Genomic DNA, 114345 nt, shown 5'->3' with positions numbered 1-114345 from the left:
CCTGCTGGCAACCCACACGCTCATTCCGCCGCAGGTCAACCGCTCGGTGTCGGGCTCCGAGCAGCTCGGCGGACAGCTTGCCGCGCGTATCACCGAGGAGCGCGAGGACGGCGTCGTCGTCAACGGAGCCCGCATGCTCGCCACAATCGCGCCGATCGCCGACGAACTGCTGGTCTTCCCGTCGACCCTGCTGCGCAACACGCCCGAAGACGAGCCCTATTCCTTTGCGTTCGCTGTCCCCAATGACACCCCGGGCCTGCGGTACCTCTGCCGCGGCCCGCTCTACAACGGCGGCCCCACCCACGACGAGCCGCTGGCGAGCAGGTTCGAGGAGATGGACGCCGTCGCCGTCTTCGACAACGTCTTTGTCCCGCGCGAGCGGATCTTCATGCTCGGCCACCCTGACCTGTGCAACGGCTTCTACGCCGAAACGGGAGCGGGGGCGCTCATGACGCACCAGGTGGTCGCCCGCACCATCGCCAAGAGCGAATTCTACCTCGGACTCGCCTCCGAGCTGGCCGGAGCCATCGGCACCGACGGCTTCCTCCACATCCAGGAGGACCTCGCCGAACTGATCCAGATCGTGGAGATCGGCAAGGCGCTGCTCCGCGCCTCCGAGGTTGACGCCGCGCCCAACGCGGAGGGGGTCATGCTTCCGAAATGGTCAACGCTCAACGCCGCCCGGAACTGGTATCCAAAGGTGTCGCAGCGCTTCCCGCAGATCATCCGCAAGTTCTCGGCCAGCGGCCTGATGGCGCTTCCCGGTGAGGCCGACGTCGCAGGCCAGGCCCTCGCCGACATCGAGCTCTACCTGCAGGCGAAGACGCTCACCGGTCCGGAACGGGTCCGCCTGTTCAAACTTGCCTTCGACGCAAGCATCTCGGGGTTCTCAGGGCGTCAGGCCCTCTATGAGTACTACTTCTTCGGCGACCCGGTGCGGATGGCAGGGGCCCTGGTGAACAGCTATGACCGCGGGCCGGCGCGCAGCCGGGTCCGCGAGTTCCTGGCGAGGGAAGACGAGACCCCGGAAAAGTGAAACCGTGAATTAATTAAGGGAATCTTCCCCGATCCGGAGCGGGGAATGCGTATGATCGATCTCACACTACCGAACGTTCTGTCGGTTATTCGATCCGTCCCTTGGAGTGACAATGACGTCTTTCACCGCTGCGCAGGCCTCGGGCCACCGCACCTCCCGCGAGGAGCGCCGGGTCCTTGCCGGCACACTCGTCGGAACAACCATCGAGTGGTACGACTTCTTCATCTTCGCCCAGCTCACCGCGACGGTACTTGGCGCGCTGTTCCTCACGCCGCTCAAGGAGTCGAATCCGGGCCTTGCCCAGGTCCTCGCGTTTTCCCTGATCGGCATCAGCTTCCTCTTCCGCCCCCTCGGGGCGATCGTGGCCGGCCACCTCGGGGACCGCATCGGAAGGAAGTCGGTCCTCGTCTTCACCCTCATCCTCATGGGTGCGGCGACGGCACTGATCGGGCTCCTGCCCACCTATGCTTCGATCGGTGTCTGGGCGCCCGTCCTGCTGATCCTCCTGCGCATCCTCCAGGGGTTCTCGGCCGGTGGCGAGTGGGGAGGAGCGGCCCTGATGTCCGTCGAGCATGCTCCGATCAGCAAGCGCGGGCTGTTCGGCGCATACCCGCAGATCGGGGTGCCGATCGGCATGATCCTTGCCACAGGCACGCTCCTGATGCTGCGCACCGCCATCCCGGAGGACCAGTTCCTTGAGTGGGGCTGGCGCGTGCCGTTCCTGCTCTCGGTGGTGCTGATCGTCGTCGGGTACCTGATCCGCCGTGCCGTCAGCGAGAGCCCTGTCTTCAAGGAGATGGTGGCCCGGAAGGCCGAAAGCAAGGCGCCGCTGCGTGAACTGTTCCGCAAGAACACCCGCGAAGTGCTCCTCGCTGCAGTCATCTTCATCGGCAACAACGCCGCGGGCTACCTCGTCATCGCCTTCTTCATCTCCTACGCCACAACCGCATTGAAGATGCCCGTGGTGCCGGTGCTGCTCGCTACAACGCTCGCCTCCTTCGGCTGGCTGATCTTCACCATGGTCGGCGGGTGGCTCTCGGACCGGATCGGCCGCGTGCGGACATTCCAGATCGGCTACGCCCTCGTGTTCGTCTGGATGCTTCCGATGTTCCTGCTGGTGGATACCGCAAACATCTTCCTGTACGGGCTGGCCCTCTTCGTCCTGACCATCGGGCTGGGGCTGTCCTACGGCCCGATGTCGGCGATGTACGCGGAAATGTTCCCCGCCAACGTGCGGTACTCCGGGATCTCAATCGGCTACGCGCTGGGTGCCATCCTCGGCGGAGCGTTCGCGGCGATGGTCGCGCAGCTCCTGCTCGAGACCTACAAGTGGTCGGGGGCTGTTGCCATCTACATCATGATCCTGTGCGCCATTTCCTTCATTGGCGTCACCCTGGTCAAGGAGACCCGCGGCGCCCCCTTGGGCGTGTCAGCTCACTGACCCGGTCATCAGCCTGCTGTCGATCGGCGTTCAAAGCGCCTAGGATCGAAGGGAGGCACGCTTCTCAGATCGGAAGGATAATCCAATGACGACTTCACCATCCGGCAACGGCGGAGAGAACAGGGACGACGAGACCGGCGGAGCGGGCCCCGAGGGGACTATTCCCGACAGCTCCGACGGCATCGGCGCCACGACGCTCGACGAACCGTCGAACTTCGAACCGGAGGAAGACGACGCGGAGGCCGACCCGGAGGGAAAGAACGCCGGGGGCGGCGCCTGATTACTGTCAATCGCTGACCGGAACCTGCCGGCCTGCTGCAGGGCATCAATGCCGTGGAGCAGGCCGGCAGTTCTGTGTCGGCAGTTCTGTGTTGAGGGCTGTCAGCCCAGGCTCGGAGCCCTTGAGGGCGGATCAGGGATGTGGATGTTTCCGGTGGTGATTCCACCGGTGATGACATCTTCCGCGCTGTCTGCACTGCGGGATATCCGTTCCGCGAACGGCTCGGCGAGGACGGTACCCTCGTCGGTGCGGGCGCGCAGCATCACCGCCACGTCGTGGGCGTAGGGCCGGTCGGCCGGGTTGCGGGCGGTCATGCGGGTAAGGATGTCGACCCAGTCCGCGCCGAGTGCGGCAGGAACCTCTGGATCGCGCAGCAGCCTTGCCACGGCGGCTTCAACGATGGGCCCCGGAAACGCTTTCTCTCCGGTAAGGCACTCAAGCAGCACGAGGCCGAGGGAGTAGATGTCGCTGCGTTCTTCGATCTCGATGCCCTGTGCCTGCTCGGGGCTCAGGTAGTTCGCCGTGCCGATGGTGGCCCCCGTCGCCGTGGCCATCGTCGCCTCGACCATGCGGGCAATGCCGAAGTCGGTCAGCTTCGGGTAGAGCCTTGTGTCGTTCTCCCCGGAGTGGAACATGAGGATATTGGCCGGCTTCACGTCGCGGTGAACCACCCGCTGGAAGTGGATGTATGCCAGGGCATCGGCGAGGTCGGCACCCACCTGCGCGACTGCGGCGGGAGACAGCGGCCCCTTCTTGAGGAGCTTGCGCAGGTCCTCGCCGTCAACAAACTCCATGACGAGGAACCCCGTGGTGCGGCCGTCCTCATCCTGGTGCAGCCCCGCATCGTGAAGGGTCACGAGTCCGGGGTGGTTGAGGGTCGAAAGCAGGAGCGTCTCGGTGTGCTGCCGGCGGTATTCGTCGTCGTCGGCGGTTGTCGAGTTGAAGACCTTGACCGCGACGTCGCGCCCAAGGTTCCTGTCGACGGCTTTATAGACGGATGCAGCCCCGCCGACGCCCAGCAGGTCGGTGGTCTGGTACCGCTCGGCGAGGAGCACATCCATGGGTGTTCTCCCGGGAAAGTGGAAAGTGGAAAAGTTTATTGGATAGACCGGTGGTGAGCGCAGTAATGATAAGGCTGCTGATCACTTTGATGATTGTATCCTGACGCAACCGACATTCGCCGCCAGGTGCGGGGCATCTACCGAAAATTTATACAGCGGGTCCCGCTTGTTTCTCACCGTGCAAGAAACTCCACGGCGGCGCTCTTGAACTGCCGGGAGGTGACGGCGTTGGCATGGGTGCGTGCGGGAAGCCACAGCAGATCCGCCTCGGGTGCGAGTTCGGTGAGCTCCGGTGCGGTCCGGGCCAGCTCGTCGTTCTCGCCGGCCACGAGCAGCAGCGGCATCTTCGGCACTGCCTCGGCAGGCCGGAACGGCTCTGTCTTGATCGCCTCGACAAGCGTGAGCAGCGCGAAGACGTCGTTGGTGGGAACGAGGCGGGCCATGCGGAAGAGGTCGGCAGTGGACTGGTCGGCGATGGGCACCGCGTCGGAAAGGAAGCGCTGGGCGGCGTCGAGGTCGAATGCGGCGAGCGGGTCCCCGCTTCCCGGGCCGCCCAGGACCATGCGGTGCACCAGTTCGGGCTGGGTGGCACCGAACTCCCATGCCAGCCGCGAGCCGAATGAGTACCCGATGATGTCCACGCCGCTTCCGGGCCGGTCCTCCCGCAGCGGAATGACGTGGGCGTCAAGGAGCACCTGCAGCAGGTCCGCCCGAATGCGGCTGGGGGAGTAGGCATCGCGGGCCTCGGGCGCTCCGCTGCCGCCGTGGCCGGGCAGGTCCACGGTGATGACCCGCCGGCCGGCGTCGTTGAGGAACCGGATCCACCCGGTGTCGATCCAGTTCAGTTTCGCGGAGGAGGCGAACCCGTGAAGCAGGAGGACCGGCCGCGCACTGGTGTCCTCCGCAGGAGGATGGATCTGCACGTTCAGCTGAGGATTCGATCCCTCAACCAGGTGCTCGCTGTGCCGTCCCATTCCATCCCTTTCATCCACCGCCCGGGCGGGTGTCCACGCCGGCGGTCTCATCAGTTGCGCGCCGGTCAGTCGTCGTCGAGCACGGCGCTCAGGCGCACCCGCCGCTTCGGCGCCTGTTCGGTGGGCACGGTGCCGACAATACCCGCAGTGTTGTCGGGCACCTCAAAAACGATGAGCGGCTGCCCCACGGCGATGACGGCTCCCGGTTCACCATGAACCTTAACCACAGTGCCGGTCTGGGGTGAAGGAAGCTCCACGGCAGACTTGGTTGTTTCAACCTCAACGAGCGGCTGGTTGCGCTCAACGTAGTCGCCTTCGGCGACGAGCCATTCAAGGATGGTTGCCTCAATGAGGCCTTCACCGAGATCGGGCAGGGGAAACGAGATTTCAGCCACGGCGGTGCTCCAATACGCGTTGGATCCCAAAAAGGATGCGGTCGATGTTCGGGAGGTACTCTTCCTCGAGGTCGCCCGACGGGTAGGGAACGTCGAAGCCGGTCACGCGCTCAACCGGAGCCTTCAGGGTGTTGAAGCACCGCTCGGTGATGATCGAGGCGACCTCGGCGCCAAGTCCGCTCCTGCGGGGGGCTTCGTGGACGACGACGGCACGGCGTGTGCGCGAGACGGACTCGGCGAGCCCTTCGGCGTCGAGGGGGCTGAGCCAGCGGAGGTCGAGCACCTCGACGTCGATTCCGTCTTCGGCGGCAAGCTCGGCCACCGCGAGGCAGCGGGCGACCATCGCGCCCCAGGCGACGAGGGTCAGGTGGCGGCCGCGCCGCGCGATGCGCGAACCCTCCAGCGGGCCAGGCGATTCGAGGTCCACTTCACCCTTCTGCCAGTAGCGCGCCTTCGGTTCCATGAAGATGACCGGATCCGGCATCGAACCGGCGCGGCGGAGCAGATGGTAGGCCTGGTGGGGATCGGACGGTGAAACGACCTTCAGTCCGGGCACATGGACGAAAAGGCTCTCAAGGCTCTCCCCGTGGTGTTCCGGTGCCCGGATGCCGCCGAAGCTCGGAACCCGCAGCGTGATCGGCATGGGCAGCGTCCCCCGGCTGCGGTAGTTCATCCTGCCGATCTGGGAGACGATCTGGTTGACCGCAGGGTAGGCGAAGCCGTCGAACTGCACCTCGGGAATCGGGTGGAAGCCGGCCATGGCGAGGCCGACCGACATGCCAAGGATCCCGGATTCCGCAAGCGGGGTGTCGAACACCCTGGCGCTGCCGAACCGCTCCTGCAGCCCGTCGGTGATCCGGAAGACTCCGCCCAGCGCCCCGACGTCCTCGCCGAGGATCAGCGCCTTCGGATTGTCTTCGAGGGTCGCGGCCAGGGCGAGGTTCAACGCAGCCTGCATCGACAGCTGGACCGGGGCGGGCACGGCAGCACCCTCCGGCTGCCCTTCGGGGGCGCCGCGCAGTGCGGTGGATGGCTCAAGCATGCTCCGACTCCTTCCTCCAGGCCGCGGCCTGTTCCGTGAGCGATCGGGTGGGTTCCTGGAACACGAAGTCGAACATCTCCGAGCCTCCGCGTGCGGGAAGGCGTTCAACGCCCTCCCGGACGCGCTCCGCTTCCGCCTCCGCTTCGCGTGAGGTTTCGGCGAAGAACGCATCAGGAGTGCCGAACCTCTGCCGCAGCATCCCTTCACAGGCGAGCAGCGGGTCGAGGGCACGCGCTGCCTGCTCCTCGTCGAGCCCGCGGTAACGGCCGGGGTCATCACTCGTGGAGTGCGGTCCCAGCCGGTAGGTCATCGCCTCGATCAGCATCGGTCCCTTGCCCGCCCGGCAGTGCGCGAGGGCCTGCCGAGTTGCCTCAAGGACGGCCTCGACGTCGTTGCCGTCAACCTGCAGCGACGGCATCCCGTACCCGGCCGCACGCGCGGCGACCGATCCTCCGGCGACCTGGCGCTCGGTCGGCACGGAAATCGCCCACCCGTTGTTCTGCACGAAGAAGATGACGGGGGAACGGAAGACGGCGGCGAAGTTCATCGCCTCATGGACGTCGCCCTGCGAGCTCGCACCGTCGCCGAAGTAGGTCAGGGCGACGTTGAAGCCGTCGGGACCGGGTCCGTCGAGGGTCTGCCCGTGCGCCCACCCGACGGCGTGGAGGACGGAGCCGGCGACGACGGCCTGGATCGGAGCGAAGTGTGTCTTGGCGGGGTCGTAGAGACCGCCGTGCCAGACGGCCTTGTGGGTGGCCATGTATTCGACCATGTCCACGCCGAGGGCCTTGGCGACGCCCATTTCGCGGTACGTCGGGAAGATGAAGTCCCGGGAGGGGTCGACGGCGAAGCCGCTTCCCACCTGGGCGGCTTCCTGCCCGAGCAGCGGGGCGTACCCCGGAAGGATGCCCTGCCGCTGCCAGCGGACAGCGGCGATGTCGAGGTGACGGACGGCGGCGAGGAGCCGGTAGAGCTCCTTGAGCTCAAGCTGGTCCGTCTGGGAGGCGCTGTCCATTGTCCATCCTTCGGTTGAGGTAGCTTCCGCGACCGTATGCAAGGGGAGGCGATCGCGCAATCTGCCGAGTAAAGCTAACACAAACTGCCGCATTTCCCCGGGATTCCCCGAATGGAGGTATACAAACTGTCAGCCGCTTCCGCTATCGTCAGGACAGGGCTGTGGCGGGCTGGCCGCTGGTGACTCCTCGCTGGAGGGGCTGCCTCGGAGGAGCGAAGATATGTGCGTCGTTGGACATATCCCCGCCGTCCGGCGGTTTCGGCCGCCGGTGTGACCTTAGGCACACCGGCGGATCTCCCGCAACTTCGTCACGCGCCAGTCCCGGGTCCGGGGAGCGCACCTCGGGGCCGCCCCAACCGAAGGAGAAGGAATGGATGTCGACGAGCTCGATGCCCGGATTGCCGAAATCTTCACCGACGATCCCCGGATGTCGGTCCTCGAGGCGTCGAGGAGCCTCGGAGTCGCCCGCGCCACGGTGACCGCCCGCCTCGAGCGGATGCAGCGCGGGGGCGTGATCGCAGGGTGGGGGCCACGGATCGATCCGGGTCCGCTCGGATACGAAGTGACGGCGTACTGCTCGCTGATCATCAACCAGGACACCGGGCATGCAGCCGTCGCCAAGGCGCTGGCCGGAATCCCCGAAATCCAGGAGGTGCACACGGTGTCGGGGGAGAGCGACCTCCTGGCCCGCGTCACCGCCCGGTCGAATTCGGATCTGCAGCGGGTGATCGACGAGATCATCGCGACCGAGACGGTGCTGCGCTCCTCGAGCGTCATCGTGCTCAACACCCACTTCGAAGGCAGGACCCTGCCGCTGCTGCGTGCCGCCGCCCTCCCGCGCCCGGGAGCCGCGGAGGGCTGAGTCCCGCCCCGCACGGCCGGTCCTCCGGCCGGCCCCGGCAGGGAAGGTCGGGCGAGAGGGGCCGACGCCGGTCACGGCCGCCCTGCATCATGAGTTATAGTCATTATGACTTTTACTCGCGACCGTCTTGTCAACGGCCTTTCGACCGAGGCGGTGCAGCAGGATGTCGATCTCAGCGAACGTCTCCGAGCGCAGCCTCCAACCGCCCGCTCTGGCGATCTCCACCGTCATATTCGCCCTGCGCGGCGAGCCCGGCCGCAAGGAGCTCTGGATTCCGCTCGTCCGGCGCATCCGCCAGCCGCACCTCGGAAAATGGGCGCTGCCAGGGGGACCACTGGCCGGAACCGAGTCGCTCCAGGATGCGGCGGCCCGCAACCTCCGGGAAACCACGGCCCTCGCCCCGCGCTACCTCGAGCAGCTCTACGCATTCGGCGGCCTGAACCGGGCGGCCGCCCGGCGCGTCGTCTCGATCGTCTACTGGGCGCTCGTCCAGCCCGACGAGGCGGAACTCGCTGAGGAATCGGAGAACGTCCGGTGGTTCCGCGCCGACGCCCTCGAGGACCTGGCCTTCGACCACAACGAGATCGTCAGCTACGCACTCTGGCGCCTTCGCAACAAGATGGAATACGCCTCGATCGCCTACCTCTTCCTCGGCGAATCCTTCACCCTCGCCCAAGTGCGGGAGGTCTACGAGGCCGTGCTCGGCAGGGAGCTCGACCCGGCCAATTTCCGGCGCCAGCTCCGCGCGGCAACCGACATCGTCGCCACGGACGACTACCTCCAGGGCGGGCGGCACCGGCCGCCGCGCCTCTACCGCTACATCGGCAGCGCCGCCTCCGGCGCCGACCGCCCATCCCCAAGGGAGACCACGTGACCTCAGTAAACACCGCCATCCAGCTCATCTCCCGGAAGGAGGCGACGGCGGGTGCATCATCGTGCACCCCGGAGCTCGCCCGGGCCCCGTGGGCGTTCGACGCCGCGGCCGAGCCCGGCTACGGGCCGGGCGCCTCGATGAGCGACGCCGCGCCCGCCTTCACCCCGCGGCAGGCGGAACTCCCGGAGGAGTACCGGCTCGCCTCGGAGGAAGAACTTGAGATGCGGATCCTGGCAGCGAAGGCGGAGCTGGGGGACAGGGTCGTCATCCTCGGGCATTTCTACCAGCGCGACGAGGTCCTCCGGCACGCCGACTTCGTGGGTGACAGCTTCCAGCTTGCGCGGGCGGCAACGCAGCGCCCTGACGCCGAGGCAATCGTCTTCTGCGGCGTCCACTTCATGGCCGAGACCGCAGACCTGCTCTCCCGGCCGGACCAGTCGGTGGTCCTGCCCAACCTCGCGGCAGGATGTTCGATGGCGGACATGGCCGACATCGATTCGGTCACCGAATGCTGGGAGCAGCTGTGCGAGCTCTACGGCACCGAACCCGACGACGACGGCCGGGTCCCGGTCATCCCCGTTACCTACATGAACTCCTCGGCGGCCCTCAAGGCATTCTGCGGCGACAACGGCGGCATCGTGTGCACCTCCTCGAACGCTGCTGCGGTCCTCGAATGGGCCTTCGCGCGGGGACAGCGCGTCCTGTTCTTCCCTGACCAGCACCTCGGGCGCAACACCGCCAAGGCCATGGGCATACCGCTGGAGCGGATGCCGATGTGGAATCCCCGCAAGGACCTGGGCGGCAACGACGAGCAGGCACTGAACGAGGCCGCGGTCATCCTCTGGCACGGATTCTGCTCGGTCCACAAGCGGTTCTCCGTGGCCCAGATCGACAAGGCCCGGGCCGAGTTCCCGGGCGTGCGCGTGATCGTCCACCCGGAGTGTCCGATGCCCGTCGTGGACGCCGCGGACGAAGCCGGCTCGACCGACTACATCCGCAAGGCGATCGCCGCTGCCGTGCCCGGAAGCACCTTCGCCGTCGGCACCGAGATCAACATGGTCAACCGCCTCGCCGCCGAGCACCCCGAACACACGATCTTCTGCCTTGACCCGGTGATCTGCCCGTGCTCAACGATGTACCGGATCCACCCCGGTTACCTCGCCTGGGTGCTTGAGGGGCTGGTCGGCAATGTCGTTCGCAACCGCATCACCGTCGCGAACGACACCGCGGACGCCGCACGGGTGGCGCTTCAGCGCATGCTTGCGGTGCAGCCGTGAATCCGCCAGCTAAAGGATCCCCGCACGCCGCCGCGCCGACCTGGGCGGCCCGAACGGCAGCCTGCCGGTGACTGCGGGTCCTGTGCGCATGAGCCCGGCGGCCCGCGGCTCCGGGGAGGGGCTTCCGCGGCGCGTTGTCATCGTGGGCGGCGGAGTCGCCGGGCTCTACACTGCACTCCGGGTACGGGCCGAGCTGCCAGCCGCCCGGGTGGTGCTGATCGCCAAATCGGAGCTGCGCGAAAGCAACACCTGGTATGCCCAGGGCGGCATCGCGGCTGTGCTGCCGGAGCACGAAACCGGAATCCAGCCGGAGGATTCCGTCGGCGCGCACGCCGCCGACACCCTCGCGGCCGGCGCGGGCTTGTGCTCCAGCGACGCCGTACGCCTGCTCTGCGAAGGTGCGCCCGCCGAGATCCGGCGACTCCGTGAACTCGGCGTCGCGTTCGACGTCTCCGGCGGCGTCCTCTCGGTGGGGCGGGAGGCGGCCCATTCGGCACCGCGGATCCTGCACATCGGCGGCGACGCCACCGGGGCGGGGCTCGCCTCCACCCTGATCCGTGCCGTCCGCGCGGACGGCTCAATCACCGTGCTTGAGCAGGCCTTCGTCGAGGCGCTGGAGTTCACCGATGCCGGGCGGCTTGCCGGGGTGGCCGTGCGCCGGACGGCAGGGGTGCACGTTGAGGAGGCGGACACCGTCGTGCTCGCCACCGGCGGAGGCGGCCAGCTCTACGCGTCGAACACCAACTCCCCGGTGGCCACGGCCGACGGCGTCGCCCTGGCATGGCGGGCCGGCGCGGTGGTTGCCGACCTCGAATTCTTCCAATTCCATCCGACGGCCCTCGACGTCCCCGGCCACCCGCTGATTTCCGAGGCCGTGCGGGGTGAAGGCGCAGTCCTGCTCGACTCCTCGGGCTCCCGCTTCCTTCAAAACTACTCACCGGCCGCTGAACTGGCACCGCGCGATGTCGTGTCGCGGAGCATCGCCCTGCACCTCGCGCGCCGCGGGGAACAACGGGTCTACCTCGATGCCACCGGCCTCGGCCGGCGCTTCCTCGAGCGGCGGTTCCCCTCGCTGAGCGCCGCGACCGCGCGGTGCGGCTTCGACTGGGCGCGCGAACCCCTGCCCGTGGCACCCGCCGCCCACTACTGGATGGGCGGGGTGCGCACCGACACCTGGGGGAGGACGTCCGTCCCCAGGCTCTACGCAGTCGGTGAAACCGCCTGTACCGGGGTGCACGGGGCCAACCGCCTCGCGTCGAACTCACTGCTCGAGGCCCTTGTCTTCGGGGCGCGCACCGCGGCCGCGCTCGCAGCGCCCCCGGGCGCGTGGCCGGCGTTCGCCTCCACCGCCCTGCACCCCGCACCCGCCGGCGCGGGCGAGCCCTACGCCCGGGTACAGCTGCAGCGGCTCATGTCCGAGCACGCAGGCGTGGTCCGTGACCGGAGCGGACTCGAGCTCGCCCAGAAGCAGCTCTCCCAGTTCGGCGCCTCCGGGGCCGGCAGCGAAGCGGGAAACCTCCTCCTCGCGGCCCGGCTGCTTGTCCACGCAGCCGCCGTACGTGAGGAATCGCGCGGCGCCCACTACCGGGCGGACTACCCGCAGGAGCCGGTTCCGCCGGCCACCACCAGCCCCCTCGCCAGCAGCCGCGGATTCCGCAGCGCTGCGGAAGGAACGCCATGACCGCACCATCGAATTCACTGCCGCCGACCGCAGCGCGGATTGCCCCGCCGGTGCCCGGGGAGGTTGACCGCGTCGTCGCGGCGTCCCTCGCCGAGGACACACCCTGGGGCGACATCACCTGCCAGGTGCTTGTGCCCGAGGGAGCCGTGGCACGCGGCACTATCCGTGCCCGCGAAGGCGGAGTGTTCTGCGGTGCCGCGGTCATCGAGGCGGCAATGCGGCTGAGCGATCCACGGATCCGCGTGGAAATCGAGGTTGCCGACGGCACGGAATTTCCGGCCGGGGCCGTCCTGGCACGGGTCTCCGGGCCCGCTGCGGGAATCCTCACAGCGGAGCGGACCGCCCTGAACCTGGCACAGCGCCTCAGCGGCATAGCAACGATGACCCGGCGCTTCGTCGAGGCGGCGGACGGCACCGCGGCGCGCATCGTTGACACCCGCAAGACGACGCCGGGGCTGCGGCACCTTGAACGCTACGCCGTGCGGTGCGGCGGAGGATCCAACCACCGATTCAGCCTCTCGGATGCAGTGATGGCGAAGGACAACCATCTCGCCCTGCTGTCGCAGGACGGGCCGTCCGGGCTTACCCGCGCGCTGGCGGCGGCCAGGGCGCGGCTTCCCCATACTGTCCACTTCGAGGTGGAGGTTGACCGGCTTGACCAGATCGAACCGGTGCTTGCCGCGGGGGCGCAGACGATCCTGCTCGACAACTTCTCGCTGCACGACCTCGCCGAGGGGGTGCGGCAGGTGGCCGGGCGCGCGCTGGTTGAAGCGAGCGGAAACGTCCGCCTCGATACCGTCGCCGGCATCGCACGCACCGGCGTCGACCTCATCTCTTCTGGAGCCCTGACCCACAGCGTGCGCGCCCTCGACCTCGGCCTCGACCTCGAGCCTGCCGCACCGGGAGGTGCCGGATGATCTACCTCGACGCCGCAGCCACCGCGCCGGTCCGGCACGAGGTGCTCGAGGCAATGGCGCCGCTGCTCACAACGCACTTCGGAAATCCCTCAAGCCACCACGTGCCCGGGGAGACGGCCGCCCAGGCGCTTGAGGCGGCCCGGAAGAACGTCGCGGGCGTCCTTGGCTGCCGGAGCTCCGAGATTATCTTCACCTCCGGCGGCACCGAGTCGAACAACCTCGCGCTGAAGGGCATCGCGCTCGCGGCGCCCCGGGGCCGGCACATCCTAGCAAGCGCGGTGGAGCACTCCTCGGTGCAGCAGGTGCTTGACTACCTGCGGCGGTTCCACGGCTTCCGCATCGACCTGCTGCCGGTGGACCAGGAGGGCGTTGTGGCACTCGAGGCACTGCGGGAGCTGCTGACACCTGAAACCACGCTGTGCACGATCATGTATGCGAACAACGAGGTCGGGACGGTGCAGCCCATCGCCGAGGCGGCGGAAATCTGCCGGAATGCCGGCGTGTACTTCCATACCGACGCCGTGCAGGCCGCCGGCTGGCTCCCGCTGCGCGTTCGGGAGTTGGGGGTTGACGCCCTGAGCATCTCGGGCCATAAGCTCGGCGCCCCGAAGGGCTCGGGCGTTCTCTACCTGCGCGGCAGGGTGCCCCTTGAGCCTCTGCTCCACGGTGGAGGCCAGGAACGCGGGCGCCGCTCGGGCACCGAGAACGTTGCGGGGGCCGTCGGTCTCGCCACCGCCCTGCGGCTGGCCCAGGCAGACCTGCCCGGAGCGGCCGACACCTCTGTAATGGTGCGGGATTCGCTGGTCACGTACATCCGCGCGAACATTCCCTCCGCACGCCTGACCGGCCATCCACGGCTGCGGCTGCCGAACCTTGCCTCATTCTGTTTCCCCGGCGTGAGCGGAGAAGCGGTGCTGCTTGAGCTCGAGCGGCTCGGCGTCGTCTCATCGAGCGGGTCGGCCTGCGCCGCGGGTTCGGATGAACCCTCGGCTGTCCTCCTGGCGATGGGCATCGATCCGGAGACGGCCCAGAGCGCCCTGCGGCTGTCCTGGACCTCCCCCACGACGACGGATGAGCTGGAAACAGCCGCCCGGGCGGTCGTTGCGGCTTTTCGGAATGTCTCGGCGCTTGGGGCTCAGGCCGGCTGACGCAGCGGCGCATAATCGACGCCGGTCAGTTCAACGCTGCGGTTCCAGAGCCGCTCGGCGACGCCGCGGTCGAGCACCCGCGGCGAGGGCGCAACGAGGCGGACATTGCCCCGTGTTTCGCCGGGCCCGTCCGGCCCGTAATAGTCCCCGCCCTCCACGTCCGCCGCTGTGGCTGCGTAAAGGACCGGAAGTGCGCCCGCGCCGTCGGACTGGCTCAACAGGCTCAGGAACGCGCCGAACATGTCGAGGACGGGCGCCGGCTGCATCCCGGCCGTGAGGTTGGTGCGGGCCAGTCCGGGATGCGCGGCGACCGCAGCCAGGGGCCACCCTGCCGCACGTGACCGCCTGTCCAGTTCAACGGTGAAGTAAAGATTCGCCAGCTTGCTCTGGTTGTAGGCCGCCCACCGGCGGTACTTCCGTTCGGACTGCAGGTCGTCGAAGTTGATGCGCCCGCGCTTATGGGCAAGGCTCGAGACCGAAACCACACGGGGCCGCTCGGCTTCCCGAAGGCGGTCGAGCAGCAGCCCGGTGAGCGCGAAATGTCCAAGGTGGTTGACGCCCAGCTGCTGCTCGAAACCGTCCTCGGTGAGGGTCCGCGGAGTGGCCATCACTCCCGCATTGTTAATGAGCAGGTCAAGCGGTGAGGTCCACTCGGCTGCGAAACGGCGGATCGACTCAAGCCGCGAAAGATCAAGCAGGCGCAGTTCGACGCTGTTGTTGCCGCTGAGCGCCCGCACCCGCTTCTCGGCATCCCGTCCCCGGCCGCCATCACGGCAGGCGAGTGCGACGGACGCCCCCTTCCGTGCGAGGGCTGCTGCAACCTGAAGGCCGATGCCGCTGTTGGCTCCGGTGATGATTGCTGTGCGGCCGGTGAGGTCGCCGATCGCGTCTGCGGTGAACGGGGGCATCTCGCGGGCCTTCCGGTTGGGGCAGCTGCTTGCCGGGCACCACGGACCAGCCGGTACGTGGTACCCGGAATCTACATCATCTCCTAACGAACAGAGTCCCGGTAAGGTCTCCCGTCCCTGCGGCGCCCGGCTGCCTTCACCAATCCACAACCGTTGCTGTCCGGCCCCTCCACGGGCAATATCGAGTCATGACCAAATACCTCATCTCGTTCCCGAGCGAAGCCATGGTGCTCTCCGACGAGGACCTGCCCATCGTCTCCGCCGAAGCCCGCGCTGTGATCGAGGAGGCGAAGGCTGCCGGCGTCTACCTGTTCGCCGGTGGGATCGCGGAGGAGGTCGACCCCGTGCTGGTCTCCGCCGACGGGTCGGTGAGCACCGAGATCTACCCGGGCTCCGACCTCAGGGGTGGGTTCACCGTGCTGGAACTGCCGACGCGCGAGGACGCGGTCGAGTGGGCGAGGAAGATCGCAGTGGCCTGCCGTTGCGCGCAGGAGCTCCGCGAGTTCGGGTACGACCCGGCGAGCTAGTTGATCTCGAGCCCCTTGCAGATCTTGTCGGTGAGCTGACGAAGCTGCTCAAGCTCGGCGCTGTCGAGCAGCGGGCCAAGGGTCTCGTGGATCCTGCGAACGTGGGATGTTCCAATGCTCCGCTGCTGCGCCCGCCCCTTCTCCGTCAAGGCCAGTTCGACGCCCCGGTGGTCCGTCTGGGCGGGCCGGCGCTTGACCAGCCCCTTGGCCTCGAGGCGGTCAACCATGCGGCTCAGGCTGGGCTGGCTGATGAGCAGGCGCGCGTTGAGTTCATTGAGGCGGGTCCAACCCGACTCGCACCTGCTGAGGTTGAACAGCACGTCGTACTCGCTGATCCCAAGCTCCCGGAACGCCGGATCCGTGCGGATCTGCCGCATCACCGCCACCTGCGCACGGAACAGCGACTCCCAGGCCTCGGCAGTCAGGCGGATCGGGGGCACCTCCGACGGCTCAGCCATGGTGCGCCGCCACGTGTCCGGCAGCCGCAGCGCGCCGGTTCTCGAAAGTCGGCGGGCCCGGCACGCGGGCCGGGGTGCGCTTGGCGAACTCGGCACGCAGCGTGGGAAGCACCTCGGATCCGAAAAGGTCGAGCTGCTCAAGGACGGCCTTCAGCGGCAGGCCGGCGTGGTCAATCAGGAACAGCTGGCGCTGGTAGTCGCCGAAGAACTCGCGGAAGGTGAGCGTCTTCTCGATCAGTTCCTGCGGGCTTCCCACGGTCAGCGGCGTCTGCGATGTGAACTCCTCCAGGGAGGGCCCGTGGCCGTACACCGGCGCGTTGTCGAAGTAGGGCCGGAACTTGCGGACGGCGTCCTGGGAGTTGCGGGAAATGTAGAACTGCCCGCCCAGGCCCACGATCGCCTGGTCGGCGGCGCCGTGGCCGTAGTGGGCGTAGCGCTCCCGGTAGAGCCCGATGAGCTGCTGGTAGTGCTCCTTGGGCCAGAAGATGTTGTTCGCGAAGAACCCGTCGCCGTAATATGCCGCGATCTCGGCGACCTCCGGGGTGCGGATCGAGCCGTGCCACACGAAGGGTGCGACGCCGTCGAGGGGGCGCGGGGTCGAGGTGAAGTTGCGCAGCGGGGTGCGGAACTTGCCTTCCCAGTTCACGACGTCGTTGTCCCACAGCTGGCGCAGCAGGTGGTAGTTCTCAACAGTCAGTTCGACGCTGTCGTGCTGGTTCTTGCCGAACCAGGGGTAGACCGGCGCCGTGTTGCCGCGGCCGAGGATCAGGTCGACCCGGCCGTCGGCGAGGTGCTGCAGGGTTGCGAAGTCCTCGGCGATCTTCACCGGATCGTTCGTGGTGATCAGGGTGGTTGAGGTCGAGAGAATGATGCGCTCGGTCTGGGCCGCGACATACCCCAACAGCGTGGTGGGGGAGCTCGGGACGAAGGGGCGGTTGTGGTGCTCGCCCGTGGCGAAGACGTCGAGGCCAACTTCTTCTGCATGCTTGGCGATGGCCGCCATCGCCTTGATGCGCTCGTGCTCGGTGGGCTCGGTTCCGTTTGTCGGATCCGGCGTCACGTCGCCAACGCTGAAAATGCCGATCTGCACGGGTTCTCCTTGGGGCTTGGCTTGCTGCGGATAAGTGTATGCATTTGCATCTATTGTACCGCGTTGTGCGGCCCGCGGGCTCCCGCGCCCGGACCGGCCGCGGCCTCAGTGCACTGCCGCCGGATCCAAGGCGGGCTCCTGCCTGGCCTGGGCCGACCGCCGCAGGACCCGGCGCTCCCGCCGCCCCTCCACGAGCCGGTACAGGACTGGAACGAGGATGAGCGTGAGGGCGGTCGATGAGACAAGGCCGCCGATCACAACGACAGCGAGGGGGCGGGAGATGAAACCGCCTTCGCCGGTCAGCCCGAGCGCCATGGGGGTCAGCGCGAAGATCGTGGCAAGGGCGGTCATCAGGATCGGACGCAGCCGCTGCCGGGCTCCCTGGATGATGGCTTCCTCCACGCTGAGCCCGGGCGCGCCGTCCCGGGGGCGGCGGTATTGGTTGATGAGGTCGATGAGGACGATCGCGTTCGTCACCACGATTCCCACAAGCATCAGCATGCCGATCAGGGACGGCAGCCCGAGCGGTATGCGTGTGAGCACCAGCAGCGCCACGGCGCCCGTCGCGGCGAACGGGACCGACACAAGGAGGATCAGGGGCTGGAGCAGGCTCTTGAAGGTGGCCACCATGATGACGTAGACGATGGCGACCGCTGCCCACAACGCGAGGAAGAGCTGGTCGAAGGACTCGGTCTGCTCGGCAGCGGCTCCGCCGACTGTCGCCGTCGCCCCGGCCGGCAGCCGCACCGACTCAAGGCGTTCGGTCACTTCGGCGGTCAGCGCACCAAGGTCGTCGCCGGCGGGCGTGATCGACACCTGGGCGGTGCGCTCACCGTTGGAGCTTGTCACGGTGAGCGGAACCTGGATCTCCTCGACCGAGGCCACTTCGGTGATCGGAATCTCCCGTGCCGCCGCCGGGATGGTAAGCCCGCGCAGCTGGTCAAGGCTCGTGATCTTCGTTCCCTCGCCCACCAGCACCGGGTAGTCGGTCACGTCCAGGCGCACCGATCCGGCGGGAATGGGACTGATACTGCCGCCCAGCAGCCCGGCGATCTGGCCTTCAGTCAGGCCCGCGGCGACTGCGGCTGCCCGGTCCACGGCGATCTGAATCTGCGGCTGGGCGGCGGAAAGGTTGCTTGTAACCTCCCCAGCGCCGTCGAGGCCCGCCAGACGGCGCTCGACGGCGTCGCTGGCCGCCTGCAGGTCCGCGGAGCCGGGGGCGGTGATGTTGATGTCGATGGTGCTTGAGGTTCCAAAACCTCCCTGCTGGCTTGAGAGCGAGAAGCTGCCCGCGTCCTTGAGCTTTTCCAGCTGGGCGCGGATGGAGTTCTGCAGGGCCTCCTGGTCGGCATCCTCCTCCGTGATCACAGTGAAACTGGCGACGGAGGCGCCCGCCGAGAACTGCGCCGCGAAGGCGCTTTCGGCATTTCCAACAGTCAGCTGGACGTCGCGGACTTCGGGATTGGCCGCCAGCACCTCTTCGGTGCGGGCGGCCGCCGCGGCCGTCGTTTCAAGGCTCGACCCGGGCGCGAGGGTCTGCGTGACACTGAAACTGTTCTGGCCGGTGTTGCCCAGCAGGTTGGTCTGAAGCAGCGGGACCATTGCCGCGGTGGCGGCGAGGATGACCACGCCCGCGGTGAGGGTCCACACGGGGTGGCGCTGCGTGCCGCGGAGCACGGGAAGGTAGCCGCGCTGGAGCCAGGAGCGGCGCTCCCGCCGGTGGGCCTCGTCGAGGAGGGACGCGCTGGCCGGGGCGGGAGGAGCCGCCGCACCCCGCCGCCCGCCGGAGGACTGGGGAAGGAACCAGTAGGCAAGCACGGGGATGATCGTCAGGGAGACCGCCAGGGAGGCAAGAAGCGCAATGCCGGTGGTCATGGCGAAGGGCCTGAACAGTTCGCCGGCCAGGCCGCCGACAAAGGCGATGGGCGCGAAGACCGCCACGGTTGTCAGCGTCGACGCGGTGATTGCTCCGGCGACCTCCCGCACGGCGGTGAGGATCGCCGAGCGCTTTTCCTCGCCGTACGCCAGGTGCCGCTTGATGTTCTCGATGACGACGATCGAGTCGTCGACAACCCGGCCAATGGCGATGGTGAGTGCGCCAAGCGTCAGGATGTTCAACGAGTACCCCGAGGCATACAGCCCAATGAAGGTCACCAGCAGCGACAGCGGGATGGAGATGGCCGTGACCAGGGTCGACCTCACCGAGAGCAGGAACACGAGGATGATCAGGACGGCGAAGGCGAGGCCGAGCAGGCCCTCGGTCGTGAGGTCCTTGATTGAGCGCTCGATGAACGGAGCCTGGTCGAAGACCACGGTGATTTCCGCTCCGTCCCCAAGCTCCGCTTCGAGGCTGGGGATGAGCTCGGTGACGGCCTGCGAGATCCGCACCGTGTCTCCGTCCGGCACCTTCGTGACGGTCAGCGCGAGGGTCTCCACGCCGTTGGTCCGGGTGATCGAAGTTGCGGCGTCGTCAGTGAGGCTCACCTCGGCCACTTCGCCCACCGTCGCGGGAGGACCGGCGGGAGCAGGCGGGGCCGGCGGCTCCGCGGGAGCCTCGGGGATCTCCGGCACCGCTCCGGGAAGCTGGGGCGCTCCTCCGGGAAGGCCCGGAAGCGGGGCCTCACCCGCGGCGGGGTCGGGGCCCTCCTGGGCGGGAGCAGGGTCGACCGAGGGAAGGACCGGCAGCCTGCGGATGTCCTCGAGCGCCTCGACGGGGGATCCTGCCTGGATATTCAGGGACCGTTCGTCCTCCTCGAGGGTTCCGACGGGGAAGAGGGATCCGTTGCTGTCGAAGGTGTCGACGATGTCCGCAACGCCAAGGCCGGCTTTTTCCAGTTCACCGTCGCGCGGGATGACCGAGATGTGCTGGTTTGAACCTCCGGTGATGGCGGCCGAGCGGACATCCTCGAGCTTCTGCAGGCGCGGCACGGTCAGCCGCTCCAACTCGGAGTTCAGCTCGCTCAGCGTGCGGTCGGAGGAGACGGCCATGAACACGATCGGCAGGTCGTTGATGCTTCCGGCCAGGGCCTGCGGCTCAACGTCCTCGGGCAGCACCGGGCGCACGGTGGCGATGGCCCGGTCGACCTGCGCCCGGGCGCGGTCGAGGTTCGTGCCGTAGACGAAGACAAGGTTCACCGTCGAGACACCGGTGCGCGAGACCGCCGAGGACGACTCAAGGCCCTCGACGCCGCTGAGGGCACTCTCGAGCGGGCTGCTGACCTGCTTGTCGAGGTACTCGGGGGAGGCCCCCGGCAGAGACGTGATGACCGTGATGCGCGGGAACTCGAGTGAGGGGATGAGTTCCTGCTTGAGCGAACCCATCGTGATGACCCCGAACACCGCGGCGAAGATCGTGATGAGGGCGATCAGCGCCCGGTTGCCCAGGGAGAGCTGCGCCAGTCGGAACATGGGCCTGCTTTCGGTCCTGACGGTGCCGGGTGGAGCAGCCGCGCGTTACTGAAGTTTCAAGACCTGGTCCGTCATCGACTGAACTTCCTCCGCAAGCGATTCATTCTCGTTGAGCTTCACGCCGTATCCGGGAAGCATCTCCTTCAGCTTCGGCTCCCACTGCGCGATCCGTTCAGGGAAGCAGCGCTTGAGGAGTTCCACCATGATCGGTGCGGCGGTTGACGCTCCGGGGGAGGCCCCGAGGAGGGCGCCCACCGATCCGTCGGCCGAGGTGATGACTTCGGTTCCGAACTGCAGAATTCCACCCGTCTTGGGGGCCTTCTTGATGACCTGTACACGCTGGCCGGCCGTGATCAGTTCCCAGGCGCCGCCGTCGGCCGAAGGAACGAACTCGTTGAGGGCCGCGCTCTTGTCCTCGCGGTTCTTGAGGACCTCGGAAATCAGGTACTTCGTCAGGGGAACGTTGTCCTTGGCCACGGCGAGCATCGGCACCAGGTTGGACGGGCGGATCGAGCCGGGAAGGTCGAGGAACGAGCCCCGCTTCAGGAACTTCGTGGAGAACCCGGCGTACGGGCCGAACAGGAGGGAACGTTCGCCTTTGACGTACCGGGTGTCGAGGTGGGGTACCGACATGGGCGGGGCTCCCACCGACGCCTGCCCGTAGACCTTCGCGTTGTGCTGGCTGACGACGCCGGCGTCGGTGCACCGCAGGAACTGCCCCGAGACGGGGAAGCCCGCGAAGCCCTTGCCTTCGGGGATGCCGCTGCGCTGCAGCAGGTGGAGCGCTCCACCGCCCGCCCCGATGAAGACGAAGCGCGTGGAAATGGTGCGGGACTGCCCTGTGCCGCGGTTCTTGACCTTGACTTCCCAGCGGCCGTTCGAGGCCCGGGAAACGTCCTGGACGTCGTGGTTGTAGTTGAGGTCGACGCCGTTGTCGTCGAGGTAGGTCGTGAGCCCGCGTGTCAGGGACCCGAAGTCGACGTCGGTGCCACCGACCACCCGGGAGGCGGCGACCGGCTGGCTCGGGTTGCGGCCCTTCATGATCAGGGGCGTCCATTCGGCCAGTGTCGCGGGGTCCTCCGTGTGCTCCATGGTGCGGAAGAGCGGCTGGGAGCTCAGGGCCTCATAGCGGCGCCGGAGGTACTGCGCGTTGGCGGTGCCCCACACGAAGCTCATGTGGGGTACGGGGTTGATGAAGTTGCGCGGATCGCCGAGGTGGCCGTTGGAGACCATGTGGGCCCAGAACTGGCGGGACACCTGGAACTGCTCGTTGATCGCCACTGCCTTGGCAGGGTCCACCGAACCGTCCTTGGCTGCGGGGGAGTAGTTCAGCTCGCAGAGTGCCGAGTGCCCGGTGCCGGCGTTGTTCCACGGGTCGGAGCTCTCCATGCCCGCACGGTCCAGCCGCTCGAACAGGGAGATGTCCCAGTCCGGCTGGAGCTGCTTGAAGAACGCCCCGAGGGTTGCGCTCATGATTCCGCCGCCGATCAGGACGACGTCGGTTGTTGTTGCGGATGATTCAGCCTGGCTGTGTGCAGTCAACGTAGTCTCCAGTCGCGTGATCCTAGCCTTAGAAGACTATCGGCTAGGAGATGCTTATTTAAATCAGTTTTCGGCAGTGGGTTTCTCGGGGCTCGGAACGTCTTCGAGATCGATGCGGTTGAAGACCTCGTTCATCACCGGGCTCACCGGGTAGGCCGCGACGCGCGGGGACATGGCGAGCCCCGAGATGGGAAAGGCAAGGGGGACGGCGGGGACACGGGCGGCCACCTGGTTGCTGATGTCGAGATAGGCGGCATTGCGCTCCTCGCCGTTGGGAAGGGTGCTCGCCCGCGCGACCTTGCTGAACAGCTGGTGGTCCCTGAAGGCGAATTCCTCGCTCGGGCCGCCGAAGAGGGCGCCGGCGAAGTTGTCGGCATCCTGGTAGCTTCCGCTCCAGCCAAGCAGATGGAAGGCGCGGTCCTTACTGGTCCGGGCCTGGTCCAGGTATCCGTCGTTCCATTCGACAGGCATCGGCTTGATATTGAACCCGGCGGCCGTCAACTGCCTGCTGAGCTCCGCGTAGGTCTTTTCGGGCGAGGGAAGGTAGGGCCGGGAGATCTTCACCGGATAGTAGAACGGCAGCGGAGCGCCGTCGTACCCCGACTCCTTGAGGAGTTCCTTGGCCTTCGCCGGGTCGGGCGGGTAGGCGTCGACCGCGTCGCCGTCGATGCCGAGCTTGGAGGGCAGGAAGTGGGGGGCGGGTTTGGTTCCGTTGAGGAACCGCCCGGTGACTAGGCTTTTCTTATCGATGGCATGGGCGACCGCCTGGCGGAACTTGAGGTTGTCGACCCCGGGGAAGTCCTGGTTCAGGCCGAGGTAGAGCACGGAGTAGGGATCACGCTGCAGCAGCTGCAGCCCCTCCCGCGCGATGCGGGCGGCGTTGTCGACGGTCACGAAGTCGTAGCCGTCGATGCGCCCGGCCGTCAGGGCGCGGAGGCGCGCATCGGCGTGCGGGATGGTGGTGAAGACGGCCTTCTCGACTTCTCCCGGTTCGCCCCAGTAGTTCCCGAAGGCATCGAGTTCCACCCTTCCCTCTTCCCACCCGGTGAACCGGAAGGCGCCGGTCCCCACGGGTTGAAGCGCGTACCGGGACACCCGGGTTGAACCGCGGGGCTCGGTCGGCTCGTCCGCGGCAAGGGCTTGAAGGGCTTTCGGGGAGGACATCGCGAAGGCGGGCTGCGCGAGGGAAGGGATGAACGCTGTCATCCTCTTGGTCAGCTGGATGAGGACTTCATGCTGGCCGAGCGGCTGGCACGACTTGTACAACGACTTCTCCGGGGTGTCGGAGAACGCCTTGAACACCGTCTGGAAGGGAAGCCCCGAGGCATAGGTCCTCGCCGCCTTGGGCAGGTTGTACCAGCGGTCGAAGTTGGCGCAGACTGCCTGCGCGTCGAAGGGTTCGCCGTCGTGGAAGACGGCGTCGTTCCTCAGTTCGAAGGCGTAGGCCCGCCCGTCGTCGCGCTCCTCCCAGGACCGCGCAAGGAGCGGTGCGGGTTCGGAGGTTACCGGGTCCACGCCGACGAGGCCCTCGAGGACCTGCTGCGTGACACGGTACGACTCGGTGTCGTTCACCACCGCGGGATCCAGGCCGATGGGATCCGCCGCGGCCCCAAAGGTGAAGGTGGTGTCGTACGCCGCCGACGCCGTCGGCGATGCGGAGCCGCTGGGAGCCGGAGTCGGGGAGGGCTGGGCAGCTGTGCAGGCGGTGAAGGTCAGCGCCGTCACCGCCGCGGTCATTGCCAGGGCGGCGCGGCGGGTCAGCTCACGCCCCGCGGTAATCTTCACAGCCAGATTCTCCAGAAGGACCCAGCGGCCCGTGTAGATGATTGGGAGTTTAGTCTAGGCGATTTCCCTGAACCGGCCTTTCCTGGCCCCTTGCGGAAGGGCGGGTGCCGCTTCATCAGAACGGGCTCCCGCACCGAGAGTGCGGGAGCCCGTTCCGGGTTTCCCTGGAGCAAGTTAGAGGAGTTGAACCAGGGAGGTACTTAGTTCGCCGGAGGGGTAAGGACTCCGTCGATCAGGTAAACGGTGGCGTTGGCCGTCTGCACGCCGCCGCAGATCACCTTGGCGCCGTTGACCATCAGGTCGTCGCCCGAACCGGTGATCTCCACGTCGCCGCCCTGGACCGAGGTCTGGGTGGTGCCTTCGAGGTCGGCGGGAAGCATCCGGCCCTCAACGACGTGGTACGTCAGGATGCTGGAGAGCATCTTCTCGTCGGTCTTGAGGGTCTCGACGGTCTCGGCGGGCAGCGCCTTGAAGGCCTCGTCGACCGGTGCGAAGACGGTGAACTCGCCGCCGTTGAGCGTGTCAACGAGGTCGACGTCGGGGTTCAGCTTCCCCGAGACAGCCGCGGTGAGCTGGGTCAGGATCGGGTTGTTCGATGCCGCGGTCGCAACGGGGTCCAGTGCCATTCCGGCTACCGATCCGGCTCCGTCGGGTACCTCCGCGGCGTAGTCGGCGCAGCCGGGTCCCACGAGGTTCGCTGCGGGATCCATTGCCTCGCCCGATGCCTCGGAGGACATCGAATCTGTGGCTTCCGGTGCTGCTTCGGAGCTCATGCTCTCGTCTGCGGGTGCTGCTTCGGAGCCTCCGGAGGCTTCCTCGCCGCCGCCACATGCCGTCAGGCCGAGCAACGCGATTGCTGCGATCCCGAGTGCTGATACATTCCTGCGCTTTGTAAGTTCCATGACTTTTTCTCCTAATACGCGAGACCTGCTGGGGTGCACTGATGGGCTAGCCGCTGTGTGGAACACATCATGTCGATGTCTCGGAAGTACTTCGATCACGGGGGATCTCGGGATGGGTCGGCTGGAGAAAAAAATCACGACGACGAACGCGGTGCGGCGCAACCGACCTGCATTCCGGAACGGCCGCACACGCAAAAGCACCCCGGTCCTAAGACCGGGGTGCCTGGCTTGATGAGTCGGAAGTGCGCAAGGGGGGACTTGAACCCCCACGTCCGAAGACACTGGAACCTAAATCCAGCGCGTCTGCCAATTTCGCCACTCGCGCGCCGACGCCTGCCGAAGCAAAACGTCAGGCTCAAGTGTACGCGAATCAGTCGAGGCCAAGGTCCCGCCGCAGCTTCGCCACATGGCCGGTGGCTTTGACGTTGTATTGCGCCAGCGCCACGTCGCCCGACTCGTCAACGACAACGGTTGACCGCACGAGGCCCTCATATGTCTTGCCGTAGTTCTTCTTCTCGCCCCAGGCGCCCCACGCGTCGGCAACGGCGTGGTCTTCGTCCGAGAGCAGCGGGAAGTTGAGCTGCTCCTCGTCCGCGAACGCGCGCAGCTTCTCCGGCGAGTCGGGGGAGATGCCGACCACCTTGTATCCGGCTCCGGCGAGGGAGGCGAGGTTGTCACGGAAGTCGCACGCCTGGGTGGTGCACCCGGGGGTTGCGGCCGCCGGGTAAAAGTACACGACAACCTTCTGCCCCTTCATTGCCGAGAGCGACATCGAGTTGCCAAACGCGTCAGTGAGCGTAAAGTCGGGAGCATGATCTCCAGCCGACAGTCGTTGTGTCATTAAGTTCCTCTTATTTGGGGTCCGCTATCGGTTCACTGAAAACTACCAGTACGCCTAGTTATCATATGGGGACGGGTCCACGCCATCCCGGCGCGTTGACCAGCTTAGCGAGAGGGAGTGCACTGTTTCATGCCGGATCTGGAGCAATGGCCAACCGGCCGACTGCTGACGACGGCGGCTCGCCTTGTTGAGCACGCGTGGAACGAGCGGTTGGTGGACATTGGGGTCACGCACGCCGGAGTCATCGCCTTGGGTGTCCTGGCATCCCAGGGCGCGATGACCCAGGCGAACCTCGCCCAGATTGTCCGCGTGCAGGCGCAGACAATGGGCAAAACCCTCTCGCGGCTTGAAGCGCGCGGCCACGTTGCCCGAGTGCGCAACGATCTTGACCGGCGCTCCCACCTCGTTTCGATCACCGCTGCCGGCCGCGAGGTGCTTGAGCGCGCCGACGACATCGAGCGCACCCTCGTCGCCGGAGGCGGTCTGGTTTCCGACGAGCTCCGCACCCACCTGCAGAGCGTCATCAAGGAACTTGGCGCTCCCCGCTGGAACTGGGCCGCTGCTGCGGCTTCGCCTGCGGTGGCTGCGGTGCTTCCCGAGGACGCCGTCACGGGCCCCGAATCCGCAGGGCCCGCGGCCTCGGTCACAAACTAGGGCGCTCACGTTCAGGAACCCGGAAGGGTTCCTTCGGCGTGCCCTGGCGGCCTCCGGTTCGGTCCTTTCCGCGCCGCCGGACGGGGCCTCACGGCTCCCGGGCGGCCCTTCGGACGGCGCCGAACCGCACAGTGGCGGGCGGTAGAACGCATACTCCATTCGAAAAGAAAATAGAAGATTTTTTGGGGTAGGGATTTCATAAAAGTCGTTGCGAGGTCACCGGGCTCATGGTTCCTTGAGGAAGTCAGGCGAATCCCAGCGACCCGGAGATCAGCATGTCGAAACCCCGCGCCACGGGCCACCTTCCGCAGCCGAACCAGCACGCTCCTCGCTCCGACAGACCGCTTCGGAACGCCCTGCAGGATGACATCGCCCTGCGGCATCTTGGGATCGCCGAGTCGGTTGCGCGGTCCTTCTCCTCCTTCGGGCCCGACGCGGCCGATATCCGGCAGGTTGCCTACCTCGGCCTGATCAAGGCGGTGCAGCGGTTCAATCCGAGCCGGGGCGTGCCGTTCGCCTCGTTCGCCGTCCCCACGATCACGGGTGAGATCAAGCGGTACCTCAGGGACTGCTGCTGGGTGATCCGCCCGCCGCGCCATCTCCAGGACCTCGGCACTGAACTTGCCCGCGCCGCCCCGGCCATGGCTCAGCGGCTGGGACGGGAGCCGACCCCCGCCGAGCTCGCACGCGAGCTGGGCGCCGAGGAATCGGCGGTGAGTGAAGCCCTCACCTGCCGCACCAGCCGGCGCCCGGAATCCCTCGATGTGCCGTTCGAGGGCCGCAGCTGGGGAGACACGCTGCAAAGCGATGACGACCGCATCGAACGCACCGACGAAATCCTTTCCCTGCGTGCCGCGGTGAACGCGCTGACGTCGGCAGAAAAGGAACTGCTGTACCGGCGGTATTTCAAGGAGGAGACACAGCAGCAGATCGGCGAGCATCTCGGCATGACGCAGATGCAGGTTTCCCGGAGGCTCGCACGCATCCTCGTCCTGCTGCAGCGGCAGCTCCTCGGAGCCGCGCCCGGCACTGCTTCGTCCTTGGCCGCCGCACGGGCACGGGGCGAAGTGGAAAGCGATGCGCGCATCGCCTGAACGGCGCCCTCACGACACGCCGAGGCGGTGGGAGGCCGCGAGCACCTGCTCGACCGTCACCGCCAACAGGGCAGGGTCAGGTTCCGCGGAGAAGGTGTGGCCAAGCCGCAGCGACTCGTCGGTCAGCACGATGTGGGGCCCCGGAGGCGGGCCCCATTCCTCGACCGGTGCAGGACCGAACAAGACAACGGAGGGCGTCCCGTAGGCGGACGCGAGGTGCGCAGCCCCGGTGTCTGCCGAGATGACGAGGGCGGCCGAGGCGATCAGGGCGGCGAAGCGGTCAAGAGGAAGTTCACCAGCCGCCACCGAGCCCTCCGGCAGTCCCGCCGCTGCCGCGACCGCGAGGGCCCGCGGGCGCTCGGTGGTGCTTCCGGTCAGCAGGACGCGGTGGCCGGCGCCGGTCAGTGTGCGGGCCACGGCGGCGAACCTCTCAACCGGCCAAAGTCGGCTGCCGTACGCGGCTCCCACATGGATGACCACGGCGCCGGGGGCGGGGCTCGGGGCAGCAGGAACCTCGAGGCGGTTGTCCAGGGGGTCGGCCGGGATCCCGTGCCACGAGACGAGGCCGGCCCACCTGGCGCGTTCATGGACGCCGTGGCGCCACCGCGGCCCATGCCACCCGGGGGCCCTGTGGCCGATCCGGCGGGCGGGCCGGATCTCCTCGATCCGGCTCCGGCTCTCCCTGCCGTTTCCGTGAAGGTTGACGGCGATGTCGACCGATCCCGGGGCGACCGCGAGCGGTTCGTTGAGGCCATGGGTCGGCAGCAGCTCGTCCACGCACCCGGTCAAGGCCACGATCGGGGTGAGCCAGGCCTGGGCCGCGTAGCGGATGTGGTGGTCGGGAAACGCGCGGCGCAGCCCCCGCAGCGCGGGGACGGCGACGAGGAGGTCACCGAGCTTCAATGCGCGCAGGACCAGCAGCTCCGGCCGGCCATGCGGTGCGGGCCGGTGCGGGAAGGCGGCGTCTTGAAGCATTCCAACATCTTGCCAGAGGCCCCCGGACGGCGTCCCGGAGTACCTGAAGAGAAGAAGAAGTTCCCCCGGAGGTGTTTAGCACCGGTGCTTCTCGGGAACAGTGCCAGTATGACCACCACGGATGCCGAGGGAGGAACCGCGCCGAAAGCGGTCCTCTTTGACCGGGACGGGACGATCGTCGTCGACGTGCCCTACAACGGCGACCCCGACAAGGTCCGCTCGATGAGCGGGGCACGTGCCGTACTCGACGCCCTGCGCCTCAAGGGGATCGCGGTGGGTGTTGTGACCAACCAGTCGGGGATTGCGCGCGGCCTCCTCGACCGGGAGCAGGTCGACGCCGTCAACGCGCGGGTTGAACAGCTCCTCGGGCCGTTCGCGGTGTGGGAGGTCTGCCCGCACGACGCATCGGATGCCTGTGCCTGCCGGAAACCGCAGCCCGGAATGGTGCTCAGCGCCTGCGCCCGCCTGGGGCTCGATCCGTCCGAGGTCGCCCTGATCGGCGACATCGGGGCGGACGTGGACGCGGCCCACGCCGCAGGAGCCGTAGGGGTCCTCGTCCCGACGGTCCACACGCGTCCCGAAGAGGTCCGTGCCGCGCCGCGGGTTGCCGGCACCCTGGCCGGTGCGGTCGAACTTCTCTGGCGGGCGCAGTGAGCCGGCGCGTGCTTGTGGCCCGGCTCGACAGCGCCGGGGATGTCCTGCTCGCCGGGCCGGCGGTCCGGGCGGTGGCCGCGGGCACCGGAGGGCGTTCCGCCGAAGTGGTGATGGTGTGCAGCAGACACGGGACACCGGCCGCACGCCTGCTTCCCGGTGTGGCCGACGTGTTCACCTGGGAAGCGCCGTGGATCGTTGATCCTCCTCCGAGCGCCACCCCCGGGCACGCGGCGGCCCTTACCGCCTACGCCGCCGGATCCGGAGCCGATGAAGCGGTCATCCTCACGTCCTTCCACCAGTCACCACTGCCGCTCGCACTGCTGCTGCGCTTTGCCGGGATCTCCCGGATCACTGCCGCCTCCGTTGACTACGCGGGTTCCCTGCTCGACGTCCGGCTGAAGCCGGGCGAGGACTTCCCCGAGGACCAGCCCGAAGCCGAACGCGCCCTGGGGATCGCCGCCGCCGCCGGATATCGGCTACCTCCCGGCGACGACGGACGGCTCCAGGTCACCGGCCTTCCCGCGGTCCCCGCCGAAGTGGGGCACGGCCTCTACATTGTTGTGCATCCCGGAGCCGCGGTGCCCTCACGGGCCTGGCCGCCGCTTCACCACGCGGCAGCGGTCGAGCTGCTCACCGCCGCCGGCTACCGGGTGGTGGTCACCGGCGGGCCAGGCGAAACGGACCTCACGGCGACCGTCGCGGGGCCCGAGGCGCTCGACCTGGGCGGCCGGACGGACCTCGCAACACTCGGCGCAATTGTGAAGGGAGCATCGGCAGTGATCACCGGCAATACCGGTCCGGCCCATCTCGCTGCCGCCGTCGGCACGCCGGTTGTAAGCCTCTTCTCCCCGGTCGTCCCGGCGGTCCGCTGGGCGCCCTACCGGGTGCCTGTCGAACTGCTCGGCAATCAGGGTGCGCCCTGTGCGCACACACGGGCCAGGGCGTGCCCGGTCCCCGGCCACCCCTGTCTTTCGGAGGTCGCTCCGGCCGAGGTCGTTGAGGCGGTGCAGCGGCTGACGGCGGGCGTCTCCTCGTTGGTCTCCCGCCGCAGCCTGGGCCGGGCCACAAGCACCGCGCCACGGGCGCGGGGAATGGAGCGGGAATGAGGATCCTCCTCTGGCATGTCCACGGCGGCTGGACCGACGCATTCGTGCGCGGCCCCCACACCTACATCCTGCCAACGACGCCGGACCGGGGCCCGTGGGGTCTCGGCCGGGCCGGCCGCGACTGGCCTGCGACTGTCATTGAAGCGGCGCCGGAGGAGCTGGCGGAGATCGACGTCGACGTCGTGGTGCTACAGCGCACCGAGGAGATCGCCGAGTGCGAGCGCCTGCTGGGCCGCGCTCCGGGCCGGGACCTGCCTGCCGTTTTCCTTGAACACAACACCCCCAAGGGGAACGTCCCCAACACGTGCCACCCCCTGGGCCGACGCGACGACATTCCGGTTGTCCACGTCAGCTACTTCAATGAACTCTTCTGGGACAACGGGGCCGCACCGACCACGGTGATCGAACACGGAATCGTCGACCCCGGCCCCCTCTATACCGGAGAGCTCGAGCAGCTGGCGGTGGTGGTCAACGAACCGGTCCGCAGGGGAAGGGTGACCGGGACCGATCTGCTGCCCCGCTTCGCCGACCTCGCGCCCCTTGAGGTCTTCGGGATGGGCACGGCGGACCTGCCGCGCGTGCTCGGTCTTGGCCCCGACGTGCTCCGGATCGGCGGCGACCTTCCCACCGCAACCCTCCACGCCCGGCTCGCGCGTTCGCGGGTCTATCTTCATCCGCTCCGGTGGACGTCCCTGGGACTGGCACTGCTTGAGGCGATGCACCTGGGCATGCCGGTGCTGGCCCTCGGGACAACCGAAGCCGCCCGGGCGGTTCCGCCCGAGGCCGGCGCCGTCTCGACCAACATCGAGGATCTCCGCACAATGGCCGTCCGGCTGCTTGCGGACCCGGACGAAGCGCGTTCCAGGGGAAGAGCGGCAAGGGCGGCCGCCCGTGAGCGATACGGCCTGGGGCGCTTCCTGAAGGACTGGGACGAGGTCCTGGCCCGGACGGCAGGGCGCACCAGCGCCATGGCAGGTACCGAAAGGAGAGCGCAGTGAAGATATCCATGGTGTCGGAACACGCGAGTCCGCTGGCGGCGCTCGGGGGAGTTGATGCCGGTGGGCAGAATGTCCACGTTGCCGAACTTTCCCGGGCACTTGCGCGGCGCGGCCACGACGTCACCGTCTATACACGGCGCGACGACCCCGGACTTCCTGCCCGGGTGCGGACGGGGCCGGGGCTTGAGGTGGTGCACATCGACGCCGGCCCGGCGCGGCCGGTCCCGAAAGACGAACTGCTGCCCTTCATGGGCGAACTTTCGGAGGGAATCCTCGAGGACTGGGGAACGGCGCCCCCGGCCGTGGTCCACAGCCACTTCTGGATGTCGGGCATCGCCGCGCTCGAGGCGGCGGCCCGGAGCCGCACGGCGGGACGGCCGGTTGCCGTTGTTTCGACCTTCCACGCGCTCGGTGCGGTGAAGCGCCGCCACCAGGGGGCAGTTGACACAAGCCCGGCCGAGCGCATCCGCCTCGAGACCCGGATCGGGCAGAGCGCCGACCGCATCGTGGCGACCTGCAGCGACGAAGTCTTCGAGCTCAGGGCACTGGGCATCCCCGGCGGGCGTGTCTCGGTCGCCCCTTGCGGCGTGGACCTTGACCTCTTCACCCCCGCGGGGCCAAGTGAGGCCCGGGGCCGGCGGCACCGCATCGTGTCGGTCGGCCGCCTCGTCCCGCGCAAGGGGATGGACCTTGTGATTCGGGCATTGCGGATCCTCGGAGACAGCGGCATCACCGACATCGAGCTTGTGCTGGTGGGCGGTGCGGGCAACTCCGAGCGCCTCGACGAAGACCCCGAGGCTCAGCGCCTGCGCTCTCTTGCCGCGGAACTTGGAATTTCGGAGCAGGTGATCCTGCGCGGCCAGGTGGGCCGCGAGGAGATGCCGTCCGTGCTGCGCAGCGCCGACGCAGTCGTGTGCGCGCCCTGGTATGAGCCGTTCGGAATCGTTCCCCTCGAGGCCATGGCGTGCGGCGTCCCCATAGTGGCTGCGGCGGTCGGAGGCCTCGTCGACACGGTGGTCGACGGGCGCACCGGGCTCCACGTTCCGGCTCAGGATCCGGCGGCCATTGCCGACGCCGTGATGGAGCTGCTCGCCGAGCCGGAATGGGCATTGGAGCTGGGAAGGAACGGTCACCGGCGGGTCAGTGCACGCTACTCGTGGGCCCGCGTCGCTGCCGAAACCGAAAGGGCATACCACCTCGCCCTGCGGGAGGTGGAACAGCCCGGCGAGGCCGCGGGTTCGACGGCAGGGCGGAGGCGCCGCCAGGCGGAGGCCGACCGGTCCCCGGCGCGGTCCCTCGAGCGTACGGGAGGGCGGGCGTTATGAGTGCGGATTCGGTGAGCCCGACCGAAGCCCTCGCCACCTCGCTGTGGGAGGGGCCCATCGGAGATCCGGCGTCGGCCGCGCCGCTGGAGGCGGTGATGGACCACCTTTGGGCGGTGGTACCGGCGCTCGATTCGCTTGTCGCGGAAGCCGGGCACCTCGCGCAGTGGGGAGTGGAACTGGCTCAGCGTCTCCTCGGGGGAAGCCGGCTCCTTGCGGCAGGGAACGGAGGTTCAGCCGCGGAGGCCCAGCACCTCACCGCGGAACTCGTTGGGCGCTTCGACGGCGAGCGCGAACCGTTCTCGGCGATCTCGCTGCATGCCGAAAGCTCAGCCGTGACCGCCATCGCCAACGATTACGGGTTCGACCAGCTCTTCGCACGTCAGGTACGCGCGCACGGCAGGCCCGGCGACGTTCTGGTGCTTCTGAGCACCAGCGGGAAAAGCCCCAACCTGCTCAATGCCGTCAACGCGGCCCGGCAGGCGGGCATCACCACGTGGGCGCTGACCGGCGGGGCACCGAACCCGCTGGCCGCGTGTGCCGACGACGCAATAGCCATCGAGGCCCGGGCGGCCAACGCCCAGGAGGGCCATCTGATCGCCCTCCACGCCATCTGCAGGGCCTTCGACTCGGAGGTCCGCCGCTGCCGAGGAGGTGCGCAGTGAAGATTCTCGTGGTCGGGGACGTGCTTCTCGACGTCGACCTATTCGGTGACGCCAGCCGCCTCTCGCCCGATGCGCCGGTTCCTGTCGTCGACATCGACGCGGTCCGGCGCCGTCCGGGAGGCGCCGGGCTTGTTGCGCGCATGCTCCACATGGACGGGCACGACACCGAGCTGGTCACGGTCCTCTCCAACGACGACGCCGCTGCCAGGCTGCGTGCCGAGCTCGCCGGTATCCGGGTGACCTCGGGTGACTCGGGCGTGCCGACTCCAGTGAAGACCCGGGTGCGCGCCGCCGACCACCCGGTCGTCCGGTTCGACGAGGGATGCGGCGAGGTGAAGGTTCCCGCCTGCACCGAAGCGATGGCCGCCTCCCTCGACCGCGCCGAGGCCATCGTCGTCGCCGATTACGGGCGCGGACTCCTTCACAACGAAGACCTGCGGGCGGCACTCTCGCGCCAGGTGGGCAGGGTGCCGATCGTGTGGGATCCCCACCCTTCCGGTGCGGAACCCATCGCGGGCACCACCGCGGTGACGCCGAACTTCGCCGAAGCGCTGCGTTTCGAGCCGGTCACCGGCGACCGCACCGGCGCCGCGGCCGAGGCGGCGGAGCGGTTGCGGACGCGGTGGCGGGCCAGTGCCGTTGTCGTAACGATGGGGGAGCAGGGGGCACTCGTGTCGGCCGGTGATGCGCTGCCGCAGGTGGTTCCCGCCCCGAAGATCTCCGGGGCCGACCCGTGCGGGGCAGGGGACCGCTTCGCCGCAGCGCTCGCGGTGGCACTCGCGCAGGGGCAGGGGATCGATGTAGCCGCGCAGGCAGCAGTCGCCGCGGCAGCGGGCTTCCTGGGCGCCGGCGGTGTCGGTTCGCTCCTCGCCGGAAGGGCGCCGGAGCCGTTGAGGGTCTCCGGCCTCGACGCGCTCACCGCCGCCCGCCGCACCCGCGAGGCCGGCGGCACCGTGGTTGCCACGGGCGGGTGCTTCGACCTGCTTCACGCCGGGCATGCCCGCACCCTGGCCGCCGCCCGCGGGCTCGGTGACTGCCTCATCGTCTGCCTCAACTCCGATGCCTCGGTGCGCCGGCTCAAGGGGGAATCCCGGCCGATCATGCAGCAGGAGGACCGGGCGGAACTGCTGCTGGCGCTGGAATGCGTCGATGCCGTCTTCATCTTCGATGAATCAACCCCCGAAGAAGCCCTTGCCCGCCTGCAGCCCGACATCTGGGTCAAGGGAGGCGATTACGCAGCGGCGGACCTTCCCGAGGCGCGGCTCATGAGCACCTGGGGCGGAAGAACCGTCACAGTTCCCTACTATCCGGCCCGCTCCACCACCAAGCTCGCGGCCGCGCTCGCGAAGGTCGGCTGAACCGAAAGGAAACACAGCATGGAGGAAACAACAGACAAGGCAGTCCCAGCCGCCCGGCCCGCTAACGCCGCAACACCTGCGGCCCGGTACAACCCCGGCAGGGTGCTCGTCACGGGAGGCGGGTCGGGACTTGGTGCGGCCGTCGTGCAGGCCGTCCTTGCTGCGGGCGGCACCCCGGTCGTCCTCGACCTCGACATCAGCCGGGTCGAGGGGGCCAAGGCATTCGAGGTGGATGTGGCAGACCGCGGCGCGGTCACCTCGGCCGTCCGCCAGGCCGGTGAAGCCCTCGGGGGCCTCGATGCCGTCGTCACGGCAGCCGGAATCGACCGCTGCGGCAAACTCGAGGACGTCCCCGCCGAGCAGTGGGAGAAGGTGATCGGGGTCAACCTGCTGGGCACCGTCTCCACAGTGCGCGCCGCCCTTGAGTACCTCAAGCCCAGCCACGGACGGGTGGTCACCATCGCCTCCACCCTGGGAATCCGGGCGGTGGGCGATGCAACGGCTTACTGCGCCTCGAAGTTCGGCGTCATGGGGTTCTCCTCAGCGCTCGCCGCGGAAACCGCGGGAGAGATCGGTGTGACTACGATCATCCCCGGTGGGATGAAGACCCGGTTCTTTGATGACCGCGACGAGCAGTACAAGCCACAGGACGATTCCCGGCTCAACGATCCGGAACGGGTGGCGGAGGCGGTCCTCTTTGCGCTCTCGCAGCCGCGGGGATGCGAGGTGCGTCAGATGCTCATCTGCCACGAAGAAGAAGGCTCGTGGCCGTAAGGTCCCGCACGTCGGCGTGGACCGCATCGGGCTTGACCGACGCGACGAACGAGCCGTCGTGCTCGCACCGTTCAGCGGTCCAGCCGACCTGGGTGACGTCCCGTCCGCATTCAGGGCAGCTCGTCACCCAGGAGAAGTGGAGCCGGTGCAGGGTCCGGCCCATCGCCCCCGCGTTGATGACGTTGCCAATCCAGTAGATGCCGACGGTCGGAGTGCCGACGGCCTGGGCGAGGTGGCGTGGGCCGCTGTCATTTCCCACCATCACGGCGCTCGCCTTCAGCACGGCAGCGAGCTCGTCCAGCCGGAGGGATCCGGCAGCCGAACGGATCGATCCCTCGGGCACCTGCGCGAGGCTCAACTGGACGATCTCCTCGGCCGCCGCGACGTCGCTGTCATCCCCGACAACCAGGACCTGGCTTCCGTCGGCAGCCACGAGGGCAGCAAGTTCCGCGAAGGACGCCGCCGGCCAGCGCCTGCGCGGATCGGTTGCCCCCGGGTGGATCGTTACGAGCGGCGCATGGCCGTCCACCCACCGGCCGGCTGCAGCCAGTTCCTCCCGACTCACGCTCAGCCGGGGCTCGAGCGAGCGCGGCGCCGCTCCCGCAAGCCCGGCCACCTCGAGGCCCCGGAACACCTCGTGCTGGTAGTACACGTAGGGGATGGTCCGTTCAAGCGCTGCAGCGTCATCGGTGCGGGTTCCCACGGTGTGGCGCGACCCAAGGCGCAGCAGGAACGGATTCGAGTTGCGGCCTCCACCATGCATCTGCACCGCAAGGTCGAACTGCTCCGCCTTCATCCTCTCGAAGAAGTCATCAACCGCTGGCGGGTCCGCGGGTCCGGGACGCACGCCATGGGAAACCGGCAGGATTTCGACCCTGGAGATCGGCCCGGGCCTTCCCGTGAAGAGCGCGTGGTGGAGCGGGGTTCCGAGCAGGGTGATTTCGGCGTTCGGGTAGCGCCCCTGCAGCGCGTCGATCCCGGGCAGGGCGAACAACACGTCACCGAGCCCGCCTCCCCGCAGCACGGCGATGCGCTCAACGTTGTCGAAACCCGGCAGCACTGGCCCCACAAGCCGTGCCTCCTCGCGCATCCCTCCAAAGGACGCCGACGTCATCTGGTCCATTCGCCTCTCCTCCTCTTGCCGCTGATGGAAACCATAGGGTCAGGCGGGCCGGGCCACAATTTCTTAATCCGGTCCAATCCAGCCGTGTAAATGCGCGATGTCGGGGTATTGGAGTAGCAACCGTGCGGGGTGCCGCCGCGGTTGGACGACGTCGAGGAGCGCAATGAGCACACACTCCACCGCCACCTTCCGGGCCAGTTCCGTCGAAGACTTTCCGGCAATCTCGATCAGCGACCCGCGGGACGGCAGCGAGGTCGGGACGCTGCTGTCCTCCACACGGGAGCAGGCGTCGATCGCCTTGTCGCTGGCCCGGGCGGTGCAGCCCGAGTGGGCGGCGACGGACCCTGCCGCACGGGGACGGATGCTGCGGAACGCCGCAGCAGCGCTCGCCGCCGGGGCGGGCGACCTGGCCGAGTTGAACGCCCGCGAGACGGGGCGGCCGGTACAGGAGGCGCTGGCAGGCATCGGCGCCGCGGTGTCGACCCTCGAACAGTATGCGGAGCTGGGACCGCTGCACCGCGGCCACAGCCTGCGGGGTTCGGTGCTCGCCTCGGACTACACGGTGGTCGAGCCGCGCGGCGTCGCGGTGGTGCTGACCCCATGGAACGACCCGGTGGCGGTGGCTGCCGGACTGCTCGGCGCCGCCCTGGTCACCGGGAACACCGTGGTCCACAAACCGAGCGAGCGCTGCCCGCACCTTGGCGTCCGGCTCGGCGAACTGTTGGCGCCGTGCTTCCCCAACGGTGTGCTGATCACCCTGACCGGCGGCGCCGGGCTTGGTGCCCTGCTCACCACCCAGGCGGGGGTTGACGTTATTGCCCACGTCGGTTCGAGCGCCGCTGGGGAGCGGATTGCGCGCGCTGCTTCCCTCACGGGGTGCCACGTGGTGCGCGAGAACGGCGGCAACGACCCCCTGCTGATCGACGCCGACGTCGATCCGGTGTGGGCGGCCGAGCAGGCAGCGACCGGCGCGTTCAGCAACAGCGGCCAGATATGCACCGCCGTCGAGCGCATCTACGTCCACACGGACATCGCCAAGCCCTTCACCGAGGCCCTCGTAGAGCAGGCGCGCACGCGCAACGCCGGAGGAACCCTCGCCCCGCTCGTCGATGCGGAGCTGAGGAGCGAGGTCCACGGCCAGGTTTCCGAGGCTCTCTCACGCGGGGCGCTCGTCGCCGAGGGCGGTGAGGTGCCGGCAGGTCCCGGAGCCCACTATCCCGCAACAGTGCTCGTGGGGTGCACCGACGCCATGACGGTCCTGAGCCAGGAAACCTTCGGCCCTGTTGCCCCGGTGTGCGTCGTCGAAAGCTTTGCGGAGGGGCTGGAGCGTGCCGCGGCCGGCAGCTACGGACTCGCCGCCACGGTGCTCACCTCGACAATCGCCAACGCCCAGCGCGCCGTCGCCGCCCTCCCCGTCGGAACAGTGAAGGTCAACGCCGTGTTCGGCGGGGCGCCGGGAGGCTCGGCCCAGCCCCGCGGCCGCAGCGGCAGCGGGTTCGGATACGGTCCGGAGCTCCTCGATGAGTTCACCCTGGTCAAGGTCGTGCACATGGGCGCGCCCCCAACGACGAGAAGCGCGTGAACCACCTCAACGATGTCCGCGGGCTCGCAGCCTGGGTTCCGCAGGCCATCGCCGACTCCTCTCCCTTGATCACCATCGTGGGCGACGCGATGCTCGACGGGTGGTGGAGCGGAACCATCGAACGCTTCTGCCGGGAAGCCCCCGCCCCTGTGGTTGACCTCGAGACCCGCACCTACGCCCCCGGCGGAGCAGCAAATACCGCTGTCAACCTCGCGGCGCTTGGGGCACGGGTGCGCCTCTGCGGTCTCACTGGCTCCGACGAGGCGGGTGACCGCCTGCGCGGGCTCCTCGCCGGGTCGGGGGTCGACGTCCGCTTCCTCATCGACGACGAAAGCGTCGGCACCACCACCAAGTACCGGATCCTGGGCGGGGACCAGGTGCTGCTGCGGCTCGATGACACACCCCGCTTCATTCCCGCGGCGGCGACTGCCCGGCTGGCGGCGGTCGTTGCTGAAGCAGCGGCCGGAAGCGACGCGATCCTCGTCTGCGACTACGGAACCGGGCTGCTTCGTGCCGGCGTGCGGGAGGCACTCGCCGCCTCGCGGCAGGACCGGCTCACGGTCATCGACGCACACGACCCCGCGGCGTGGTCCGGGCTGCGCCCCGACATCGTCACCCCCAATGCGCAGGAGGCCGCCCGCCTCCTCGATGTGAGGCTCGACCCGCGCGGCGACCGGGCGGCCGACGTCCTCGGGCACGCCGACCAGCTCCTTGAGGCGACGGGAGCCGCCGCCGTCGTCGTGACCCTTGACCGCGACGGTACGGTGCTGGTGGCCGGTGACGGCGAGGAGCACCGTACCTGGGCCCGGCCGGAGACCGAACGGCAGGCATCGGGGGCGGGGGACACCTTCGTCGCGTGTCTGACGGCGGCCCGTGCGGCGGGTCTGCCGCTCACAACCTCGCTCGACCTGGCGCAGGCGGGCGCCGATGTGGTGGTGCGCCGCCCGGGCACCTCCGTCTGCTCCACCGACGACCTCGCCGCGCACCTGGGGAGCTTCGGTACCACGGCGCTCGACGCCGGGGAACTCCTGCGCCGGGTCCGGAAGGACAGGGCGGATGGAAAGCGGATCGTGCTCACCAACGGCTGTTTCGATGTGCTGCACCGCGGACACACCGGCTACCTGAACCAGGCCAAGCAGCTGGGGGACGTGCTTGTTGTGGCGGTCAATGACGACGCCGGAGTGCGGCGGCTCAAGGGCCCGGACCGCCCGATCAACCCCGTGGCGGACCGTGCCGGAGTGATTGCCGCACTGAGCTGCGTCGATTACGTCACGGTGTTCGGCACGGAGACCCCCGTGCCGCTCATCGAAGCGCTGCGCCCGGATGTTTACGCAAAAGGCGGGGACTATTCTCCCGAGATGCTCGCCGAGACGGCCGTCGTTGAAGCCTGCGGAGGGGTGGTGCGGATCCTCGACTACGTGCCCGAACACTCGACGTCGGCAGTGGTGCGCAGGATCCGTGCCACACCCGGCCCCGCCGCCCGGGGCGCTCAATGACCCGCCGATGGTCGGGGTCATGGTCTGTCTCCGACAGCTCGGCCGAGCCGCAGGTCGACGTGCTGATCCCCTCATTCGAGCGTCAAGGAGAGCTGGCCGTCACGCTCGCCGGCCTCGCGGCGCAGGACGCCCCGGCCTTCCGGGTGATCATCAGCGACCAGACCGAGGGCGCCCCGGCCACGGAGCACCCGGCAGTCTCGGCGATGGTCCGCGTCCTTCGAGCCCAGGGAAGGCCCGTCGAGCTGAAGCGGCACCTGCCGCGCCGGGGACTTGCAGAGCACCGGCACTACCTCCTGGGCCTGTCCCGCGCGCCGTTCGTACTGTTCCTCGATAACGACGTGTGGCTCGAACCGGGGACCCTCCTGCGGCTCAGCCAGGCGCTGCGCAGCGCCGGCTGCGGATTCATCGGATCAGCCGTCCAGGGGCTTTCCTACCTGCCCGACACCCGCCCGCACGAACTCGGTCCCCTCGAATTCTGGGAAGACGGAAGGGTTGAACCCGAACGGATCCGACCGGGCTCCCGGAGCTTTGGGCGCTGGACACTGCACAACGCCGCCAACCTCGCACACGCCGCAGCGGAGCACGAGGTCGAACCGGGACGGTGGCTGCTGTACAAGGTGGCGTGGGTGGGCGGCTGCGTGCTCTTCGACCGGCGGGCGCTTGTCGACTGCGGTGGGTTCGATTTCTGGGAGGAAATTCCGCAGTGGCATGCCGGTGAGGACGTCGCAGCCCAGTGGCGGGTGATGGAGCGGTACGGCGGAGCCGGAATACTCCCCTCCGGAGCCGTCCACCTCGAGTCACCGACCACCGTCGTGGAGCGGGACGTCGACGCCGCAGCGGTGGTTCTCCGGCAATGAGGAACACGCCAAGCACAACACCACGGCCGGCACCTGTTGGCACAAGGAAAGGAAGAATCAATGGCAAATCCAAGTCCCATCGACATCCAGAAGGCGCTCGGGGGAATCGACTACCCGGTTTCGAAGGCGAACCTCGTCAAGCACGCCGAGCAGTCAGGGGCGGGCGACGAAGTGTTGAAGACGCTGAAGGGGCTGCCGGACCGGGAGTACGATTCCCCGACCGACGTCAATAAGGAAGCATCGAACTGATGCTTTGATGCCCTGACTGACTGACTGACTGACTGACTGACTGGCTGCGCGCCGCGGCACGGTCGGGATTGCGCGGCCGTCCTCCCGTCTGCCTTCCGAAAGCACCCGATGTTTCGTCGGCGGGGCTGCATGCCTTTGGTGCCTTCATCACGGCAGACAGTGCTGGAATAACGCGGGGGAGGAGCCGGGCGGTGTCGGGAATTACATAACGATGCGGTAACTGATCAGGGTGCTGGTCATCTATGCTGGGGTGCTGGCGGAGGACGCCCGGCCTACACCCCCTGCCTTTCCGCGGACGGGACAATCGGGGCGGACTCCAGCCAACCCGGCTATTTCCGACTCCCGAGGACCCGATGTGAGCAGCAACCTGTTGAACCACGCCGAAGGCGGGGTGTCAGACAGGCCCTTGCCGGCACGCCGGGGCTCGGCCCCCGCGTCAACGAACCGGACGTACCGGCCCGAGGTGCAGGGCCTGCGTGCAGTCGCCGTGCTGATGGTCGTGACCTACCACGTGTGGTTCGACAAGGTCTCCGGCGGCGTGGACGTCTTCCTGCTCATCTCGGCGTTCCTCATGACCCTGACCTTCGTCCGGAAGGTCGAGTCGGGAGCACCGCTGGGCCTGAGGCGGCACTGGGTGCGGTTGTTCAAGCGGCTGCTTCCGGCGGTTGTTGTGGTTCTCCTTGGCACCCTTGCCGGCACCGTGGCGTTCGTTCCACGTTCGAGGTGGTCCCCGATCCTGGAGCAGATGTGGGCCTCGCTCTTCTACTTCCAGAACTGGCTGCTCGGCGCTCAGGCCGTCGATTACAGTGCCTTCAATCAAAGTACGGCGAGCCCGCTCCAGCACTTCTGGTCGCTGTCCATCCAGGGCCAGGTGTTTCTCCTTTGGCCGCTCCTCTTCGCCGCTGCCGCCCTCCTCGCCCGGCTCTCGGGAATCGGATTTCGGCGCCTGACAGCCGTGCTGTTCGGGCTGGTTTTCGCGCTCTCCCTTGCCTTCTCCATCTACGAAACGAACACCAACCAGACCTTTGCCTACTTCGACACCCGAGCCCGGTTGTGGGAGTTCGCTCTTGGGACGCTCCTGGCACTGGCGCTGCCCTACCTGCGGCTGCCCCGCGGAGCCCGCATCGCGGCAGGATGGCTCGGAGTCGCCGCGATGCTATCAGTTGGATTCTCCCTCGACGTCGAACGCGGATTCCCGGGCTACATCGCACTCTGGCCGCTCCTTGCCGCGGCCCTGGTCATCGTGGCAGGTAACACGGAAAGCCGGTTCGGTGCCGACAGGTTCCTCTCCGCCAAGCCCCTCGTGAAGCTGGGCGACATTTCCTACGCCCTGTACCTCTGGCATTGGCCCATCCTGGTGATCTTCCTCGTCTACCGCGAGCGGGAGGCGGTAGGTCCGCTGGGTGGAGCCGCAATCATCGCGCTCTCGCTGGTCCTGGCCTACGTGACGACCCGGTTCATCGAGACGCCGGTCCGGAACCGGTCGAAACCCGGTGAACGGCGGCTGCGGAGCCTGCTCGGAGTCCTCGTATCCCTCGCGATCGTCGCCGCCCCAGTGGCCGCACTGCAGGGCGGGCTCACCCTTGAGGCGCAGCGGCTGGCGGCCCAGGCCGACAAGGACAATCCCGGTGCCATGTCCCTGCTGCCGGGATTCGTCGACCGCTCCTCGGAGGACGCGGCCCTCATCCCCGATGTCACCCGCAGCAAGGACTGGCGCGTCCTCAACGAAAAATGTCCCGAGGAGATTCGGCCGACCCAAAGCAAGGCGACAGCCGGTGCCTGCCGGGCCGCGCTCACCCCGGGGACGCCCGATAAGACGATCCTGGTGATTGGCGACTCCAAGGCCGAACAGTGGCTCGGAGCAATCCTCCCGATGGCCGAAAAGCGCAACTACGAGGTTCGGACGCTGGTGTTTGGCGGTTGCCGGTACGGACTTGAAGTCGAAGGTGTTCCGGCCGCGTGCAACGAGTTCAATGCCGCCGCAACGGCGTACGCAGTCGAGACCAAGCCCGACGTCGTGCTCACCCTCGGCACCACCTCCGAGTACGAAACGCCTGACGAGCGCGCCACTACCGGCCTCGATGAGGCTGCCCGGCTCCTGCGCGACGCCGGTGTTCCCCTGATTACCGTGCGCGACAATCCGCGGTTCCCCTTCAACGTGATGGAGTGCGCGGAGCGCAACGGGGAAGACTCGCCCGAGTGCTCGGCACCGCTTGAGTCCAAGCTCGCCGCTGACGCCCCCCGCCTCGACGAAAAGAAGGCCGGGGCGGAGGTTCCGCTGCTCGACATGACCGACCTGATCTGCCCGGAGGGAATGTGCCGGCCGGTCATTGGCAACGTCTATGTGTATCTCGACCACAACCACCTGACGGCCGACTACGTGAGGACGATGGTTCCCGCGTTCGAGAAGCGGTTCCACGCGGCCCTGGACTGGCCGCTCGGGAGTTAGGCGGGTCCGGGTGGACAGCCACGACCGGATGAAAGGTGCAACCCCTGTGAGTTTTGTGACAGGGGTTTCATATGTGAAAGTTCTGCCGTAGGCTCCGCGAGGGGGATTGCGGATCGGTGCAACCCCTTCGTTCCGCCCGGATCGGGCCCGAACCCGAGGATACGCCTTGAGCAACCCACCCCGTTTATTGGCCGGCCTGACGGCTGCCACCATCGCGGCGCTGGTTTCAGCGTTTGCGTTCGTCCCTGCGGCCGCCGCCGTTGACGAGACCCCCCTTACCGTTCCCTCCCCGCCGCGCTCCGAGAGCTCGCCGGAACGCCAGAAGTACGACCGCTTCATCGTCAAGTTCGATGCGAAGAAGGACAAGCCCGGCCGGGCCCTTGCTTACGGGCGGACGGCGAAGGAACTCGGCGTCAGTGTCCGCGAACTGCGCACAACCGGCACCGGGGCCCAGATCGTCACGACCGGGGAAAACCTTTCAGGCGCCGAGGCCGACAAGCTGATGGACCACCTGACGGCGCAGGACGGCGTTGCCTATGTCGAGCCGGACATCCTGTTTCAGCCCACCGAACTGAACGATTACTATGGCGGGCTGCAGTGGAACCTGTACGACGCCGCTACCGGCGTTCGGGCACCCTCGGCTTGGGAGGTTACGCGGGGGAGCGGATCCGTCGTCGCCGTCATCGACACCGGAATCACCGTTCACGCCGACCTCAGCGCGAACGTGCTTCCCGGGTATGACATGATCTCCGATCTCGCTGTGGCGAGGGACGGAAACGCGCGCGATGCGGACCCGAGGGACGAGGGCGACTGGTACGAGGCTTATCAGTGCGATGGGTACCCCGGAGAGGCGGATTCCTCCTGGCACGGGACCCACGTTGCAGGGACGATTGCCGCTGTTGGCAACAACAGCAGGGGCATCGCGGGCGTTGCGTATGAGAGCAAAGTTCGACCGATCCGGGCCGTTGGCGCCTGCGGTGGCCGGCTTTCCGACATCTTCGATTCGGTCATCTGGGCCGCGGGAGAAACGGTCCCAGGGGTTCCCCTTCTCGGAGACCCGGTCGAGGCGATCAACATGAGCCTTGGCGGGTACGGTGCATGCCCCGCCACAGCACAGGCCGCAATCAACATTGCCTACAGCAAGGGCATTCCGGTCATTGCAGCGGCGGGCAACGAAGACATGCCCGCCGCAGATTCCGCTCCTGGAAACTGCGACCATGTCATCACCGTCGGGGCAAGCGACCCCGTCGGTAAGCGCGCCTACTACTCGAACTTCGGACCGGAAGTCGATGTGATGGCGCCCGGGGGAGACTTCGATTACACACCCCGGGGCGAAGATTCCGGCGGCATCCTGGCCCCATTCAACGCCGGGTTGCGGGCTCCTGCCGGTCAGGGGTATGCCCACGCGGAGGGCACCTCGATGGCAGCACCGCACGTGGCAGGCACTGTCGCGCTTATGCGCAGCTCGAACCGGGCACTCACTCCGGACCAGATCGAAGCCAAGCTCAAAGCGACGGCCAGGCCGCTCTCCGCGCCCTGTCCGGAGGGGTGCGGTGCGGGTCTGGTCGACGCGGGTGCGGCCGTCAAGGGAATCCTCACCGCAGGTACTCCAACGATCAGTGGAACCGCCAGGGTCGGGGCCGCGCTGACGGCCGCACCGGGCACCTGGGGTCCGGCTCCGGTCACGCTGAGCTACCGGTGGTACCGCTCCGGGGTTGCGATCAGCGGGGCCTCAGCGACCAGGTACACGCTCACCGCGGCCGATCTCGGCAAGCGGATCACCGTGCGTGTCACCGGATCGAAGCCGGGGTACACGGCCACCGGCAGGTATTCCGCAGCCACGGCAGCGGTTGCTCCAGGGACGCTCACCGCAGGTGCTCCGTCGATCAGCGGAACAGCAAAGGTCGGTGCCGCCCTGACGGCCCTGCCCGGAACGTGGGGTCCGGCTCCGGTCACGCTGACCTACAGTTGGTTCCGCTCCGGTGTTGCAATCAGCGGAGCATCGGCCGCAAGGTACACGCTCACCGCCGCCGACCTCGGCAAGACAATCACCGTCCGCGTCACGGGATCGAAGCCGGGCTACACGGCCACCGGCAGGTATTCGGCAGCCACGGCAGCGGTTGCTCCCGGGACGCTCACGGGTCCCACGCCGACCATCACCGGCACCCTCAAGGCGGGATCCACCCTCACAGCCAATCCCGGGACCTGGACCTCGGGAACCACCCTCAAGTACCAGTGGTACCGGTCAGGAGTGGCCATCTCGGGGGCAACAGGGAAGACCTACACCACCTGGAGCGCCGACCGGGACGACACGCTCAAGGTTAGGGTCACCGGCTCCAAGACCGGCTACACGACAAGGAGCGTCGACTCGGCATCCACCGCAAGGATCACCTGAGGCTCCGCGCAGCTGCCGCCTGAGCGGTCTCCCGGAACCGGGGGAGCACTCGGGCGGCAGCGCTGTGCCTGCCCATGACGGAATCTCCGCCGGTCCGGCCGGAAGCGCGACGAGGAAACTGTTCCCGGTAGCTTCGTGCAACCAACCCCACCTAGCACTGACGCCGGCGCTGGCACGGGCAGGGTGGGCTGTCGCGCATTCCGGCGCTGCCGTTCATCGGCCTTCCGATCGCGCCGAGCAGCGGGTGCACTCGCTAGTGAGTTCCCTGCACTGCCATCCTGCCGAAGAGAACCTATCCACAAACTCCACCACGTGGTGGGTGGCGCGTTGGCAATCGGCGCACACCCTGATGGCGGACTGCAGGCGTATCGCTTCCATGCCGAAAAGGGTAGGACCTGCCAACCGTGTGAGCTTCCACCGTTTTCGAGGGCGGAGAGCCCTTGCCTAGGGGCGTTGTCTGTGCTTGCCGTCGTGGGAAAGTGGGACGGCGAACCGGCGGCAGGTTCGGGTGCTGGCCGGCGCGCGGGTCATGGTCCCGCCGGTCGCCGTCGGCTGTCAACCTTCTTTGTGCCCCCGGCTGCCCCGCTGTGCCAAGGGCGAGGCACCCTTAGAGTGGAAAACGAGTTCGAGGCGGACTCTGGAGCAACATATCGATAGGAGCCCGCCATGAAGAACCCCCTGTTTCGGCTTGCCAAGTCCGAGCACTCCTCGTTTATCATCATCGGAATCAGCGTGGTCCTTGGCCTGCTGATATCCGGCACCATCCTGTTTATTCGGTACGTCGTCCCGGTGCTCGACCAGTTCGTTCCGGTTGTCGCCCAGTCCAGCGGCGGCTAGGCGTCCGCCGGGTCCACCCCGGTCCACTGACTGGTGCCAGAGCATTCACCTACAATGGTGAATTCATTCCGGCGCCAGATCGGTGAACTGATCGTGCTTTCTGTCCTGTGGGCCACCGCGTACCGCCACCTCTTCACCGCCCAGGTCGTGGCGCTTCTGGGAACCGGACTGCTCACTGTCGCCCTGGGCCTGTTGGCTTTCGATCTTGCCGCAGGGCGGGCCGGCGCGGTCCTGGGCACCGCTTTGCTGATCAAGATGATCGCCTATGTGTTCGTCGCTCCGGTGATGGCCGCCCTTGTCGAACGCCTGCCGCGCAAGGCAGTACTGGTCGGCGCCGATCTCGTGCGCGCGGCCATCGCCGTGGGCCTGCCGTTCATTGATCAGGTATGGCAGATCTACCTGCTGGTGTTCATCCTGCAGTCCGCTTCAGCGACGTTCACGCCCGCGTTCCAGGCACTCATCCCGGTTGTCCTGCCCAACGAGAAGGACTACACGCGTGCCCTGTCCCTGTCACGGCTTGCCTACGACCTTGAATCGCTTCTCAGCCCGCTGTTGGCAGCAGCGCTGCTGGCGGTGACGTCCTACTCGAATTTGTTCATAGGCACTACGGCCGGCTTCCTGGTCTCGGCAGGCATGGTGGCCTCGACCCGGCTTCCCCACGTTCCCGCGGCCGCGGACCAGGGCTCGCTGCTTCACCGCACCACGCTCGGGGCGAGGCTCTTCCTGGGGGATCCGACCCTGCGCGGATTGATGGCCCTCAACCTGGTCGTAGCGTCGGCCACGGCGCTGGTGCTGGTGAACACCGTTGTGTATGCCCGCGACCTGTTTGGGGGTACAAACACCGATGTAGCGCTCGCACTGGCGTGTTACGGTGCCGGCTCAATGCTTGTCGCGTTCCTTGCGCCGAGGGTCTTGGAACGCATGCCCGACCGCACCTTTATGCTCATCGGCGGCGCCATCCTGCCTGTGGGGCTTTTCAGCGCGGCGCTCATCGCCTCGGCCGAGCGGACCTCCGGCCCGCTCGAGGGCCGGTTCTGGATCATCCTGCTGGGCTTGTGGGTGATGCTTGGTATTGGGACTTCGATGATCAGCACGCCGTCATCCCGGTTGCTGCGCAGGACCGCCACCGACAGCACCCGCTCCTATCTGTTCACCGCGCAGTTCTCCCTCTCCCACGCCTGCTTTATGCTCACCTACCCGATTGCGGGATGGATCGGAGCGTCAGCCGGACAACCAGCGGCTGCATTCGTCCTCTGCGGCATTGCCCTGGCGGGCGCCCTCAGCGCCGTGCGGCTCTGGCCGAACGAAGGCTCGGGCAGGAATCTTTTTGAGCGCGAGACCTCGGGAAGCAGGGAGCGCCGCGGGCAGCCGTAAAGCTCGACCGGAACTATCAACTGTTCGGCGGCGGACCTGCATTCGTCAAGGTCAAGCAGGAGGGGAGGCGTCCGGCACATATGTTCCAGGGCTGGTGTGTCCCCAGCAAAAAGGAAGCGGCTCCCACCTGGCGCAATGCCTGGTGGAAGCCGCTTCCCGTGGGTGCACCCCCCGGGACTTGAACCCGGAACCCATTGATTAAGAGTCAATTGCTCTGCCAATTGAGCTAGAGGTGCGTAGCGTTTTCCCGGCCGATTTCCCTTGGCCGCGTCATCCGCAACAGCATGAAACTCTACCAGCATTTCCGCGCAAACCGGAAATCGGCGGGCCGGCCCTCACCGGCCGCCGTCGGACGGCTGCGCCAGAGGGAGTGAGAAGGTGAAAGTTGTTCCCTCGCCGAGGACGCTCCGGCACTCGATGCGGCCCGAGTGCTGCTCGATGATCTCCTGGACAATAGCGAGCCCGAGTCCGACGCCCGGAATGGCAGCCCTGACCGCGGCTGAGCTGCGGAAGAACCGGCTGAAGACGTTCGAGGAGTCCTCGCTGTTCATGCCCATCCCGGTGTCGCTGACGCTGCAGTGGACGTTCTCGCCGTCCTTCCAAGCCCGAACGGTGATGTTTCCGCCGCCGGGGGAGTACTTGATGGCGTTCGAGATGAGGTTGTCCAGAACCTGGCCGATCTTCCCCGGGTCGCAGACCACCTTGAGGTCTTCCTCGACGTCGCTGTCGAGGACGATGCCGGCCTCGATTGCCCGGGGCACGGCGGACGCCATGCTCTGGAGCACGATCTGGATGAACTCGGTGGGAGCGGGCGCGAGTTCGGTTGGGCCGCTGGCCGTGCCGAGCAGATCCTCAACCAGTCCGAGCAGGCGGTGCGCGTTGCGGGAAACCACGTTGAGCCCGGAGGTGACTTGGGGGCTCGCCCCGCTCGTGCCGGCGAGCATCTCGACATAGCCAACAATCGAGGTCAGCGGTGTCCTCAGCTCGTGGGTGATGTTGGCGATGAATGCCTGTTTGGCATTGAGTGCGGCCATCAGTTCGGTTACGTCGCTGAAGGTGACAACGGCGCCGTCGTCCCGCCCGTCGTCGGACGTCATGCGCGACGCCGAAACGGAAAGGGTCTTCTGCGACGCTGCGCTTCCAACCCGGATGATTTCGTCGGTGAAGGTCTCGCCGGCCACGGCGCGGTGGACCGGCCCCTGGGACGGTTCAAGGGCGGTGACGCCGTCCTTGTGGAACATCGAAAGACCCGATTCGGCCGTTATTGCGCATCCTGTCGGTGCGTTGCTTCGGTGCTTGTTGTTGGCCAGGATCTCATTTCCGGACGGGTCGAGTGCCAGCACCCCGACGTCGACGGCGTTGACCACCGTGTGAAGCAGGCGCTCGCGCAGTGCGCTTGCCTCAAGCAGTGCCCGTAGTTCGGCGTCCTTGCTCTTGAGGGTCACCTGCTGGCTGAAGAGGACCGAAGTGATGGCGCTGACCGTGATTCCGATGGCAACGATCATGATGGGCAGCAGCATGGGCCGGGTGAGCTCCTCGGCGGTGACCGGCCTGCCGGAGACGAAGAGCGGAACCCACACGACGGCCAGTGAGGCAAGAGCTCCGATGAGGATGACGGTGACCTGCCGGAGTCTCGAGGAGGCAAGCCAGATGATCGGGAAGACGGCAAGGAACCCGAGTGCGGTGAATTCGCTGCCGGCTCCCTCGCGCATCAGCGCGATCGGAACGAATTCCAGCACCGGGATCGCAAGCGGCGCAGCTTCGGGAAGCCGCTTCCACGGCAGCACCGCGCAGAGGACCAGGAGCACCGCATGCATCAGCATGCTGAGCTGGAGCAGCGGTTCCTGAACCAGTTCCGGGCGCAGGAGTCCGCCGGCGATGAGCAGGACCACCGCCGTCATGGTCAACGGAAGCTGACTGAGTAGCACCCGCCGGCGGCGCGAGAGCCTCTGGAACTGCTCAGGATTGAACGTCAGGTACGAGATGGCGCGGTCCACGCTTCGGCTCCCCAAATCAATGAACGGTGGTGGGCGCCGGCGAGGTGCGGCAGCTTCCCTCTGTATGATCACACACCCAAACTTGCGGGCCCGGCAGGCGCGTCGCCCTCCGGGCCTCGTGATCCACGCGCCAACCGGCAGTAGGCTGACCAAATGAACGAGACCCGCACCGCATCGGACACCACGATCAGGACGGTGACAGTGCCGTCCCAGGAGCTGCTCGACGCACTGAGTCCCGCACCCGTCCAGCTCCGGCTCAGGGTGTGGGACCTCGAGCACCACCCTGACGACCTCACGGATGTCGACGCCGTCGTGCTTCCGTATACCGGGAACGCGGATCTCCGGGCGGCTCTGCCGCTGGTGCCCTCGGTGCGCCTGGTGCAGACCCAGACCACCGGCTTCGACGGGGTCGCAGGGCTCGTCGGGCCCGACGTCGCCATCGCCACCGCCGCCGGCGTTCATGCCGCGGCGACCGCCGAACTCGCCGTGGGCCTGGCCCTCGCCTCGCTGCGCGGGATCGACGAGGCGGTGCGCAACCAGCAGAAGGGGTTGTGGGAGTCGCGGCGCTACCCCGGGCTCGCCGACCGCCGGGTGCTGCTCGTCGGCGTCGGCGGAATCGGGCAGGAGATCGAAAGGCGCCTTGAACCGTTTGAGCTTTCCCTGACGAGGGTCGGTTCGTCCGCGCGCGACGACGAGCGGGGCCATGTCCACGCGGCCTCCGAGCTCGTCCGCCTCGCACCCCACCATGACGTGGTCATCGTCATCACGCCGCTCACTGAGGAAACCCGCGGGCTCATCAGCACGGAGGTCCTTGCCGCCCTTCCCGATGGCGCCCTCGTGGTGAACGTCGCCCGTGGCGCGGTTGTTGACACCGCGGCACTCACGCGGGAAGTGGAAGCCGGGAGGCTTCGGGCAGCGCTCGACGTCGTCGACCCGGAACCTCTTCCACCCGGGCATCCGCTGTGGTCACACCCGGGCGCCATCATCACGCCCCACGTCGGAGGCAATTCGGGTGCGTTCTGGCCTCGGATCGTCCGGCTCCTGGACCGCCAGCTGCGGCTGCTTGCGGACGGTACGCCGCCCGCCAACCTCGTCCAGGCCGGGCCATGGGCCGGGAGGGTCGGCCAGTAACGCGGTGCGCCTCAGCGGAGGCCTCAGGCCATGCGGATGAATGCCTTCATGAAAGCGTCGAAGTCCACCCGGTCCTCGTCCTGCTCAAGGACAATGGCGTTTCCTGGCCCCACGTCAAGCACTGGACGGTCTGTGACGCCGAAGCGGAACACCCTGCCCGTGCTCGTTCCCACCTCATAGCTCGAATCGGCGCGGCGTCGGGCATGCGAGAGGTTGGTCATGTTGATCTCGACGGGAACACCTGCGGCGCTGATGCTCGAGACAAGGACCGGCGCCACCATGAGCTCCGCGGGCTTCCAGCGGTACCCCACCACGTAGGATCCGGCGGCGGCAAGGCCACCCGCCGATCCTGTTGACCGCGGCTCGTACGCGGCGAACACGAGGTTGTAGTCCCCATAGTTGGGGATCTGCGAGTCGAAGATCCGGCGCAGGGCATTTTTCAACCCCTGACCGCCCTGGAGGTACTCGGAGGAGTTCGTGGGCTCGAAAGTCATATCACGCCAAAAATAGGGAAGTCAGCAGAAAGGCGGTCCCCAACGCTGGTCTACGGCTTGGCGGGCAGTAGCAGCCACACCGTTTTCCACTGTACCGGAGGGGGTGCGGGGCAGTGCGAGCCGGTGGCACCCCTGGGTAACAGGTGGGTCATATAAGTCTTCGCGGCAAGAGAAAAACCCATAGACTTTCAGGCATGAGCGTGTCGACCCCTGATATCAAGCCAAGAAGCCGTGCAGTTACCGATGGAATCGAGCGGGCCCCCGCGCGGGGGATGCTCCGGGCCGTGGGCATGGGCGATGACGATTTCGTCAAGCCGCAGATCGGCGTTGCAAGTTCGTGGAACGAAATTACCCCCTGCAACCTGTCCCTCAACCGCCTCGCCCAGGGGGCCAAGGAGGGCGTGCATGCAGGCGGCGGGTTCCCCATGCAGTTCGGCACCATCTCCGTCTCCGACGGCATCTCGATGGGCCACGAAGGAATGCACTTTTCCCTTGTCTCCCGTGAAGTGATTGCCGACTCGGTTGAGACGGTCATGGAGGCCGAGCGGATCGACGGCTCGGTCCTCCTGGCCGGCTGCGACAAGTCCCTGCCCGGGATGCTTATGGCAGCAGCCCGGCTCGACCTCGCCAGCGTCTTCCTTTACGCCGGAACGATCATGCCCGGCTGGGTCAAGCTCGAGGACGGCACCGAGAAGGAAGTCACCCTCATCGACGCCTTCGAGGCCGTCGGAGCCTGCGCCGCCGGAAAGATGTCGGTCGGCGACCTTACGCGCATCGAAAAGGCAATCTGCCCCGGAGAGGGCGCCTGCGGAGGCATGTACACGGCGAACACCATGGCCTGCATCGGCGAGGCCCTCGGCATGTCCCTTCCCGGATCGGCCGCACCGCCCTCCGCGGACCGCCGCCGCGACCACTTCGCCCGCCAGTCCGGCGAGGCCGTGGTGAACCTGCTGCGCCTTGGCATCACCGCCCGCGACATCATGACCCGCAAGGCGTTCGAGAACGCCATTGCCGTCACAATGGCCTTCGGTGGCTCAACCAACGCCGTCCTGCACCTTCTCGCCATCGCGCGCGAAGCGGAGGTCGACCTCACCCTTGACGACTTCAACCGCATCGGCGACCGCATTCCCCACCTGGGCGACCTCAAGCCCTTCGGACGTTACGTGATGACCGACGTCGACAAGGTCGGCGGCGTCCCCGTCATCATGCGCGCACTGCTCGACGCCGGCCTCATCCACGGCGACGCCCTCACGGTGACCGGCAAGACGGTCGCTGAGAACCTCGCGGAGATCAACCCGCCGGACCTCGACGGCAAGATCCTGCGCGCCATGGACAATCCCGTCCACAAGACCGGTGGCATCAGCATCCTCAAGGGGACAATGGCGCCCGAAGGCGCGGTCGTGAAGACCGCAGGGTTCGACGCCTCAATCTTCGAGGGGACCGCCCGCGTGTTCGAGCGGGAACAGGGAGCCCTCGCGGCGCTCGCCGAAGGCGCCATCAAGGCCGGCGACGTCGTCGTCATCCGCTATGAAGGCCCCAAGGGCGGCCCGGGAATGCGCGAGATGCTCGCCATCACCGGCGCCATCAAGGGCGCAGGGCTCGGCAAGGACGTGCTCCTGGTGACCGACGGCCGCTTCTCCGGCGGAACCACCGGCCTGTGCATCGGGCACGTGGCCCCCGAAGCGGTCGACGGCGGACCGATTGCCTTCATCCGCGACGGCGACCACATCCGTGTGGATATTCCAAACAAGAGCTTCGACCTGCTTGTCGACGAGGCCGAGCTCGAGGCGCGCAAGGTCGGCTGGGAGCCGCTGCCGGCCCGCTACACCAAGGGCGTCCTGGCGAAGTACGCCAAGCTCGTCCACTCGGCCTCCGAAGGTGCTTACTGCGGCTAGAACCTCCCAAGGGTGCCACGCGCTATAGCGCATGGCACCCTTGGGCCTGCCCGGCCGTGCGGAATGCTGCTGCTTTGAGGGCCGGTTTCGGCGTGTCGGCCGCAACGCGCGGCGCCTTGACGCGCCGCCGGACCAAAGACGCAGGATTCGGCGCACCGACCGCCGGAGCCGTTCGAAGCACGTCAGTTAATGTCCACTAACTGGACTTCCGTGTCCAGCATGTGAGACAGGAAGAGGCGTTGTTGACACTGCATCACCTCTAAAGGGAGACTTCAAGCATGCAGCCAGTGAACGTCGGAGTCGTCCTTATCAAGCGCGTGGCCTAAAGCCCGTCTGGTAATTCCAACGTCACGCGCAACCCCTCACGGAGCCAACCAGGCTGAGGGGTTTTTTTGTTTCCACAAGACAAAGCGCGCAACTGTTCGAGCAAGTCAGTGCACTACCGTTCCAAAGGAAGTTTGCAGATGTCCAAGGGATCGCCAATCAGCCCGGCGCTGATGGCAGCAAGACCAGCCGCGCCCGCTGCCCCAAGCCCGAGCCGGGACCTGGGCCAGCCAGCACCTCAGCCGAGTCCCGTCCGGGGACCGAACCACGTCGTGCCGCCCACTGAGATGCTTGGATCAGCGGCAATCGTGCGGGCACTTGAAGAGCTTGGCGTCGAGGACATTTTCGGACTGCCCGGCGGGGCGATCCTGCCGACGTACGATCCGCTGATGGCGTCCTCGAAGCTGCGCCACATCCTGGTCCGTCACGAACAGGGTGCGGGCCACGCCGCCCAGGGCTATGCGATGGTCACGGGGCGCCCCGGCGTCTGCATCGCGACCTCCGGCCCCGGTGCGACGAACCTCGTTACGGCAATCGCCGACGCCCACATGGACTCGGTTCCCCTCGTTGCGATCACCGGGCAGGTCGCGAGCGCGGTCATCGGCTCCGATGCCTTCCAGGAAGCGGACATCGTGGGCATCACGATGCCGATCACCAAGCACTCCTACCTGGTCACCAACGCGAACGACATCCCCCGCGTCCTCGCCGAGGCGTTCCACATCGCCTCGACCGGCCGGCCCGGTCCGGTGCTTGTCGATATCGCCAAGGACGCCCAGCAGGGCAAGATGACTTTCTCCTGGCCCCCGAAGATCGACATCCCCGGCTACCGCACCGTCGTCCGCGGGCATGCCAAGCAGGTCCGCGAGGCCGCGCGCCTGATCTCCGAATCACGGCGCCCGGTCTTCTATGTCGGCGGCGGAGTGGTCAAGGCCCACGCCTCGGCCGAGTTGAAGGAACTAGCCGAACTCGTCGGCGCGCCGGTGGTGACCACGCTGATGGCCCGCGGAGTGTTCCCCGACTCCCACCCCCAGCACGTCGGAATGCCCGGCATGCACGGCTCCGTATCTGCCGTGACGGCCCTGCAGCAGTCGGACCTGCTGATCACGCTCGGCGCCCGCTTCGACGACCGCGTCACCGGCGTCCTCTCGAGCTTCGCTCCCGGCGCCAAGGTCATCCACGCCGACATTGACCCGGCCGAAATCTCCAAGAACCGCACGGCCGACGTGCCGATCGTCGGTTCCGTCAAGGAGATCATCCCCGAACTCATCCAAGCGGTCCGGGAGCACCACGCCAGCGCCGGTGCGCCGGACATCTCAACCTGGTGGAACACCATTAACCGGCTCCGGGAAACCTACCCGATCGGCTTCACCCAGCCGGACGACGGCCACTCCGCGCCGCAGCAGGTCATCAAGCGCATCGGTGAACTCACCGGACCCGAGGGCGTCTTCGTGGCCGGCGTCGGCCAGCACCAGATGTGGGCGGCGCAGTTCATCAAGTACGAACGGCCCCACGCCTGGCTGAACTCCGGCGGCCTGGGCACCATGGGCTACTCGGTGCCCGCAGCCATGGGCGCGAAGGTCGGCAACCCCGACCGCGTTGTCTGGGCGATCGACGGTGACGGCTGTTTCCAGATGACCAACCAGGAACTGGCCACCTGCGTCATCAACAACATCCCGATCAAGGTCGCGGTCATCAACAACTCCTCCCTGGGCATGGTCCGCCAGTGGCAGACGCTGTTCTACGAGGGCCGTTACTCCAACACCGACCTGAACACCGGACACAACACCGTCCGCGTGCCCGACTTCGTGAAGCTCGCCGACGCCTACGGGTGTGCGGGGCTGCGCTGTGAACGCGACGAGGATATCGACGCCACCATCCAGCAGGCCCTTGCGATCAACGACCGGCCCGTGGTTGTTGACTTCGTCGTCAGCCGCGATTCGATGGTCTGGCCGATGGTCCCCTCCGGCGTCAGCAACGACCTCATCCAGATCGCCCGCAATCTGACCCCCGAGTGGGAGCAGGAGGACTAACCATGGCGCGTCATACACTTTCCGTCCTCGTCGAAGACGTTCCGGGTGTCCTCACCCGGGTTGCGAGCCTTTTCGCCCGCCGCGCCTTCAACATCAATTCTCTTGCCGTCGGCCCCACCGAGATTCCGGGCATGTCCCGGATGACGGTCGTGGTCGAGGCCGAGGGTGACCTGCTGGAGCAGGTCACCAAACAGCTCAACAAGCTCATCAACGTCATCAAGATTGTTGAGCTTGTTCCTGAATCCTCAGTGCAGCGTGACCACATCCTGGTCAAGGTGCGCGCTGATGCCTCAACGAGGCTGCAGGTAACCCAGGCAGCCGACCTTTTTCGGGCCTCCGTGGTGGACGTTTCAACCGATTCGTTGATCATTGAGGCGACGGGCACCCAGGAGAAGCTTTCGGCGCTGTTGTCGGTGCTGGAGCCGTTCGGTGTCCGGGAGATCGTCCAATCCGGAACCCTTGCCGTCAGCCGCGGTGCGAAATCAATGAGCGATCGAGCCCTTCGCAGCGCCTGACCGGCCAGTCTTTCCCAATAAGCGTTTTCGATTATCACCACTAGAGGAGACATCCACGTGACCGAGTTGTTCTACGACGACGATGCAGACCTTTCAATCATCCAGGGCCGCACCGTTGCCGTCATCGGCTATGGCAGCCAGGGCCACGCCCACGCACTCAGCCTCCGCGACTCCGGCGTCGACGTCCGCGTCGGCCTGAAGGAAGGGTCGAAGTCACGTGCAAAAGCCGAGGCCGAGGGCCTGCGGGTGCTCTCCGTGGCCGAGGCCACGGCCGAAGCGGACCTGATCATGATCCTCACCCCGGACCAGGTCCAGCGCCACGTCTACGCCGATGACATCGCCCCCAACCTCCAGGCCGGCGACGCCCTGTTCTTCGGGCACGGCTTCAACATCCGCTACGGCTACATCAAGCCGCCGGCAGACGTCGACGTCGCCCTTGTCGCCCCTAAGGGGCCCGGCCACATCGTGCGGCGTGAATTCGAGGCCGGCCGCGGCGTGCCCGACCTGATCGCCGTCGAGCAGAACCCTTCAGGCAAGGCCCGCGAGCTTGCCCTCTCCTACGCGAAGGCCATCGGCGGAACCCGCGCCGGCGTCATCGAAACCACCTTCACCGAAGAGACCGAAACCGACCTCTTCGGTGAGCAGGCCGTTCTCTGCGGCGGTGCCTCGCAGCTGATCATGTACGGCTTCGAGACCCTCACCGAGGCCGGTTACAAGCCAGAGGTGGCCTACTTCGAGGTGCTCCACGAACTGAAGCTCATCGTCGACCTCATGGTCGAAGGCGGCATCGCAAAGCAGCGGTGGAGCGTCTCCGACACCGCCGAGTACGGCGACTACGTCTCGGGCCCGCGCGTCATCGATCCGTCGGTCAAGGAGAACATGAAGGCGGTGCTCGCCGACATCCAGAACGGCGCCTTCGCCAAGCGGTTCATCGACGACCAGGACGCCGGAGCACCGGAGTTCGCGGCGCTGCGCAAAAAGGGCGAGGACCACCCGATCGAAAAGACGGGCCGGGAACTGCGCAAGCTCTTCTCCTGGATCAAGACGAACGACGACTACACCGAAGGCTCGGTCGCGCGCTAGCGTCCACCTTCCTGAACGGCTCGGCCAAGGGAGGCCGGACTTCCACCGTGGCTGCATCAGCGATGCGGTCCTGTGGAAGCCCGGCCTTTCCTTGCGTGTCGGGCCCCCATCCGCGGAGCGTTTCCCAATGATCCGCCACCGCCGCCCAAGTACAAGCCCGCCCAGCAGTGAAGGAACCTTGTGGAAAAGCCCGTAGTTCTCCTTGCCGAGGAGCTCTCACCAGCAACAGTTGACGCCCTCGGACCGGACTTCGAGATCCGCACCACCGACGGCTCCGACCGCGCGCAGCTCCTTGCGGCGATCACCGACGTCGACGCGATCCTGGTGCGTTCCGCAACCCGGGTGGATGCCGAGGCGATAGCGGCAGCACCCAAGCTGAAGGTCATCGCCCGGGCCGGGGTGGGGCTCGACAACGTTGATATCCCCGCGGCCACGCAGGCGGGCGTCATGGTGGTGAATGCGCCGACTTCGAACATCATCTCGGCGGCCGAACTGACCGTTGGCCATATCCTCAGCCTCGCGCGCCACATCCCGCAGGCAAGCGCCGCGCTCAAGGGCGGGGAGTGGAAGCGCTCGAAGTACTCAGGGACCGAGCTGTATGAGAAGAAGATCGGGATCATCGGCCTTGGACGCATTGGCGCGCTTGTCGCCGCACGGCTTCAGGGCTTCGGCACCGAGATCCTGGCTTACGACCCGTATGTGACCTCGGCGCGCGCCGCTCAGCTCAACGTGCAGCTTGTCACCCTCGACCAGCTTCTCGAAGAGGCGGACTTCGTCACGATCCACATGCCGAAGACGCCGGAGACCGTCGGGATGCTCGGCGCGGCCGCCTTCTCGAAGATGAAGAGCTCCGCCTGCGTCGTCAATGTGGCCCGCGGCGGGCTGATCGATGAGGAAGCCCTCTTCACCGCGCTGACGGAGGGCCAGATCGCAGGAGCCGGTGTCGACGTCTTCGTCGCGGAGCCGAGCACCGACCTTCCCTTCTTCGCACTCGACAATGTCATCGTCACCCCGCACCTTGGGGCCTCAACGGTCGAGGCGCAGGAAAAGGCGGGGGTGTCGGTGGCGAAGTCGGTGCGCCTCGCGCTGGCCGGTGAGATCGTGCCCGACGCCGTCAACGTGGCCGGGGGAGTGATCGACCCGGCGGTGCGCCCCGGCATTCCCTTGATGGAGAAACTGGGGCGGATCTTCACTGCACTGACCCATGACTCGCCGACGCACATCGAGATTGAGGTGGCCGGAGAAATCGCCTCCCTTGATGTGAAGTCGCTCGAACTCGCGGCCCTCAAGGGCGTGTTCACCGACGTCGTCTCCGAGCAGGTGTCCTATGTGAACGCGCCGGTGCTCGCAGAGCAGCGCGGGATCGCCACCCGGCTGATCACCACCGGGGAATCCGAGGAGTACCGGAACGTGCTGCGGATCCGCGGTGCGCTCTCGGACGGCTCCCAGATCTCCGTTGCGGGAACACTCACCGGGCCGAAGCAGATCGAGAAACTCGTGGGCGTCAACGGCTACGACCTCGAGATTCCCATCAGCGAGCACCTCCTCGTGATCATGTATGCCGACCGCCCCGGAGTTATCGGCGCCCTCGGACGCCTGCTGGGGGAGAAGGACATCAACATCGCGGGAATGCAGGTCGCCCGCAACCAGGAGGGAGGCCAGGCGCTTTCCCTCCTGACCGTCGACAGTTCAGTGCCCCAGGCCGTGCTCGACGCCATCAAGGCCGAAATCGGTGCGACAGTGGCCCGGGAGGTCGACCTGCAGCCCTGATGCCGGTCCCCGGGGTCGTGCTTCCCCGCCGTCCACCGACGGCGGGGAGGCGTCCATCTCCCCGGAATGCCCTGCGGCCGGGCCGGCCGGGTGCGGTGCGCGGGACTGCCTGCCCGGCGGACGAAATCGGCAAACCACTCCAGACAGGGTAATTTCATACAGTGACCTCCTCGCAGCTGCCCTTCTACCTCACGACCGCGATTTCCTACCCGAACGGCGTCCCGCACATCGGCCACGCCTACGAGGCGATTGCAGCCGACGCCCTCGCCCGCTTCAAGCGGCTCGACGGATACGACGTTCGGTTCCTCACGGGAACCGACGAACACGGGCTGAAGATGCAGCAGACCGCCGACAAGGAGGGCATCCCCGTACGGGAGCTTGCCACCCGCAACGCTCAGGCGTTCAAGGACATGAACGACGCCGTCGGGTCCTCCTACAGCCGCTTCATCCGCACCACGGACGCCGACCATTACGCTGCCGCTTCCGAGATCTGGCGCCGGATGGAAGCCAACGGCGACATCTACCTCGACAAGTACGCCGGATGGTACTCCGTCCGCGATGAAGCCTTCTGGGGCGAGGACGAGACCGAACTGCGCGACGACGGGATCCGGTACGCCAAGGAGACCGACACCGAAGTGACGTGGACGGAAGAGGAGAGCTACTTCTTCCGGCTCTCCTCCTACCAGGACCGCCTGCTTGACCACTACGCCCGGAACCCCGAATTCGGAGCGCCGCAGCCGAGGTTCAACGAGGTGATCAGTTTCGTTAAGCGCGGCCTCGAAGACCTGTCGATCAGCCGCACCACCTTCGACTGGGGTGTCCCGGTCCCAGGCGACCCGAAGCACGTCATGTACGTGTGGGTCGATGCGCTGACCAACTACCTCACCGGCGCCGGATTCCCCGACTCCGACTCCGAGTCCTTCCGCAAGTACTGGCCGGCCGACGTCCACATCATCGGCAAGGACATTTCGAGGTTCCACGCCGTGTACTGGCCGGCCTTCCTCATGTCGGCCGGGCTCGAGCTGCCCGCGCGCATCATGATCCACGGGCATCTGCACAACAAGGGCATCAAGATGTCTAAGTCCCTCGGCAACGTTGTTGCTCCGCAGGACTGGGTCGACCAGTACGGCCTGGATGCCGTTCGCTTCTTCCTGCTGCGGGAGGTGCCTTTCGGCGCTGACGGCTCCTACAGCCACGAAGCTGTCGTGGGCCGGAAGAACTCCGACCTCGCGAACAACTTCGGCAACCTCGCCCAGCGTTCACTGTCAATGGTGGCAAAGAACTGCGCGGGGCGGGTTCCCCAGCCTGCCGAATTCAGCGCCGCAGATACGGGAATGCTTGAAAGTGCGGAGTCCCTCCTCGAGACCTGCCGCGCGGCCTTCGACCGGCAGGAGTTCTCCCGCGCCCTCGAAGCTGTGTGGAACGTGCTGGGCGACACCAACGCCTACTTCGCCGATCAACAGCCCTGGGTGCTGCGGAAGACCGACGTCGAGCGCATGAACACCGTGCTTTACGTAACCCTCGAAGTGCTGCGGATCGTCTCGATACTCGCGCAGCCTGTGATGCCCGGCAGCTCGGCGCGCATGCTCACCTCCCTCGGCCAGGGAACGCAGGACGGCGACGAGTGGCGGACCTTCGCCGCGATCGGACGCCGCATCGACGCCGGCACCGAGCTTCCCGCGCCGGTTCCGGTGTTCCCCAAGTACGAGGAACCCGCGGAGGACTGACCGCGGGCGCCGGGCGCAGCAGCGGCCGGCCAGCGGCGGTGCCAGCCGCAGTTCCGGGGTTGGTTCATACCGTGAGGAACGCGTTCAGTGAAGCAGGAAACGCTTCCCTGCGGTCTGCCGCATGATCGCGGCCACCACCTTCTGCTGGTCCCGGGCCTTCTCGAGCAGGTGTTTCAGTTCCGCTGGATTGAGTGCCGGTTCCCTGCGGCCGGCGGGAGTTTCCGCGAGGACAAGGAGGGTGTCCCACAGTGCTTCCTTGCCGCGGAGCAGGGACTGCAGGGCCTCTAGCTCAAGCTGGGCGCCTTCCCCGGACGGGCTGCGCAAGACGTTGAGCGGATTGACGGCCGCCACCCGCGCACCTGCGTGGGCGAGGATCATCTTGATCTTCCCCGGCCGGTGGCCGAGCCGCTTGATGAGTTTCTTCAAGCCCGCGCGTTCCTTCGCGACGTCCCGCCCCAGCGCGGTGAGCACCTTCCCATGCTCCGTCCCGGCCCAGGACTGCCCGACGGACTTGAAGAGCCGCACACCGTTCGTCGCACCGAGCAGGTGGGTATCGAGATAACCGGTGAGGGTCTCCAGATCGAGGCCACCGCCTGTCGTCGTGGTTGTTTCCAATGCCTGCGCGTTCACGTCCATTTGTCGATCCTTCCCAGTGCTCGGTGTGATGTAAAGCCTGCCCTGAATGCGCAGTGGTCAATAACCGGCATTATCCCCGAGCGGGTTCGGGCCCTGCGCCAACCGGCAGGAGCACCGATACCTTCGTCCCTTGGCCGACGGACGACTCGATCGATATGGAACCGGAGTGCGCTTCAAGCGTGCGCTTCGCGATGGCCAGCCCAACACCGACACCAGGAATCGCTGTCTCACTCGCATTGGAGCCACGGTAGAAGCTGTCGAAAAGCCGCGGCAGGTCGTCGTCGGGAATGCCTATGCCGGTATCGCGCACTTCGACCTCCACCATGCCCCGGTCGGCGCGGCTTCCGGCATTGACCTCAACACGGCCGCCCGATGAAGTGAACTTCACGGCGTTCGAAACGATGATTCCCAGCGCCTCCTGCAGCTGGTCCCTGTTCCCGGCAACGGTGATCTTCTCCTCCGGAACCGAGAAGTAGAGTTCGAGGCCCTTTGCGGCCGCTGCGGCGCGCGAGGCTGCCACGGCGTCGGACACGGCCCCGTAGATATCGACGGGGAACTGCGCGAGGGCGTCGTCATTAGTCGGCGTTAGTGCGGTGATGTTTTCGATGAGGCTGCGGAGCCTTGTGGTGTTGCGCTCAACTGCCTCAAGCATGTTGCGGGCGGCGTCGGGCAGCTGCCCGCCCGATCCATCGAGGATCATCTCGAGGTAGCCGGCCATCGAAGCGAGGGGAGTACGCAATTCGTGGTTGACCGTGCCCACAAAGTCGCTTTTGGCCTTGTTGAGCCTGCGCAGCTTTTCGACGGCCTGCTGCTGACGGGTGATCAGTTGTCCCTGGATCAGGCCGTGGGCGAAGTTGCCGAGAACGTGCTGCGTGAGCGAGTTCTCGACCGGCGTCCACTCGAGCGGTTTCCGGTTGTTAATCAGCCACACGAGACCGAAGGGCGTTGCTCCCTCGCCGACGGCCAGGACGACGCCGGATACGATGCCGTCGCCGTCCGTGTCGGCACCAAGCTCGTCGTCGACCTCGTCAAAATCATCAGGGGCGTTGGCGGCCAGAGGCAGCCGTTCACCCGCGGAGTCCTCCCACAGCCTCACCGCAAGGGACCGCGCGCGGCCACTGCGGGCCAGTGCGGGAACCTGGAGGCGTCCGGCCGATGGGTGCGCCCAAGAGGAGCTCAGATCGGGAACGCGTTCGTCAGCGAAAATCTGGAGAACCACGAAGTCGGATCCCAACGCGAGCCCGAGCCCGCGGAGGAAGTTTTCCACCATCGCGACCGGACTGTTGGTGGCCCGGATACCTGCCGAGATTTCACGCATCTGTTCGCGCAGCAGGGAGGCTGCTTCGCGCTGCACCCGGTGATTGCGGCGACGGGCGATGGCGGAACCCGCACGTTGGACGATGTCGCGGCGGTCGAACGGACGAAAAACGAAATCGGTCACCGGTTGTTCCAGGGGGCCGGTCGGATCCGCCAGGCCGGTATCGGGGAGCAACAGGATGACGGGAAGGCCAGCAAGACGGTGATCGGACTCAACCGCTCCTGCGAGATCCCTGCCGCACTCCGGCGCAAGGGCCGCATCGAGGAAGATGACATCCGGCGTGGTTTGGCGAAGGGTGCCAAGGAGCGCCGTCGTTGATGCAACAACCACCGCCGCATAACCGGCATCGCGAAGGATCGCGCACAGCTCGTCGGTGTCGTTGCCCGGAGGCGCGGCTACGAGAGCGGTGCCTCCGAACCCGGCCCAGCTTGTGTCTTCCCTACCCACGGCGTCCCTTCCGCACTTCATACTTCCGCTCACCCTATCCGACGGGATGGGTCGTGTCAGGCCGTTCGGGCACCGTTGTCCTACTGATTGTCCGATTGGTCCACCCATCGGTGAAAGGGCAGCTCCTGATGTGGCCCGGGCATCCCGGGCGGCCGCCTACGGCGCAACGCCGCGGCGTCGACGTGCCTCCTGCCTGAGACATGTGTGCGAGCGCAGCGGCGGGCAGGTGCAGCGTCATCGCTACTTATGGGTCGGCGCCCGTTTGACGAGTAACCCGGCACTGCCTACTTGGTGCCCCTTCGAAGAGACGAGTACCGATCACTCGGGTTTCTCAACCCGGCCGTTCCTAGCCTGAGAAACGTAAGCAACTGATGATTCTGCTGGGGAAACATCAAGCTTTACGACAGCGCCCTTGGCCCTGGGGACAACTGCCTCAGGAACCCGTGAAGCCGTCATGTTCCCGCCCCAGAGTGGTCAGTCGAGACTCCCATCTGGACGGAGAACCACAATGAAACGTGTTCTAACAACTGTCGGGCTTCTGGGCTACGCGCTCGCCTCGACGGCAGCCCCTGCCTTCGCAACGGATCCCGCCAACCCGGGGTGCCAACCCACTGTGACGAACCCTTCCGTGCCGATCGAGGATGGCAACGGCAACGGCAACGGCAACGGCAACAACGGCAACAACGGTGCCGGTAACGGCAACGGCGCCGGCAACGGCAACGGCAACAACGGCGCCGGCAACGGCAACAACGGCAACGGCAATAACGGCGCCGGCAACGGCAACAACGGCAACGGCAACGGCAACGGCAAGGACAAGAGCGGCATCTCGGTGGGCATCGCGACGGTCAGTACCACGACGGATTGCCCCGGTGGAGGGCATCCGGAGCACCCCGAGCACCCCGAGCACCCCGAGCACCCCGAGCACCCCGAGCACCCCGAGCACCCGGAGCACCCGGAGCACCCGGAGCACCCGGAGCACCCGGAGCACCCGGAGCACCCGGAGCACCCGGAGCACCCCGAGCACCCCGAGCACCCCGAGCACCCCGAGCACCCGGAGCACCCCGAGCACCCGGAGCACCCGGGTACACCAGGAACGCCGGGAGAGCCGGGCACCCCGGGGACGCCGGGAGAGCCGGGCACCCCGGGGACGCCGGGAGAGCCGGGCACCCCGGGGACGCCGGGAGAGCCGGGCACCCCGGGGACGCCGGGAGAACCGGGGGCACCCGGAGCACCAGGAGAGCCGGGGGCACCCGGTACACCGGGCTCACCAGGGGCACCGGGAGCACCCGGAATGCCGGGAGCACCCGGAATGCCGGGAGCACCCGGAGCACCAGGGGCACCGGGCACTCCCGGGGTCAACGCTCCAACGGTCGTAACACCGAGGACGAATGTTCCAGTCACCGCTGTCCCCGCTTCCGGAACCGGGGCTGTACGCACAAACGCCGGCTACAACGTCCAGACGGCGGCGAGTGCACCCTCCGATGATCCAGGGCAGGCCTGGCTCGGTGGACTGGCAGTCACCGCGCTGACCGGAGCAGCGATCGTCGCAGGCCGCTCGATGCAGCGAATCCGCACTTCAAACACCTGAGAATGACAAGCGAAACAGGTGCCGCGCTCCGGTGCGGCACCTGTTTCGCGCTTCCCATCCCGAAGCGGGCACTGACCGCTTCTGGAAGGGGTGGACGTTGTCTCAAAAGCTGAGACTGATTGTCCAGCCACCGAGCACCGTCCCTAACCTGATGCAATGGCTGTCACTAAACCACGCATCGATCTCGCTGTCATTCCTGGTGACGGCATTGGCCCGGAAGTCACTGCGGAAGCTGTGAAGGTGCTTTCGGCAGTCCTCAAGGGCTCGGCTGACCTGCAGTTCACCCACTACAAGCTGGGCGCCCAACATTGGCTGAAGACGGGGGAGACCCTGCCGGACGAGACGCTCGCCCGTCTGCGGACCCACGATGCGATCCTCTTCGGCGCCGTCGGTGCAGCCCCCGGTGACTCCCGCATTCCTTCGGGCCTCATCGAGCGCGAGCTTCTCCTTAAACTGAGGTTCTCGCTCGACCACTACGTCAACCTTCGCCCCTCCGTGCTCTACTCCGGCGTGGAAAGCCCGCTTGCGAATCCAGGACCCATAGATTTTGTGGTGGTCAGGGAAGGCACCGAGGGCCCCTATGCAGGCAACGGTGGAACACTCCGCTCCGGCACTCCGCACGAGATCGCCACCGAAGTTTCCCTCAATACGGCACATGGCGTGGAGCGGGTGGTGCGGGATGCTTTCCGCAGGGCGAACGGGCGGAAGCGCAAGAAGGTCACCCTGGTGCACAAACACAATGTGCTCGTCTACGCCGGCCACTTGTGGAAGCGCACGGTGGAAGCCGTAGCCGCCGAGTACCCCAACGTCAGCCACGATTATCTACACGTCGACGCGGCGATGATTTTCCTCGTCACTGATCCATCGCGGTTCGACGTCATCGTCACTGACAACCTTTTCGGCGACATCCTCACGGACCTCGCTGCCGCAGTGACAGGCGGGATTGGGCTGGCTGCCTCGGGCAACCTCAACATGGACCGCACTGCGCCGTCGATGTTCGAGCCGGTTCATGGGTCGGCGCCGGATATCGCGGGCCAGCAAAAAGCCGATCCCACAGCGGCGATCCTCTCGGCGGCATTGCTCCTGCGCCATCTTGGCTTCGACGAAGCCGCCGACCGCATCGACCAGGCCGTCGAAGCGGATGTCGCCAGGCGTGCCGGAAGGGCACGCACGACGCCGGAGGTGGGCGATGCTATTGCGGCCGCCGTGTCCTAAGCTGGTTAGGAATTATTAACCCAGCATCGGCTGTCAGCCGGAGCTGACCACTGACTGCAGCTGTTTCACCGCACCCACGCCCTGGAACAGCAGCAGGCCATCGCGGAGGAATGATGACAGCCACGGATCTGGAGTTCGCCCAGCATCTCTCGACAAGCCCCAAGACCGCCGAGCAGCGCGCCGCAATCCTCGCCAACCCCGGCTTTGGGAACCACTTCACCGACCACACCGCCGTAGTCGACTACTCGGTCGACGAGTCAGGGATCGGCAGCTGGAGCAATGCACGGCTGGAACCGTACGGACCCATCTCGCTCGATCCCGCCGCGGCGGTCCTGCACTACGGGCAGGAGATCTTTGAGGGAATGAAGGCGTACCGCCATGCGGACGGCTCCGTCTGGACCTTCCGGGCCGACGCCAACGCTGCGCGGCTCAACCGCTCGGCCGCGCGTCTCGCGCTGCCCCAGCTTCCCGAAAACATCTTCCTCGAGTCGCTGCGTCAGCTCGTTGCGGCGGACCAGGACTGGATACCCACCGGCGACGGCGAAAGCCTTTACCTGCGCCCCTTCATGATCGCCACCGAGGCGTTCCTTGGAGTGCGCCCGGCCAGGGAAGTATCGTTCCGCGTCATCGCATCGCCCGCGGGGAACTACTTCGGCGGTGAGGTTAAGCCCGTCTCCATCTGGGTTTCCCGGAACTTCGCACGCGCAGGGCGTGGCGGGACCGGTGCCGCGAAGTGCGGCGGAAACTACGCCGCGTCCCTTGCCGCCCAGCTGGAAGCTGAGGCAAACGGCTGCAAGCAAGTCCTGTTCCTCGACCAGTTCAACGACAACGCGGTTGAAGAGCTTGGCGGCATGAACGTGTTCTTCGTCCTTCGGGATGGATCGCTCGTGACCCCCGCGCTCTCTGGAACCATTCTTGAAGGCGTCACCCGTTCGTCGATCATCCAGCTCGGCCGTGACCGCGGGATGAACGTCGTCGAGCGCAAGATCACCCTTGACGAGTGGCGGGATGGCATTGCTTCGGGTGAAATTGCCGAGGTCTTCGCCTGCGGTACGGCCGCCGTGATCACTCCGATCGGGCTGCTCAAGGACGGCGAGGAAACCATCGGCGCCCCCGACTCCGAGGCCGGCGAGGTAACGATGTCCATCCGGCGCCAGCTGCTCGGCATCCAGACCGGTGTTGCCGAGGACGTTCACGGCTGGCTTACCCGCCTGGTTTGATCCGGACGGCCGGGCCCTCCGGCCCGGCCGTTCCAAGGGCGCGATTCGCCGGCAACGGGGGAACAGCGCCCGGAAGCTCAGGACGCCGGGTTGAGGATCTTCCGGTCCGCGAGGAGCTGAGTGATCTCGTCGTATGGGAGGGGCTTGCTGAAGTAGTAGCCCTGGCCGCTTGAGCATCCAATGGCGCTCAACTGGTCGGCCTGCTCTTTGGTTTCAATCCCCTCGAAAACGGCTTCAAGCCCCGCTGCACGGATCAGTTGAAGGATCGCCGCAACAAACTCAAGCTGCCCGGGCTTCGTGTCGAGGTCAACGAGCAGGGACCGGTCAACCTTGACCATGCTCACGGGAAGCTCCCGCAGGTAGCTGATCGAGGAGTAGCCGGTTCCAAAATCGTCGATCTCAATTCCCACGCCAAGCTGCTGGAGGCTCAGGAGGGAGTACATCTCCACCTCGCCACGGGTCACGATCGCCGTCTCGGTGATCTCAATCACGAGGCTCCCGGCGGGAACACCGGTGTCGCGCAGGAGCGACCTCACGAAGTCAACGAGGTCGAGCTGCTTGAGCTCGACGGCAGAGAGGTTGACCTGCACCTGGAAGTCGTCGTCGAGTGTCAGTTCACGCCGCCACGCGGCAAGGTGGTTCAGGGACATCGTCATGACCCAGCGGTCGAGGTCGTGGATTGCCCCGATTTCCTCGGCCAGTGGAATGAAGACATCCGGCGGGATGAGTCCGCGCACAGGATGCTGCCACCGCACGAGCACCTCGACGCCGAGGATGCGGTTGGTGGCAAGCTCAACGAGCGGCTGGTAGTGCAGGATCAGCTCGTCGCGCCCGATCGCACCTCGCAACTCCGAAGCCATCTGGCTGCGAAGCTGCCTCGAGTACTGCATCATCGGTTCGAAGACCTTGATGATGTTTCTTCCCTCGCGCTTTGCCGCGTACATGGCGGTGTCGGCGTCGAGCAGGATGTCATCCGCGGTCTGGTGGGCTTCCCCGAGGCGTACCCCGATGCTCGCCCGTGAGTGCACGCGAAGATCCTCAAGTTCCATGATCTCCCCGAGCACTTCAAGCGCCCTGCGCGCCACTCGCATCGCGACCTCCATCGTCGCGGCCGGGATCAGGATGGCGAACTCGTCGCCGCCGAGGCGCGCCACGAGGTCGCTGGACCTCACCACCTTATTAAGCCTCGCCGCGACCTCCTGCAGCACACGGTCGCCCGCGTCATGCCCGAAGCGGTCGTTGACGTTCTTGAACGAGTCAAGGTCAAGGAGGATCAAGGCCGGCGGTGCGTCACCGTTTTCCGCCCGGACGAGCGAGGCTTCACAGGCTTCCATCAGGGCTACCCGGTTTGATAGCCCGGTGAGCGCATCGGACATCGCCATTTTCTTCATGTCGTAGTGGGCCTGGCGCAGCATTGCGGTGCGGCTTTCAACCCGCTTCTCGAACTGGTCGTACACCTGCTCGAGCTCCTCGGCGAGGAGATTGAAGCCGGTGATGACCGCATCAACCTCGTCGCGGGCATCCGACGGCTCAATGCGGCTGCTCAGCTCGCCACGTGAAAGACGAACAATGCTATCCACGAGGAGGCTGAGACGTGGATCTTTGTGTGCGCTCATCAATCTCAGGTTACAGTCCGCAATGGCCGCAGCCACGCAAGTGCCTCGGCCTGTGAGCCGAACACATCCACAGGGCAGCCTGGTGTCCGGGCGCCCATGAGGAACGCCGCGAGAACGCGGTCCACCGGACTCGAGCCCACCAGGGCAATGGCCCGGGCCATACGCGCTCCACTGAGGACCGCGCGGGCATCCCTGTCGATCGAAGTAACCCCGCTGATGTCGATGAGCACCGGCCGCGGCACTCCAGCCGCAAGAACGCGTGCCTGCGCTGCCTTTGCCGAAGCGAGTTCCTTCGAGATCCGTTCACCCGGTGGAAAGACAAGCACAGTGATCCCATCCCGGTCCGCTGCTGAAGCCGGAGCCACCTGCGCCCGCTGATCCGCCTGCGACGCGACGAGGCCGTCGTCGTCGGTCAATGTAGTCATTACCATCTCCGCTGCTTTCGGTTCCCCAACCCGTTACCCATCGTCTACGCCCGTGGCTTGAGCTGCGCCTCCGGGGGACCGGGCCGCGGAGCGGCTAAAGGCTGCGCCCGGGGCGTCAGCCGCGCAGGGACGGCGGAACGTTCCGGTGCCGCGGAGATCCGAACGGGCGGTGATGCTGCTGCGAGCCGTCGCCGGAGGTGCGAGGCCGGGTGGCTGGCGACTTCGTCGGGTCGCTTCACCGCTATGGATCTATTCATATGCTCCCCCAGCATCAATACGGCGGCTGCTCCATGCTCCGCCTTTTCAGCAACTGGCCGCTGGCGCGGGCATTTGCCGGCACTCAGTGGCAATGGGTTGCTGCCCAGTCAGGAGCCAACATCGTGGCCACCGTGTGATGGGGGAAACGTTAGCACCGAAAGTGCTCAAATGTCCGAGGCTTCAGCACCTAATTGGCAACTTGAATTGGGGCGGGAATTCGAGTTGGAGACTATTTCTCATGGGGCGCAGTCCGGACCGGGCTTGGAACGCTTCATCCGCCTCGGCAACGCGGCACGGCTGGAAGGAAACCGGGCGGAAGTGGAACGGGGGAGGGCCAAGCCGGAAAGACCAATACGCCGGTGGACCCAGGAACTCCGGCCGCGCAATCCGCCTGGCCTCAGCGTGCCTGTGCCAAATGAAGGCGGCCCTGACCGGGGTGGGAGTAATGGGGGAAAACGCCCAGCCCGGCCAGAGCCTAGGAACGACTCTACAAGACAGAGCGGCGCATCATGCAAGCCGGCTTAGCTTTTGGGCACGCTACATGACGCCGTATGAAGCCGGAGGCCGCTACGCCTACCTGCCTTGTACCTCGTGGATCAGGTCGCGTGCTGCTGCTGCGCGGTCGTGAGCGCCCGATCGATCGAACAGCTGCTCGCTTGCTTCGAGGTTGAGAAGGGCTTCCAGCTCACTGTTTCTTGCACTGAGCGCCCGTCCCAGAAGGTACCGGGCCTCTGCCGCCGTATGGGTTGCTATGAGGGACTCGCGCGTTGTCACGGCTTTGAGCCGCTCGATCGCTGCGTCGAATTGTCCGGTAAGTACGAGCCAGTGTGCGCGTGTGAGCGCCAATTCGACCCGGTCCCGTTCGCTGCCGCCGACGATCGAGCTCGCCATCTCGGCCCGGTCGATGCATTCAAGTGTTTCGGGGCCGACGACGCCCGCGGCGAGGCGGCGTTCTGCCGACGCGCGGTTGAAGCGCGCCCAAAGATCCAGGTCGTTCGTTGGGGAGAGATTCTCGGCTGCCAGGCGGTGGTACTTGGTACCCTCGTCGACCTGCTTCATCATGTAGGCGACATTTCCGATGGCCCAGTAGCTCATGCCCCGGGTCTGGGTGCTCACGCCTTGCTGAAGCAATTCGGCGAGCACCATGCATTCTGTCCATGCGATTTCGAGCTGATCACTGTCCGCCAACGCCGCGATGAGGGCGTTCTGGGCTTCGATCTGCAGGTCCGGCTGCCCGGGCACCTTCGCCGAATATTCGGCCGCACTCCGTGCAAGGGCTACTGCTTCGGTAAGCTCGCCGCATCCCTGGAGCGCGAACGATGCAAGAGTGCAGACCCGGGCCGTGAGCGCAGTGGACTGGACCGTCATCGGATGTCGCTGAAGAATCCGCGCGACCTCTGCCGACTCCTGCATGAGGCCCTGCTTGCGCAGGCACTCCGCCTGGAGAAAGGTCATGTTCCACCAGGCGTTCTCGTCGTGAAGCTCCTCGGCGAGAGCTACCGCCTGCTTGGCGATGCGGTTTGCATGTTCATAATCCCGTTGGTTCCAGGCATCGCGGGCCTGAAGCTCGAGGAGGACCTGCTCGCCCGGCTTTTCATGCACGGCCATCTCCTCCTTATATCTCTGTGCGGCCGCCGGCTGTATCCGGCGATCCGCTGTACAACTGGAAGCTACTTCCAGGTTCCAGTCTAGGACGTAAGACGGTATCACCATCGAAAACAAAAAATTGTTACGTTTGGGGCTGGTGTGGCGACTTTTGATTTGTATACTAATAGTGCTATAGCAAGAGCTTGGGACTTCCTTGTCCTATGCGTCCGCCTCAAACCCGAAGGATATTCACTATGAAGAAAATTGCATCGGCACTCGTGCTGTCCGTGCTGCTCGTCGCAGGCGGAGGCTCTGCCGCATTCGCTGCGGACACGACCGCCAAGTCGGGTTCGGGCACCGTCAGCACCGACCGGGTCAACACCTGGCCTTACTAAACCTGGTGACGGCTGCGCAGTGCCCGCGTTGAGCGGCTCGCGCGTCAACCGCCGTTTTCCAGCCGAATAAGGGCCGTGAACCCGCCTTCTGGGGGGCGAGTTCACGGCCTTTCTGCTGCCCCGCCGGGGTTGGGTGAGGCTGTAGCCTAGGAAAATGCGTATAGCCCGTTTTGTCGTAGATAACGATCCAATGTTCGGAGTGGTTGAAGGGCCCGACGGCGGCGAGGAGGTCGCCGTGATCAACGGCGATCCTTTCTACTCCGGCGTCCAGTTGACCGGTGCCAGGCATGCGCTCGCTGACGTGCGCCTCCTCGCGCCCGTGATTCCGCGGAGCAAGATCGTCGGCATCGGACGCAACTATTCCGACCATGCCGCTGAACTCGGCAACGAGGTGCCCCCGGCTCCGCTCATGTTCCTCAAACCGAACACCTCCGTCATCGGGCCGGGCGACCCGATCCTGCTTCCGTCCTTCTCCGAGGAGATTTCCTTCGAAGCCGAGCTGGCCGTGGTGATCGGACGGATTTGCAAGGACGTTCCCCTCGAACGCGTTGACGACGTCGTCTTTGGCTACACCTGCGCGAACGACCTCACCGCCCGCGATATCCAGAAGACTGACAACCAGTGGGCCCGGGCGAAGGGGTTCGACACCTCATGCCCGATCGGGCCATGGATCGAGACCGACCTCGACCCCGAGAACCTTGCCGTACGGGGCTCGCTCGACGGCGAGCTGCGTCAGGATGGTTCGACGAGCCAGATGGTCTGGGGGGCAAAGGAACTCGTTTCCTACGTATCCCAGGCTTTCACCCTGCTGCCCGGAGACATCATCCTCACGGGTACCCCTGCCGGCGTGGGCATGATCACTGATGGTCAGCGGTTCGAAGTCGATATCGAGGGCATTGGCCGGCTGACCAACCCCGCACGCAGGTAGGTCCGATGGGCGGCAGCGGGTCCCCGGGGCGTCAGCGGCGGCATCGGGGAAGGAGCCGGCAGAACTGGACCTTCGCCTTCGTTGCCTGTTTCGGGTTCCTGATCCTTGGACGTGCCGTGCGCATGGCCGGCGGCCCCCAGCTGCTCACCTCGGCAAATGCCGCGCTCGGATTCGGACTCTTCGCAGCATTCGCCCTGCGGGCGCTGCGGCCGCAGACCCGGATCGAGGTATTGGCTGCAGTGGGACTCGCCGTCTCCGCCGCCCTTTTCGGAGGCTGGTACTTCTACCTTCAGTGACCGCCGGGCGCCGACTGCCGCATGGACGGTGCGGGCCGCCGGGGGACCGCCGACTAGACTTGGCGCATCATGACTACTGCAGCCGATTTCCCTATTGTCACCGATTCCACCCCGGTCCGCGTGCGGTTCTGCCCCTCGCCAACCGGTACGCCGCACGTGGGCCTCATCCGCACCGCGCTTTTCAACTGGGCCTATGCGCGCCATACCGGCGGTGCCCTGGTTTTCCGCATCGAAGACACCGACGCGGCGCGCGACAGCGAGGAAAGCTACCTGCAGCTCCTTGACGCGATGACGTGGCTTGGGATCGACTGGGACGAGGGTGTTGAAGTGGGCGGCCCCCATGGTCCATACCGGCAGTCCCAGCGCGGCGACATCTATCAGGGCGTCATCATTCGCCTCGTGGAGGCCGGGCACCTCTACGAATCCTTCTCCACTCCTGAAGAAGTGGAGGAGCGTCACCGTGCGGCCGGGCGCGACGTCAAACTCGGCTACGACAATTTCGACCGCACCCTGAGTGAGGCCCAGCGCGAAGCGTTCCGCGCCGAGGGCCGCGGGGCGGTACTGCGGCTGCGGATGCCGGACGAAGACATCACGTTCGATGACCTGGTCCGCGGCGAGATCACCTTCCGCGCCGGCAGCGTCCCGGATTTCGCCGTGGTGCGCGCCAACGGCGCTCCTCTCTACACCCTCGTCAATCCCGTCGATGACGCGCTCATGGACATCACCCACGTGCTGCGCGGCGAAGACCTCCTCTCCTCAACCCCGCGGCAGATCGCCCTTTACCGGGCGCTGATTGATATCGGGGTGGCCAAGCACATGCCGCTCTTCGGCCACCTGCCCTACGTGATGGGGCAGGGGAACAAGAAGCTTTCGAAGCGGGATCCCGAGTCGAACCTCTTCCTGCACCGCGAGCGTGGCTTCATCAAGGAGGGGCTGCTCAACTATCTCTCCCTGCTGGGGTGGAGCCTGTCGGCGGATGAGGACATCTTCACCGTGGCCCAGCTCGTCGAGAAGTTCGACATCCACGACGTGCTGGCGAACCCTGCCCGCTTCGACCTCAAAAAGGCCGAAGCGATCAATGGAACCCACGTGCGCCTGCTTGAGCCCGAGGACTTCCAGGGCCGGATCGTTCCCTACCTCCAGTCCGCCGGACTCGTGGGGAACCCGCCCTCGGAGCGGGAGTCCGTAGTCATCGCCGAAGCCGCCCCGCTCGTGCAGGAACGCATCACGCTCCTGGGCGAGGCGCCCGAAATGCTCTCCTTCCTCTTCAAGGACGACGACGCGGTCGACATCGCCGACGACGCCCGCAAGGGGCTTCCCGACAACCTCGACGAGGCGCTCGGGCGCGCCCTCGCCGCCCTCGAAGCCGTAACCGACTGGAACGCCAACGCAATCCAGGAAGCGCTGCGTGCTGCGCTCGTCGATGAGCTGGGCCTCAAGCCCCGGCTCGCTTTCGGCCCCGTGCGCACCGCCGTATCCGGCCGGCGGATCTCGCCGCCGCTTTTCGAGTCGATGGTGATCCTCGGCCGCGAGTCGTCGCTGACGCGTCTGCGGGCATTCAAGGCAACGGCGGGCTGAAGTGGGTGCTGAGACGGCGGCGGCCGCCGGCGGGCAGGATCCGGTCATCGAGGGCGTGCTGTTCGATATTGACGACACGATCGTCGACCTCGAAAGCGCGATGGGCAAAACCCTTCACACCATCGCCGGCGAAGCCCTGAAGCATCTGACCGAAGATGACTGGGCCGAGTACAAGCAGTTGTTTGCGCAGGACCCGCAGGGCCACTACGAAAACTTCCTGGCAGGAGAAGTGACCTTCGCGGAACAGCGCCTGCGCAGGGCCCGCCACGCTCAGGCGCGGTTCGTCACCGACCCGCTCGAAGGCGAGGCGGCCCACCGCTGGACCTCCGCCTACGAAGCCACCCTGCCGCTGCACTTTCGGCCGTACGAGGATGTCCTGCCACTCCTTGACGAACTCGATGCCCGGGGCATCCCCTACGGGGCGGTGAGCAACAACGTCCACGACTACCAGCGGGCAAAACTCGATCGTTCGGGGCTCACCCGCATCTCACGGCTGGTGGGCATCGACGCCGTCGGTGCCGCCAAGCCCGACCCGGCGATCTTCCTTGAAGGAGCGCGCATTCTGGGGACCTCCCCGGGCGGCACGCTCTACGTGGGCGACAACCCCGTCGTCGATGCCCAGGGAGCCGACGCGGCGGGCCTCGTTGGCGTTTGGCTGGACCGGCGGGGGGCCGCTTTCGAGGGCGCAGTGGCGCGTCGCATCACCGATCTGTCGGACGTTTTGCGATTCCTGCCCAGTATCCGGTAAAGTTATTTCTCGGCGCGGAGCGGTTACGCGACCGGGAGCCAGCACTGATGGGCTTCCGAAAAGTGCCATTGGGGTATGGTGTAATTGGCAACACACTGGTTTCTGGTACCAACATTCTAGGTTCGAGTCCTGGTACCCCAGCGCAGTAAATGCAGTACAGCAGGAAACGTAGTACCAAGCAGTAAAAGGCAATACCAGTACTGGCCCCATCGTATAGCGGCCTAGTACGCCGCCCTCTCACGGCGGTAACGCGGGTTCGAATCCCGCTGGGGTCACGAAAGTCCTTCAAAGGGACATCGGGAAAAGTCCCGGACACACAGGTGTTCGGGACTTTTTTGTGCCTCGAAATCAAGGTTGCGCCGCACATTCAGTGCTTCCCGCAGCCGGTGAGGTGAAATGGCATGATGGGGATTATGAATCCATCCCTCCCCGCCGCAGACGCCCGCAGTCTCGCGGTGTTCCTCCGGGAGGTACATACGGCCCTCCTCGGTGCAAGATTCCCCCTCGCGCTCAGCAGCGCACCCCGGGCACGGACCGCGGCCCTTGCCGCAGCGGCGCAGCTCGATGACTACATCCTTCCGAGGCTCGACAGTCTTGACGCGCCGCTCCTGGCCGTCATTGGGGGCTCCACCGGGGCAGGTAAGTCAACGCTTGTGAATGCGCTGGTCGGGAGGCCGGTGACGCGGACGGGTGCGGTACGTCCGACCACGCGCCAGCCGATTCTGCTTCACCACCCCGACGACGCCGCATGGTTTTCGGACCAGCGTGTTCTCCCGACGCTGAGCCGGGTCTTTCCGAGCGGAGATCCGCAACAGGCCGGTGCCGCATCCGATTCCCCCGACACCTTGCTGCTCCAGGGGGAGCCCCGGGTGCCGCGCGGGCTCGCACTCCTCGACGCCCCCGACATCGATTCGATCGCCGACGAGAACCGGCGCCTGGCCAACCAGCTTCTCGCCGCTGCTGACCTTTGGCTCTTCGTGACGACGGCGAACCGCTATGCCGACGCCGTCCCATGGAAGCTTCTCGCGGGAGCCGCGAGCAGGGACATCCTCCTTGCCGTGGTGCTCGACAGGGTTCCGCAGGGGGTCGAAGAAGAGGTGCGCGGCGACCTGATGAGCCTTCTCGCCGCCCAGAACCTGGGGCACGCCCCCATCTTCGTGGTGCCGGAGTCCCCGCTTGACCAAAGCGGAATGCTGCCGCCCGAACCCGTTGATCCGATCCGCCACTGGCTTTCGGCGATCGCGGCGGACGCCGAGGGACGCGCCGACATCGCCCGGCGGACACTCGCCGGGGCGGTGCGTGCCCTCGCCGGAAGTGTGGGAGAGGTGGCCGAGGCCGCCGAAACGCAGCAGGCGGCAGCCTTGCGCTTCCGCACTGCTGCCGCGGCGGCATACGACGACGCCCTCGCCGCCATCCTGCGCTCCACCGAAGACGGCACGATGCTGCGCGGCGAGGTGCTGGCCCGGTGGCAGGACTTCGTGGGCACAGGGGAGTTCATGCGCGGCATCGAAACCCGCGTGGGCTGGGTGCGCGACCGGATCACTTCGTTCTTTACTGGCAAACCCGCCCCCGCGCAGACAGTCGCGGCCGCGATCGAGACCGGACTCCATTCGGTCATCGTTGAGGAAGCGGCGAAGGCGTACGAGGAAACCGAGCGGCGCTGGAGCAGCGAGGACGCCGGCCGGCCCCTGCTTGCAGGACGTTCGCCCTATGACAGTGACGAGTTCTCCGAGGAGGCGGCCCGTCAGGTACGGGCCTGGCAGCAGGATCTCCTTGACCTCGTAAGCACCGAAGGCTCCGATAAGCGGTTTGCTGCGCGGATGCTGTCCTTCGGGGTCAACGGCGTTGCGGTCGCGCTGATGGTTGTGGTTTTCGCGTCCACCGGCGGGCTCACCGGCGCGGAAATCGGCATCGCCGGCGGTTCGGCGGTTGTCGGTCAGAAACTTCTCGAGGCGGTATTCGGCGAAGATGCCGTGCGACGGCTCAGCCGTACTGCCCGCGACAACCTGCAGCGCCGCTGCAGGCTGTTGCTTGATGTGGAACAGGAAAAATTCACGGTGCTGCTTGAACCGGTGTCCCAGCAGACGCCGCCCGAAACCCTCGCCGGATATGCCCGCGCCCTGGCGCGCACCAACTTCGCGGGCGGCACACCAGCAGGGCCGGGCGGCAGCCGATGAGCAGGCACCGCGGGACGCGCTCAAAGAACGGGCTCACGGAGCAACTGGAGGCGCTTGATAAGGCGCGGGAACTGGGGGAGGGAAGGCTTTCCGAGGAGCCGTTGCAGCAGCTCTTCGGGGTGCTCGACCGCGCGAGCAGCAGGCGGTCCCTTTCCGCGGACCATACCGTCGTTGGCATTTTCGGCCCAACGGGGAGCGGAAAGTCCTCGTTGATCAACGCCCTCAGCGGCACCAAGGTGGCGCGCGTGGCTGCACGCAGGCCGACGACCTCCGAACCGCTCGCCGTCGTATGGCGTCCCGAAGGAAGCGGAGCCCTCCTCGATTGGCTCGAGGTGAACCAGCGGCACGAGATGCCAGCTCCCGCGCAGGGTCAGCCCGCTGGTGGCCTGATCCTGCTCGACCTGCCTGACTTCGACTCGACCGCCTTGGTACACCGTGAGGTTGTCCAGCGTATGGCGGGCCAGGTCGACGTGCTTCTGTGGGTGGTTGACCCGCAGAAGTACGCCGATGCGGCGCTGCACTACGACTTCCTGCGGCCGCTCGCCTCACACGGCGCCGTGACGCTGGTGGCATTGAACCAGGCCGACCGCTTGTCGCAGGAGGACCGCAAGCAGGTGCTTGATTCGCTTGCCGGAATCCTCAAGGGCGAGGGCCTTGGCGCGGTTCAGCTGTTCCCCGTCTCCGCGCGCACCGGGGAGGGCCTTGAGGACCTGTCCGCCGCCATTCAGGCGATCGCCGCCGGCAAGGAAGCGGCAAATGCCCGCCTCACCGCGGATGTCGTCGATGCGTCAGCGCACCTCGCCGCCTTCACCGGAGCGCAGGATGCTGCAGTGCCGGACAAAGCAGCCCAGAGCGCACTCGCTGCTCGGCTCGCCGAGGCGGCGGGGGTCGACACCGTGGTGCGTGCCGTCACCGCCTCCTACAGGCGTGATGCACGCGCAGCGACCGGCTGGCCGGTGACCCGCTGGCTCGCGGCGCTCCGTCCGGACCCGCTGCGACGATTGAATCTGCGCCGCAGCGATATCGACGCCGCCCTTCGCCGCACCTCGCTGCCGCAGGGCAGCCCGGCACAGCAGGCGAAGGTCGACCAGGCACTGCGCACCTTTGCCGATACGGCGGCAGGGTCCGCCGTCGAACCCTGGCGCACCTCGATCCGTTCGGCGGCCCGGGATTCCGTGCCGGCACTGCTTGACGGACTTGACCAGGCCGTCGCAGGGGCGGATCTCGACACCGGGAAACGGTCATGGTGGTGGCCGCTCGTTGGCTTGCTGCAGTGGATCGCGCTTGTCGCGCTGGCAGCCGGCGCCGGGTGGCTGGCGGTGCTTGCCGTGCTCGGTTTCCTGCAGCTCGATGTGCCCGACGCACCCGAGTATGAAGGCTTCCCGCTGCCGACCCTGCTCGTTCTCGGGGGTGCTGCGGCCGGGATTGCGCTGGCGATCCTTGCGGCGTTCATTGCCCGCTTCACCGCGAAGGCGCGGGGCGCAAAGGCCCGAAGGCGGCTGCGGGCCGCCTGTGCGCGGGTTGCCGAGACCCTCGTCATCAAGCCGGTGTCCGCCGAAATCGCGCGGTACAACGCCTTCCGTTCAGCCGTCGCTGCGGCGCAGAACCCCCGCTGAGGGATTCCTCCGGTCCCGGGCCGGTACCCGTTCCGTGGCTAGCCGTCCACGGGGGAGCTTCGCGGTTGGCCAGCCAGCCAGGAACGGGAGCGTCGGCGTCGGCCAGCCAGCCCGGAATGGGAGCGTCGGCGTCGGCCAGCTCGCCCGGAATGAGAGCGTCGGCGTCGGCCAGCTAGCCGGGCAGCGCCGCGAGGACCTTGTTGAGCGTCCGGAGGTTCCGGGTCGTCGAGACCGGGCGGAACCGGCCCTTTGACGTGAGCTTGCTGAGCTCGGAGTCAAGGGTGGCACCGCGCCGTGCCTGCCAGGCGGCGGCTTCGGCGCTCAGCACCACAAGGTTCTCGCCGGCCGCTGCCGCAGCTGATGCGATCTCGCTCAATGCTTTGCCGTCGGAGAAGAGGGTCACGTAGGCGTGGACGTCGGGATCGTCCGCAGGGAACGGGCACGCTTTGACGAGTTCGGCGAGCTGGCGGGCTTCAAGCACCACCACCCAGGCTTCGTAGCCGAAGGCCTCGCGCAGGCGCTCCTCCACCCGAGCTTTCAGTTCCGCCGGTCCCAGCGCCGAAGTGCAGACGAGGTTCCCTGTCGCAAGGACTGTCCTGACCTCGGCCACGGGAAGGGACGCGACCGCCTGCCGCAGGTCCTCCATGCGCAGGGTGATGCCGTTGACGTTGATGCCGCGCAGGAACACGGCATACGGTGCCGGAGTCCCGGCCGCCTGCGCCGCCGGTGTCACTGGGCCGCTGCCTTGCTGACGGCCTGGGTGAGCTGCTGCGCGGCGCTTGTGACGACTTCGGCGTGGATGCGTCCGGGCTGCCGGGTGAGCCGTTCCATGGGTCCGGATATTGAGACGGCGGCGATCACCCTGCCGGACGGTCCGCGCACCGGTGCCGAGACCGAAGCGACGCCGGGTTCCCGCTCGCCGAGGCTCTGCGCCCAGCCGCGGCGGCGCACTCCGGCGAGGACCGTTGGGGTGAACCGGGCGTTCTGCAGGCCCTGGAGCAACCGGTCATGGTCCTCCCACGCAAGGAGGCACTGGGCGGCCGATCCCGCCTTCATCGACAGCTGCGTGCCGACCGGAATGGTGTCACGCAGGCCAACGGGACGTTCGGCGGAGGCCACGCACACCCGCCACTCGCCCTGGCGGCGGAACAATTGGGCGCTTTCGCCGGTGTCGTCCCGGAGCTGAAGCAGGACCGGCCCCGCCGAGGCAATGAGCCGGTCCTCACCTGCGGCACTGGCAAGTTCGACAAGGCGGCTGCCGAGCACGAACCGGCCCTGAATGTCGCGGCTCACGAGCCTGTGGTGGGCCAGTGCAAGTGCCAGCCGGTGGACCGTAGGGCGGGCAAGGCCCGTCGATGCCACCAGCTGCGCCAAAGTGGTCGGTCCCGCCTCGAGGGCATCGAGGACCATTGCCGCTTTGTCTATCACTCCCACACCGCTAGAATTGTCCATAAGTTGATATTGCCGTCTCATTATCTGAGACGCAAGTCGAGGGACTGGCGTTTTGCGGCGCACCGCTGGTTCAGTTGATCGGGAAGGCCCCGCTCGGCGGAGGGAATGCGACGGTCCGGCTGGACCGGTGACAACTCCACGGCGAAGCGCGTGCGGAGAGCAGCGGAGGAAACGGGATATGGGAAAGACACTGGCCGAAAAGGTTTGGGACGCGCATGTGGTCCGCAAGGGCGAGGTCGTGGGAGCCGAGGCCCAGCCCGACCTCCTCTACATCGACCTTCACCTCATCCACGAAGTCACCTCCCCCCAGGCCTTCGAGGGGCTTCGGCTCGCCGGGCGCCCGTTGCGCAGGCCCGACCTCACCATTGCCACCGAGGACCACAACACCCCGACGCTCGACATCGACAAGCCCATCGCCGACCTCACCAGCCGCACCCAGATCGAGACCCTCCGCACGAACTGCAGGGAGTTCGGTGTGCGTCTGCACTCGCTCGGCGACGCCGAGCAGGGCATCGTCCACGTTGTCGGCCCGCAGCTCGGGCTCACCCAGCCGGGGCTTACGGTCGTGTGCGGCGATTCACACACGTCGACCCACGGAGCGTTCGGCGCCCTCGCCATGGGAATCGGAACCTCCGAAGTCGAACACGTCATGGCCACCCAGACACTGTCGCTGAAGCCTTTCAAGACGATGGGGATCACGGTTGAGGGAACCCTGAAGCCGGGAGTCACCTCGAAGGACATCATCCTGGCGGTCATCGCGAAGATCGGGACCGGCGGCGGCCAGGGCTACGTGCTCGAATATCGGGGGTCGGCCATCCGTGCCCTCTCGATGGAAGCGCGGATGACGATCTGCAACATGTCGATCGAAGCCGGCGCCCGCGCAGGGATGATCGCTCCCGACGACACGACATTCAACTACCTCAAGGGCCGCCCGCACGCCCCGCAGGGCGCCGACTGGGATGCCGCCGTCGAGAACTGGCGCGAACTGCGCACCGACGACGACGCCGTCTTCGACGCCGAGGTCTTCCTCGACGCGAACGACCTTGAGCCGTTCGTCACCTGGGGCACCAACCCGGGGCAGGGTGTTTCCCTCTCCCAGACGGTGCCCTCGCCGTCGGACTTCACCGACGAGAACGACAAGGCCGCTTGCGAACGCGCCCTCGACTACATGGCCCTTGAAGCCGGCACGCGCATGAAGGACATCCGCGTCGACACCGTGTTCCTCGGCTCCTGCACCAACAGCAGGATCGAGGATCTCCGGATCGCCGCCGACATCATCAAGGGCCGCACCAAGGATCCGGCGGTGCGCATGATGGTTGTTCCAGGCTCGGCCCGCGTCCGGCTCGAAGCCGAGGCCGAGGGGCTCGACCAGGTCTTCAAGGACTTCGGTGCCGAATGGCGTTTTGCCGGATGTTCGATGTGCCTCGGCATGAACCCGGACCAGCTGGCGCCGGGGGAGCGCTGCGCGTCGACGTCGAACCGGAACTTCGAGGGCCGGCAGGGCAAGGGAGGCCGCACCCACCTGGTGTCGCCGGTCGTCGCCGCCGCAACCGCCGTGCGGGGCACCCTGAGTTCGCCCTCGGACTTGGACCCGCTGCCACCGTCCCGCGAGTACTCCGGCGCTGTCGCAGCAACGCCGCCTTCCGCACCCCCCGCAGCCTAGGAGCCCCACCATGGAGAAAATCACAACCCACACGGGAATCGGTGTCCCGCTGCGCCAGAGCAACGTCGACACCGACCAGATCATCCCCGCGGTCTACCTCAAACGCATCACCCGGACCGGCTTCGAAGACGCCCTCTTCGCAGCCTGGCGCAAGGATGAGAACTTCATCCTGAACCGCGAGCCCTACGACCGCGGCTCGGTCCTCGTCGCGGGTCCGGACTTCGGCACCGGCTCCTCACGCGAACACGCGGTCTGGGCACTTAAAGACTTCGGATTCCGCGCAGTGCTGTCCTCGCGGTTCGCCGACATCTTCCGCGGCAACTCGGGCAAGCAGGGCCTTGTGGCCGCGCAGGTGGCCCAGGACGACATCGAACTGATCTGGAAGGTTCTCGAGAACGAACCCGGGGCCACGGTCACGGTCGATCTCCAGGCACGCACTGTGCACTGCGGCACTGTCACAGCGCCGTTCCAGATTGACGACTACACGCGGTGGCGGCTGCTGGAGGGGCTCGACGACATCGGGCTCACCCTCCGGCACGAGGAAGACATCACCGCCTTCGAGGCCACAAGACCCGCCTTCAAGCCAAAAACGCTGCCCATCCGCACCTGATGCCGGACGGCGGTGATCCGCCGCCCCGCCCGTCCCGGGCCTTCTCCGGCACTTCCGGACCGCTGGCCATGCCCTCCGGCCGGTCTTGTGTGATGCTCCTTTCATTATGGAATCATCGCCGCCGGCGCGCGGTTCCTACCGTTAGGCAAGGCAATGATGAAATACCCTTGCATTTCAGTCTTGATGAACAAGCTCCTATGCTGGACGAGGGCAATCACGTTTTCCGGGGGCTTATTTGTATGAGGAAATTAGGTATTCATGGGTAGCGTTCTGACCATCCGCGGTGGTGTTCCTCTTAACGGGAAGGTCTCCGTTCGCGGAGCGAAAAACCTCGTGCCGAAGGCCATGGTGGCCTCCCTTCTGGGCAACTCGCCGTCGATCCTGCGCAACGTTCCGGAGATCAAGGACGTCGAGGTCGTCACGAGCCTGCTGCGGCTGCACGGCGTCGAGGTCACCAAGGATCCGGTCACGGGCGACCTCACCATGGATCCGGTCAATGCGAAGATCGCCCAGTCGAAGGATATCGACGCCCACGCCGGTGACTCGCGTATCCCCATCCTCTTCTGCGGGCCCCTGATGCACAGCATCGGCGAGGCATTCATCCCAGACCTCGGCGGCTGCAAGATCGGTGACCGCCCCATCGACTACCACCTCCAGGTGCTGCGCAACTTCGGCGCCGTCGTCGACAAGCGCCCCGGTGGCATCTCCATCTCCGCGCCCAAGGGCCTCCACGGCGCGAAGCTCTCCCTGCCGTACCCCAGCGTCGGGGCAACCGAGCAGGTGCTGCTGACCGCGATCCGGGCCGACGGCATCACCGAGCTCTCCGGTGCAGCCGTCGAGCCGGAAATCATGGACCTCATCGCCGTGCTCCAGAAGATGGGCGCGATCATCACGGTCCAGACCGACCGCGTGATTCGCATCGAAGGAGTCAAGGAACTCACCGGCTACAACCACAAGGCGATCTCCGACCGCAACGAGACCGCTTCGTGGGCCTCGGCGGCGCTTGTCACAAAGGGCGACATCTACGTCGAAGGCGCGCGCCAGCTCGATCTCACGGCGTTCCTCAACACCTACCGGAAAATCGGCGGCGCCTTCGACGTCGACGACGACGGCATCCGTTTCTACCACCCGGGCGGGGCGCTCTCCCCGCTGGTGCTTGAGACCGACGTCCATCCCGGCTTCATGACCGACTGGCAGCAGCCCCTCGTCGTGGCTCTGACCCAGGCATCGGGCGTATCGATCGTCCACGAAACCGTCTACGAGAACCGCTTCGGGTTCACCGAAGCACTGATCCGCATGGGCGCGAACATCCAGGTGCACCGCGAATGCCTCGGCAGCGTCCCGTGCCGGTTCGGCCAGCGGAACTTCCTGCACTCGGCAGTGATTTCCGGGCCGACGCAGCTCCGCGGCGCAGACATCGATATTCCCGACCTGCGCGGCGGCTTCAGCCACCTGATCGCCGCCCTCGCCGCCGACGGCACCTCGCGCGTCACCGGCATCGAGCTGATCAACCGCGGCTACGAGCGCTTCCAGGACAAGCTCGAGGGTCTCGGCGCCGACTTCGACATCACGGAGGAAGCCCCGGTTCTGGCCGCGGGAATCCGCTAAGGGCCGGGGTACCGCCATGGGTGAACCAGGCAGGTCACGGGCGACGTTCGCCGTGCTCGCCGCAATTCTTCGGCCGGTGATGAACCTGCTGATGAACAAGCAGTGGATCGACGAGCACAAGCTGCCCCGGGACACCGGGTTCATCGTCTGCCCCAACCATGTCACCGAGATTGATCCGGTCATCGTCGGGCATTTCCTGTACAACAACAAGGTGATGCCCCACTTCCTCGCGAAGGCGTCGCTGTTCTCCGTCCCCGTCCTTGGTGCCGCGCTGCGCGCCACCCGGCAGATTCCTGTCGAGAGGACGACGGCGGGCGCCAACCGGTCGCTTGATGCGGCGCGGGCGGCGATCGCCGACGGCGGCGGCGTGATCATCTATCCCGAGGGAACGCTGACGCGCGATCCGAACATGTGGCCCATGAAGGGCAGGACCGGAGCAGCACGGCTCGCCCTGCAGACGGGCGCGCCTGTCGTTCCGCTGGTGCACTGGGGCGCACAGGAAGTCTTCCCCCGGTACGCCAAGCGGCTTTACCTCTTCCCGCGGAAAACCTCGCGCGTTATCGTCGGGGATCCGGTGGACCTCAGCGAGTTCGAGGGCGCCCCGATCACAAGGTCGACCCTCGACGCGGCAACCGAGCGCATCCTCGACTCGATCACAGCCCTCGTCGCCCAGCTGCGGGGCGAAGAGCCTCCAGCGGAGCGCTGGGATCCCGCGGTCAAACGTCAGAAGCGCACCGGCAGGAACTTCGAAGTGACCGAAGGGGACGGCGCGTGAGCGTGACAGCTCCGGTTGCCGTCCGTCCGGGCCCGGCCCGGGTTGCCGTCCTCGGCGCCGGAAGCTGGGGAACCACCTTCGCGAAGGTCGTCGCGGATTCCAACCCTGATCTGCCGGTCAGGCTGTGGGCGCGCCGTGAGGAAGTGGCGCTCGAGATTAACGGCCTGCACCGCAACAGCCGCTATCTGGGGGACACGGTGCTCCCGGGGAACATCAGTGCCTCAAGCCACGTCGACGAGGTGCTCGCCGGAGCCGAGCTCGTCATCCTCGCCGTGCCGGCGCAGTCACTCCGCCCGCAGCTTGTGGGTTGGAAAGCGCTGATGCCCGCGAACGCCGTCGTCGTGTCCCTGATGAAGGGACTCGAGGTGGGAACCGACGCGCGCATGAGCGAAGTCATCGGCGCCGAACTCGGGCTGCCGGCGGACCGGGTCGCCGTCGTTTCCGGACCGAACCTTGCGATGGAGATCGCGCGGCAGGAACCGACAGCTTCCGTTGTGGCATGCCAGGACCACGACGTCGCCGCCTGGATCGCAGCGGCCTGCACCGCCTCCTACTTCCGCCCCTACACCACCACCGATGTCGTTGGCGTGGAAATCGGCGGCATTGTCAAGAACGTCATCGCCCTCGCCGTCGGAATCTGCGAGGGCCGCCGCATGGGGGACAACACGAAGGCCTCCGTCATCACCCGTGGCCTCGCCGAGACAACCCGCCTCGCCGTCGCACTCGGGGCGCGGTCCGAGACGCTGGCGGGACTGGCCGGCATGGGAGACCTTATCGCCACCTGCTCCTCGGCTCTGTCGCGCAACCACACGGCGGGTCGCCTTCTTGGGCAGGGACTCACGCTCGAGCAGGTCACAGTGCGCATGAACCAGACGGCGGAGGGCATCAAATCGGCCCAGGCGGTCCTCGATCTCGCCACCCAGCTTGGAGTTGACATGCCCATTACCGATAACGTGGTGTCGGTGCTCCAGGGGAACATCTCCGTTGACGACTTAGGGCCGCGACTGCTGGCCCGTGACCTCAAGCCGGAAGGCGAACATACTCTGTGACCAGCGAATCCAGCATCACCTCCGGGCGAAAGCCCCGCGTCCTGGTGCTCTTCGGCGGCCGTTCGAGCGAACACGCGGTCAGCTGCGTAACAGCCGCCGGCGTCCTCAATGCCATTGACCGCACCAAGTACGACGTCGTGCCCGTGGGCATCGCCAAGAATGGGCAGTGGGCGCTTGTCTCCTCGGACCCGTCCCAGTGGTCGCTGCGCTCCGACACGCAGCCGGAGGTGACGGCCTCGGCCGAGTCCGTCGCCATGTCAAACGTCTCGGTTGACGGGTCCGGAAGCGGTCATGAACTGCGCGTTTCGGCTCCGGATCAGCTTCCGCGCAGCCTCGGCGGAATCGACGTCGTGCTTCCGCTGCTCCACGGTCCGTTCGGCGAGGACGGCACGCTTCAGGGCATGCTGGAAATGGCTGATGTCCGGTACGTTGGCGCGGGCGTCCTTGCCTCGGCAGTAGGAATGGACAAGCACTACATGAAGGTGGTGTTCACCGCCGCTGGGCTCACGGTCGGACCCTACGAGGTGATCACCGACCGCCAGTGGCTGAGGGACAGTGACGACTGCCTGCGGCGGGCGGCCGCCCTGAACTTCCCCGTCTTCGTCAAGCCGGCCCGGGCCGGATCGTCGATGGGGATCACGAGGGTCGAAGGCCCTGCAGGCCTGCGCGGCGCCGTCGAAGCGGCACGCTCGTTCGACCCGAAGGTCATCGTCGAAGCAGGGATCACCGGGCGCGAGATCGAGGTGGCGGTGCTTCAGGGCCGCGGAACCGACGAGCCCCGGACGTCCCTGCCCGGCGAAATCGCGGTACAGCCCGGCGACCACGAGTGGTACGACTTCGAGGCGAAGTACGTCGATGGCGCCGCGGCTGAACTCAGCTGCCCGGCGGATCTACCGCCCGACGTGACGGCGAAGGTCCAGGACCTAGCGGCCCGGGCGTTCGACGCAGTGGGCGCTGAGGGCCTCTCGCGGGTCGACTTCTTCTACACACCGGCGGGCGATCTGATCATCAATGAGATCAACACCATGCCGGGATTCACCCCGATCAGCATGTACCCGCAGATGTGGGCGAAGTCCGGGCTGACGTACACCGACCTGATCGATGAGCTGATCGGCCTCGCCCTCAGCCGCGGCACGGGGCTTCGCTAAGCCGCTCCAGGCTCTCCCTGCGGCGCCCGGGCGGCGTCGCCACCGGCCAGACTCTCCGCCACGCGCAATGAAAAGCGCCCCTCCCCGCAGGGGGAGGGGCGCTTTTTCAGTGACCCGGGCTCCTAGATGAGGCCCACCGAGAGTTCGTTCTTTGTGCCGAAGCGGTGTGCCGTGATGCTGACGGCCTGCTCGTGGAGGAACGGCAGCAGCTCGATGCGGCCCGCCTCGGTCACCGGCTGGGAGTAGACGGCGATGTCGGGGCGTCCGCCGGTTGCTGCGGCAAGCGCCGAGGCGTCCCCTCCGATGAGGCGGATGCGGCCGGCGGAGAACTGATCCGCCTTGGCGAGCCATGCGGCGTCGTCCTCGACCGTCACGGACTCGGCGAACAACCGCACCGCAGTGCCGAGGGCACTGCTCAGCGGCACCGCTGAGGAAACCGTCACGGGGGAACCAGCTGCCGCCGCCGCCGCGAGGACCCGGACAAGCTTGGCGACGGGCTCGCCTTCCGAAAGCCGGACCGTGACGGGAACCGGGCGGTAGCGGAATACGTTGCGCTCGGCGGTGAGGTCGGAGACGTCCTTGGCGGCCCCGAACTCTTCAGCCCAGGCGACGGCGTCGGAGGCGGCGGCGCGCTGGAGCATCGCGAAGTCGTCGCCGTGTAGCTCCGACCCCGCATCGGGTGCCACGGCGGCGAGCAGCGGCTGCGCGGCCGGAACCGGCTCCGCCGAGGCCGTTGATTCCCGTGTTGACCAGTTGCCGAGCCCGACGAGGTAGTTGGGCCCACCGGCCTTGGTTCCCGCACCGACGGCCGACTTCTTCCAACCGCCGAAGGGCTGGCGCTGGACGATTGCCCCGGTGATGCTGCGGTTGATGTAGAGGTTTCCGGCCTGCACAGTGTCGATCCACGTCCCGATCTCGGCGGGATCCAGCGAGTGGAGGCCCGCCGTGAGCCCGTAATCGACGCCGTTCTGCAGCTCGATGGCTTCCTCGAGGGTTTCGGCCGTCATCACTCCCAGGATCGGGCCGAAGAACTCGGTGAGGTGGTAGTGCGAGCCGCGCTTCACGCCGGCGCGTACGCCGGGGCTCCAGAGCCGCCCGGTGTCGTCGAGGCGCTGCGGTTCGATCAGCCAGTTTTCCCCTTCGCCCAGGGAGGTCAGGCCCTCAAGCAGCTTGCCCTCCGCCGGTTCGATGATCGGTCCCATCTGGGTTGTGGGGTCGTCGGGGTAGCCCACCTTCATCGAGCTGACAGCGTCAACGAGCTGGTTGCGGAAACGCTGCGAGTGCCGAACGCTTCCGACAAGGATCACAAGCGAAGCGGCGGAGCACTTCTGGCCGGCATGGCCAAAGGCGGAGTAGGCAACGTCCTTCGCGGCGAGGTCGAAGTCGGCGCTCGGTGTCACGATGATCGCGTTCTTGCCCGAGGTTTCGGCCAGCAGAGGAAGGTCCTGGCGGAAGGACCGGAAGAGCGCTGCCGTCTCGTAACCGCCGGTGAGGATAACGCGGTCCACCCGGGGGTCGGAGATCAGCTGCTTACCGAGCGAACGTTCATCCAGCTGCACGAGGTGAAGCACTTCGCGCGGAACGCCCGCCTCCCACAGCGCTTCGATCATGACCGAGCCGCTGCGCCGGGCCTGGGTGGCCGGCTTGATGATTACCGAGGATCCCGCGGCCAGCGCGGCCAGGGTCGATCCCGCGGGAATGGCGACGGGGAAGTTCCACGGGGGAGTGACAACCGTCAGTTTCGCCGGAGTGTAGACAGCGCCGTCGACGTCGTCGAGCCCGCGGGCGAGTTCGGCGTAGTAGTGGGCGAAGTCGATGGCTTCGGAAATTTCGGGGTCAGACTGGTCGAGGGTCTTGCCCGTCTCGGACGCCATCACCTCCATCAGGTCGGCGCGCCGGGACTCGAGGACGTCTCCGGCACGGTGCAGGATGACGGCCCTTTCGGCTCCGCTCATCGACCCCCAGGCATCCGCCTCGGCGAGGGCCTCGGAGATCACGGCGTCAAGGGCTCCGGACTCGGTGAGGGTGGTGGCCGCGACAGTTGCGATTCCGAGTGTCGAGGTCGGAACGCGCGTAAGCACGGCGCGGCCCCACGCCCGGTTCACCGGCAGCGACGGGTCGGTGTCCGGAGTGTTGTGGAAACCTTCAGCGGGGGAGGCGGGGGCGGATTTGGTGCGGTCCTGGATCCGGTTGGGTCCGGGAATGGAGTCGTCGAGGGCCTCGAGGGAGCGAAGGAAACGTTCTTCCTCGCGGGCGAACAAGGCCTCGTTGGAGGAGAGCTCGAAGACCGCCGACATGAAGTTCTCCTGGCTGGCTCCCTCTTCGAGCCTGCGGATCAGGTAGGCGATGGCGACGTCGAACTCGCGGGGGTGCACAACGGGGGTGTAGAGGAGCAGCGAGCCGACGTCCCTCTTCACTGCCTCGGCCTGTCCCTGGGCCATGCCGAGGAGCATTTCGAATTCGATGCCGTCGCGGACTCCGCGCTCACCGGCAAGCAGCCAGGCGAACGCGAGGTCGAAGAGGTTGTGGCCCGCAACGCCGATGCGCACGTTGCGGATACGCTCGGGGTCAAGCGCGTAGTTGAGGACGCGCTTGTAGTGGGTGTCGGATTCCTGCTTGGAGCCCCAGGTGGCCAGCGGCCAGTCGTGGAGTGACGACTCCACCTGCTCCATGGGCAGGTTTGCGCCCTTCACAACGCGGACCTTGATGCTCGCGCCCCCGTTCGCTCGGCGCTTCGCTGCCCACTCCTGCAGGCGGATCATTGCGGCGAGCGAGTCGGGCAGGTAAGCCTGCAGGACGATGCCGGCCTCGAGGTTGTGGAACTCCGGCCGGTCCAGGATCGCCGTAAACACAGCGATCGTCATGTCGAGGTCCTTGTATTCCTCCATGTCCAGGTTGATGAACTTGGGGCGGGGGGCGTTCGCCGCGCGCTCGTACAGCGGGATGAGCTTCTCGGCGACGTGCTCCACCGCCTCCTCGAAGGCCCAGGGGGAGTGCGGCGACACAGTGGAGGAAACCTTGATCGAGACATAATCGACGTCCGGGCGGGCGAGCAGCTTCATGGTGCCCTCGAGCCGGCGTTCGGCCTCGTGCTCGCCGAGGACCGCCTCGCCGAGCAGATTGACGTTCAGCCGCACGTCGTCCTTGCGGATCTTGCTGATCGAACGCCCAAGCTCCTTATCCGAAGCGTCGATGATGAGGTGTCCCACCATCTCCCGCAGCACACGCCGCGCCACGGGGATTACGACCTGGGGGAGCACCGGAGCGACCGTTGCGCCGAGGCGCACCGCGGAGCGCATGTACCAGGGCAGGAAGGACGGGACCTTCGGGGCGATGGCTGCGAGGTTGCGCGCCGCCACCGAGAGGTCCTCGGGGCGGATCACACCGTCAACGAAGCCGACAGTGAATTCGAGTCCGTGCGGATCCTTGAGGACTCCAGCCAGCTGCTGCGCCGATGCATCAACCGGGATTGTTGCCGCTTCTTCGAGCCAGCGGCGCACGAGCGCCGTTGACTCCGCGGCCAGGTGTTCCGGAATCGCACCTGCACCGGCAACCGCACCGGGGCCCGTGGGGGCTGCGGCGCCTTTTCCGCCGTCGGAGACTACGTCTTCGCGGTCGGACAATGAGCTTGTCATGATTTTCTATCCATTCGACTGTTAATGGTCCCGTCCTGGGTGGACGGTGGGGAGCCGGTGCGCCGGGTTTAGGCGCTCCGGAGGTCTTCAGGGTGCCGGGGGCTGCCCGGGTTCATCAGGGAGTGCTTCCGCCCGTAGAACCAGTAGATCGCAAGGCCGATGACCAGCCAGACGAAGAAGCGCATCCAGGTTTCGAACTCGAGCTGAAGCATGAGGAACCCGGAGGACAGGACGCCGAAGGCGGGTACGAAGGGCATGAACGGAAGCCGGAAGGTCCGGGGAGCATCCGGTGCGTTGCGCCGCAGCACGATGACCGCGATGCAGACCACGACGAACGCGGCGAGGATGCCGATGTTCGTCAAGTCGGCCACCGCACGGATGGGGAAGACGCCGGCAAGCAGAGCCGCGGCCACACCGGCGATCCAGGTGACGCGCTGCGGGGTGCCATGCCGATCGGTTGCCGAGAACCAGCGGGGAAGCAGGCCGTCGCGGCTCATGGAGAACCACACCCGGGTGACACCGAGGAGGAACGTCAGCATGACGGTCAGGATGGAGATGACGGCGAAGGCCGAGATGATTGTGGCGATGACCGGCAGGCCCACGGACTGGAAGGCCGAGGCAAAGCCGGCCGTGGGGCTGATTTCGGTGTAGTTCTGCATACCAGTGAGCACCAGCGTGGCCAGGACGTAGAGGGTCATGGCGATGGCCAGGGAGAGCAGGATGGCCTTGGGCATGTGCTTTTTGCCGTCGGTTGCCTCCTCGGCGGCCGTGCTCATTGCGTCGTAACCAAAGACTGCGAAGAACACGGTGGCAGCGCCGGCGAACACTGCGCCGAAGCCGGAGGGCATGAACGGGGTGTAGTTGTCGGCGTTGACGTAGAAGAAGCCAAGGCCAACGATGCCGAGGATCAGCAGGATTTTCAGCCCCACGGCGATCAGCTCGAACCGGCCGAAGGTCTTGGTGCCTCGGCTGAGGATGAAGGTGATGAGGAGGCACACAACGATGGCCGGGATGTTCACGATGCCGCCGGGAATGGTGTCGGCCGTACCCTGCATCCAGACCGGGACGTTGATGCCGATGCCGGACATGAATTCCGTGAAGTAGCCGGAGATGCCGATGGCGACGACCGCAACGATCGCGATGTATTCAAGGAGCAGGTCCCAGCCAATGAACCAGCCAATGATTTCGCCCAAGGCGACGTAGCCGTAGGTGTACGCGGAACCAGCGCGCGGAATCATCCCTGCGAACTCGGCGTAGGAAAGCGCGGCAGCCGCACTGGCAAGTCCCGCAACGAGGAAGGAGATCAGAACGGCTGGTCCGACCGGTTCGCCGTCGGCGCCGCCGTTGGCAACCAGTCCGGCCAGGGTGAAGATACCGACTCCAATAATGCCGCCGACACCGATGGCGGTCAGTTGCCACAGGCCGAGGCTCTTGAACAGCCCGCTGCCCTTGTGCTCGTCCTCCACCTCTTCGATGGGTTTCCGGCGGAGAACTGACGTTGACATTCCGCCCGCGGAGGGCAGCCCTTGGTTCGATGAATTCGTCATAACAGTCCATCCGGGAGAAGGAAAGGGTAATTTGGCGGCATTGCTCCCCTGGGGACAGCGGTCACGCCACTTTGCGATCTGATCAATTATGGAGCGCAACTCCCATAAGGGAAAGTGAGCTTTTACGAATGGTACTGTTCAGATTAGTTAATGAATCGAGGTGGCAATGCTTGACGTGCGAAGGCTGCGGCTGCTCCGGGAGCTCAAGCTGAGGGGAACCCTTGGCGAGGTGGCGGCTGCCCTGCGGTACAGCCCATCCTCGGTGTCCCAGCAGCTTGCCCTCCTTGAGAAGGAAGCAGGGGTGGAGCTGCTGCGGAAGACCGGCAGGCGGGTGACCCTGACGCCGCAGGCCGAGGTGCTGGTGGCGCACACCGCGGAACTGCTCGAAATCCTCGAGCGTGCGGAGGCGGATCTCGCGGCGTCGTTGACAACTGTTGCCGGAACGGTGCGCGTCGCAGTGTTCCAGTCGGCCGCCCTGGCGCTCATGCCCGATGCGCTGACCATCATGGCCGCGGAGTATCCCGAGGTTCGTGTCGAAATGGTGCAGCGAGAGCCGGAGACCGCGTTGTATGAGACCTTCGCGAGGGACTTCGACCTTGTGATTGCCGAGCAGTATCCCGGCCATGCGGCGCCCCGGCACCCCGAGCTGGACCAGGTGCCGCTGACCTCGGACGCCATCCGGCTCGCGGTTCCGCCCGGGTCGCTGAACCCGGCGGGCATCCGTTCTGTCTCTGACGCAGCGGATGCGGCATGGGTCATGGAACCGCGTGGGGCGGCTTCCCGGCACTGGGCCGAGCAGGCCTGCCGCCGCGCCGGGTTCGAGCCCGATGTGCGATACGAGACCGCTGACCTCCAGGCGCAGATCCGGTTGATCGAATCAGGGAATGCGGTCGCCCTGATGCCCGACCTCGTGTGGACCGGGCGTCGGACGACAGTTGAACTTATTGCCCTCCCCGACGATCCCCGCCGCTCGGTCTTCACATCTGCGCGTCGTGCAGGGGCCGGGCGGCCGGCGCTGGTCGCCTGCCGGGAAGTCCTGCAACGCTCGGCAGCGCTCGTTCGAGTGGCAAGCGATGCGGACGGCGGGACGCCACTGCCGGATGAGCCCTGAGGCGCTCCCGCTCCGGCCGATGCGCTCGGCCGACAACAGGGTCTGACATTGAATAAGACGCCCGCATGCAATAAACCGGCGGTCGTCCGCGTTGTTCCAAAGGGCATTCACTTCGCCGGATGACGGCGGTTGGTTGTCTTGAATACTCCGCCAATAAGGTTGATGAATGCCTACTCAGATGAAAGCGGCGTCCGTACCCGCCACGGTGGAACGGGTCGCCGAAACCCTCCTGCCGACCAAGTACGGCACTTTCCGCATGGTTGGCTACCGCGACGCCGAGAACGTCGAGCACGTTGCCCTGAGCCGCGGAATCGGTGACGACATTTCAGGGACGGCACACCGCCGCCGTCCGGCGGCGCCGCCGCTTGTGCGGGTCCATTCGGAGTGCCTCACCGGCGACGCGTTCGGCTCTTACCGGTGTGACTGCGGTGAGCAGCTTGACGCAGCCCTCCATGCGATCAGCGACGAAGGCCACGGCGTTCTCGTGTATGTACGTGGGCACGAGGGCCGAGGAATCGGGCTGCTGGCCAAGCTGAAGGCCTACGCCCTGCAGGACGAAGGGGTCGACACCGTTGATGCCAACACCTCCCTCGGCCTCCCCGTCGACTCGCGAAACTATCTCCAGGCAGCCGAGATTCTTCAAGATCTTGGCGTGGGACGCATTCGCCTGCTCTCCTCCAACCCCGCGAAGCAGGAGGCCCTGCAGGACCTCGGGATCGACGTCGTCGAGAGGCGTGGACTCCCCGTGCCGGAACGGGCCGAAAATGCTTCCTACCTCGCGACCAAGCGCGCCCGTATGCGCCACGACTCCTCGCCGTCGACCGATGTATGGAGGGAACTTCTCGCCGGCTCCGTTCCGACCGCCCCCGCGACTGCGGAATCCGAAGAGCTCATTCACCGGTATGGTTTCATTGCCGCCGCGCAAACACCCCTTGCTCTCGGCCAGCTCCGGCAGAGCCTCGACGGTTTCATCGCCTCACGCACAGGCGACGGCGATGTCGCGGCATCCCGTGAGGACCGGGAGCACCTGCACCGACTACGCGCGCTCGTCGAAGCCGTCATCGTCGGTGCGGATACCGTCATTGCAGACAATCCCGCTCTGACAGTTCGCGAGGTGCCGGGGGAAAATCCGGTGCGGGTGGTTCTCGACACCGCGGCGCGGGTGCCCGCCGATGCGCGCGTGCTCACCGACGGAGCCGCCCCAACCCTGTGGCTCGTCGGAGTCGACACTCGGGTGCCGGAAGTGCTCGCCGCGCACGTTTCCGTTGTCCGGCTCCGTGAGGAGCAGTTCGCACCGCATGAACTCCTAAAGCTTCTGGCCCAGCGGGGACTGCGCACGGTGCTGGTCGAGGGCGGCGGACGTACCGTCTCGCGTTTTGTTGGCGACGGCGCGCTGGACCGCCTCTACCTGACGACCGCTCCGGTTCTGGTGGGCGACGGGCTGCCCGGCATCCGGTTCGCTGGCGCAGACGCCCTCGCCGAAGCGCGCACGGCACCGGTGCGGCGCTTCGTGTTTGGACAGGACATCTGCACCGAGTTCAACTTCGCAGCTACGCGCTAAGTAACTGCTGCAGCACGGCTCGCAGGCGCGGATTGTCGTTCCCGGGCCGGACGTCTGCGCCGAGTCCAACGCAGCTCCGCGCTAGTTATTTGCCGTGCAGCCGCTCAGCTCGCGCATACCCTGCGGCGCGGGGAGCGGGTCCCGGCACCACTGGGCATACCCGTGCCTAGTCGGAAACCCGTTTGCTCTTCTTCTGCAAGCGGTCGATGTGCTGGGAGGCCTCCGCCTTCGTTATGTCCGCGGGTATCTCCTCGCCCGCCTCGCGGGCGAGGGTATCGAGGTAGCTGCGTTGAGCGTCGGTCATCGGTTCATCCCCGGTGACCCAATCGGCAGGGTCGCGTTCGGGGTTGCCGCTCGGTTCGGGTGTTGCGCTTCCCAGGGTGTCTGCCATTGAGCTTCCCATCACTTGGACTCCGAATATTCTCTCAGTCTACTTACTTTCTCCCGCCGCGGGCCGCTCTTTGGGGGCGGGCCAGAGGACACATCCGGTGCTGACGAACTGCGGCCGACGGCGCCGGATTGCTGGTGGGCACGGCGAAGCCACCGGTTGGAGTGCGCCGCCAGCTTCATTCGCTGTCCGGCGTAGGGGACGCCACCGCGCAGCCTGTAGAGGATGGCCACCCAAATGCAGATACTTCTCTCAAGTACCCACGAGGGTGCCCACAGGGCTGACATCGGGCCGAAGATCGCCTGACCGCCGTGTCTGCGCCGTCCAACCTCCGCGAGCGCCACGACCGCAAGCAGCGCTGTCAACAGGCGCCGCGGCCGCCTGGCACAGAAGACGCCAAGGGGCAGGAGCGCGAGTTCGACGCCGAGCCTTCCCGGTTGGGCAAAACTGTCGTACGCCTGCCGCACGCGTTGGCCGAGGAAGTGGCGGGCCGTTGGAGGACGCCGAACAACGAAGACGTCGTCGGCCTTCCTCTGACGACCTCCGCGGGCGCGCAGGGTCCGAATAAGCTCGAGGTTCTCGAAAAGCGCGTCAGCACTGTAGGCGTTCGCTGGGTCGAGAAGCGATCTCCGTACGGCCAGTGTGCCCGGGTAATCGGAGGCCAGGGCGCGGTTGAGGAGGGTTCGCGCAGTGTCCCACCGCGCGTGCCATGGCATGGGACTGAAGTAGTTCTGCGGCCGCACCAGGTCCGCAGCGTCGAGGAGACGTACTACCTGCTCGAGTTCGGCAGCACGGTAACGGACGTCGTCGTCGGCTATGACGAGACGGTCGTGTCGGGCAATCCGGATGCCGGTCACCACGCCCATCACTTTGCCGTTGCCATATCCGGAGATTTCGGGCCGCACGTGGCGCACTCGAGGCGGGAGCCCGTCTGCGTGGCGCTGGAAAAGGACTGCGGGGGAGCCGTCCACAACCGTGATATCGGCCCATTGGGGGAGCTGGGCAAGGTAATCGGCCAGTTCCTCAAGTGGGCCGTCGTCGTTCCACTTCAAGGGGAGGATGTATTCCGCTGCCAGTCCCATCGAGAACCTGGATCCTTCCGTAAGTTATCGGCGAAGTCGATCGTGGGCATCAACTAGTAAGTCTGCTTTGTATTACACAGCTAAGTGTGCCTACTGTGATTGCGCAAGTAGAAGCACAATCTGCCCGTATGGATTCGAGGAGGAAATATGACTCAGCCCGCTCAGCAACAGACACCGCCCGGCAGCACTGAAGCGATGGATCCACGGCCCGACCACGGTGAGCAGAGCTACAAGGGATCGGGCCGGCTCCTCGGAAAGGCCGCGGTGATCACCGGTGGCGACAGCGGCATCGGAAAGGCGGTCGCGATTGCGTACGCCCGTGAAGGCGCGGACGTGCTCATCAGTTACCTCAGTTCAGAGGAGGAGGACGCCCAGGATACCGCGCGTTTGGTGGAAGCAGCCGGACGGAAAGCCGTCCTCTTTCCCGGTGATCTCGCCGACCCTGCCTACTGCAGGTCGATCATTTCCAAAGCGGTCGAGGAATTCGGGCAGGTGGATGTGCTGGTGAGCAATGCAGCCTTCCAGATGAGTCACGAGACGCTCGAGGAAATTTCCGATGAAGAGTGGGACCGGACGATCGCAATCAACCTCAGCGCATTCTTCCACCTCACTAAGGCTGCTCTTCCCCACATGAAGCCCGGTGCATCGATCATCGGGTCAAGCTCGGTCAATTCCGACAATCCGGTGCCCCAGCTTCTGCCCTACTCGGCGACCAAGGCCGGCATTGCTAATATGACCGCGGCTATGGCGCAGCTCCTGGCCGAGCGGGGCATCCGCGCCAACAGTGTTGCGCCGGGTCCCATTTGGACTCCGCTGATTCCAGCAACAATGCCCGAGGAAGAAGTGAAGAACTTCGGACAGCAGGTTCCCATGAAGCGAGCTGGACAACCTGCGGAGCTCGCCCCGATTTACGTTCTTCTGGCTTCCGACGAAGCAAGTTACGTCTCCGGAGCGCGGATTGCCGTGACGGGTGGTCAGCCGATTCTCTGAGTAAGCAACACACTCACGCGGTAGTCCGCAACGTTTTTCGACGTTTGAAGCGAACTACCCATTCTTCGCTGCCGCACTACTTGGTTTCTCCCGGATGGCCGGGTTGTGGTGACAGAACGTTCCCTAGAGCGTCTAGCCTGTTTACGACAATCACCCTGCGGCGCGTACTCGGCAAGCGCCCACTCGATCTGGGAGAGCTCTGTGCTCCGACTCCATTCCGAGCAGCGCCTTCGTCTGCGAATTCTGGCTTTTTCATCGATCGGATGCCTGCTCCTGAGCGGCTGTGATGGGTTAGGGCCGGGAGCCGGAGCCGAAGGTGCTGCAACGGCGTCGGCTTCGGCCCGATCAACGGAGCCTGCTTCAGCCTCTGCCAGCGGGCCAGCGGTGAATTTGCCGGTGCCGAAAAAGCCAGCGCTCGCGGATCAGAACTCGAAAGAGGGCCTTCAGGCGTTTGCCCAGCACTGGTTCGAACTTTTCAGTTATGGATATGCCACGAACGATTGGACGGCGTTTGGTGCAGTGACCGACAAGGGGTGCGACACCTGTCAAAACGTCACCGCGGAAGTGCAAAAGCACTACGATACCGGCGGTTGGATCCAAGGCGGCGAAATCACAATCAGTGATTTTTCAACGAAGTTTCAGCCTAACCAGAATGGATCGATCAACTCATTTGTTGAAGTCCAGCAAAGCGAACTGATCTACCGCGACCAGTCCGGTAGGGAAGCGGGCCGGTCTCCGGCGCTGAAACCCAGTGTCAATGTCATTGTCGCTCAGCATGATGGCAACGGATGGAGAATGCTCGACTTCGGAACGCCCGAGGGCGGTTAGGTCCCGCGACGTTTCGCACGCACAGGGACCCACTCTGCGTTCAGGGCGCAGCACTACTCGAATTCCGAATGAAGCTGTGGATAACGCACCATGGCCAGTAATCCAGGTTTAGGCTCGGAAGCACGACCAGCGCTCTTGCCACTCTTCAAGGCTGGAGGATCACACGTGCTCCCATCCTCGCCAGTAGTGCGTCGCTTCAGGTTGCGGTCACTGTGTGTCATCGCGGCTGGCTCGCTTCTCCTGACTGGATGCCAAGCCTCAGGGGCTGAGCCGCAACCATCAACAACGACGGCGAACGGCCAACCGAGCACAACGGCGCCCACATCTACCTCCCCGAGTCCTACTGCGGAATCCAAGCCGTCGCCTACACCAGCATCCTCCAAAGCATCCTCCAACGGTCCTGCGGCTCACCTCCCCGTGCCAGTCAAGCCGGCCCTTGCCGACGAAAACACGAAGGAAGGCCTCGAAGCCTTCACCCGGTACTGGTTCGAGCTCTTCAACTATGGCTATGCCACAAACGACTGGGAGGCCTTCGAGTCGGTCACGGACCCTGGGTGCCGGACGTGCCAAAGCATTCTGCGCTCAGTGCGTGAAGTGTACGCAGACGGAAGATGGCTCAAGGGAGCGGAGTTTGAAGTGGTTTCTTTCTCATCCGCTTTCGAGGAGAACACCGCAGGGTCAATTCACTCATTCGTCGAGACCAAACAGGCCGGGGTCACTTACTTTAATCCAGACGGGAGCGAGTTCGATTCGGATCAGGGCTCACCCCCATCCATAGACGCGGTGATCGCGCTGTACGAGGACGGAGCTTGGTTGATGCTGGACTTCGGGCGCCCCGAGGGCACGTGATGTACTTAGTACAGGTCTCGGCCCGTCCCGCCCTTCATACTGCGGTCATGCTGGCTGTCAGCTTTATGGGTCTGCCATCCGCACCCGAACTTGAGCAAGAATACGATGTCCTGTCTCGTGATAATTCCTTCGAAGCTACCGCCCTGACGAAAACTGGTTCCGGGTCCGTGGGTGGAAGTGGAGACAGCCGTTCTGTACTTGGCAGCGACCCCGCTGAGCCCGCCGCTCTACCCGTCAGCGCTGGCATTGAATACAGCTACGAGCGGGTGTGCACGAGCAGGGTGGGGGATGCGCTGGATCCGGCGCACTGCGAACGAGTGAACGAGCAGTGTGATGCCAACGAAGACGGAGTGCTGGTCGAATGGATTGAGGTCAACCGTAACAACGATCCGCCCAGTGAACGGAGAACCGGCCGCCACTCATGCATTTACCCAGGTGAGACTCCCGTTCCTCCCACGGAGGGGGAACCTGCGGAGGAACCCATCGTCATCACGATTACCGAGTTCGAAAGCCAACCAATCACGGCTGCCCGGGTGATCTCCCAGCCCCAAAATTTCGGCCTCAAGAATGCCCACTCGAACCTCTACGCCGAAGCGGAGGACCAGGAATTCACATTTGAGTTCCGCAATGCCCTGATCACCCTGCGCGCCTGGCCAGTGGCGTATGAATGGAACTATGGCGACGGCACCAGTGCAACGACCACCGTTCCCGGCGCGGCGGTGAATGGTGACGCCTTCAACACCGAAACTCCCACGAGCCATGTCTATAGCACCACCGGTGACTACAACGTCACCCTCACCACCTATTTCGCCGGCGATTACTCGGTCGATGGCGGGCCATTCCAACCGGTCTCAGGTCAAGCCAGCGTCACCTCAACGCCTCATCTGATGAGCATTTGGAGAACTGAGGGCCACAACGTTGCGGAAAATTGCATAGACAACCCAGCGGGAATCGGCTGCCAAGGCCCGACCGACGGGTGACGGTGTCTCCTTGCTGGCAACCACACCCGGTTGACCGACAACAGGGTTTGTAATGACCGGTTCAGGCAACGTCCCCTTCGGAAGGCAGCGTTACGCCGGGACCGGTTCAGGCAGCGTCGTGTAGCTCTTTCCCGCCAGGGAGGTGGCCTGATGACGCCGGGCTCGGGCTGCGCATAGTGCCATAGCCCCTCACTCTTGAGCATGTGATGGCGACGACAGAGGTTGGAAAGGTTGTTGTGGGCCGTTGTTCCGGCGCGGGACCAGGGGACCGTATGGTCAAGCTCCGTTGAGGCCGCCGACCGGTTGCAGCCGGGATGCCTGCACGTCCGGTCCCTGACCCGAAGCCACTTCTTCAGGTCTGCGGGAACAGCGTAGCTGTTTCGGCCCACGCTCAGCACGGCTCCCGTTTCTGGATGCGTGAGCAGCCGGGTGAATGACGGGGCATGCGCGGCAAGCATTTGGGCAATGTCTGCGGAGATTGGGCCGTACCCTTCGAGATCAGCCGGCGCATCATCAACGCCGAGGAGGGTGAGAACCGGCACTGTAACGTTCACGTGCGCCTGGACCCCATGTAGGGCTGCGGACCGGCTGTTCCCGCCAGCGTCGCAGCTGTGGGTCAGCAGGTCAGTGAAAACGTCGGCCCGAAGCTGGGCCAGGTTCCGGGACTCCTCCGGACATTGCAACCCTCGGGCCATCGCAGTGAGTCGATCGTTCACCGCAACTGCGCGTTCTGCCGATAGGTACACGTGTAGCCACGCCATGCCGTCGTGGTCGGGGCTCAATTCCACGCGCCTGTTTCGGAATGCGTTCCGTGTGCGCTCGGCGAGGCTTTCGGGGTGGACGATCGAACGCAGCCTGCGCGCCCGATAGGCGAGTTTCGGGACAGTTGTGTCTTCGGCAATCGGCACGAGTTGTTCCTGAAAGGCAACCGCTGCCGCGTTGGGAATGCCCGAAGACTCCTCCACCACCGTCACGGCATGCCGCCACGTGATGCGTCCGCTTTCGAGAGCAGTCATTGTTGCGTCGTAGCGCTGTGTGAGGAGATTGGAGTGCTGAACCAGCAGGTGGGCGGTCCGCTCAGGAACACGCATCGCACAGGCGATTTCGGCAGCTGCGAGCGTGTCTCCGAGGGATCCGGGCCGCAGGCCGCGCGCTGAAAGCCGCTCGCCGGCCAGCACGCGGATGCGTTCGGTCAGCCGCGCCGTTTGCGCATCTGCCCAGCTCTTGAGTCGCTGCAGCGCCTGCAGTGCAGCGACCGCCCCGTCGAGATCGAGCCCCTCCGGCGACAATCCGTCATCGCGCCGCTCCGCACCGACAACACCGGCCACCAAGGCCTCCCACGCGGCTAAGGTGTCGGTGGCGGCAGGGTCAGCGGATGCTGTTTGCATACCTCTAATGTGTCATCCGCCACTGACAATTTAGGCCGGTAGATCCCGAAATTACCGCGGTCTAGATGCTCGCATCCGATTCGAATGAGAGCCCGGCATCCAAGCCCGACGTTCTCGGCAATTCAGGTACCAGGGCAGTGCCACCCCTCCCACGCCTGGAGCGGGCACGAGCATCCTGCCTGCCCCAGTGAGTCGCCGTCGACTAGCCCTGGTACATGGGCAACTCAACGCCGCGGACACCGGGGTTTGCCGCGAAAACGGAGCCAGCCTCGGGTTCGTCGCCGTCCCCAAGGTTCTGCCGCGATGTCGTGATGAAAAGGGTGTCCAGGTCCTTACCTCCGAAGGCACAGGCGGTCACCTGGGAAGCCGGGACTTCGATGCGCTCGCTCAACGATCCATCAGTGTCGAACCGCACGACGGCCGAGCCGCCGTACAGCGCGATCCAGAGGCAGCCGTCGGAATCGATCGCCATTCCGTCGGGAGCCCCAATCGAGGGATCAACCTCGGCAAAGGTGCGTCTGCCCGTGAACCGGCCTGAGTCGGCGTCGTAATCCAATGCATCGATGCGCTGGGTGGGAGTGTCCGTGTAGAACGCGGTATCACCGGCGGCATTGAAGTGCAGGCCATTGGAAGTGGTGACCCCCTGCAACACCGTGGTGACAGTCGAATCAGTGCCGAGGCTGTAAAGCGCACCGGCGCCGAACTCCGATTCCCAGCTCATCGAACCGCACAGGAAGCGGCCGCGCGGGTCGCATCCGCCATCGTTCATCCGCACCGACGGGTCGGTGAAGGCAACCGGCCCCGGCGTGATGGTGGAGAAACTTTGATCGGCAAAGGCAAAACCCCGCTCGACGCCGAGGACGTAGCCACCGGATGCGCGTCCGCGGATTGCTGCTGCAACCTTCGGGTCAACCGAATGCCGCACTAGAGCCCCGTCGCCGGCCCGCACAAGCACGTCACCGGCAAGCATGTCGACGAAAAGCAGCGAAGACGTGCGCGGATCCCAGTACGGCCCCTCCCCATGAAAGGTGCAGGGATCGGTGATCTGTTCAGCTTTCATCGGGCGCTCCATAACTGTTAGCCGTCGGCGGGCAGGTCGAGTTGGTCGGAAATATCGATGCAGGCGCGCGTTTGCTTGATCACCGAAACGGGTGCGCCGAGTTCCACCAGCACGGTGCTCGAGGCCACCTGTTCCGGGTCGAACAGCACTTCAACGGCCGGGTCGCGCCCGTAGGTTGTCGCCGTCCATGCCGACTCGCCCTCTTGGAGGATCCAGTCGATGTCGTTCACTGAAACGCATGCGTCGGTGGTGGGCCCCGGTACTTCCACTCCGCAGCGAAGCACCACCTTTGATGGGTCACCCCAGGCCGACGTCGCTTGGCTGTTCGTTTCCCGTTGGCTGTTCTCGGCCACCTCCGGGGGAAGGGAAACCATAACGCTGGCACAGGCAGGATTCGCCGCATCAGCGGCCGGGTCGACGTCGACGACGGGCGCACACGCGGCAGTGCCCGCAAGGAGCAGCCCGAGGGGTACGGCGGCGCGCAGAAGCCGGGGGAGAGGTGGCATGTTTCCACCCTAATGCTTTCCGAAGGCGGAGCAGGCCCGGGTGTGCCAGGGTGCGGGCGGTACCATGATGGCTGGTCTCCAGACCGAAGAAATGGTCCAGAACAGAGGAATTGGTGTGACTCAGTACACGGACGAGTACGAAGAGATGGGCCCGACGGTCCAACGCAGGAAGAAGCACCCCGTGCGGACAACACTGCTGGTGATGCTCAGTCTTGTTCTCGTTGCGGCGCTGGTCGCAGGCGGATACCTGTTCAGCCTGGCGCGCACCTTTGACTCGAAGACGCAGAATATCGAAGCGGCGTTCCCCACCGGTGACCGCCCCGCCGCTGCCGAGGGGGCGCGGAATATCCTTCTGCTGGGCAGCGACGCACGTGCGGAGGAGTCCGACCCTGCCGCTTCGGGGGACAGCCGGTCCGACACCATGATGCTGATGCACCTTCCCGCCGACCGTTCGGAAATCTTCGTCATGTCGATCATGCGCGACACCTGGACCGAGATACCCGGGCACGGTGAGCACAAGATCAACGCCGCACAGGCCCTGGGTGGCGTTCCGCTGGTCGTCGAAACTGTGGAGAGCCTCTTCGACACCCCAATCGACCATGTCGCAATCGTCGACTTCGAAGGGTTCAAGGACCTCACGGACGCCCTCGGCGGCGTTACGGTCGACAACCCAACGGCCTTCGATTCCAGCGGCCCTGACGCAGAAAGCTTCGCCCAGGGTCCAATCACCCTGCAGGGTGAGTCAGCCCTCAAGTTCGTCCGCGAACGCTATGCCTTCTCCGACGGCGACTACACACGGGTGAAGAACCAGCAGTTGTTCATCAAGGGAGTGCTTGGCGAAATCCTCAGCGCCGACACACTCACGAACCCGGCAAAGCTCCACGACGTCGTCGACGAGATCTCCCCGTACCTGAGCGTTGATGAAGAGTTTGACGCCGCCGCGGCCGGTAGCCTTGCCGTCTCGCAGCGGAAGGTCCGCTCCGAGGACATCCGTTTCTCGACCCTCCCCAACCTCGGGGTCGGAACCTCTCCGGACGGGCAGTCGATCGTCGTCAAGGACGACGCCGCCATCGCCCAAGTAGCTGAAGCGCTCGACGCCGGCACCCTCGGTGAATTCTTCGACTCATCAGGGGCATCGAACTAGGCACCCGGCAGGACGCCCGCACGCTGCCGATGTGGCAGCGTGACGGGTGCTCCGCTGAAAGTCACAACCGCACCGTACCTTTGAACCATGCCTCTTACCGTCGGAGACCTCAGCGAGTCCGCCCTGCTTCAGCGCATCTTTCCGCGTCTGCCTGGGGCGGAAGGCACCGTTGTGGGCCCAGGCGACGACGCCGCCGTGCTTGCGGTGCAGGACGGTCGGACGGTCCTCTCAATCGACACCCTGGTTCAGGACAAGGACTTCCGGCTCCGCCGGGACAACGGGTTCGAGACCTCAGGCTTCGACGTCGGGTGGAAGTGCGCAGCCCAGAACCTCAGCGACATCAACGCCATGGGCGCGCGCGCCACCGCCCTGGTGGTCAGCCTGACCCTTCCCCGCACCACGCCGGTCGAGTGGGTCGAGTCCCTGGCCGACGGGCTTGCCGCCGCTGTCGACCAGCTCGGTGCCGCCGACTGCGGCGTGGTGGGTGGCGACCTCGGCGGCGGAACGGAGATCGTGGTGACCGCAGCGGTCACCGGATCCCTCGAGGGACGGGCGCCGGTGCTCCGCTCGGGAGCAAAGCCGGGCGACGTCGTCGCCCTCGCAGGAACCGTCGGCAGGGCAGCAGCCGGGCTGGCCCTGCTTGAGTCGGCCCTCGACCTCGGCGAACTCAATGACGAGGCAATCGGCCTCATCAACACCCAATGCCGCCCGGAGCCGCCCCTCGCGGCCGGCCCCGAAGCGGCACTCGCCGGCGCGACGGCAATGCTCGACGTTTCGGACGGGCTCGTCCGCGATGCCGGAAGGATTGCGCGCGCCAGCGGCGTGGCGATCGATCTCGACGTCGACGCCGTCAAACTGCTCACACAGCCCCTGCAGTCCGCCGCCGACCTGCTCTCCGTCGATCCCACGCTGTGGGTGCTGGGGGGCGGCGAAGACCACGGGCTGCTGGCGACCTTTGACCGAAACGTTACGCTCCCTTACCGTTTTACTGCGGTAGGCTCGGTAACGGCAGGGACGCCCCATGTGACGCTTGGGTCGCAGGCTCCAGCTTCCATGGGATGGGATCACTTTGCAGACTAAAATCACCGCAAACGCGACAGCGATGAAGCGATGGTTAAGCAAAGCCGAAGAGTCCCTCGGCAATCACAGCGACCGGCTCAACGCCATCAACATCTTCCCCGTGGCCGACGGCGACACCGGCACCAACCTTTACCTCACGATGCGGGCCGCCGCCCAGGGCGCGCACGACTCCGACACGACCGACCTTGGCGACCTCCTGGCCTTGGCTGGACGAGCCGCCATGGAGGATGCCCGCGGCAACTCCGGCACCCTCTTCGCTGTCTTCCTCTGCGCCATCGCCGAACCCCTCCACGGGACGACGCGCCTGACCAGCCGGCTGCTCGCTTCAGCCCTCCACCGGGCACAGATCCGCAGCTGGTCGGCGCTCAGTGATCCTGTGCCCGGAACCATGCTCTCGGTTCTCGAGGCCGCCGCCCGCGGTGCGGCCGAGAAAGCGGCCACCTTTGACAGCGACGACAGCAACCAGGCGCTCGCCCTCACGCTTCACGCGGCAGTCGACGACGCGCTGGCTGCCGTCATCCACACCGAAAGCCAATTGGGTGCGCTGACCGAGGCCCGCGTCGTCGACGCCGGCGGCGTGGGATTCCTGCTCATCCTCGACGCGCTGCGGGCTGCCTCCCTGGGCGAGGAACTCAAGGACGAACTCCTCGACGGGCTTCACGGCTACGACATCCAGGCTCCGCACATCCACCAGGGCGGCGACGCCGACGGGGTGGAGATCATGTTCACCATCAACCTCAGCCCGCTCGACGCCGCAACCCTGAGGCTCCACCTCGATGAAATCGGCGAATCGGTCATCATGAGTGCGGTCACCGAGGTCCCCGAGGGGTACCGGTGGCGGGTCCACGTCCACGTGGCGGAGCCCGAAGCCGCACTCAAACTGATCTATGAGGCAGGGGAGCCTGACAATGTTGCAGTAACCCAGCTGGCCAGTGCGCTCCCGGCGGGGGACGCCCTGCTCGCCGAGGGCAATGGGTAGCAGGACCACCGCGGAGCTCGATGTTCCGCTCGACCGTCTTCTGGGACCGCAGGCAAAACTGCTCGCGAAGCACCTCAACCTCTTCACCGTGGGACAGCTGCTCAACCACTTCCCCCGGAACTACCTCAAGCGCGGCGAACTGACGCCGATCGCCGAGGTTCCGGTCGATGAAGAAGTCACGCTGATCGCGCGCGTACAGGCAGCGAATTCGCGCCGCATGCACACCCGCAAGGGCATGCTGCTCGAGGTGGTGATCACCGACGACGCCGACGGGCGGATCGGTGGAATGAACCTCACCTTCTTCAACGGCTACAAGGCGGAAAAGGAACTACGTCCGGGCGTGCGTGCGGTGTTCTCCGGAAAGGTCACCGTCTACCGGAGCAAGCTGTCGCTGACCAACCCGCACTACGTGCTGCTCGACGAGGACGACGACGACCCGCAGTACGTTGGCCAGCCGATCCCCGTTTACCCGGCCTCGGAGAAGGTCAGCAGCGAACGCATCGCCCTGGCCGTAGGGACCGTGCTCGATACCCTCGACCGGGAACAGCTCCACGACCCGATCCCCGAGGCAATCGCGCGGCGCGACAAACTCATGACGCTCTCCCAGGCATACGAGCTCATCCACCGCCCCGCCGTGGTCGAAGACGCCTACCGCGCCCAGCACCGCTTCCGGTACCAGGAAGCCTTCGTCCTTCAGGCGGCGCTGGCGCGGCGCCGGGCGCTAACGGCCCGGGAGGACGCGACGTCCAGGCCGCCGGCGGTGGGCGGCCTACTCGACCAGTTCGACTCACGCCTGCCGTTCACCCTTACCCGCGGCCAGCAGGAGGTGGGGCAGACCCTCGCCGCCGAACTGGCGCGGGACCATCCAATGAACCGGCTGCTCCAAGGGGAGGTCGGCTCCGGAAAGACCCTCGTGGCTCTGCGTGCCATGCTGCAGGTCATCGACGCCGGCGGGCAGGCCGCACTGCTTGCGCCGACCGAAGTGCTCGCCGCCCAGCACTACCAGTCGATCACCCGGACCCTTGGGCCGCTTGCAGAGGGAGGCATGCTCGGGGGTGCCGCCGACGGAACCCGGGTGGTGCTGCTCACCGGTTCGCTCACCACGGCGCAGCGCAAGCGCGCCATGCTTGAGGCCGCGTCGGGGGAAGCGGGAATCATCATCGGAACGCACGCGCTGCTTTCCGAGAACGTCCAGTTCTTCGACCTGGGACTGATCGTGGTCGATGAACAGCACCGCTTCGGGGTGGAGCAGCGCGATTCGCTGCGCTCCAAGGCCGCCGCGTCGCCGCACGTCCTGGTCATGACCGCCACTCCGATCCCGCGCACCGTCGCAATGACGGTCTTCGGCGATCTGGAGGTGTCCACGCTTTCCGAGCTGCCGGCGGGACGCTCGCCCATCACCACCCACGAGGTGGGCCTCACCGAACACCCGGCGTGGATCGACAGGGTGTGGTCCCGGGCGCGCGAGGAGATTGAGGAAGGACGCCAGGTCTACGTCGTCTGCCCGAAGATCGGCGATTCCGGCACTGCAACCCAGGAAGACGACCCGACGGCGCTTGAGCTGTACCAGCCCGACAGTCAGGGTGAGGCGGGCCGCGCTCCGCAGGAGCTGACCAGCGTCGTTGAACTCTACGACTCCCTGCAGACGGCGCCGCAGCTCCAGGGCATCGCCCTTGGCATGCTCCACGGACGGATGGACCCGCTCGAGAAGGCCGACGTCATGGCCAGGTTCAACGAGAACTCGATCCAACTGCTCGTGGCAACCACGGTGATTGAGGTCGGCGTCGACGTCCCCAACGCCACCCTGATGGTCATTATGGATGCCGACCGTTTCGGCATCTCCCAGCTCCACCAGCTCCGCGGACGGGTCGGCCGAGGCGGTCACGCCGGCACCTGCCTGCTCGTGACCCGGCTCGAACCGGAGCACCCCAGCAGGGAACGCCTGGCGGCAGTCGCCTCAACTACCGACGGGTTCGAACTCTCCCAGAAGGACCTCGAACTCCGCCGCGAGGGGAACATCCTCGGAGCCTCACAGTCCGGTGGATCCTCCGCACTTCGGTTCCTCAAGGTGATCCAGCACGGAAAAATCATCGAGAAGGCCCGAACCGACGCACAGGAAATCGTCGCAGAGGATCCGGACCTGCTCGAGCACCCAGGACTCGCCGCGGCAATCGAGCTGTACCTCAACCCGGAGCGGGAAGCCTTCCTCGAACGCGGTTAGAGTGAAGGAATGACGCGCATCATTGCCGGGGCAGCCGGAGGGACAACCCTGACCAGCGTTCCTGGAACGGGAACGCGCCCCACCACCGACAGGGTGAAGGAAGCGCTCTTCTCGCGGCTCGAGGCCTACAATGCGATCCACGGCGCCCACGTCCTCGACCTTTTTGCGGGCTCGGGATCGCTTGGCATCGAAAGCGCCAGCAGGGGAGCCGCGACGGTCGACCTCGTCGAATCGGGTGATAAGCCTGCTGCCGTGGCGCAGAAGAACGCCGGGATGATCAACAAGGTTCTGGGGTGGACGGCGGTACGGGTCCACAGGGCGAAGGTCGAGTCCTACCTCGAACGCGCCGGTGAGGACCAGGTTTGGGACCTCGTGCTGCTCGACCCGCCCTATCCGCTTGAGGACGACCCGCTGATGACCATCCTGAAGCGGCTCGTGCCGCATCTCGCGCCGGGTGCCGTCGTCGTCCTTGAGCGGTCCTCGCGCTCGCCCGAACCGGTCTGGCCGGAGGGGCTCGAGCGTTTTGCCGAGAAGAAGTATGGCGAAACCCGCCTCTGGTACCTGGAACCCCTCGAGGCGTAACGGACTAAAAACTTTTTCTTGACAATAAATATTGTCGGTCGCATCCTGAATCCATGGACATCAAGGTCATCGATAATCCGGCAGCCGCCGCTTCCTCGCTCGATCCCATTCGGGCGCGGATCCTGCGGGAGCTGGTGGAGCCTGCGTCGGCGACGGCGCTGGCCACCCGGGTCGGACTGACCCGGCAGAAGGTGAACTACCACCTGAAGGCGCTTGAGGGTGTGGGGCTCGTCGAGCTGGTCGAGGAGCGAAGGAAGGGCAACGTCACCGAGCGGATCGTTCGCTCCGCCGCTTCTTCATTCGTCATCTCCCCTGAAGCACTCGCCGCCGTCGCGCCCGATCCGCGCCGGTTCACCGACAGGTTTTCGGCCTTCTGGCTTCTGGCACTCGCCTCGCGGATGGTCCAGGAGATGGGAAGGCTCATCGCGGGTGCTTCGGCTGCCCGCAAGCCACTGGCCACCTTCGCCATTGACGGTGAGATCACTTTCCGCACCGCCGCCGACCGTGCCGCGTTCGCCGAAGAGCTCGGCTCCACGGTGGCACGGCTGGTTGAGACCTACTCCGACCCCAGTTCACCGACGGGCCGCAGACACCGGCTCATCGTCGCGCTCCACCCTATGGTGGCGGCGCAGTCCCCAACCCCGCCTGCAGCAAAGGAGCTAGACAATGAGCACTGACAAGAAGTTCGAAATCGTCGTGGACACCGAGCTCTCGGGCACCCCCGAGCGTGTGTGGGAAGCCGTCACCAGCGGAACGCCCGCCTGGATGTTCCCGACGGATGAGTGGCCCGAGGAAACGCCGGTCGATGAATATCCGACCCACCGGGTCGGCCGCATGGAGGGCCCCGATGGGTGGTTCAACCAGCTCGAACACGTCCTGACCCCGCTCGAAGGCGGACGAACGCACCTCCACTACGTTCACAGCGGCATCTTCGTTGACGACTGGGACACCCAGTACGACGGCGCGTCACGGCACACAATCTTCTACCTTCACACCCTCGACCAGTACCTGCGCCACTTCGACGGCAGGCCGGTGGTGTTCACAGACATCCAGGCGCCCGATACGTCGAACACGCCGGACGGGTTCAACCGCCTCGTCGAAGCGCTCGGAGTCAGCGGAACGGCTCAGGGGGAGCGCGTCACGTTCGATCCCGGCACCGGCGCAGTCGAGGCGGAGGTCGACTTCCGCAACGAGAACTTCCTGGGCCTGCGCTCTGATGATGCGCTCTACCGGTTCTTCGGACGCAACGCCTTCGGGGCGCCGGTGGGCATGACTGTTCACGACTTCAGCGGAGCCGTGGACAGCGGAACCACTGCCCACACCTGGGGGACGTTCCTCAAGAACGTCTACGCCTGAGCCGGTAAGACCGGGGGCAGCCTCGGCTGCCCCCGGTGCCTCAGGATCCGCTGCTGGTCCGGCGGCTACGTGCAAGGGCGGTGCCGCCCGCTGCGAGTCCGAGCAGCCCGGCGACGAGGCCGGCCCAGCCGGCGGCGCTGCTGCCCGACGATTCGGTCGCGGAAGCCGGAACGGCGTCGTCCGCCGGCTCCGCCGCGGCTGTGGTTGCGTGGCCCGATCCGTGTCCGGTTCCGCCCTCCTCCGGCGTCGTGACGAACGCCGGTGCCGGGCTCTCCGGTTCCTTACCCTCAGCCGTCGGTTCGTCCCATTCGCGGACCGAGCCATCGGTGTAGTGCTGCGCAGCGGGCAGGGTGACAGTGGTTCCCGCCGCCGGAAGCTTGCCGACCGAGATCGAGAACGTCTGGTACTCCTGCTGCGAGATCTCCGAGCCCTTCTCCGCCGTCCAGACGACGGTCGTGGGTGCCTCGGTGATCGTGGCGCCGTCCTCGGTTGTCACCGGTTCCGGAAGCTTTCCAGTGATGACTTCCGCCTTCCAGCCTTCAAGGGGCTTGACCCGCACGGAGGTGAACGGGGCGTCCTTCGGGAGTTCGACCTCGATCTTGCTGGTGCCGGCGGTTTCCGATTCGTTGGGGACGCTGAAGGTGAGCTGCGAATAGCCGTTCTCGGTGGTTGACTGCGGCGAAACCGTGACATGGGCGGTTGCCGCCGCTGCGCCGACGGCCAGGAGACCGGCCGTGGTGACGGTGGCTGCAACGGTTCTCAGGGCGTGCCGGTGGTGGGATAGCGGGTTCATGAAAGTGCCTTTCGGGTGTCCGGTGGCGGGTACGCCTTTCCGGATCAAGAAGTGAAGTGGTCGCTCGGTGTTCCGCTGCGGCTCGCCGGTTAGAACGGGAGCAGGCGCGGAAATGCTGCGACCGGCGGGCCGCGCAGGAGCGGCACACGCAGGTAGCGCCAGCGCTGCGGGACCTCGGGGGAGATGTACAGGATGAGGTTCCGGCCGGCAGGAACGCCCACCGGCGGCGTCAGCCGGGTTACGAGCGGGGCGAGCCAGGCGGCAAGCAGCAGCACCGCAGCCTCGCCCTTGGCGATGCCCACGGCGAGCACGGCGGCGGCGAGGACGTGGGCAAGCAGCATCATGCCCTGCGCCGGTTCAGCACTTTCGGCTGCTCCGAGGGCGGTGCCGCAGTCGAGAGCGGGAGCACCGTGATGTTCGGACACCACCGCGCCGGAGCACACAGGCCCGCCCAAGGAGGCCGGCGCCGCGGCAAGTGAAAAGGTGGTGAATGCCGAATGAAGCATCACCTCGCCGCCCAGCAGGGTGGCCCCGAGGGCCGGGATGGGCAGGGGCCGTCCGGCGAGCGCCGTCACGGGAACCATCATCAGGGCCGCGGTCAGGACAATGATGCCGAGTGCGGGAAGGGTGCCACCCCCGAGAACGTGGGAGGTGGCGCTGACAAAGACGATCAGGGCCGTCAGGAAGCCGGAGCGGAGGTACCGCGTCGCACCCTGCTCCCTCATTGCGCCCCCTTCGCTTTCCTTGGTTGGACTCGGCTCTGCTTCGGGCCGGACCCGGAGACTCGGCACCCGTCCAAGGATACTCACGAAGAGGTTCGTAAGGTGGGGCGTCTGCCGGGAACAGGGGTTATTCGGGGCGCCCGGCGCACCGGATGGGAGGTGCGTCAGATGAATGTAGTGCCATGCGCGTGGCCCGGGCCTACGTCTCGTCTGCCTCAGTGCGATGGAGGCGGTGCCGGCGGGAGGAGGTGCCGGGGCAGATGAAGCAGGCAGATGAGGAAGATGAAACGCCTGGGCGGCTGGTCCGGAAGGGGCCGGTCGGAAGGGATGGCAGGAAACGGCCGGCGAACAACGGCACGGCCGGAAAGTGGAGGTAGACATCGGAGCCGCTCCTTGACCCTGATGTCTTTTCCCGTGGAAACGGGCTTTCCTGCGCTTCAGCGGCTTAAGGCCTGGTTTCCGACAGGAGAACTGGCTGGAAACCTTCGGCTGAAGCGTCGTCCCTGCGGTCCAACTCCTCGGTGATCTCGGCGAGGCGGGCCTGCGTTTCAGGATCAGGCACCCCGTACGTGATGTACTCGGAGTCGATTTCGCGGTGGACCTTGCTGTTGAGCACCTCGACCTCGCTGCTGTCGAGGGTAGTGAGATCTTCCGGGAAACTGTCTCCCGGCGCCAAACGACTAGGTTCGTTCATAGGTATCCCTTCATTCGGCGCGCGAAGCAATGCTGCAGTTCCGCCGATTGATAGTCCACCAGGATCGCTTTGCCCGCTTTTGGCGGACGCCAGGATCCCGATGGCAGCGGAAGAGACCGCTTGCTCAATCAAACCATCCCCGGGCGCTTCTGGCTATTAGGGGCTTCGCGGCGCGCTGTTAGGGGCTTCGCGGCGCGCCCGCCGGGGTGGTGCGGTCCGGATCGACCGTCACGCACCATGCAGCTGGAGCGGGCCGATCAGGGGATGAAGACTGCCCTGACGCAGTTGTCCTTCTTGTTCTTGAAGAGGTCGTACCCGCGGGGGCCCTCCTCGAGCGGCAGGACGTGGGTTGCGAGGTGTTCGGTTTTCAGCTCTCCGGCGGCCATCAGGTTCAGCAGGCGGGGGATGTACCGGTGGCCGTGCTGCTGGGCGCCGCGGACCGTCAATCCGTTGTTGATGATCGCTCCGAGGGGAAACTTGTCGACCGCGCCGCCAAAGACGCCAAGCACGAACACGCTTCCGCCCTTCCGGCACGCGTGGATGGCCTCGCGAACCGCGGTGGGCCGGTCCGTCTGCAGCCGCAGTTGCTGCTTCACCTGGTCGTAGGCTCCCGGGAGGCCGCGGCCGTGCGCTTCCATTCCCACCGCCTCAATGCAGACGTCGGGCCCGCGGCCTCCGCTCATCTCCTTGAGCTCGGCAAGGACGTTGCTGGCGGTGTAGTCGAGGGTCTCCGCACCGATGTAGTGCGAGACCTGGTCGAGGCGGTAACGGTAGCGGTCGATGACCACGACCCGCGCGGCGCCTTTGAGGATGGCCGCGCGGGCCGCCATCTGGCCCACCGCGCCGGCGCCCCACACCGCGACGACGTCGCCGGGGCCTACACCGCCAAGGTCGGCACCCATCCAGCCCGTGGGAGCGGAATCGGAAGCGAAGAGCGCGCGGTCGTCGCTCACCGCGTCAGGAATCTGGAACGCGCCGACGTCGGCATAGGGCACCCTGATGTAGTCGGCGTGGCTCCCGGCCCAGCCGCCCAGCGCATGGGAATACCCGAAGCAGCCTCCGGGCGGTGATCCCCAAAGGGTCTCCGGGATCGCGTCGTTGGGGTTGCCGTTGTCGCAGAGGGAGAACAGGTCGTGCCTGCAGTACCAGCATTTCCCGCACGCGATGAATGAGCAAACGACAACGCGGTCGCCGACCCGGTGTTTCACGACCGATCCGCCCACCTCCACGACTTCGCCGACAAACTCGTGGCCGAAAACGTCGCCACCGCGCATTGTCGGAACATATCCCCCGATCAGGTGGAGGTCGGAACCGCACGTCACCGTCCGTGTCACCCTCACGATGGCGTCGTGCGAGTTGAGGATCTGGGGATCGGCCACCGTCTCAATGCCAATCTTGTTGATCCCCTGCCATGTCAGCGCTTTCACAGGATCCCCCTTCCCCGCGACCGCCGCTCCAAGGCGTCCACCACGGCTCCTGCGGCGGTTGAGGGCCGGTGGCCGTGCGGCCGTGGCTCGTTGCGCAGGGGTTCGCCGGCTTCAAGGATCTCCTTGGACTGCCGCAGCGCAGTGCGGAGCTTTTCCACTGTTCCGTCAGCGGCGCCCGGGCGGGGACGGGCCGCTATCTCGGTTCCTTTGTCGCCCGGAGCCGGCTGTGTCCGCAGGTCGACGCTCTGACGCAGCGCTTCGAGGGGCGCCGGATAGATCCCGCCGGGAACTGCGCGCTCAGCGGGCGCAAAGATCGTGACGTTGCGCCACCGTTCCCGGGCGTCGGGCGACGGCCGGCGGAGCCGCTGTTGCGCAACCGCGGCCGCAGCAGCGGCAAGACCACCGGCAGCCAGGAACATGCGGACTTTCATGGCCGCCGCCTTGCGCCGCGTGCCGTGACGCTCGGAGCCACTATGGTTGGCGCTTCCATTTTCGGCGTCCCTTCGTCAGGGTAGCTCCGTACCCGGCAACAGGTGCGATCAGGATAGGCAGGCAGCCAAGGGCACTGCAACCGGTGTTTTGCGCCGGCAACCTTATTGCGGATGAGGCCGCAGCGGCCCTAGCGACCCGTGCCGCCGTGCTCGGCGAACTCCTCGTAATCGAGGCCGGTGAGGACC

Annotated in this window: 100 protein-coding genes and 4 tRNA genes (2 of these 104 cut by a window edge); 65 read left to right on the top strand and 39 right to left on the bottom strand. The window is 66.3% G+C overall.

The window, feature by feature from the left end; all coding sequences use genetic code 11:
• The 3 genes from hpaB to AC4D2R_RS07145 all read left to right on the top strand — a co-directional run.
• Positions 1-1036: the 3' portion of a 4-hydroxyphenylacetate 3-monooxygenase, oxygenase component gene (gene hpaB / locus AC4D2R_RS07155; protein ID WP_490938834.1), read on the top strand. 434 nt of this gene lie to the left of the window's left edge; the window shows 1036 of its 1470 coding nt (coding positions 435-1470); its start codon lies off the left edge, out of view; it ends in the stop codon at positions 1034-1036.
• A gap of 112 nt (positions 1037-1148) precedes the next feature.
• On the top strand, positions 1149-2477 hold the full coding sequence (locus AC4D2R_RS07150; RefSeq protein ID WP_490899875.1) for an MFS transporter: 1329 nt from the start codon (positions 1149-1151) through the stop codon (positions 2475-2477).
• Between the two features lie 85 nt (positions 2478-2562).
• Positions 2563-2757, top strand: coding sequence for a hypothetical protein (locus AC4D2R_RS07145; protein ID WP_490938832.1), 195 nt, complete (start codon positions 2563-2565; stop codon positions 2755-2757).
• A 101-nt stretch (positions 2758-2858) separates the two neighbouring features.
• On the opposite strand, the gene AC4D2R_RS07140 is transcribed toward AC4D2R_RS07145, so the two are convergent.
• The 5 genes from AC4D2R_RS07140 to AC4D2R_RS07120 all read right to left on the bottom strand — a co-directional run bounded on the left by AC4D2R_RS07140 (position 2859) and on the right by AC4D2R_RS07120 (position 7244).
• The gene (locus tag AC4D2R_RS07140; protein ID WP_490938830.1) at positions 2859-3818 is read right to left on the bottom strand and encodes a serine/threonine-protein kinase; all 960 of its coding nucleotides are present in this window, start codon (positions 3816-3818) and stop codon (positions 2859-2861) included.
• 173 nt (positions 3819-3991) lie between these two features.
• Positions 3992-4792, bottom strand: coding sequence for an alpha/beta fold hydrolase (locus tag AC4D2R_RS07135; protein WP_490938828.1), 801 nt, complete (start codon positions 4790-4792; stop codon positions 3992-3994).
• 65 nt (positions 4793-4857) lie between these two features.
• Positions 4858-5187 (bottom strand): biotin/lipoyl-containing protein, encoded by a 330-nt coding sequence (locus AC4D2R_RS07130; RefSeq protein ID WP_490938826.1) that lies wholly within the window; start codon positions 5185-5187, stop codon positions 4858-4860.
• Positions 5180-6145: an alpha-ketoacid dehydrogenase subunit beta gene (locus tag AC4D2R_RS07125; protein WP_490939076.1), complete on the bottom strand. Its 966-nt coding sequence runs from the start codon at positions 6143-6145 to the stop codon at positions 5180-5182. The genes AC4D2R_RS07130 and AC4D2R_RS07125 overlap by 8 nt, the downstream gene beginning before the upstream one ends.
• A gap of 76 nt (positions 6146-6221) precedes the next feature.
• The gene (locus AC4D2R_RS07120; RefSeq protein ID WP_490938824.1) at positions 6222-7244 is read right to left on the bottom strand and encodes a thiamine pyrophosphate-dependent enzyme; all 1023 of its coding nucleotides are present in this window, start codon (positions 7242-7244) and stop codon (positions 6222-6224) included.
• A gap of 370 nt (positions 7245-7614) precedes the next feature.
• Here AC4D2R_RS07120 and AC4D2R_RS07115 point away from each other — a divergent pair, with 370 nt between their 5' ends.
• The 6 genes from AC4D2R_RS07115 to AC4D2R_RS07090 all read left to right on the top strand — a co-directional run bounded on the left by AC4D2R_RS07115 (position 7615) and on the right by AC4D2R_RS07090 (position 14003).
• Complete coding sequence (locus AC4D2R_RS07115) at positions 7615-8106, top strand: Lrp/AsnC family transcriptional regulator (RefSeq protein WP_490938822.1); 492 nt, start codon at positions 7615-7617, stop codon at positions 8104-8106.
• A gap of 163 nt (positions 8107-8269) precedes the next feature.
• Positions 8270-8980: an NUDIX hydrolase gene (locus AC4D2R_RS07110; protein ID WP_490938820.1), complete on the top strand. Its 711-nt coding sequence runs from the start codon at positions 8270-8272 to the stop codon at positions 8978-8980.
• Positions 8977-10257 (top strand): quinolinate synthase NadA, encoded by a 1281-nt coding sequence (gene nadA, locus AC4D2R_RS07105; protein ID WP_490938819.1) that lies wholly within the window; start codon positions 8977-8979, stop codon positions 10255-10257. Before AC4D2R_RS07110 ends, nadA begins: the two co-directional genes overlap by 4 nt.
• Positions 10258-10345: 88 nt before the next feature.
• Positions 10346-11938, top strand: a complete 1593-nt coding sequence (gene nadB / locus AC4D2R_RS07100; protein WP_490938818.1) for an L-aspartate oxidase — start codon at positions 10346-10348, stop codon at positions 11936-11938.
• A complete protein-coding gene (gene nadC, locus AC4D2R_RS07095; RefSeq protein WP_490938817.1) occupies positions 11935-12855 on the top strand; it encodes a carboxylating nicotinate-nucleotide diphosphorylase in 921 nt (306 codons plus the stop codon). Before nadB ends, nadC begins: the two co-directional genes overlap by 4 nt.
• Positions 12852-14003, top strand: a complete 1152-nt coding sequence (locus tag AC4D2R_RS07090; RefSeq protein ID WP_490938815.1) for a cysteine desulfurase family protein — start codon at positions 12852-12854, stop codon at positions 14001-14003. The genes nadC and AC4D2R_RS07090 overlap by 4 nt, the downstream gene beginning before the upstream one ends.
• Here the strand turns inward: AC4D2R_RS07090 and AC4D2R_RS07085 are convergent.
• On the bottom strand, positions 13991-14911 hold the full coding sequence (locus AC4D2R_RS07085) for an oxidoreductase (RefSeq protein WP_490938813.1): 921 nt from the start codon (positions 14909-14911) through the stop codon (positions 13991-13993). The genes AC4D2R_RS07090 and AC4D2R_RS07085 overlap by 13 nt on opposite strands.
• Positions 14912-15099: 188 nt before the next feature.
• On the opposite strand from AC4D2R_RS07085, the gene AC4D2R_RS07080 reads away from it, so the two are divergent.
• Entirely contained in the window at positions 15100-15438 is a 339-nt protein-coding gene (locus AC4D2R_RS07080) for a YciI family protein (RefSeq protein WP_490938811.1), read from the top strand.
• Here AC4D2R_RS07080 and AC4D2R_RS07075 read toward each other — a convergent pair.
• From AC4D2R_RS07075 to bcp, 8 genes are all read right to left on the bottom strand, one after another.
• Positions 15435-15896, bottom strand: coding sequence for a MarR family winged helix-turn-helix transcriptional regulator (locus tag AC4D2R_RS07075; RefSeq protein ID WP_490938808.1), 462 nt, complete (start codon positions 15894-15896; stop codon positions 15435-15437). The two genes, AC4D2R_RS07080 and AC4D2R_RS07075, sit on opposite strands and share 4 nt — an antisense overlap.
• Positions 15889-16986, bottom strand: coding sequence for an LLM class flavin-dependent oxidoreductase (locus AC4D2R_RS07070; RefSeq protein ID WP_490938806.1), 1098 nt, complete (start codon positions 16984-16986; stop codon positions 15889-15891). The genes AC4D2R_RS07075 and AC4D2R_RS07070 overlap by 8 nt, the downstream gene beginning before the upstream one ends.
• Positions 16987-17091: 105 nt before the next feature.
• Entirely contained in the window at positions 17092-20394 is a 3303-nt protein-coding gene (locus AC4D2R_RS07065; protein WP_490938804.1) for an efflux RND transporter permease subunit, read from the bottom strand.
• Between the two features lie 45 nt (positions 20395-20439).
• The gene (locus tag AC4D2R_RS07060) at positions 20440-21936 is read right to left on the bottom strand and encodes a malate:quinone oxidoreductase (protein WP_490938802.1); all 1497 of its coding nucleotides are present in this window, start codon (positions 21934-21936) and stop codon (positions 20440-20442) included.
• Between the two features lie 63 nt (positions 21937-21999).
• Positions 22000-23721 (bottom strand): ABC transporter substrate-binding protein, encoded by a 1722-nt coding sequence (locus AC4D2R_RS07055; protein WP_490938800.1) that lies wholly within the window; start codon positions 23719-23721, stop codon positions 22000-22002.
• Between the two features lie 200 nt (positions 23722-23921).
• Positions 23922-24623: a fasciclin domain-containing protein gene (locus tag AC4D2R_RS07050; protein WP_490938798.1), complete on the bottom strand. Its 702-nt coding sequence runs from the start codon at positions 24621-24623 to the stop codon at positions 23922-23924.
• Between the two features lie 243 nt (positions 24624-24866).
• Positions 24867-24948 (bottom strand) — tRNA-Leu (locus tag AC4D2R_RS07045).
• A 45-nt stretch (positions 24949-24993) separates the two neighbouring features.
• Positions 24994-25464, bottom strand: a complete 471-nt coding sequence (gene bcp, locus AC4D2R_RS07040) for a thioredoxin-dependent thiol peroxidase (RefSeq protein ID WP_490899894.1) — start codon at positions 25462-25464, stop codon at positions 24994-24996.
• 129 nt (positions 25465-25593) lie between these two features.
• Between bcp and AC4D2R_RS07035 the strand changes: the two genes are divergently transcribed.
• Positions 25594-26118, top strand: coding sequence for a MarR family winged helix-turn-helix transcriptional regulator (locus tag AC4D2R_RS07035; RefSeq protein WP_490899895.1), 525 nt, complete (start codon positions 25594-25596; stop codon positions 26116-26118).
• 275 nt (positions 26119-26393) lie between these two features.
• Entirely contained in the window at positions 26394-27212 is an 819-nt protein-coding gene (locus AC4D2R_RS07030; protein ID WP_490938796.1) for a sigma-70 family RNA polymerase sigma factor, read from the top strand.
• Positions 27213-27221: 9 nt separating this feature from the next.
• Here the strand turns inward: AC4D2R_RS07030 and AC4D2R_RS07025 are convergent, their stop codons facing one another.
• A complete protein-coding gene (locus AC4D2R_RS07025; protein ID WP_490938794.1) occupies positions 27222-28187 on the bottom strand; it encodes a glycosyltransferase family 9 protein in 966 nt (321 codons plus the stop codon).
• A 108-nt stretch (positions 28188-28295) separates the two neighbouring features.
• Between AC4D2R_RS07025 and AC4D2R_RS07020 the strand changes: the two genes are divergently transcribed.
• The 7 genes from AC4D2R_RS07020 (at position 28296) to AC4D2R_RS06990 (ending at position 35064) form a co-directional block, all read left to right on the top strand.
• Positions 28296-28841, top strand: coding sequence for a D-glycero-alpha-D-manno-heptose-1,7-bisphosphate 7-phosphatase (locus tag AC4D2R_RS07020; protein ID WP_490938792.1), 546 nt, complete (start codon positions 28296-28298; stop codon positions 28839-28841).
• Complete coding sequence (locus AC4D2R_RS07015) at positions 28838-29947, top strand: glycosyltransferase family 9 protein (RefSeq protein WP_490938790.1); 1110 nt, start codon at positions 28838-28840, stop codon at positions 29945-29947. Before AC4D2R_RS07020 ends, AC4D2R_RS07015 begins: the two co-directional genes overlap by 4 nt.
• A complete protein-coding gene (locus AC4D2R_RS07010; protein WP_490938788.1) occupies positions 29944-30945 on the top strand; it encodes a glycosyltransferase in 1002 nt (333 codons plus the stop codon). The genes AC4D2R_RS07015 and AC4D2R_RS07010 overlap by 4 nt, the downstream gene beginning before the upstream one ends.
• On the top strand, positions 30942-32270 hold the full coding sequence (locus tag AC4D2R_RS07005) for a glycosyltransferase (RefSeq protein ID WP_490938786.1): 1329 nt from the start codon (positions 30942-30944) through the stop codon (positions 32268-32270). Before AC4D2R_RS07010 ends, AC4D2R_RS07005 begins: the two co-directional genes overlap by 4 nt.
• 95 nt (positions 32271-32365) lie before the next feature.
• The gene (locus AC4D2R_RS07000) at positions 32366-32932 is read left to right on the top strand and encodes a D-sedoheptulose-7-phosphate isomerase (RefSeq protein ID WP_490939074.1); all 567 of its coding nucleotides are present in this window, start codon (positions 32366-32368) and stop codon (positions 32930-32932) included.
• Positions 32929-34290: a PfkB family carbohydrate kinase gene (locus AC4D2R_RS06995; protein ID WP_490938784.1), complete on the top strand. Its 1362-nt coding sequence runs from the start codon at positions 32929-32931 to the stop codon at positions 34288-34290. Before AC4D2R_RS07000 ends, AC4D2R_RS06995 begins: the two co-directional genes overlap by 4 nt.
• An 18-nt stretch (positions 34291-34308) precedes the next feature.
• Positions 34309-35064 carry an SDR family oxidoreductase gene (locus tag AC4D2R_RS06990; protein ID WP_490938782.1) on the top strand — a complete coding sequence of 252 codons (756 nt, stop codon included), beginning with the start codon at positions 34309-34311 and terminating at the stop codon, positions 35062-35064.
• Here AC4D2R_RS06990 and AC4D2R_RS06985 read toward each other — a convergent pair.
• A complete protein-coding gene (locus tag AC4D2R_RS06985; RefSeq protein ID WP_490938780.1) occupies positions 35030-36187 on the bottom strand; it encodes a glycosyltransferase family 9 protein in 1158 nt (385 codons plus the stop codon). The genes AC4D2R_RS06990 and AC4D2R_RS06985 overlap by 35 nt on opposite strands.
• A 163-nt stretch (positions 36188-36350) precedes the next feature.
• Here AC4D2R_RS06985 and AC4D2R_RS06980 point away from each other — a divergent pair, with 163 nt between their 5' ends.
• From AC4D2R_RS06980 to AC4D2R_RS06945, 8 genes are all read left to right on the top strand, one after another.
• The gene (locus tag AC4D2R_RS06980; protein WP_490938778.1) at positions 36351-37769 is read left to right on the top strand and encodes an aldehyde dehydrogenase family protein; all 1419 of its coding nucleotides are present in this window, start codon (positions 36351-36353) and stop codon (positions 37767-37769) included.
• Positions 37766-39265 (top strand): D-glycero-beta-D-manno-heptose 1-phosphate adenylyltransferase, encoded by a 1500-nt coding sequence (gene rfaE2, locus AC4D2R_RS06975; RefSeq protein ID WP_490938777.1) that lies wholly within the window; start codon positions 37766-37768, stop codon positions 39263-39265. Before AC4D2R_RS06980 ends, rfaE2 begins: the two co-directional genes overlap by 4 nt.
• Positions 39262-40122: a glycosyltransferase gene (locus tag AC4D2R_RS06970; protein WP_490938775.1), complete on the top strand. Its 861-nt coding sequence runs from the start codon at positions 39262-39264 to the stop codon at positions 40120-40122. The genes rfaE2 and AC4D2R_RS06970 overlap by 4 nt, the downstream gene beginning before the upstream one ends.
• 60 nt (positions 40123-40182) lie before the next feature.
• Positions 40183-40371, top strand: coding sequence for a DUF2795 domain-containing protein (locus AC4D2R_RS06965; RefSeq protein ID WP_490938773.1), 189 nt, complete (start codon positions 40183-40185; stop codon positions 40369-40371).
• A gap of 355 nt (positions 40372-40726) precedes the next feature.
• Positions 40727-42820: an acyltransferase family protein gene (locus tag AC4D2R_RS06960; protein ID WP_490938771.1), complete on the top strand. Its 2094-nt coding sequence runs from the start codon at positions 40727-40729 to the stop codon at positions 42818-42820.
• Between the two features lie 166 nt (positions 42821-42986).
• Positions 42987-45215 (top strand): S8 family serine peptidase, encoded by a 2229-nt coding sequence (locus AC4D2R_RS06955; protein ID WP_490938769.1) that lies wholly within the window; start codon positions 42987-42989, stop codon positions 45213-45215.
• 666 nt (positions 45216-45881) lie between these two features.
• The gene (locus tag AC4D2R_RS06950) at positions 45882-46052 is read left to right on the top strand and encodes a hypothetical protein (RefSeq protein ID WP_490938767.1); all 171 of its coding nucleotides are present in this window, start codon (positions 45882-45884) and stop codon (positions 46050-46052) included.
• Positions 46053-46106: 54 nt separating this feature from the next.
• Positions 46107-47426 carry an MFS transporter gene (locus tag AC4D2R_RS06945; RefSeq protein WP_490938765.1) on the top strand — a complete coding sequence of 440 codons (1320 nt, stop codon included), beginning with the start codon at positions 46107-46109 and terminating at the stop codon, positions 47424-47426.
• A 163-nt stretch (positions 47427-47589) separates the two neighbouring features.
• On the opposite strand, the gene AC4D2R_RS06940 is transcribed toward AC4D2R_RS06945, so the two are convergent.
• Positions 47590-47662: transfer RNA gene (locus AC4D2R_RS06940), tRNA-Lys, on the bottom strand.
• A 99-nt stretch (positions 47663-47761) separates the two neighbouring features.
• Positions 47762-49423, bottom strand: a complete 1662-nt coding sequence (locus tag AC4D2R_RS06935; RefSeq protein WP_490938763.1) for a sensor histidine kinase — start codon at positions 49421-49423, stop codon at positions 47762-47764.
• Between the two features lie 153 nt (positions 49424-49576).
• On the opposite strand from AC4D2R_RS06935, the gene AC4D2R_RS06930 reads away from it, so the two are divergent.
• Positions 49577-50554, top strand: coding sequence for a 2-hydroxyacid dehydrogenase (locus AC4D2R_RS06930; protein ID WP_490938761.1), 978 nt, complete (start codon positions 49577-49579; stop codon positions 50552-50554).
• Positions 50555-50577: 23 nt separating this feature from the next.
• On the opposite strand, the gene AC4D2R_RS06925 is transcribed toward AC4D2R_RS06930, so the two are convergent.
• Positions 50578-51048: a hypothetical protein gene (locus AC4D2R_RS06925; RefSeq protein ID WP_490938759.1), complete on the bottom strand. Its 471-nt coding sequence runs from the start codon at positions 51046-51048 to the stop codon at positions 50578-50580.
• 194 nt (positions 51049-51242) lie between these two features.
• On the opposite strand from AC4D2R_RS06925, the gene ilvD reads away from it, so the two are divergent.
• The 6 genes from ilvD (at position 51243) to metG (ending at position 60392) form a co-directional block, all read left to right on the top strand.
• A complete protein-coding gene (ilvD, locus tag AC4D2R_RS06920) occupies positions 51243-52943 on the top strand; it encodes a dihydroxy-acid dehydratase (protein WP_490899914.1) in 1701 nt (566 codons plus the stop codon).
• Between the two features lie 464 nt (positions 52944-53407).
• The gene (locus AC4D2R_RS06915) at positions 53408-55297 is read left to right on the top strand and encodes an acetolactate synthase large subunit (protein WP_490938757.1); all 1890 of its coding nucleotides are present in this window, start codon (positions 53408-53410) and stop codon (positions 55295-55297) included.
• 2 nt (positions 55298-55299) lie between these two features.
• Positions 55300-55812, top strand: coding sequence for an acetolactate synthase small subunit (gene ilvN / locus AC4D2R_RS06910; RefSeq protein ID WP_490899916.1), 513 nt, complete (start codon positions 55300-55302; stop codon positions 55810-55812).
• A gap of 57 nt (positions 55813-55869) precedes the next feature.
• Entirely contained in the window at positions 55870-56895 is a 1026-nt protein-coding gene (gene ilvC / locus AC4D2R_RS06905) for a ketol-acid reductoisomerase (protein WP_490899917.1), read from the top strand.
• A gap of 180 nt (positions 56896-57075) precedes the next feature.
• Positions 57076-58665: a phosphoglycerate dehydrogenase gene (gene serA, locus AC4D2R_RS06900; protein WP_490938755.1), complete on the top strand. Its 1590-nt coding sequence runs from the start codon at positions 57076-57078 to the stop codon at positions 58663-58665.
• Between the two features lie 161 nt (positions 58666-58826).
• Positions 58827-60392 (top strand): methionine--tRNA ligase, encoded by a 1566-nt coding sequence (metG, locus tag AC4D2R_RS06895; protein WP_490938753.1) that lies wholly within the window; start codon positions 58827-58829, stop codon positions 60390-60392.
• A gap of 84 nt (positions 60393-60476) precedes the next feature.
• Here the strand turns inward: metG and AC4D2R_RS06890 are convergent, their stop codons facing one another.
• Together AC4D2R_RS06890 and AC4D2R_RS06885 are read right to left on the bottom strand one after the other, a co-directional pair.
• On the bottom strand, positions 60477-61028 hold the full coding sequence (locus AC4D2R_RS06890) for a hypothetical protein (RefSeq protein WP_490938751.1): 552 nt from the start codon (positions 61026-61028) through the stop codon (positions 60477-60479).
• A 70-nt stretch (positions 61029-61098) separates the two neighbouring features.
• Positions 61099-62793 (bottom strand): ATP-binding response regulator, encoded by a 1695-nt coding sequence (locus AC4D2R_RS06885; RefSeq protein WP_490938749.1) that lies wholly within the window; start codon positions 62791-62793, stop codon positions 61099-61101.
• A gap of 508 nt (positions 62794-63301) precedes the next feature.
• Between AC4D2R_RS06885 and AC4D2R_RS06880 the strand changes: the two genes are divergently transcribed.
• The 3 genes from AC4D2R_RS06880 to AC4D2R_RS06870 all read left to right on the top strand — a co-directional run bounded on the left by AC4D2R_RS06880 (position 63302) and on the right by AC4D2R_RS06870 (position 66816).
• Positions 63302-64381, top strand: a complete 1080-nt coding sequence (locus AC4D2R_RS06880; protein WP_490938747.1) for a collagen-like triple helix repeat-containing protein — start codon at positions 63302-63304, stop codon at positions 64379-64381.
• A 156-nt stretch (positions 64382-64537) separates the two neighbouring features.
• The gene (locus tag AC4D2R_RS06875; RefSeq protein WP_490938745.1) at positions 64538-65596 is read left to right on the top strand and encodes a 3-isopropylmalate dehydrogenase; all 1059 of its coding nucleotides are present in this window, start codon (positions 64538-64540) and stop codon (positions 65594-65596) included.
• Between the two features lie 113 nt (positions 65597-65709).
• Positions 65710-66816 carry a branched-chain amino acid aminotransferase gene (locus tag AC4D2R_RS06870; RefSeq protein ID WP_490938743.1) on the top strand — a complete coding sequence of 369 codons (1107 nt, stop codon included), beginning with the start codon at positions 65710-65712 and terminating at the stop codon, positions 66814-66816.
• A 77-nt stretch (positions 66817-66893) separates the two neighbouring features.
• Here the strand turns inward: AC4D2R_RS06870 and AC4D2R_RS06865 are convergent, their stop codons facing one another.
• The 3 genes from AC4D2R_RS06865 to AC4D2R_RS06855 all read right to left on the bottom strand — a co-directional run bounded on the left by AC4D2R_RS06865 (position 66894) and on the right by AC4D2R_RS06855 (position 70717).
• Positions 66894-68432, bottom strand: a complete 1539-nt coding sequence (locus tag AC4D2R_RS06865; protein WP_490938741.1) for a putative bifunctional diguanylate cyclase/phosphodiesterase — start codon at positions 68430-68432, stop codon at positions 66894-66896.
• A gap of 5 nt (positions 68433-68437) precedes the next feature.
• Positions 68438-68857, bottom strand: a complete 420-nt coding sequence (locus AC4D2R_RS06860) for a DUF7793 family protein (protein WP_490938739.1) — start codon at positions 68855-68857, stop codon at positions 68438-68440.
• An 831-nt stretch (positions 68858-69688) separates the two neighbouring features.
• Positions 69689-70717, bottom strand: a complete 1029-nt coding sequence (locus tag AC4D2R_RS06855) for a hypothetical protein (protein WP_490938737.1) — start codon at positions 70715-70717, stop codon at positions 69689-69691.
• A gap of 239 nt (positions 70718-70956) precedes the next feature.
• Here AC4D2R_RS06855 and AC4D2R_RS06850 point away from each other — a divergent pair, with 239 nt between their 5' ends.
• From AC4D2R_RS06850 to AC4D2R_RS06810, 9 genes are all read left to right on the top strand, one after another.
• A complete protein-coding gene (locus AC4D2R_RS06850) occupies positions 70957-71097 on the top strand; it encodes a hypothetical protein (RefSeq protein WP_490899928.1) in 141 nt (46 codons plus the stop codon).
• A gap of 154 nt (positions 71098-71251) precedes the next feature.
• Positions 71252-72025 carry a fumarylacetoacetate hydrolase family protein gene (locus tag AC4D2R_RS06845; protein WP_490938735.1) on the top strand — a complete coding sequence of 258 codons (774 nt, stop codon included), beginning with the start codon at positions 71252-71254 and terminating at the stop codon, positions 72023-72025.
• Positions 72026-72030: 5 nt separating this feature from the next.
• On the top strand, positions 72031-72321 hold the full coding sequence (locus AC4D2R_RS06840; protein ID WP_490938733.1) for a hypothetical protein: 291 nt from the start codon (positions 72031-72033) through the stop codon (positions 72319-72321).
• A 69-nt stretch (positions 72322-72390) separates the two neighbouring features.
• Positions 72391-73899, top strand: coding sequence for a glutamate--tRNA ligase (gene gltX, locus AC4D2R_RS06835; RefSeq protein ID WP_490938731.1), 1509 nt, complete (start codon positions 72391-72393; stop codon positions 73897-73899).
• A gap of 1 nt (position 73900) precedes the next feature.
• Complete coding sequence (locus tag AC4D2R_RS06830) at positions 73901-74647, top strand: HAD family hydrolase (protein WP_490938729.1); 747 nt, start codon at positions 73901-73903, stop codon at positions 74645-74647.
• Between the two features lie 69 nt (positions 74648-74716).
• Positions 74717-74788 (top strand) — tRNA-Gln (locus AC4D2R_RS06825).
• 61 nt (positions 74789-74849) lie between these two features.
• A tRNA-Glu gene (locus tag AC4D2R_RS06820) sits at positions 74850-74922 on the top strand.
• Positions 74923-75060: 138 nt separating this feature from the next.
• On the top strand, positions 75061-76824 hold the full coding sequence (locus tag AC4D2R_RS06815; RefSeq protein WP_490938727.1) for a dynamin family protein: 1764 nt from the start codon (positions 75061-75063) through the stop codon (positions 76822-76824).
• Positions 76821-78440 carry a GTPase gene (locus tag AC4D2R_RS06810; RefSeq protein WP_490938725.1) on the top strand — a complete coding sequence of 540 codons (1620 nt, stop codon included), beginning with the start codon at positions 76821-76823 and terminating at the stop codon, positions 78438-78440. Before AC4D2R_RS06815 ends, AC4D2R_RS06810 begins: the two co-directional genes overlap by 4 nt.
• Before the next feature lie 172 nt (positions 78441-78612).
• On the opposite strand, the gene AC4D2R_RS06805 is transcribed toward AC4D2R_RS06810, so the two are convergent.
• Complete coding sequence (locus AC4D2R_RS06805; RefSeq protein ID WP_490938723.1) at positions 78613-79173, bottom strand: DUF1697 domain-containing protein; 561 nt, start codon at positions 79171-79173, stop codon at positions 78613-78615.
• On the bottom strand, positions 79170-79892 hold the full coding sequence (locus AC4D2R_RS06800; RefSeq protein WP_490899936.1) for an IclR family transcriptional regulator: 723 nt from the start codon (positions 79890-79892) through the stop codon (positions 79170-79172). The genes AC4D2R_RS06805 and AC4D2R_RS06800 overlap by 4 nt, the downstream gene beginning before the upstream one ends.
• A gap of 178 nt (positions 79893-80070) precedes the next feature.
• Between AC4D2R_RS06800 and leuC the strand changes: the two genes are divergently transcribed.
• From leuC to AC4D2R_RS06770, 6 genes are all read left to right on the top strand, one after another.
• Positions 80071-81555, top strand: a complete 1485-nt coding sequence (gene leuC, locus AC4D2R_RS06795; RefSeq protein WP_490938721.1) for a 3-isopropylmalate dehydratase large subunit — start codon at positions 80071-80073, stop codon at positions 81553-81555.
• Positions 81556-81565: 10 nt separating this feature from the next.
• Positions 81566-82165, top strand: coding sequence for a 3-isopropylmalate dehydratase small subunit (gene leuD, locus AC4D2R_RS06790; RefSeq protein WP_490938719.1), 600 nt, complete (start codon positions 81566-81568; stop codon positions 82163-82165).
• Positions 82166-82423: 258 nt separating this feature from the next.
• Complete coding sequence (murA, locus tag AC4D2R_RS06785; protein ID WP_490938717.1) at positions 82424-83773, top strand: UDP-N-acetylglucosamine 1-carboxyvinyltransferase; 1350 nt, start codon at positions 82424-82426, stop codon at positions 83771-83773.
• A gap of 16 nt (positions 83774-83789) precedes the next feature.
• Positions 83790-84548, top strand: a complete 759-nt coding sequence (locus tag AC4D2R_RS06780; RefSeq protein ID WP_490938715.1) for a lysophospholipid acyltransferase family protein — start codon at positions 83790-83792, stop codon at positions 84546-84548.
• Positions 84545-85597 (top strand): NAD(P)H-dependent glycerol-3-phosphate dehydrogenase, encoded by a 1053-nt coding sequence (locus AC4D2R_RS06775; protein WP_490938713.1) that lies wholly within the window; start codon positions 84545-84547, stop codon positions 85595-85597. Before AC4D2R_RS06780 ends, AC4D2R_RS06775 begins: the two co-directional genes overlap by 4 nt.
• Positions 85594-86745 carry a D-alanine--D-alanine ligase family protein gene (locus tag AC4D2R_RS06770; protein ID WP_490938709.1) on the top strand — a complete coding sequence of 384 codons (1152 nt, stop codon included), beginning with the start codon at positions 85594-85596 and terminating at the stop codon, positions 86743-86745. Before AC4D2R_RS06775 ends, AC4D2R_RS06770 begins: the two co-directional genes overlap by 4 nt.
• 122 nt (positions 86746-86867) lie before the next feature.
• On the opposite strand, the gene AC4D2R_RS06765 is transcribed toward AC4D2R_RS06770, so the two are convergent.
• Together AC4D2R_RS06765 and AC4D2R_RS06760 are read right to left on the bottom strand one after the other, a co-directional pair.
• Positions 86868-90380 (bottom strand): bifunctional proline dehydrogenase/L-glutamate gamma-semialdehyde dehydrogenase, encoded by a 3513-nt coding sequence (locus AC4D2R_RS06765; protein WP_490938707.1) that lies wholly within the window; start codon positions 90378-90380, stop codon positions 86868-86870.
• 68 nt (positions 90381-90448) lie between these two features.
• Positions 90449-91885, bottom strand: a complete 1437-nt coding sequence (locus AC4D2R_RS06760) for an amino acid permease (RefSeq protein WP_490939072.1) — start codon at positions 91883-91885, stop codon at positions 90449-90451.
• Positions 91886-92093: 208 nt separating this feature from the next.
• Here AC4D2R_RS06760 and AC4D2R_RS06755 point away from each other — a divergent pair, with 208 nt between their 5' ends.
• Positions 92094-93038 carry a LysR family transcriptional regulator gene (locus AC4D2R_RS06755; protein ID WP_490939070.1) on the top strand — a complete coding sequence of 315 codons (945 nt, stop codon included), beginning with the start codon at positions 92094-92096 and terminating at the stop codon, positions 93036-93038.
• A gap of 166 nt (positions 93039-93204) precedes the next feature.
• Complete coding sequence (gene ribA / locus AC4D2R_RS06750; RefSeq protein ID WP_490938705.1) at positions 93205-94599, top strand: GTP cyclohydrolase II; 1395 nt, start codon at positions 93205-93207, stop codon at positions 94597-94599.
• Between the two features lie 166 nt (positions 94600-94765).
• Here the strand turns inward: ribA and AC4D2R_RS06745 are convergent, their stop codons facing one another.
• Together AC4D2R_RS06745 and AC4D2R_RS06740 are read right to left on the bottom strand one after the other, a co-directional pair.
• Positions 94766-94990: a DUF3072 domain-containing protein gene (locus tag AC4D2R_RS06745; RefSeq protein ID WP_490899945.1), complete on the bottom strand. Its 225-nt coding sequence runs from the start codon at positions 94988-94990 to the stop codon at positions 94766-94768.
• Between the two features lie 11 nt (positions 94991-95001).
• Complete coding sequence (locus tag AC4D2R_RS06740; protein WP_490938703.1) at positions 95002-96069, bottom strand: glycosyltransferase family 2 protein; 1068 nt, start codon at positions 96067-96069, stop codon at positions 95002-95004.
• A 147-nt stretch (positions 96070-96216) separates the two neighbouring features.
• Here AC4D2R_RS06740 and AC4D2R_RS06735 point away from each other — a divergent pair, with 147 nt between their 5' ends.
• The 4 genes from AC4D2R_RS06735 (at position 96217) to AC4D2R_RS06720 (ending at position 99716) form a co-directional block, all read left to right on the top strand.
• Positions 96217-97059 (top strand): SDR family oxidoreductase, encoded by an 843-nt coding sequence (locus AC4D2R_RS06735; RefSeq protein ID WP_490938701.1) that lies wholly within the window; start codon positions 96217-96219, stop codon positions 97057-97059.
• A 201-nt stretch (positions 97060-97260) separates the two neighbouring features.
• Positions 97261-97887: a DUF6318 family protein gene (locus AC4D2R_RS06730; protein WP_490938699.1), complete on the top strand. Its 627-nt coding sequence runs from the start codon at positions 97261-97263 to the stop codon at positions 97885-97887.
• A gap of 90 nt (positions 97888-97977) precedes the next feature.
• A complete protein-coding gene (locus AC4D2R_RS06725) occupies positions 97978-98736 on the top strand; it encodes a DUF6318 family protein (protein WP_490938697.1) in 759 nt (252 codons plus the stop codon).
• A 47-nt stretch (positions 98737-98783) separates the two neighbouring features.
• Positions 98784-99716 (top strand): PKD domain-containing protein, encoded by a 933-nt coding sequence (locus AC4D2R_RS06720; protein WP_490938695.1) that lies wholly within the window; start codon positions 98784-98786, stop codon positions 99714-99716.
• Here AC4D2R_RS06720 and AC4D2R_RS06715 read toward each other — a convergent pair.
• From AC4D2R_RS06715 to AC4D2R_RS06705, 3 genes are all read right to left on the bottom strand, one after another.
• Positions 99617-101104 (bottom strand): HNH endonuclease signature motif containing protein, encoded by a 1488-nt coding sequence (locus tag AC4D2R_RS06715; RefSeq protein WP_490938693.1) that lies wholly within the window; start codon positions 101102-101104, stop codon positions 99617-99619. The genes AC4D2R_RS06720 and AC4D2R_RS06715 overlap by 100 nt on opposite strands.
• A gap of 202 nt (positions 101105-101306) precedes the next feature.
• Positions 101307-102164, bottom strand: a complete 858-nt coding sequence (locus AC4D2R_RS06710) for an SMP-30/gluconolactonase/LRE family protein (protein WP_490938691.1) — start codon at positions 102162-102164, stop codon at positions 101307-101309.
• Between the two features lie 17 nt (positions 102165-102181).
• A complete protein-coding gene (locus AC4D2R_RS06705; RefSeq protein WP_490938689.1) occupies positions 102182-102670 on the bottom strand; it encodes a DUF3515 family protein in 489 nt (162 codons plus the stop codon).
• 115 nt (positions 102671-102785) lie between these two features.
• Here AC4D2R_RS06705 and AC4D2R_RS06700 point away from each other — a divergent pair, with 115 nt between their 5' ends.
• From AC4D2R_RS06700 to AC4D2R_RS06670, 7 genes are all read left to right on the top strand, one after another.
• On the top strand, positions 102786-103814 hold the full coding sequence (locus AC4D2R_RS06700; RefSeq protein WP_490938687.1) for an LCP family protein: 1029 nt from the start codon (positions 102786-102788) through the stop codon (positions 103812-103814).
• Positions 103815-103901: 87 nt separating this feature from the next.
• Entirely contained in the window at positions 103902-104894 is a 993-nt protein-coding gene (locus tag AC4D2R_RS06695) for a thiamine-phosphate kinase (RefSeq protein WP_490938685.1), read from the top strand.
• 22 nt (positions 104895-104916) lie between these two features.
• Entirely contained in the window at positions 104917-105873 is a 957-nt protein-coding gene (locus AC4D2R_RS06690; protein WP_490938683.1) for a DAK2 domain-containing protein, read from the top strand.
• Positions 105866-108094: an ATP-dependent DNA helicase RecG gene (locus AC4D2R_RS06685; protein WP_490938681.1), complete on the top strand. Its 2229-nt coding sequence runs from the start codon at positions 105866-105868 to the stop codon at positions 108092-108094. The genes AC4D2R_RS06690 and AC4D2R_RS06685 overlap by 8 nt, the downstream gene beginning before the upstream one ends.
• Before the next feature lie 9 nt (positions 108095-108103).
• Positions 108104-108676, top strand: a complete 573-nt coding sequence (gene rsmD, locus AC4D2R_RS06680) for a 16S rRNA (guanine(966)-N(2))-methyltransferase RsmD (protein WP_490938679.1) — start codon at positions 108104-108106, stop codon at positions 108674-108676.
• A 53-nt stretch (positions 108677-108729) separates the two neighbouring features.
• Entirely contained in the window at positions 108730-109353 is a 624-nt protein-coding gene (locus AC4D2R_RS06675; protein WP_490938677.1) for an ArsR/SmtB family transcription factor, read from the top strand.
• Entirely contained in the window at positions 109343-110032 is a 690-nt protein-coding gene (locus AC4D2R_RS06670; RefSeq protein WP_490938675.1) for an SRPBCC family protein, read from the top strand. The genes AC4D2R_RS06675 and AC4D2R_RS06670 overlap by 11 nt, the downstream gene beginning before the upstream one ends.
• A gap of 40 nt (positions 110033-110072) precedes the next feature.
• Here AC4D2R_RS06670 and AC4D2R_RS06665 read toward each other — a convergent pair whose 3' ends face one another.
• From AC4D2R_RS06665 to AC4D2R_RS06640, 6 genes are all read right to left on the bottom strand, one after another.
• Positions 110073-110825 (bottom strand): YcnI family copper-binding membrane protein, encoded by a 753-nt coding sequence (locus tag AC4D2R_RS06665; RefSeq protein WP_490938673.1) that lies wholly within the window; start codon positions 110823-110825, stop codon positions 110073-110075.
• A gap of 89 nt (positions 110826-110914) precedes the next feature.
• Entirely contained in the window at positions 110915-111550 is a 636-nt protein-coding gene (locus tag AC4D2R_RS06660) for a hypothetical protein (protein WP_490938671.1), read from the bottom strand.
• A gap of 442 nt (positions 111551-111992) precedes the next feature.
• On the bottom strand, positions 111993-112241 hold the full coding sequence (locus tag AC4D2R_RS06655) for a hypothetical protein (RefSeq protein WP_490899962.1): 249 nt from the start codon (positions 112239-112241) through the stop codon (positions 111993-111995).
• Positions 112242-112498: 257 nt separating this feature from the next.
• Complete coding sequence (locus AC4D2R_RS06650) at positions 112499-113668, bottom strand: zinc-dependent alcohol dehydrogenase (protein WP_490938669.1); 1170 nt, start codon at positions 113666-113668, stop codon at positions 112499-112501.
• A complete protein-coding gene (locus AC4D2R_RS06645) occupies positions 113665-114099 on the bottom strand; it encodes a hypothetical protein (protein ID WP_490938667.1) in 435 nt (144 codons plus the stop codon). Before AC4D2R_RS06645 ends, AC4D2R_RS06650 begins: the two co-directional genes overlap by 4 nt.
• Positions 114100-114287: 188 nt before the next feature.
• Positions 114288-114345, bottom strand: the final stretch of a protein-coding gene (locus AC4D2R_RS06640; RefSeq protein ID WP_490938665.1) for a spermidine synthase. The gene runs 740 nt beyond the window's last position; 58 of the gene's 798 nt are visible here — the last part of the coding sequence; its start codon lies beyond the right edge, outside the window; its stop codon occupies positions 114288-114290.

Source organism: Arthrobacter sp. TJ-217 (assembly GCF_058269255.1).
This window is presented reverse-complemented; position numbering and strand designations above follow the sequence as displayed.

Bases quoted from the DNA above. Each gene is read 5' to 3' on its own strand.
- AC4D2R_RS07150 (WP_490899875.1), top strand. From the start codon at position 1,149: ATGACGTCTTTCACCGCTGCGCAGGCCTCGGGCCACCGCACCTCCCGC.
- AC4D2R_RS07145 (WP_490938832.1), top strand. From the start codon at position 2,563: ATGACGACTTCACCATCCGGCAACGGCGGAGAGAACAGGGACGACGAG.
- AC4D2R_RS07140 (WP_490938830.1), bottom strand. From the start codon at position 3,818: ATGGATGTGCTCCTCGCCGAGCGGTACCAGACCACCGACCTGCTGGGC.
- AC4D2R_RS07135 (WP_490938828.1), bottom strand. From the start codon at position 4,792: ATGGGACGGCACAGCGAGCACCTGGTTGAGGGATCGAATCCTCAGCTG.
- AC4D2R_RS07125 (WP_490939076.1), bottom strand. From the start codon at position 6,145: ATGCAGGCTGCGTTGAACCTCGCCCTGGCCGCGACCCTCGAAGACAAT.
- AC4D2R_RS07120 (WP_490938824.1), bottom strand. From the start codon at position 7,244: ATGGACAGCGCCTCCCAGACGGACCAGCTTGAGCTCAAGGAGCTCTAC.
- AC4D2R_RS07115 (WP_490938822.1), top strand. From the start codon at position 7,615: ATGGATGTCGACGAGCTCGATGCCCGGATTGCCGAAATCTTCACCGAC.
- AC4D2R_RS07110 (WP_490938820.1), top strand. From the start codon at position 8,270: ATGTCGATCTCAGCGAACGTCTCCGAGCGCAGCCTCCAACCGCCCGCT.
- nadB (WP_490938818.1), top strand. From the start codon at position 10,346: ATGAGCCCGGCGGCCCGCGGCTCCGGGGAGGGGCTTCCGCGGCGCGTT.
- nadC (WP_490938817.1), top strand. From the start codon at position 11,935: ATGACCGCACCATCGAATTCACTGCCGCCGACCGCAGCGCGGATTGCC.
- AC4D2R_RS07090 (WP_490938815.1), top strand. From the start codon at position 12,852: ATGATCTACCTCGACGCCGCAGCCACCGCGCCGGTCCGGCACGAGGTG.
- AC4D2R_RS07085 (WP_490938813.1), bottom strand. From the start codon at position 14,911: ATGCCCCCGTTCACCGCAGACGCGATCGGCGACCTCACCGGCCGCACA.
- AC4D2R_RS07080 (WP_490938811.1), top strand. From the start codon at position 15,100: ATGACCAAATACCTCATCTCGTTCCCGAGCGAAGCCATGGTGCTCTCC.
- AC4D2R_RS07075 (WP_490938808.1), bottom strand. From the start codon at position 15,896: ATGGCTGAGCCGTCGGAGGTGCCCCCGATCCGCCTGACTGCCGAGGCC.
- AC4D2R_RS07065 (WP_490938804.1), bottom strand. From the start codon at position 20,394: ATGTTCCGACTGGCGCAGCTCTCCCTGGGCAACCGGGCGCTGATCGCC.
- AC4D2R_RS07050 (WP_490938798.1), bottom strand. From the start codon at position 24,623: ATGGAACTTACAAAGCGCAGGAATGTATCAGCACTCGGGATCGCAGCA.
- bcp (WP_490899894.1), bottom strand. From the start codon at position 25,464: ATGACACAACGACTGTCGGCTGGAGATCATGCTCCCGACTTTACGCTC.
- AC4D2R_RS07035 (WP_490899895.1), top strand. From the start codon at position 25,594: ATGCCGGATCTGGAGCAATGGCCAACCGGCCGACTGCTGACGACGGCG.
- AC4D2R_RS07030 (WP_490938796.1), top strand. From the start codon at position 26,394: ATGTCGAAACCCCGCGCCACGGGCCACCTTCCGCAGCCGAACCAGCAC.
- AC4D2R_RS07025 (WP_490938794.1), bottom strand. From the start codon at position 28,187: ATGCTTCAAGACGCCGCCTTCCCGCACCGGCCCGCACCGCATGGCCGG.
- AC4D2R_RS07020 (WP_490938792.1), top strand. From the start codon at position 28,296: ATGACCACCACGGATGCCGAGGGAGGAACCGCGCCGAAAGCGGTCCTC.
- AC4D2R_RS07010 (WP_490938788.1), top strand. From the start codon at position 29,944: ATGAGGATCCTCCTCTGGCATGTCCACGGCGGCTGGACCGACGCATTC.
- AC4D2R_RS07000 (WP_490939074.1), top strand. From the start codon at position 32,366: ATGGACCACCTTTGGGCGGTGGTACCGGCGCTCGATTCGCTTGTCGCG.
- AC4D2R_RS06990 (WP_490938782.1), top strand. From the start codon at position 34,309: ATGGAGGAAACAACAGACAAGGCAGTCCCAGCCGCCCGGCCCGCTAAC.
- AC4D2R_RS06985 (WP_490938780.1), bottom strand. From the start codon at position 36,187: ATGGACCAGATGACGTCGGCGTCCTTTGGAGGGATGCGCGAGGAGGCA.
- AC4D2R_RS06980 (WP_490938778.1), top strand. From the start codon at position 36,351: ATGAGCACACACTCCACCGCCACCTTCCGGGCCAGTTCCGTCGAAGAC.
- AC4D2R_RS06970 (WP_490938775.1), top strand. From the start codon at position 39,262: ATGACCCGCCGATGGTCGGGGTCATGGTCTGTCTCCGACAGCTCGGCC.
- AC4D2R_RS06965 (WP_490938773.1), top strand. From the start codon at position 40,183: ATGGCAAATCCAAGTCCCATCGACATCCAGAAGGCGCTCGGGGGAATC.
- AC4D2R_RS06950 (WP_490938767.1), top strand. From the start codon at position 45,882: ATGAAGAACCCCCTGTTTCGGCTTGCCAAGTCCGAGCACTCCTCGTTT.
- AC4D2R_RS06945 (WP_490938765.1), top strand. From the start codon at position 46,107: ATGGTGAATTCATTCCGGCGCCAGATCGGTGAACTGATCGTGCTTTCT.
- AC4D2R_RS06930 (WP_490938761.1), top strand. From the start codon at position 49,577: ATGAACGAGACCCGCACCGCATCGGACACCACGATCAGGACGGTGACA.
- AC4D2R_RS06925 (WP_490938759.1), bottom strand. From the start codon at position 51,048: ATGACTTTCGAGCCCACGAACTCCTCCGAGTACCTCCAGGGCGGTCAG.
- ilvD (WP_490899914.1), top strand. From the start codon at position 51,243: ATGAGCGTGTCGACCCCTGATATCAAGCCAAGAAGCCGTGCAGTTACC.
- AC4D2R_RS06915 (WP_490938757.1), top strand. From the start codon at position 53,408: ATGTCCAAGGGATCGCCAATCAGCCCGGCGCTGATGGCAGCAAGACCA.
- ilvN (WP_490899916.1), top strand. From the start codon at position 55,300: ATGGCGCGTCATACACTTTCCGTCCTCGTCGAAGACGTTCCGGGTGTC.
- AC4D2R_RS06890 (WP_490938751.1), bottom strand. From the start codon at position 61,028: ATGGACGTGAACGCGCAGGCATTGGAAACAACCACGACGACAGGCGGT.
- AC4D2R_RS06880 (WP_490938747.1), top strand. From the start codon at position 63,302: ATGAAACGTGTTCTAACAACTGTCGGGCTTCTGGGCTACGCGCTCGCC.
- AC4D2R_RS06875 (WP_490938745.1), top strand. From the start codon at position 64,538: ATGGCTGTCACTAAACCACGCATCGATCTCGCTGTCATTCCTGGTGAC.
- AC4D2R_RS06870 (WP_490938743.1), top strand. From the start codon at position 65,710: ATGACAGCCACGGATCTGGAGTTCGCCCAGCATCTCTCGACAAGCCCC.
- AC4D2R_RS06865 (WP_490938741.1), bottom strand. From the start codon at position 68,432: ATGAGCGCACACAAAGATCCACGTCTCAGCCTCCTCGTGGATAGCATT.
- AC4D2R_RS06860 (WP_490938739.1), bottom strand. From the start codon at position 68,857: ATGACTACATTGACCGACGACGACGGCCTCGTCGCGTCGCAGGCGGAT.
- AC4D2R_RS06850 (WP_490899928.1), top strand. From the start codon at position 70,957: ATGAAGAAAATTGCATCGGCACTCGTGCTGTCCGTGCTGCTCGTCGCA.
- AC4D2R_RS06845 (WP_490938735.1), top strand. From the start codon at position 71,252: ATGCGTATAGCCCGTTTTGTCGTAGATAACGATCCAATGTTCGGAGTG.
- AC4D2R_RS06840 (WP_490938733.1), top strand. From the start codon at position 72,031: ATGGGCGGCAGCGGGTCCCCGGGGCGTCAGCGGCGGCATCGGGGAAGG.
- gltX (WP_490938731.1), top strand. From the start codon at position 72,391: ATGACTACTGCAGCCGATTTCCCTATTGTCACCGATTCCACCCCGGTC.
- AC4D2R_RS06815 (WP_490938727.1), top strand. From the start codon at position 75,061: ATGAATCCATCCCTCCCCGCCGCAGACGCCCGCAGTCTCGCGGTGTTC.
- AC4D2R_RS06810 (WP_490938725.1), top strand. From the start codon at position 76,821: ATGAGCAGGCACCGCGGGACGCGCTCAAAGAACGGGCTCACGGAGCAA.
- AC4D2R_RS06800 (WP_490899936.1), bottom strand. From the start codon at position 79,892: ATGGACAATTCTAGCGGTGTGGGAGTGATAGACAAAGCGGCAATGGTC.
- leuC (WP_490938721.1), top strand. From the start codon at position 80,071: ATGGGAAAGACACTGGCCGAAAAGGTTTGGGACGCGCATGTGGTCCGC.
- leuD (WP_490938719.1), top strand. From the start codon at position 81,566: ATGGAGAAAATCACAACCCACACGGGAATCGGTGTCCCGCTGCGCCAG.
- murA (WP_490938717.1), top strand. From the start codon at position 82,424: ATGGGTAGCGTTCTGACCATCCGCGGTGGTGTTCCTCTTAACGGGAAG.
- AC4D2R_RS06780 (WP_490938715.1), top strand. From the start codon at position 83,790: ATGGGTGAACCAGGCAGGTCACGGGCGACGTTCGCCGTGCTCGCCGCA.
- AC4D2R_RS06765 (WP_490938707.1), bottom strand. From the start codon at position 90,380: ATGACAAGCTCATTGTCCGACCGCGAAGACGTAGTCTCCGACGGCGGA.
- AC4D2R_RS06760 (WP_490939072.1), bottom strand. From the start codon at position 91,885: ATGTCAACGTCAGTTCTCCGCCGGAAACCCATCGAAGAGGTGGAGGAC.
- AC4D2R_RS06755 (WP_490939070.1), top strand. From the start codon at position 92,094: ATGCTTGACGTGCGAAGGCTGCGGCTGCTCCGGGAGCTCAAGCTGAGG.
- ribA (WP_490938705.1), top strand. From the start codon at position 93,205: ATGCCTACTCAGATGAAAGCGGCGTCCGTACCCGCCACGGTGGAACGG.
- AC4D2R_RS06745 (WP_490899945.1), bottom strand. From the start codon at position 94,990: ATGGCAGACACCCTGGGAAGCGCAACACCCGAACCGAGCGGCAACCCC.
- AC4D2R_RS06740 (WP_490938703.1), bottom strand. From the start codon at position 96,069: ATGGGACTGGCAGCGGAATACATCCTCCCCTTGAAGTGGAACGACGAC.
- AC4D2R_RS06735 (WP_490938701.1), top strand. From the start codon at position 96,217: ATGACTCAGCCCGCTCAGCAACAGACACCGCCCGGCAGCACTGAAGCG.
- AC4D2R_RS06725 (WP_490938697.1), top strand. From the start codon at position 97,978: ATGGCCAGTAATCCAGGTTTAGGCTCGGAAGCACGACCAGCGCTCTTG.
- AC4D2R_RS06720 (WP_490938695.1), top strand. From the start codon at position 98,784: ATGCTGGCTGTCAGCTTTATGGGTCTGCCATCCGCACCCGAACTTGAG.
- AC4D2R_RS06715 (WP_490938693.1), bottom strand. From the start codon at position 101,104: ATGCAAACAGCATCCGCTGACCCTGCCGCCACCGACACCTTAGCCGCG.
- AC4D2R_RS06710 (WP_490938691.1), bottom strand. From the start codon at position 102,164: ATGAAAGCTGAACAGATCACCGATCCCTGCACCTTTCATGGGGAGGGG.
- AC4D2R_RS06705 (WP_490938689.1), bottom strand. From the start codon at position 102,670: ATGCCACCTCTCCCCCGGCTTCTGCGCGCCGCCGTACCCCTCGGGCTG.
- AC4D2R_RS06695 (WP_490938685.1), top strand. From the start codon at position 103,902: ATGCCTCTTACCGTCGGAGACCTCAGCGAGTCCGCCCTGCTTCAGCGC.
- AC4D2R_RS06690 (WP_490938683.1), top strand. From the start codon at position 104,917: ATGAAGCGATGGTTAAGCAAAGCCGAAGAGTCCCTCGGCAATCACAGC.
- AC4D2R_RS06685 (WP_490938681.1), top strand. From the start codon at position 105,866: ATGGGTAGCAGGACCACCGCGGAGCTCGATGTTCCGCTCGACCGTCTT.
- rsmD (WP_490938679.1), top strand. From the start codon at position 108,104: ATGACGCGCATCATTGCCGGGGCAGCCGGAGGGACAACCCTGACCAGC.
- AC4D2R_RS06675 (WP_490938677.1), top strand. From the start codon at position 108,730: ATGGACATCAAGGTCATCGATAATCCGGCAGCCGCCGCTTCCTCGCTC.
- AC4D2R_RS06670 (WP_490938675.1), top strand. From the start codon at position 109,343: ATGAGCACTGACAAGAAGTTCGAAATCGTCGTGGACACCGAGCTCTCG.
- AC4D2R_RS06665 (WP_490938673.1), bottom strand. From the start codon at position 110,825: ATGAACCCGCTATCCCACCACCGGCACGCCCTGAGAACCGTTGCAGCC.
- AC4D2R_RS06660 (WP_490938671.1), bottom strand. From the start codon at position 111,550: ATGAGGGAGCAGGGTGCGACGCGGTACCTCCGCTCCGGCTTCCTGACG.
- AC4D2R_RS06655 (WP_490899962.1), bottom strand. From the start codon at position 112,241: ATGAACGAACCTAGTCGTTTGGCGCCGGGAGACAGTTTCCCGGAAGAT.
- AC4D2R_RS06645 (WP_490938667.1), bottom strand. From the start codon at position 114,099: ATGAAAGTCCGCATGTTCCTGGCTGCCGGTGGTCTTGCCGCTGCTGCG.